The 103,634-nt window shown below is 64.7% G+C and carries 98 protein-coding genes and 2 pseudogenes; 65 read left to right on the forward strand and 35 right to left on the reverse strand.

From position 1 onward, the window contains the following. A partial coding sequence (locus NR187_RS23680) for a UDP-glucose/GDP-mannose dehydrogenase family protein (protein ID WP_256807862.1) occupies positions 1-890 on the forward strand: 890 nt, incomplete at its 5' end. A 157-nt stretch (positions 891-1,047) separates the two neighbouring features. Further along, complete coding sequence (locus NR187_RS23685; protein WP_211387030.1) at positions 1,048-1,938, forward strand: aldose 1-epimerase family protein; 891 nt, start codon at positions 1,048-1,050, stop codon at positions 1,936-1,938. 20 nt (positions 1,939-1,958) lie between these two features. Here the strand turns inward: NR187_RS23685 and NR187_RS23690 are convergent, their stop codons facing one another. Continuing rightward, the gene (locus NR187_RS23690) at positions 1,959-2,807 is read right to left on the reverse strand and encodes an MBL fold metallo-hydrolase (RefSeq protein WP_211387029.1); all 849 of its coding nucleotides are present in this window, start codon (positions 2,805-2,807) and stop codon (positions 1,959-1,961) included. Positions 2,808-3,058: 251 nt separating this feature from the next. On the opposite strand from NR187_RS23690, the gene NR187_RS23695 reads away from it, so the two are divergent. Then, entirely contained in the window at positions 3,059-3,874 is an 816-nt protein-coding gene (locus NR187_RS23695) for a response regulator transcription factor (RefSeq protein WP_211387028.1), read from the forward strand. A 34-nt stretch (positions 3,875-3,908) separates the two neighbouring features. Here the strand turns inward: NR187_RS23695 and NR187_RS23700 are convergent, their stop codons facing one another. Next, positions 3,909-5,048, reverse strand: a complete 1,140-nt coding sequence (locus tag NR187_RS23700) for a S9 family peptidase (RefSeq protein WP_256807863.1) — start codon at positions 5,046-5,048, stop codon at positions 3,909-3,911. 96 nt (positions 5,049-5,144) lie between these two features. Further along, on the reverse strand, positions 5,145-5,360 hold the full coding sequence (locus tag NR187_RS23705; RefSeq protein WP_211387026.1) for a hypothetical protein: 216 nt from the start codon (positions 5,358-5,360) through the stop codon (positions 5,145-5,147). A gap of 128 nt (positions 5,361-5,488) precedes the next feature. Between NR187_RS23705 and pgm the strand changes: the two genes are divergently transcribed. The 4 genes from pgm (at position 5,489) to NR187_RS23725 (ending at position 10,071) form a co-directional block, all read left to right on the forward strand. Continuing rightward, a complete protein-coding gene (gene pgm / locus NR187_RS23710; RefSeq protein WP_256807864.1) occupies positions 5,489-7,135 on the forward strand; it encodes a phosphoglucomutase (alpha-D-glucose-1,6-bisphosphate-dependent) in 1,647 nt (548 codons plus the stop codon). Positions 7,136-7,271: 136 nt separating this feature from the next. Continuing rightward, on the forward strand, positions 7,272-8,321 hold the full coding sequence (locus tag NR187_RS23715) for an aromatic ring-hydroxylating dioxygenase subunit alpha (RefSeq protein WP_256807865.1): 1,050 nt from the start codon (positions 7,272-7,274) through the stop codon (positions 8,319-8,321). Positions 8,322-8,327: 6 nt separating this feature from the next. Beyond that, positions 8,328-9,080: a GntR family transcriptional regulator gene (locus NR187_RS23720; RefSeq protein ID WP_211387023.1), complete on the forward strand. Its 753-nt coding sequence runs from the start codon at positions 8,328-8,330 to the stop codon at positions 9,078-9,080. A 10-nt stretch (positions 9,081-9,090) separates the two neighbouring features. Beyond that, positions 9,091-10,071 (forward strand): PDR/VanB family oxidoreductase, encoded by a 981-nt coding sequence (locus NR187_RS23725; RefSeq protein WP_211387022.1) that lies wholly within the window; start codon positions 9,091-9,093, stop codon positions 10,069-10,071. Positions 10,072-10,141: 70 nt separating this feature from the next. Here NR187_RS23725 and NR187_RS23730 read toward each other — a convergent pair whose 3' ends face one another. Both NR187_RS23730 and NR187_RS23735 read right to left on the reverse strand, forming a co-directional pair. Continuing rightward, a complete protein-coding gene (locus tag NR187_RS23730; RefSeq protein WP_256807866.1) occupies positions 10,142-12,103 on the reverse strand; it encodes a bifunctional diguanylate cyclase/phosphodiesterase in 1,962 nt (653 codons plus the stop codon). A gap of 342 nt (positions 12,104-12,445) precedes the next feature. After that, the gene (locus NR187_RS23735) at positions 12,446-12,817 is read right to left on the reverse strand and encodes a hypothetical protein (protein WP_256807867.1); all 372 of its coding nucleotides are present in this window, start codon (positions 12,815-12,817) and stop codon (positions 12,446-12,448) included. A gap of 568 nt (positions 12,818-13,385) precedes the next feature. On the opposite strand from NR187_RS23735, the gene NR187_RS23740 reads away from it, so the two are divergent. Next, the gene (locus NR187_RS23740; protein WP_211387019.1) at positions 13,386-14,816 is read left to right on the forward strand and encodes a DUF1254 domain-containing protein; all 1,431 of its coding nucleotides are present in this window, start codon (positions 13,386-13,388) and stop codon (positions 14,814-14,816) included. Between the two features lie 153 nt (positions 14,817-14,969). Here the strand turns inward: NR187_RS23740 and NR187_RS23745 are convergent, their stop codons facing one another. Then, a complete protein-coding gene (locus NR187_RS23745; RefSeq protein WP_256807868.1) occupies positions 14,970-15,335 on the reverse strand; it encodes a nuclear transport factor 2 family protein in 366 nt (121 codons plus the stop codon). Positions 15,336-15,435: 100 nt separating this feature from the next. Between NR187_RS23745 and NR187_RS23750 the strand changes: the two genes are divergently transcribed. The 6 genes from NR187_RS23750 (at position 15,436) to NR187_RS23775 (ending at position 19,229) form a co-directional block, all read left to right on the forward strand. After that, a complete protein-coding gene (locus NR187_RS23750; RefSeq protein ID WP_256807869.1) occupies positions 15,436-16,026 on the forward strand; it encodes a TetR/AcrR family transcriptional regulator in 591 nt (196 codons plus the stop codon). A 1,071-nt stretch (positions 16,027-17,097) separates the two neighbouring features. Further along, on the forward strand, positions 17,098-17,313 hold the full coding sequence (locus NR187_RS23755; RefSeq protein WP_211387016.1) for a dodecin family protein: 216 nt from the start codon (positions 17,098-17,100) through the stop codon (positions 17,311-17,313). Positions 17,314-17,476: 163 nt separating this feature from the next. Next, positions 17,477-17,782, forward strand: coding sequence for a hypothetical protein (locus NR187_RS23760; protein ID WP_211387015.1), 306 nt, complete (start codon positions 17,477-17,479; stop codon positions 17,780-17,782). Between the two features lie 154 nt (positions 17,783-17,936). Further along, entirely contained in the window at positions 17,937-18,116 is a 180-nt protein-coding gene (locus NR187_RS23765) for a hypothetical protein (RefSeq protein WP_211387014.1), read from the forward strand. Positions 18,117-18,155: 39 nt separating this feature from the next. Further along, a complete protein-coding gene (locus NR187_RS23770) occupies positions 18,156-18,485 on the forward strand; it encodes a GcrA family cell cycle regulator (RefSeq protein ID WP_256807870.1) in 330 nt (109 codons plus the stop codon). Positions 18,486-18,785: 300 nt separating this feature from the next. Continuing rightward, positions 18,786-19,229 (forward strand): DoxX family protein, encoded by a 444-nt coding sequence (locus tag NR187_RS23775; protein ID WP_249129639.1) that lies wholly within the window; start codon positions 18,786-18,788, stop codon positions 19,227-19,229. A gap of 5 nt (positions 19,230-19,234) precedes the next feature. Here the strand turns inward: NR187_RS23775 and NR187_RS23780 are convergent, their stop codons facing one another. Next, on the reverse strand, positions 19,235-19,384 hold the full coding sequence (locus tag NR187_RS23780) for a hypothetical protein (RefSeq protein WP_211387012.1): 150 nt from the start codon (positions 19,382-19,384) through the stop codon (positions 19,235-19,237). Between the two features lie 456 nt (positions 19,385-19,840). On the opposite strand from NR187_RS23780, the gene NR187_RS23785 reads away from it, so the two are divergent. Beyond that, complete coding sequence (locus tag NR187_RS23785; RefSeq protein WP_256807871.1) at positions 19,841-21,466, forward strand: GMC family oxidoreductase; 1,626 nt, start codon at positions 19,841-19,843, stop codon at positions 21,464-21,466. 25 nt (positions 21,467-21,491) lie between these two features. Beyond that, on the forward strand, positions 21,492-22,472 hold the full coding sequence (hemC, locus tag NR187_RS23790) for a hydroxymethylbilane synthase (protein ID WP_256807872.1): 981 nt from the start codon (positions 21,492-21,494) through the stop codon (positions 22,470-22,472). A 125-nt stretch (positions 22,473-22,597) separates the two neighbouring features. Here hemC and NR187_RS23795 read toward each other — a convergent pair whose 3' ends face one another. Beyond that, a complete protein-coding gene (locus tag NR187_RS23795) occupies positions 22,598-23,503 on the reverse strand; it encodes a LysR family transcriptional regulator (protein ID WP_211387009.1) in 906 nt (301 codons plus the stop codon). A 157-nt stretch (positions 23,504-23,660) separates the two neighbouring features. On the opposite strand from NR187_RS23795, the gene NR187_RS23800 reads away from it, so the two are divergent. Both NR187_RS23800 and NR187_RS23805 read left to right on the forward strand, forming a co-directional pair. Continuing rightward, positions 23,661-24,641 carry a tripartite tricarboxylate transporter substrate binding protein gene (locus NR187_RS23800; protein WP_211387008.1) on the forward strand — a complete coding sequence of 327 codons (981 nt, stop codon included), beginning with the start codon at positions 23,661-23,663 and terminating at the stop codon, positions 24,639-24,641. A 97-nt stretch (positions 24,642-24,738) separates the two neighbouring features. Continuing rightward, positions 24,739-25,458, forward strand: coding sequence for a dienelactone hydrolase family protein (locus NR187_RS23805; RefSeq protein ID WP_211387007.1), 720 nt, complete (start codon positions 24,739-24,741; stop codon positions 25,456-25,458). A 208-nt stretch (positions 25,459-25,666) separates the two neighbouring features. On the opposite strand, the gene hemE is transcribed toward NR187_RS23805, so the two are convergent. Next, the gene (gene hemE, locus NR187_RS23810; RefSeq protein ID WP_211387006.1) at positions 25,667-26,701 is read right to left on the reverse strand and encodes a uroporphyrinogen decarboxylase; all 1,035 of its coding nucleotides are present in this window, start codon (positions 26,699-26,701) and stop codon (positions 25,667-25,669) included. A gap of 109 nt (positions 26,702-26,810) precedes the next feature. Between hemE and NR187_RS23815 the strand changes: the two genes are divergently transcribed. Beyond that, a complete protein-coding gene (locus tag NR187_RS23815) occupies positions 26,811-27,026 on the forward strand; it encodes a hypothetical protein (protein WP_211387005.1) in 216 nt (71 codons plus the stop codon). Positions 27,027-27,198: 172 nt separating this feature from the next. Next, positions 27,199-29,103: a diguanylate cyclase domain-containing protein gene (locus tag NR187_RS23820; protein ID WP_211387004.1), complete on the forward strand. Its 1,905-nt coding sequence runs from the start codon at positions 27,199-27,201 to the stop codon at positions 29,101-29,103. Between the two features lie 6 nt (positions 29,104-29,109). Here the strand turns inward: NR187_RS23820 and NR187_RS23825 are convergent, their stop codons facing one another. After that, positions 29,110-29,328, reverse strand: coding sequence for a SlyX family protein (locus NR187_RS23825; RefSeq protein ID WP_256807873.1), 219 nt, complete (start codon positions 29,326-29,328; stop codon positions 29,110-29,112). Continuing rightward, positions 29,318-30,085 carry a rhodanese-related sulfurtransferase gene (locus NR187_RS23830; protein ID WP_211387002.1) on the reverse strand — a complete coding sequence of 256 codons (768 nt, stop codon included), beginning with the start codon at positions 30,083-30,085 and terminating at the stop codon, positions 29,318-29,320. Before NR187_RS23830 ends, NR187_RS23825 begins: the two co-directional genes overlap by 11 nt. A 196-nt stretch (positions 30,086-30,281) precedes the next feature. Here NR187_RS23830 and ggt point away from each other — a divergent pair, with 196 nt between their 5' ends. Further along, the gene (ggt, locus tag NR187_RS23835) at positions 30,282-31,868 is read left to right on the forward strand and encodes a gamma-glutamyltransferase (RefSeq protein WP_211387001.1); all 1,587 of its coding nucleotides are present in this window, start codon (positions 30,282-30,284) and stop codon (positions 31,866-31,868) included. A 71-nt stretch (positions 31,869-31,939) separates the two neighbouring features. Then, on the forward strand, positions 31,940-32,404 hold the full coding sequence (locus tag NR187_RS23840) for an FKBP-type peptidyl-prolyl cis-trans isomerase (RefSeq protein ID WP_211387000.1): 465 nt from the start codon (positions 31,940-31,942) through the stop codon (positions 32,402-32,404). A gap of 59 nt (positions 32,405-32,463) precedes the next feature. Here NR187_RS23840 and NR187_RS23845 read toward each other — a convergent pair whose 3' ends face one another. After that, positions 32,464-32,682 carry a CsbD family protein gene (locus NR187_RS23845; protein WP_211386999.1) on the reverse strand — a complete coding sequence of 73 codons (219 nt, stop codon included), beginning with the start codon at positions 32,680-32,682 and terminating at the stop codon, positions 32,464-32,466. Positions 32,683-32,810: 128 nt separating this feature from the next. Here NR187_RS23845 and NR187_RS23850 point away from each other — a divergent pair, with 128 nt between their 5' ends. The 3 genes from NR187_RS23850 (at position 32,811) to NR187_RS23860 (ending at position 34,408) form a co-directional block, all read left to right on the forward strand. Beyond that, complete coding sequence (locus NR187_RS23850; protein WP_007606929.1) at positions 32,811-33,323, forward strand: cupin domain-containing protein; 513 nt, start codon at positions 32,811-32,813, stop codon at positions 33,321-33,323. Between the two features lie 126 nt (positions 33,324-33,449). Further along, positions 33,450-33,878 carry a VOC family protein gene (locus NR187_RS23855; RefSeq protein ID WP_211386998.1) on the forward strand — a complete coding sequence of 143 codons (429 nt, stop codon included), beginning with the start codon at positions 33,450-33,452 and terminating at the stop codon, positions 33,876-33,878. Between the two features lie 41 nt (positions 33,879-33,919). After that, positions 33,920-34,408 carry a VOC family protein gene (locus NR187_RS23860; RefSeq protein ID WP_211386997.1) on the forward strand — a complete coding sequence of 163 codons (489 nt, stop codon included), beginning with the start codon at positions 33,920-33,922 and terminating at the stop codon, positions 34,406-34,408. A gap of 122 nt (positions 34,409-34,530) precedes the next feature. Here the strand turns inward: NR187_RS23860 and NR187_RS23865 are convergent, their stop codons facing one another. Then, positions 34,531-35,586 carry a hypothetical protein gene (locus NR187_RS23865; RefSeq protein WP_211386996.1) on the reverse strand — a complete coding sequence of 352 codons (1,056 nt, stop codon included), beginning with the start codon at positions 35,584-35,586 and terminating at the stop codon, positions 34,531-34,533. 2 nt (positions 35,587-35,588) lie between these two features. Further along, positions 35,589-36,290, reverse strand: a complete 702-nt coding sequence (locus NR187_RS23870; RefSeq protein ID WP_211386995.1) for a FecR domain-containing protein — start codon at positions 36,288-36,290, stop codon at positions 35,589-35,591. A 51-nt stretch (positions 36,291-36,341) separates the two neighbouring features. Here NR187_RS23870 and NR187_RS23875 point away from each other — a divergent pair, with 51 nt between their 5' ends. Beyond that, positions 36,342-37,772: a phospholipid carrier-dependent glycosyltransferase gene (locus tag NR187_RS23875; protein ID WP_256807877.1), complete on the forward strand. Its 1,431-nt coding sequence runs from the start codon at positions 36,342-36,344 to the stop codon at positions 37,770-37,772. Between the two features lie 59 nt (positions 37,773-37,831). Here the strand turns inward: NR187_RS23875 and NR187_RS23880 are convergent, their stop codons facing one another. After that, positions 37,832-38,473: an OmpA family protein gene (locus tag NR187_RS23880; protein WP_256807878.1), complete on the reverse strand. Its 642-nt coding sequence runs from the start codon at positions 38,471-38,473 to the stop codon at positions 37,832-37,834. A gap of 525 nt (positions 38,474-38,998) precedes the next feature. Here NR187_RS23880 and NR187_RS23885 point away from each other — a divergent pair. The 3 genes from NR187_RS23885 (at position 38,999) to NR187_RS23895 (ending at position 40,900) form a co-directional block, all read left to right on the forward strand. Continuing rightward, complete coding sequence (locus NR187_RS23885) at positions 38,999-39,244, forward strand: hypothetical protein (RefSeq protein WP_256807879.1); 246 nt, start codon at positions 38,999-39,001, stop codon at positions 39,242-39,244. A 120-nt stretch (positions 39,245-39,364) separates the two neighbouring features. After that, a complete protein-coding gene (locus NR187_RS23890; RefSeq protein WP_211386992.1) occupies positions 39,365-39,619 on the forward strand; it encodes a hypothetical protein in 255 nt (84 codons plus the stop codon). 117 nt (positions 39,620-39,736) lie between these two features. Next, on the forward strand, positions 39,737-40,900 hold the full coding sequence (locus NR187_RS23895) for a winged helix-turn-helix domain-containing protein (protein ID WP_256807880.1): 1,164 nt from the start codon (positions 39,737-39,739) through the stop codon (positions 40,898-40,900). Here the strand turns inward: NR187_RS23895 and NR187_RS35030 are convergent. Beyond that, positions 40,842-41,009, reverse strand: coding sequence for a hypothetical protein (locus NR187_RS35030; RefSeq protein ID WP_372703276.1), 168 nt, complete (start codon positions 41,007-41,009; stop codon positions 40,842-40,844). The genes NR187_RS23895 and NR187_RS35030 overlap by 59 nt on opposite strands. 240 nt (positions 41,010-41,249) lie before the next feature. Between NR187_RS35030 and NR187_RS23905 the strand changes: the two genes are divergently transcribed. From NR187_RS23905 to NR187_RS23950, 10 genes are all read left to right on the forward strand, one after another. Continuing rightward, a complete protein-coding gene (locus tag NR187_RS23905) occupies positions 41,250-42,581 on the forward strand; it encodes an MFS transporter (RefSeq protein WP_211386990.1) in 1,332 nt (443 codons plus the stop codon). Positions 42,582-42,769: 188 nt separating this feature from the next. After that, positions 42,770-43,876, forward strand: a complete 1,107-nt coding sequence (locus NR187_RS23910) for an efflux RND transporter periplasmic adaptor subunit (protein ID WP_211386989.1) — start codon at positions 42,770-42,772, stop codon at positions 43,874-43,876. A 180-nt stretch (positions 43,877-44,056) separates the two neighbouring features. Next, positions 44,057-47,194, forward strand: a complete 3,138-nt coding sequence (locus NR187_RS23915) for an efflux RND transporter permease subunit (RefSeq protein WP_211386988.1) — start codon at positions 44,057-44,059, stop codon at positions 47,192-47,194. A 34-nt stretch (positions 47,195-47,228) separates the two neighbouring features. Beyond that, a complete protein-coding gene (locus NR187_RS23920) occupies positions 47,229-47,828 on the forward strand; it encodes a TetR/AcrR family transcriptional regulator (protein WP_211386987.1) in 600 nt (199 codons plus the stop codon). A gap of 129 nt (positions 47,829-47,957) precedes the next feature. Continuing rightward, positions 47,958-48,581, forward strand: coding sequence for a flavin reductase family protein (locus NR187_RS23925; RefSeq protein WP_256807881.1), 624 nt, complete (start codon positions 47,958-47,960; stop codon positions 48,579-48,581). Positions 48,582-48,874: 293 nt separating this feature from the next. After that, positions 48,875-51,142, forward strand: coding sequence for an acyl-CoA dehydrogenase (locus NR187_RS23930; protein ID WP_256807882.1), 2,268 nt, complete (start codon positions 48,875-48,877; stop codon positions 51,140-51,142). Then, complete coding sequence (locus NR187_RS23935; protein ID WP_256807883.1) at positions 51,142-52,425, forward strand: acetyl-CoA C-acetyltransferase; 1,284 nt, start codon at positions 51,142-51,144, stop codon at positions 52,423-52,425. Before NR187_RS23930 ends, NR187_RS23935 begins: the two co-directional genes overlap by 1 nt. 2 nt (positions 52,426-52,427) lie before the next feature. After that, on the forward strand, positions 52,428-54,524 hold the full coding sequence (locus tag NR187_RS23940; RefSeq protein WP_256807884.1) for a 3-hydroxyacyl-CoA dehydrogenase NAD-binding domain-containing protein: 2,097 nt from the start codon (positions 52,428-52,430) through the stop codon (positions 54,522-54,524). 7 nt (positions 54,525-54,531) lie between these two features. After that, positions 54,532-54,942, forward strand: coding sequence for an acyl-CoA thioesterase (locus tag NR187_RS23945; protein WP_211386982.1), 411 nt, complete (start codon positions 54,532-54,534; stop codon positions 54,940-54,942). Between the two features lie 222 nt (positions 54,943-55,164). After that, positions 55,165-55,356: a hypothetical protein gene (locus tag NR187_RS23950; protein ID WP_015688044.1), complete on the forward strand. Its 192-nt coding sequence runs from the start codon at positions 55,165-55,167 to the stop codon at positions 55,354-55,356. A 57-nt stretch (positions 55,357-55,413) separates the two neighbouring features. On the opposite strand, the gene NR187_RS23955 is transcribed toward NR187_RS23950, so the two are convergent. After that, positions 55,414-55,881 carry a nuclear transport factor 2 family protein gene (locus NR187_RS23955; protein ID WP_211386981.1) on the reverse strand — a complete coding sequence of 156 codons (468 nt, stop codon included), beginning with the start codon at positions 55,879-55,881 and terminating at the stop codon, positions 55,414-55,416. A gap of 154 nt (positions 55,882-56,035) precedes the next feature. Here NR187_RS23955 and NR187_RS23960 point away from each other — a divergent pair, with 154 nt between their 5' ends. Next, the gene (locus tag NR187_RS23960; protein WP_211386980.1) at positions 56,036-56,710 is read left to right on the forward strand and encodes an HAD family phosphatase; all 675 of its coding nucleotides are present in this window, start codon (positions 56,036-56,038) and stop codon (positions 56,708-56,710) included. A 91-nt stretch (positions 56,711-56,801) separates the two neighbouring features. Beyond that, positions 56,802-57,650: a DeoR/GlpR family DNA-binding transcription regulator gene (locus NR187_RS23965; protein WP_211386979.1), complete on the forward strand. Its 849-nt coding sequence runs from the start codon at positions 56,802-56,804 to the stop codon at positions 57,648-57,650. A gap of 2 nt (positions 57,651-57,652) precedes the next feature. On the opposite strand, the gene NR187_RS23970 is transcribed toward NR187_RS23965, so the two are convergent. Beyond that, positions 57,653-58,078, reverse strand: coding sequence for a type II toxin-antitoxin system VapC family toxin (locus NR187_RS23970; protein WP_256807887.1), 426 nt, complete (start codon positions 58,076-58,078; stop codon positions 57,653-57,655). Then, entirely contained in the window at positions 58,075-58,356 is a 282-nt protein-coding gene (locus NR187_RS23975; protein ID WP_256807888.1) for a type II toxin-antitoxin system Phd/YefM family antitoxin, read from the reverse strand. Before NR187_RS23975 ends, NR187_RS23970 begins: the two co-directional genes overlap by 4 nt. Positions 58,357-58,588: 232 nt before the next feature. Here NR187_RS23975 and glpD point away from each other — a divergent pair, with 232 nt between their 5' ends. The 7 genes from glpD (at position 58,589) to NR187_RS24010 (ending at position 66,229) form a co-directional block, all read left to right on the forward strand. Further along, positions 58,589-60,139 carry a glycerol-3-phosphate dehydrogenase gene (gene glpD / locus NR187_RS23980; protein ID WP_211386976.1) on the forward strand — a complete coding sequence of 517 codons (1,551 nt, stop codon included), beginning with the start codon at positions 58,589-58,591 and terminating at the stop codon, positions 60,137-60,139. After that, positions 60,136-61,212 carry an ABC transporter ATP-binding protein gene (locus NR187_RS23985; RefSeq protein WP_211386975.1) on the forward strand — a complete coding sequence of 359 codons (1,077 nt, stop codon included), beginning with the start codon at positions 60,136-60,138 and terminating at the stop codon, positions 61,210-61,212. Before glpD ends, NR187_RS23985 begins: the two co-directional genes overlap by 4 nt. A 12-nt stretch (positions 61,213-61,224) precedes the next feature. Beyond that, the gene (locus NR187_RS23990) at positions 61,225-62,310 is read left to right on the forward strand and encodes an ABC transporter ATP-binding protein (RefSeq protein WP_211386974.1); all 1,086 of its coding nucleotides are present in this window, start codon (positions 61,225-61,227) and stop codon (positions 62,308-62,310) included. Beyond that, positions 62,310-63,212, forward strand: coding sequence for a carbohydrate ABC transporter permease (locus NR187_RS23995; RefSeq protein WP_211386973.1), 903 nt, complete (start codon positions 62,310-62,312; stop codon positions 63,210-63,212). Before NR187_RS23990 ends, NR187_RS23995 begins: the two co-directional genes overlap by 1 nt. Next, positions 63,212-64,018 (forward strand): carbohydrate ABC transporter permease, encoded by an 807-nt coding sequence (locus NR187_RS24000; RefSeq protein WP_007606994.1) that lies wholly within the window; start codon positions 63,212-63,214, stop codon positions 64,016-64,018. The genes NR187_RS23995 and NR187_RS24000 overlap by 1 nt, the downstream gene beginning before the upstream one ends. 9 nt (positions 64,019-64,027) lie before the next feature. Continuing rightward, entirely contained in the window at positions 64,028-64,357 is a 330-nt protein-coding gene (locus NR187_RS24005; RefSeq protein ID WP_211386972.1) for a DUF2160 domain-containing protein, read from the forward strand. 129 nt (positions 64,358-64,486) lie between these two features. After that, positions 64,487-66,229, forward strand: a complete 1,743-nt coding sequence (locus NR187_RS24010) for an ABC transporter substrate-binding protein (RefSeq protein ID WP_256807959.1) — start codon at positions 64,487-64,489, stop codon at positions 66,227-66,229. A 188-nt stretch (positions 66,230-66,417) separates the two neighbouring features. Here NR187_RS24010 and NR187_RS24015 read toward each other — a convergent pair whose 3' ends face one another. From NR187_RS24015 to NR187_RS24035, 5 genes and pseudogenes are all read right to left on the reverse strand, one after another. After that, positions 66,418-67,518: an alkene reductase gene (locus NR187_RS24015; RefSeq protein WP_256807889.1), complete on the reverse strand. Its 1,101-nt coding sequence runs from the start codon at positions 67,516-67,518 to the stop codon at positions 66,418-66,420. 175 nt (positions 67,519-67,693) lie between these two features. Next, complete coding sequence (locus NR187_RS24020) at positions 67,694-68,197, reverse strand: DUF1993 family protein (protein ID WP_211386970.1); 504 nt, start codon at positions 68,195-68,197, stop codon at positions 67,694-67,696. A gap of 109 nt (positions 68,198-68,306) precedes the next feature. Next, positions 68,307-69,607: pseudogene (locus tag NR187_RS24025) on the reverse strand (lytic murein transglycosylase). A gap of 123 nt (positions 69,608-69,730) precedes the next feature. Then, the gene (locus NR187_RS24030) at positions 69,731-71,671 is read right to left on the reverse strand and encodes a glycosyltransferase (protein ID WP_256807890.1); all 1,941 of its coding nucleotides are present in this window, start codon (positions 71,669-71,671) and stop codon (positions 69,731-69,733) included. Further along, positions 71,668-72,825 (reverse strand): HlyD family secretion protein, encoded by a 1,158-nt coding sequence (locus NR187_RS24035; RefSeq protein ID WP_249129634.1) that lies wholly within the window; start codon positions 72,823-72,825, stop codon positions 71,668-71,670. Before NR187_RS24035 ends, NR187_RS24030 begins: the two co-directional genes overlap by 4 nt. Before the next feature lie 494 nt (positions 72,826-73,319). Between NR187_RS24035 and htpX the strand changes: the two genes are divergently transcribed. Together htpX and NR187_RS24045 are read left to right on the forward strand one after the other, a co-directional pair. Further along, positions 73,320-74,276: a zinc metalloprotease HtpX gene (gene htpX / locus NR187_RS24040; RefSeq protein ID WP_211386966.1), complete on the forward strand. Its 957-nt coding sequence runs from the start codon at positions 73,320-73,322 to the stop codon at positions 74,274-74,276. Between the two features lie 135 nt (positions 74,277-74,411). Next, positions 74,412-75,053 carry a tetratricopeptide repeat protein gene (locus NR187_RS24045; protein WP_256807892.1) on the forward strand — a complete coding sequence of 214 codons (642 nt, stop codon included), beginning with the start codon at positions 74,412-74,414 and terminating at the stop codon, positions 75,051-75,053. 65 nt (positions 75,054-75,118) lie between these two features. On the opposite strand, the gene NR187_RS24050 is transcribed toward NR187_RS24045, so the two are convergent. Together NR187_RS24050 and NR187_RS24055 are read right to left on the reverse strand one after the other, a co-directional pair. Next, complete coding sequence (locus NR187_RS24050) at positions 75,119-75,466, reverse strand: hypothetical protein (protein ID WP_256807893.1); 348 nt, start codon at positions 75,464-75,466, stop codon at positions 75,119-75,121. A 163-nt stretch (positions 75,467-75,629) separates the two neighbouring features. Then, a complete protein-coding gene (locus NR187_RS24055; RefSeq protein ID WP_211386963.1) occupies positions 75,630-76,436 on the reverse strand; it encodes a hypothetical protein in 807 nt (268 codons plus the stop codon). 230 nt (positions 76,437-76,666) lie between these two features. Between NR187_RS24055 and NR187_RS24060 the strand changes: the two genes are divergently transcribed. Further along, positions 76,667-76,960: an antibiotic biosynthesis monooxygenase gene (locus tag NR187_RS24060; RefSeq protein WP_211386962.1), complete on the forward strand. Its 294-nt coding sequence runs from the start codon at positions 76,667-76,669 to the stop codon at positions 76,958-76,960. A 107-nt stretch (positions 76,961-77,067) separates the two neighbouring features. Here NR187_RS24060 and NR187_RS24065 read toward each other — a convergent pair whose 3' ends face one another. After that, a complete protein-coding gene (locus NR187_RS24065; RefSeq protein ID WP_211386961.1) occupies positions 77,068-78,513 on the reverse strand; it encodes a short-chain fatty acyl-CoA regulator family protein in 1,446 nt (481 codons plus the stop codon). 234 nt (positions 78,514-78,747) lie between these two features. On the opposite strand from NR187_RS24065, the gene NR187_RS24070 reads away from it, so the two are divergent. The 3 genes from NR187_RS24070 to NR187_RS24080 all read left to right on the forward strand — a co-directional run bounded on the left by NR187_RS24070 (position 78,748) and on the right by NR187_RS24080 (position 81,373). After that, positions 78,748-80,382, forward strand: a complete 1,635-nt coding sequence (locus NR187_RS24070) for an isocitrate lyase (RefSeq protein ID WP_211386960.1) — start codon at positions 78,748-78,750, stop codon at positions 80,380-80,382. Between the two features lie 31 nt (positions 80,383-80,413). Further along, positions 80,414-80,623, forward strand: coding sequence for a hypothetical protein (locus NR187_RS24075; RefSeq protein WP_008137787.1), 210 nt, complete (start codon positions 80,414-80,416; stop codon positions 80,621-80,623). 195 nt (positions 80,624-80,818) lie between these two features. Then, on the forward strand, positions 80,819-81,373 hold the full coding sequence (locus NR187_RS24080; protein WP_211386959.1) for a hypothetical protein: 555 nt from the start codon (positions 80,819-80,821) through the stop codon (positions 81,371-81,373). Between the two features lie 25 nt (positions 81,374-81,398). On the opposite strand, the gene NR187_RS24085 is transcribed toward NR187_RS24080, so the two are convergent. Next, positions 81,399-82,280: a metallophosphoesterase gene (locus tag NR187_RS24085; RefSeq protein ID WP_256807896.1), complete on the reverse strand. Its 882-nt coding sequence runs from the start codon at positions 82,278-82,280 to the stop codon at positions 81,399-81,401. A 92-nt stretch (positions 82,281-82,372) separates the two neighbouring features. On the opposite strand from NR187_RS24085, the gene NR187_RS24090 reads away from it, so the two are divergent. The 5 genes from NR187_RS24090 to NR187_RS24110 all read left to right on the forward strand — a co-directional run bounded on the left by NR187_RS24090 (position 82,373) and on the right by NR187_RS24110 (position 86,628). Beyond that, a complete protein-coding gene (locus NR187_RS24090) occupies positions 82,373-82,864 on the forward strand; it encodes an NUDIX domain-containing protein (RefSeq protein ID WP_256807898.1) in 492 nt (163 codons plus the stop codon). 48 nt (positions 82,865-82,912) lie between these two features. Continuing rightward, positions 82,913-84,064, forward strand: a complete 1,152-nt coding sequence (locus NR187_RS24095; protein ID WP_256807900.1) for a hypothetical protein — start codon at positions 82,913-82,915, stop codon at positions 84,062-84,064. Further along, positions 84,061-84,996: a glycosyltransferase family 2 protein gene (locus NR187_RS24100; protein WP_211386955.1), complete on the forward strand. Its 936-nt coding sequence runs from the start codon at positions 84,061-84,063 to the stop codon at positions 84,994-84,996. The genes NR187_RS24095 and NR187_RS24100 overlap by 4 nt, the downstream gene beginning before the upstream one ends. A gap of 115 nt (positions 84,997-85,111) precedes the next feature. Beyond that, positions 85,112-85,627, forward strand: a complete 516-nt coding sequence (locus NR187_RS24105) for a GNAT family N-acetyltransferase (RefSeq protein ID WP_211386954.1) — start codon at positions 85,112-85,114, stop codon at positions 85,625-85,627. A gap of 311 nt (positions 85,628-85,938) precedes the next feature. Continuing rightward, positions 85,939-86,628: an alpha/beta fold hydrolase gene (locus NR187_RS24110; RefSeq protein ID WP_211386953.1), complete on the forward strand. Its 690-nt coding sequence runs from the start codon at positions 85,939-85,941 to the stop codon at positions 86,626-86,628. A gap of 57 nt (positions 86,629-86,685) precedes the next feature. Here the strand turns inward: NR187_RS24110 and NR187_RS24115 are convergent, their stop codons facing one another. The 6 genes from NR187_RS24115 to NR187_RS24140 form a co-directional block, all read right to left on the reverse strand. After that, complete coding sequence (locus NR187_RS24115; RefSeq protein ID WP_256807902.1) at positions 86,686-89,085, reverse strand: TonB-dependent receptor; 2,400 nt, start codon at positions 89,083-89,085, stop codon at positions 86,686-86,688. 148 nt (positions 89,086-89,233) lie between these two features. Beyond that, a complete protein-coding gene (locus NR187_RS24120; RefSeq protein ID WP_256807904.1) occupies positions 89,234-89,638 on the reverse strand; it encodes a DUF2946 domain-containing protein in 405 nt (134 codons plus the stop codon). A 145-nt stretch (positions 89,639-89,783) separates the two neighbouring features. Then, positions 89,784-91,847: a hypothetical protein gene (locus NR187_RS24125; protein WP_256807905.1), complete on the reverse strand. Its 2,064-nt coding sequence runs from the start codon at positions 91,845-91,847 to the stop codon at positions 89,784-89,786. Between the two features lie 94 nt (positions 91,848-91,941). After that, on the reverse strand, positions 91,942-94,755 hold the full coding sequence (locus tag NR187_RS24130; RefSeq protein WP_256807906.1) for a DUF4159 domain-containing protein: 2,814 nt from the start codon (positions 94,753-94,755) through the stop codon (positions 91,942-91,944). Beyond that, the gene (locus NR187_RS24135; RefSeq protein WP_256807908.1) at positions 94,752-95,696 is read right to left on the reverse strand and encodes a DUF58 domain-containing protein; all 945 of its coding nucleotides are present in this window, start codon (positions 95,694-95,696) and stop codon (positions 94,752-94,754) included. Before NR187_RS24135 ends, NR187_RS24130 begins: the two co-directional genes overlap by 4 nt. Next, on the reverse strand, positions 95,696-96,694 hold the full coding sequence (locus NR187_RS24140; RefSeq protein WP_211386947.1) for a MoxR family ATPase: 999 nt from the start codon (positions 96,692-96,694) through the stop codon (positions 95,696-95,698). Before NR187_RS24140 ends, NR187_RS24135 begins: the two co-directional genes overlap by 1 nt. Positions 96,695-96,964: 270 nt before the next feature. On the opposite strand from NR187_RS24140, the gene NR187_RS24145 reads away from it, so the two are divergent. The 5 genes from NR187_RS24145 to NR187_RS24165 are packed head-to-tail and all read left to right on the forward strand — an operon-like array spanning position 96,965 to position 100,535. Beyond that, a complete protein-coding gene (locus tag NR187_RS24145) occupies positions 96,965-97,576 on the forward strand; it encodes a DUF1285 domain-containing protein (protein WP_211386946.1) in 612 nt (203 codons plus the stop codon). After that, complete coding sequence (locus NR187_RS24150) at positions 97,573-98,244, forward strand: CoA pyrophosphatase (protein ID WP_211386945.1); 672 nt, start codon at positions 97,573-97,575, stop codon at positions 98,242-98,244. Before NR187_RS24145 ends, NR187_RS24150 begins: the two co-directional genes overlap by 4 nt. After that, positions 98,241-98,504 carry a DUF6111 family protein gene (locus tag NR187_RS24155; RefSeq protein WP_211386944.1) on the forward strand — a complete coding sequence of 88 codons (264 nt, stop codon included), beginning with the start codon at positions 98,241-98,243 and terminating at the stop codon, positions 98,502-98,504. Before NR187_RS24150 ends, NR187_RS24155 begins: the two co-directional genes overlap by 4 nt. A gap of 10 nt (positions 98,505-98,514) precedes the next feature. Continuing rightward, a complete protein-coding gene (locus NR187_RS24160) occupies positions 98,515-99,771 on the forward strand; it encodes a CCA tRNA nucleotidyltransferase (protein WP_211386943.1) in 1,257 nt (418 codons plus the stop codon). After that, positions 99,768-100,535 carry a sulfite exporter TauE/SafE family protein gene (locus NR187_RS24165; RefSeq protein WP_211386942.1) on the forward strand — a complete coding sequence of 256 codons (768 nt, stop codon included), beginning with the start codon at positions 99,768-99,770 and terminating at the stop codon, positions 100,533-100,535. The genes NR187_RS24160 and NR187_RS24165 overlap by 4 nt, the downstream gene beginning before the upstream one ends. A gap of 45 nt (positions 100,536-100,580) precedes the next feature. Here NR187_RS24165 and NR187_RS24170 read toward each other — a convergent pair whose 3' ends face one another. Further along, the gene (locus tag NR187_RS24170) at positions 100,581-100,925 is read right to left on the reverse strand and encodes a nuclear transport factor 2 family protein (protein ID WP_256807909.1); all 345 of its coding nucleotides are present in this window, start codon (positions 100,923-100,925) and stop codon (positions 100,581-100,583) included. A 138-nt stretch (positions 100,926-101,063) separates the two neighbouring features. Between NR187_RS24170 and NR187_RS24175 the strand changes: the two are divergent. Then, a pseudogene (locus tag NR187_RS24175) lies at positions 101,064-103,634 on the forward strand (response regulator transcription factor); the annotation flags it as partial.

Raw genomic sequence — 103,634 nt, forward strand, 5'->3', positions numbered from 1 at the left:
CGGATGTCGTCGTCGCCTCGAACCCCGAATTCCTGCGCGAGGGCGCGGCGATCCGCGACTTCAAGTTTCCCGATCGCGTCGTCGTCGGCACCTCCGACGAGCGCGGCCGCAAGGTGATGGGCGACATCTACCGCCCGCTGTCGCTGAACCAGGCGCCGCTGATGTTCACCGAACGCCGCACCGCGGAGATGATCAAATACGCCGCCAACGCGTTCCTCGCGACCAAGATCACCTTCATCAACGAGATCGCCGACCTCTCCGAAAAAGTCGGTGCCAACGTGCAGGAGGTCGCGCGCGGCATTGGCCTGGACAACCGCATCGGCACCAAATTCCTGCATGCCGGCCCCGGCTTCGGCGGTTCCTGCTTTCCCAAGGACACCAAGGCGCTGATCAAGATCGCGCAGGACTATGACGTCTCCTTGCGCATCGTCGAATCCGTGCTGGCGGTCAACGAGAACCGCAAGCGCGCGATGGCGCGGAAAGTGAGCCAGGCGCTCGGCGGTAGCTTGCGCGGCAAGACCATCGCCGTGCTCGGGCTCACCTTCAAGCCCGACACCGACGACATGCGCGACGCGCCGTCGATCCCGCTCGTCACCGGCCTGATCGACATGGGGGCGAAGGTGAAGGCGTTCGACCCCGTCGGCATGGAGCAGGCCAAGGGCGAGCTGCCCAGCATCACCTATTGCGAGGACGCCTATTCCTGCGCGCAAGGCGCCGACGCGATCGTCATCGTCACCGAATGGGTGCAGTTCCGTGCGCTCGATCTCGACCGGCTGAAGGCGACCATGATCCAGCCCGTCGTCGTGGATCTCCGCAACATCTACCGTCCCGAAGAGATGGCTGCGGCTGGGTTCGTCTATGAGAGCGTCGGACGGTCGTCCCAAGCCTGACGAGGAAGCCTGGCAGGCGGACCTGGCACGGCGATGCGAAGCTGAGCTTCGCTTCGCCCATACCGGGGCGGGCAAAACATCCTCCAATACTTATGGTCTGCTCGCACGAGGCAGCGGCGCTTCGCCCGCCACCTCGACTTTCGCGATGAGGACGGTCATGACCGACGACACGCACACGATCCGCAGCGGCGCTCTCACCGCGACCATCAAGGCGCACGGCGCCGAGATGTGCTCGCTCAAGCACAAGGACAGCGTCGAATTCGTCTGGCAGGCGGAGCCGGCCTGGCCGCGCCATGCGCCGCTGCTGTTTCCGATCGTCGGGCGTCTCGCCAAAGACGAATTGCGGCACCGGGGCAGGACGTACCGGATGACCCAGCACGGATTCGCGCGGGACAGCCGCTTTGCGTGGTCGGAACGCGGCGAGAGTCGCTGTGCCCTCGTGCTCGAAGACAGCGAGACGACACGTGCGCTCTACCCCTTCGCGTTTCGCCTGACGGCGACCTATGTGCTCGACGAATTCGGTCTCGATCTTTCGCTCACGATCGCGAACACCGGCAACGAAACGTTGCCGGCCTCGCTCGGCGGCCATCCCGCTTTCAACTGGCCGCTCCGACCGGGAGTGGCGAAGGAGAGTTACGCGCTGACCTTCGCGAACGCAGAGCCATCCCCCGTCCGCCGTCTCGATGGCGGCTTGCTGCGTCCGGCAGCGGAGCCGAGCCCGGTCGACGGCACCGTGCTGCCCTTGTCCGCTTCCCTGTTCGTCGACGATGCAATCATCTTCGACCGGATCGCGAGCAGTTCGGTCCGCTATGCCGCGGGGCAGGGCGCGTCCAGCGGGCCGTGGCTGACAATGTCGTGGCGCGGCTTTCGCGAGCTCGGTGTCTGGTCGAGGCCGACAGGCGCGCCGTTCCTCTGCATCGAGCCCTGGCGCGGCTATGCCAGTCCTGCCGGCTTCGATGGCGAGTTCAGCGACAAGCCGGGCCTGATGCACATCGCGCCGGGAACGGAAGAGCAATTGTCGTTCCGGATCGAGGTCGGATCGTCCTGAAGCCGGCCGCCTGATGGCTCTCAAACCTCGATCCGCGTGAGGTCCTCGCCGAGCACGACGGGACCCGAATAGTCCCGCCTGACGTCCGCGAGCAGTGCATTCAACATGGAATCGTCGGTGCGCGGCCGGTGATGGGTCAGCGCGAGCTTCTTCACGCCGGCCTTGGCTGCGACCTTGCCGACCGTATCGCCGCAGGCAATCGTGAATTTCGCAAGGCGGCGGAGGTGCTCGTTGTTGATCTCCGGCGTGGCGAGGAAGCAGCACTGGACGAGCAAATCGGCTCCCTCCGCCAGTCGCTCGAGACCCGGGCAGGGGACCGTGTCGCCGGAAATTGCGATGATCTTGCCCGCCGCCTCGAAGCGGTAGCCGAGACACATCCAGCGCTGGAGAAAGGCGGGCGGCATGTCGAGGCCGTCCCCATGCGACACCAGCTCGGCGCTGATCTTCCAGCGCCCGGTATCGAGAACGGGGCCCGGTACGATGTCCGTCGCGACGACCGGCTTCCAGCCGCCGAAGCTCGGCTCGCCCTTGTCGCGCCAGGTGATGTCCTTGTCGTAGACCTGCGTGATCAGCGTGTTGACCAGACGTTCGGTGTCCGGCGGCCCATAGATGCGCAGCTCGTCCTTGCGCCCGTGCATCCATGAATTCAGCATCACATCGTAGAGGTCGCCGATATGGTCGAAATGGTGATGGGTGAGAAAGACCGTGTTGACGGCGCCGAGCGGCACGCCGGCCTTGCCGAGTTGCAGCATGACGCCACGGCCTGCGTCGAACAGGAAGTTCTCCTCGCCGAGCCTGATCAGCGTGGTGGTCGCCATGCGGCGCGGGTCCGGGCGCGGCCCGCCGGTGCCGAGCAGTACGACTTCCATGGCGGCTACTCCATGTGCAGGCTTTTCGGGGGCACAATAGTTTCGAAGCTCTTGGCGGGGCAAGCTGCCGCGGGAGCCTCGGGCTGCAGTCTCGCACAACTTTCGCTTGTGCAGGCGATTTCCCGCACACCATGCGCGGGATGAGAATTGTGGGCCAATTCATACTTAATACGGCTGGATCGTGACCAATGTTGTTTGGGCGGCACAAGACGCCTAGTATTCTGGCAGGCAATTCGGGGGCTCGAACGGTTGTGAATGCTCGTTCACAAGACATCGCATTGCGCGACGACCTGAATTTTCAGGCGGGCCCGCAGGCACACAGGACATCCAAGATCGTGGCTGATTCCGCACTTCAGGAATTGCGTCCCGCTGGCCGCGAGCGGCTGATCGTCGTCGAAGACGATCCGGTGACGCGGACGATGCTGGTCGGTTACTTCAGCGAGAACAATTTCGACGTGGTCGGTGCCGGCTCCTGCGCGGAATGCCGCCAGGCGCTGCGCGCGCGCACTGATCTCATCTTCCTCGACGTGCAGTTGCCCGACGGCGACGGTTTTGAGCTCGCCAAGGAGATCCAGGCGACCAGCAACGCGGGCATCATCTTCGTGACCCGCCGCGACACCGACGTCGATCGTATCCTCGGCCTCGAGATCGCCGCCGACCATTACGTCACCAAGCCGATCAATCTGCGCGACCTGCTCGCGCGCGCCCGCAGCGTGCTCCGACGGCGTTCGATCGACCGCAAGGCGGCGCGGAACCACAATTCGATCGCGTTCGGCGACTGGATCATCGACCTGACGCGGCGCGAGTTGCTCGGCAGCGACGGCAAGCCGGTATCGTTGACGCGGGCCGAATTCGACCTGCTCGCAGCGCTCGTCGGCGCCGACGGCAGGCCGCTCAGCCGCGACTATCTGATCGAGGTCGTGAGCAACCGCCAGGCCGAGGTCGACATCCGCACGGTCGATGCCCTGGTGGCGCGGCTGCGCCGCAAGCTCGTCGGCAGCGGCACACCCGTCATCTCGACTGTCACCGGCGTCGGCTACAAGCTCGCGCTCAGCGAGCGGCTGTAGCCTCACCTGCCGAAAAATCTGATCGCCCTCGCGCCTATCGCGCGCGGGCGCTCTGATCCGTCGACGTCCTTTGCGCGCCGGCCAACCTGTCGTCGACTGCATAGAGCGTGCAGGTGGGTGACCATTTCATGCAGGCGCCGAGCGAATCGCGCTGGGCGTCGTCGGTCGTCGCGCGTCCCGAGCGCCAGCCGTAACCGCCGTTCGGCGACACCGCAAAAGCCTTGTGCGGCATGGTGCTGGCGAGATAGCGCGCGAACTCGGCGCGCGCGGCCTCGTCGAGCTGGCCCGGCGGCGGCAGCGGATCGGGCGGGCTGAGGATATCATGGCCGAGCCCGCGCTCGCGCAGGAAGGCGTCGAGATACGGCGTCCATTGCGGACGACCCACGACGGAATAGAGATAGTGGCCATCGTCGCCGTAAGGCGGTGCCGCGATGAATTTCGCGGCGCCGCCGCCGGCGCGAAATCCGTCATGGAGGCGCCGCGCGAGATCGGGACCGAAGTACGAATCGTTGCTGGCATAGACCCACAGCATCGGCACGCGCGAGGTCTTGCCGAAGCTGGCGAAGGCCTGCACCAGCCCGTCGGGATTGCAGACCTCGTCATGATCGCGCGAGCCGCGGCCGCCGGCAAAGCTGATCGCGGCGACGAGGCCGGACGGCGCCTGCGCGGTCAGCGCGACGGTGGCGAGCCCGCCGGCGGAATGGCCGGCCGCGATCATGCCCGATGTCGTCACGTCGGCCCTGCGCCCCATCGCGTCGATCGCGGCGCGCAAATCCGCGACGGCAACCGCCGCCGCCGGCAGATAAGCGGCATTGGCGCAACCGCCGACGCTGTCGACGCGGCCGCCCGGCGAAGTGCCGTAACCGCGCCGCATCACGATCAGCGCCGCAAAGCCGCGCCGGGCATATTCCAGCGCGATGCCGTAATATTTGTGCGCCGACATGGTCGCGCGGTCGTCGAAACTGCGCGGCGAGCCGTGGCTGAGCAGCGCGAGCGGATAGCGCTTCGCACCCGCAGGGCGGACCAGGAACGCCTCCAGCCCCTGCGGGCCGGCCTCGGCCATCGGGATGCGGAGGTCCTCGGTGTAGAATTCGGCGGCAATGGCGCGCGACGACGCACCGGCCAGCGCAAGCCAGGCGATCAGCAGGGGCAGCAGCTTGCGCGAGAGGACCATGGGGACGATTCGAAGGGCCGGGATGCCTCGAACCATAGCATGATCCCGCGAGTGCGTGGGAGCGGACGGCCCGGGGAACGGGTCCGACGCGTGGCGTCAGCGCACGGTGCGCGGAGGAGGGGATGCCTCCGTCGTATCTGTTGCGTCGCTGTGGAGCGCCCGCTCGATCCGTCGCTTCACCCTGGCGAGGTCGTGATCCACCGCCGCATTGCGCAGGATCGGATTGGGCTCGACGTCGGCCTCCCTCACATGTTCCGGAGACGATAACACCAAGGAACTGGCGAGCAGCACGGCCGTTGCGAAAATGGTCATGTCTGTATTCACGGCCCCAAATGCGGCCATTTGTTGCCAGTGTTGACGAAGGGCTTTTGGGTTGGCGGGTGCAAGCCCGATGGTATGGTGTGACAGGACCTTCATCTTTCAACGACGAGGATATTTCAGTGGCTGATGTTCATCCCGCGGCGGGCAAGCAGGTCTCGCCGGACGCGCTCACCAACGTTCCGCGGCTGGTGACGGCCTATTTCGCCGGCAAGCCCGATGTCGCGGATCCCGCACAGCGGGTGGCGTTCGGCACCTCGGGTCATCGCGGCACCTCGTTCAAGAACAGCTTCAACGAGGGCCATATCCTGGCGACCACGCAGGCCATTTGTGATTACCGGCGAGAAAAGGGGCTGACCGGTCCGCTCTTCATCGGCATCGACACCCATGCGCTGGCCGAGCCGGCGCTGGTCAGCGCCGTCGAGGTGTTCGCGGCCAACGGCGTCGACATCATGATCGACAAGGACGGCGGCTACACGCCGACGCCCGTCATTTCGCATGCGATTCTCACCTACAACAAAGGCCGCAGCAGCGGCCTCGCCGACGGCGTCGTCATCACGCCCTCGCACAATCCGCCGGAGGATGGCGGCTACAAATACAATCCGCCGCATGGCGGCCCGGCCGACACCGATGTGACCGGCGTGGTCGAGAAACGCGCCAACGCCTATCTCGCCGACGGGCTCAAGGGTGTAAAGCGCATCGACTATGCCAAGGCGCTGAAATCGTCGAACGTCCGCGCCTATGATTTCGTTACGCCTTACGTCGCCGATCTCGGCAACGTCGTCGATCTCGACCTCGTGAAATCCGCCGGCATCAATATCGGCATCGATCCGCTCGGCGGCGCCGCCGTGCATTACTGGCATCCGATCATCGAGCGCTATGGCCTGAAGGCGACCGTGGTGAACGAGGCGATCGATCCGACCTTCCGCTTCATGACGGTGGACTGGGACGGCAAGATCCGCATGGACTGCTCCTCGCCGTATGCGATGGCGAGCCTGATCGCCATGCGCGATCGCTTCGACGTCGCCTTCGCCAACGACACCGATGCCGATCGGCACGGCATCGTGACGCGCACCGGCGGCCTGATGAATCCGAACCATTATCTGGCGACCGCGATCGCCTACCTGTTCGCGCACCGCCCGAACTGGGGCAAGGACGCGGCGATCGGCAAGACCGTGGTGTCGAGCTCGATCATCGACCGCGTTGCTAAAAAACTCGGCCGCAAGCTGGTCGAGACGCCGGTCGGCTTCAAATGGTTCGTCGACGGCCTCGTCGGCGGCTCTTTCGGGTTCGGCGGCGAGGAGAGTGCGGGCGCCTCGTTCCTGCGACGCGACGGCACCGTGTGGACCACCGACAAGGACGGCATCATTCTCGGCCTGCTCGCAGCCGAGATCATGGCCAAGACCGGCCGCGATCCCAGCCAGCTGTTCAACGACCTCACGGCCGAGCTCGGCGTGCCGCATTACGCGCGCATCGATGTCGCGGCGACCACGCCGCAGAAGAACATCTTGAAGTCCGTCACGCCCGAGCAGCTCGGCCTGAAGGATCTCGCCGGCGATCCCGTCCGCGCCACGCTCAGCAAGGCGCCCGGCAACGGCCAGCCGTTCGGCGGCATCAAGGTCGAGACCGATTTCGGCTGGTTCGCGGCGCGGCCGTCCGGGACGGAGGATGTCTACAAGATCTACGCCGAAAGCTTCCGCAGCACTGAGCACCTGAAGCGGATTCAGGAAGAAGCCCAGGCGGGGCTGAAGAAGGTGTTCGGGGCGTAGCCGCCAAGGCACTGGTCAATCCTGTATACATAATCGACGATAATGGTAATTTAGTAAGCCAAAATCGACCTTGAACCATTCTCATGCCCTCGCTATTGTATACATAACGTATTCATAAGCCTTGGGAGTGAGACCGGTGACAAAACCCTTCCCGATGAACGCATGGTACGCCGCCGCCTGGGACGCCGACGTCAAGCCGGCGCTGCTGCCGCGGACGATCTGCGGCAAGCATGTCGTAATGTACCGCAAGGCCGATGGCTCGGTGGCCGCGCTGGAGGACGCCTGCTGGCACCGCCTGGTGCCGCTGTCGAAGGGCCGGCTCGAGGGCGACACCGTAGTCTGCGGCTATCACGGGCTGAAATACAATGCGCAGGGCCGCTGCACCTTCATGCCCTCGCAGGAGACCATCAACCCGTCGGCCTGCGTGCGCGCCTATCCCGTGGTCGAACGTCATCGCTACATCTGGCTCTGGATGGGCGACCCCGCGCTGGCCGATCCCGCGCTCGTCCCCGACATGCACTGGAACCACGATCCGGCCTGGGCCGGTGATGGCAAGACCATCCGCGTCAATTGCGACTACCGCCTCGTGCTCGACAATCTCATGGACCTCACCCACGAGACCTTCGTGCACGGCTCCTCCATCGGCAATGACGCGGTCGCCGAAGCGCCGTTCGACGTCACCCATGGCGAGAAGACCGTTACGGTGACGCGCTGGATGCGCGGCATCGAGGCGCCGCCGTTCTGGGCCAAGCAGCTCGGCAAGACCGGCCTCGTCGACCGCTGGCAGATCATCCGCTTCGAGGCGCCGTGCACCATCGCCATCGACGTCGGCGTGGCACCCACCGGCACCGGCGCGCCCGAAGGCGACCGCTCGCAGGGCGTCAACGGTTTTGTGCTCAACACCATCACGCCCGAGACCGAGAAGACCTGCCACTATTTCTGGGCATTCGTGCGCAACTATCAGATCGGCGAGCAGCGCATCACCACCGAGATCCGCGAGGGCGTCTCCGGCATCTTCCACGAGGACGAGCTGATCCTCGAAGCCCAGCAGCGCGCGATGGATGAGAACCCCGATCGCATCTTCTACAACCTCAACATCGACGCCGGCGCGATGTGGACGCGCAAGCTGATCGACAGGATGGTGGCGAAGGAAACCCCGCCGCAGCATCTCCAGGCTGCGGAGTAGGCCGACATGGCCGAGCGTGAGGTCGACCGTTCCGTCTCGCAGACCGTGAAGGCGCAGCTCGCGCTGCGCGACCAGATCCTGTCGGGCTCTCTGCGCCCGGGCGAGCGCATCTCCGAGCTGCAGGCGGTGGAAACCACCGGCGCCTCGCGCACGCCGGTGCGCATGGCGCTGGTGCGGCTGGAGGAGGAGGGCCTGCTGGAGGCGATCCCGTCCGGCGGCTTCATGGTGAAGGCGTTTTCCGAGCGCGACATCTCCGATTCCATCGAGCTGCGCGGCACGCTGGAGGGCCTTGCCGCGCGCTTTGCCGCCGAACGCGGCGTCTCGGCACGCGAGCTCGAGCCGCTCAAGGAGTGCCTCGCCGCGATCGAAGAATTGCTGCGCCAGGTGCCGATCTCGGTCGACGCGTTCTCGTCCTATGTCGCGCTGAACGCGCGCTTCCATGCGCTGCTCACCGAATTGTCGCGCAGCCCCCCTTTGATCCGGCAGATCGACCGCGCCTCGGCGCTGCCGTTCGCCTCGCCCAGCGGCTTCGTGATGGCGCAGTCCGCGCTGCCCGAGGCGCAGCAGATCCTGATCATCGGGCAGGAGCATCATCGCGTCGTGATCGACGCCATCGAGAACCGCGAAGGCGCCCGCGCCGAGGCGGTCATGCGCGAGCACGCGCGGCTCGCGGTCCGCAATCTGCGGCTTGCGCTGCGCAACCGGACCCATCTCGACCTCTTGCCGGCGCTCGCGCTGATCAAGACCGCAACCGATTGAGGGCAGTGCCATGCGCTTCATCGAAACCTGGATCCCGGCGACGCTCGTCTCGACGCGCGATCTCGCCCCCGACATCCGCGAATTCCTGATCCAGCCGGATCAGTTCGACGGTGCCGCCTATCCGGTCGGCAGCCACATCAATGTCAGCGTAACCATCGACGGCCAGCCCGAGACGCGATCCTATTCGCTGGTCGGCGAAGCCGCGTCGCGCGGCTTGCGGATCGCGGTCCGCCGCGCCGAGGATTCCCGCGGCGGCTCGCGCTATATGTGGTCGCTACAAGCCGGAGCGCGGCTCGACATCACCCAGCCCGCTTCGCTGCTCGCGGTCGACTGGGCCCGCGAAAGCTATTGCCTGATCGCCGGCGGCATCGGCATCACGCCGATCCTCGGCGCCGCGCAGGCGCTGGCGCGGCGCGGTGCCGATGTCACGCTGCACTACGCCGTGCGCTCGCGCGGCGAGGCCGCCTATCTCGACGATCTCGCTGCGATGCTCGGCGACCGTCTGGTCGTCCATGCGAGCGATGAGGCCAGACGACTCGATCTCGACGCGCTGTTCGCGTCATTGCCGCAAGGCGCATTGGCGCTGTTCTGCGGCCCGATGCGGATGCTGGATGCCGCGCGCCATGCCTGGATCGGTGCCGGCCATCCGCTCCCCGATCTCCGCTACGAGACGTTCGGCTCCAGCGGCACATTGCCCACCGAGACGTTCCGGGTTCGCCTGAAGGGCTCCGATGTCGAGCTCGAAATCCCGCGCGAGCGCTCGATGCTGGACGTGCTCAACGCCAGCGGCCACGACGTCATGTACGATTGCAAGCGCGGTGAATGCGGCCTCTGCGCCATCGACGTGGTCGCCGTCGACGGCGAGATCGATCACCGCGACGTCTTCTTCAGCGACCACCAGAAGCAAAGCAACCAGAAGATCTGCGCCTGCGTCTCCCGCGCCCGCGGCACCATCACGGTGGATACGTTGCTGCGGGCGGATGCGGTCTGAGCTCGCTGCTCGGCCTCATGGTTCGCCCGGCTCCAAAGGCGGGCGTCTCGAAGGATGTGCCGCGGCAGATCTACGCCGCGTAGGTCGCCCGCATCTTCTTCGTGTCCAGCAGCGCCAGAACGCCTTCGGCCGACACCGGCCGGCTGATCAGGTAGCCCTGGACCTCGTCGCAACTGATCTGGCGCAGATATTCGAGCTGGTCGGCGGTCTCGACGCCTTCGGCGACCACGCCGATGCGCAGGTCGCGCGCCAGCGAGATCACCGACTTCACGATCGCGGCGCAGTCCGGCTGCACCAGCATGTCGCGGATGAAGGACTGGTCGATCTTGATGCGGCTGAACGGCAGCTTGCGCAGATAGGTGAGCGAGGAGAAGCCCGTTCCGAAATCGTCGAGCGCCACGGTGACGCCGAGCTGCAGCAGCGCATTGAGAACCGACGCGGCCGAGCCGTATTTCGACAGCAGCATCGATTCCGTGATCTCGATCTCGAGCCGGTGCGGGGCGATCCTCGCGTCGGCAAGCGCCTGCACGATGATCTGCAGGAGGCCGTTGTTGCGAAACTGCGCGGCCGAGAAGTTCACGGCGACCCTGATCTCTTCCGGCCAGTCCGCCAGCGTCGCGCAGGCGCGCCGGATCACCCATTCGCCGATCTCGTGGATCAGCCCTGTCTCCTCGGCGATCGGAATGAATTCGCTCGGCGGCACTAGCCCGCGCGAGGGATGCTGCCAGCGCAGCAGAGCCTCGAAGCCGGTGATCCGGTTCTCATCGAGATCGAGGAACGGCTGGAACACCAGGAAAAGCTCGTCGCGCGCGATGGCGCCTTCGAGGTCCGATTGCAGCGCCTTGCGATCACGGGATAAGCGGTCGTCGGCTTCCTCGAAGAAGCAGACCGTGCCGGGGCCCGCCTTCTTGGCGCGGTAGAGCGCGGCGTCGGCATTCTTCATGATGTCGAGCTGCGTGCTGCCGTCGCGCGGCGCCAGCACGATGCCGATGCTTGTCGCGCCGACGATCTGGCGGCCCTCGATCTGGAACGGTTCGTCGAAGGCCGCGGCGAAGCGCTCGGCGAGCTCGAGCGCCTCTTCAGGCCGCGTGAGATTGGCCATCACCAGCGCGAACTCGTCGCCGCCGATGCGCGCGACATGCTCGGCCGCGCGGGTGCAGCGTTGCAGGCGGCTTGCGACCTGGACCAGGAATTCGTCGCCGGCGGGATGGCCGAATTGGTCGTTGACCTCCTTGAAGCGATCGAGGTCGAGCAGCAGCACCGCGAATTCCTCGCCGGACAGGGCGAGCCGCTTCAGGGCGGCATCGAGCGTCTCGTTGAAGGCGAACCGGTTGGGCAGGAGGGTGAGAGGATCCTGCCGCACGGTACGTTCCGCCTCGATCTGTCGCATCACCCGCCGCGCGAACGAGACCGAATTGACGAACACGCTGCGCAGCAGCACCGATCCGTACACCACCACCAGGAAGGCGATCAGCAGAAACGCCGGATCGCCATTCCTGCCGAGGCAGATGGCGATGCCGGCGAAGATCGGGGCCGTGAATGCGATCGCCGCGATCGGGATCGTGGCGAAGGCCAGAGCGCCGCCCGCCAGCATCCCCGAACAAAGGCAGGTGATGACGAGCTGCCCGCCGGTTGAGGCGTCGGCGAAGAATGCGACCGGAACGATGCCCCAGGCGGCGCCGAGGACGAAGGCATTGCGCACCAGCCGATGCATGGCCCGGCGCGAGACGAATTGCGGTTTGGTGATGCGCCGCGCGGCGTGGGATTGCACGCCGAATGCGATCGCGGCGCCCGCCACGATGACGGCCCAGATCAAGGCCAGCTTCAGGTCCGGCGAATGCCACAGCGCGATGGCAAGCACGGCGGCGTTGCAGGCATTGGCCAGCATGATGCCGACGGAATAGCCGAGCACCAGCGACATCTGTTCGGCGCGGATATGGCCGGCGACGGCTTCGTCGGTTGCGGGACCGCCAAAGGCCGACAGATCGCCGGCGAACAGCCGCGCGAAATAGCTGGTCGTTTGAGTCCGCATTCCAGAGCCTGCAGCAGCATGGGCCGTTCGTCCGGCTCGACCCCGAGAATTCGCTGCAAACCTTTGACGAACTATGAATTATCTCACCCGGCCGGCATCGCCGCGACCACTTCTGCGTGTCCAAGCGGCAGTATCGATAACAAATCGATACAAATGCGCGCCGCCGGCGTTGCCGCGGTCGCGGACTTGGGGCGCTGAAGCTTGCTGGACCGGATGGACGATAATGATAATCGCCTGTTTGGCGTCACAGCGCCGACTGCATGGACACCAGGGCCCGCCTGTCAGCTGACGATCAGAACGCCGCGAACTTCGTCAGAAACGGAGAAGTCCGGCGGCGCCATCTCACAGCTTGTTTCGGTTCTTGCTCGCTCCCCTCAATTTTGGAGCGTCCGGCGTCGATTTCGCCCAATCGGCCATTTGCATGCAGGTAAGCAGGTCAACATAGCTGTCATTGCCGCCAGCTGTTGCTTCGCCTTCGCATCGGTTTCGAAGGCTTTCGGAATTCGTGAGCCATACGGAATGAAGCTGTTGCAGCGCGGAATTTTCGTCGCGCATGCAGTCGTCGTAAGTCTGCGGCAGATCCAGGGCCATCGCCTTGTCAGTGGCTACGGTTGCTTTGCAGGTTGCCTCGACATTGAGTTGAGGGACGCGTTCGCTGACTGGAATTGCTGTGTGGCCGCCTATCATCGCCAAGGATACAAGTAAAATCTTCATGCAGCAGAACTCCCCGGGTGAGATCTTACTGAAGTAATTTCATGGGACGACAATCGAGTTTGGATCGTATTGATCTGAATCAAGGGGAATGAAGGAGATTGTCTCTCCAGCGAGAGCACTACGGTTGCGGGCCCGATATGGAAGCTGGTATCCATCAACCGTGCCGCTGAACGGAAGCGACTCTTACGTTCCGTTTCCTTTCTCACACGACCCGGCACTTCGAAAAACCAGGCAGCCGCTTGTGCTCCGAGGATGCGAGCCACATCGCGACGATGCAGAGGCACAAGATAAACACCATGGCTGGCCCTCGGCTTCCGTGCTAGCGTGGCACTCGTAGAGGTAGACCTTTCTTCGACGTCGCCTTTTCACGATACGCATACAGCCAACTAATTCCAGCGCACCGGTCTTGATTTCTGCTGACGCCCTTACGGCGTCTTGTGCAGAAAATGTTGCACGTTCTCTCGCGCGCCTGCGGCGGTCTGCGCACGCTTGACGCAGATCAAGACGAACTGACCGACTTGGCAAGATCAAAGGATTTTTAGGGTTCAACCCAACGGAGTTTGTTTCCATGAACATCACCCGTCGCAATGCAACGATTGGCGGTATGAGCCTGCTCGCCAGCGCCTCCATGGCCACATCAGCTCGTGCCGAGCTTGGTGAATTCCTCGGCATCGGCGAAGGACTTGAGGAGTTCGCACTCGCCACCGACGCCTATATCTTCGGCTACCCTTTGGTGACGATGGAGATGACGCGGAGAATCATCACCAACGTCGCGGCACCGGTCGGGACGCGGGCACCGATGGGCCAGATCATCAAGCTGCGCAAATATCCCGACGCGTCCTTCCGCGACGTGACGGCGCCGAATGCTGACACGCTTTACACGACTGCGTTCTTCGATGTCGGCAATGAGCCGTGGGTGCTCACGATCCCTGACATGAAAGACCGTTACGCGCTATTTCCGATGCTGGACGGCTGGACTACGGTGTTCCAGGTTCCGGGCAAGCGGACCACTGGCACCGGCGCGCAAACCTGCGCGATCACGGGCCCTGGTTGGAAAGGCGAATTGCCGGCCGGCGTCACGGAGTACAAATCGCCTACAAGCATCGTTTGGCTGCTCGGCCGTATCTATTGCACCGGAACGCCGGAGGATTACGCCGAGGTCCACAAACTCCAGGACGAATTCAAGCTGGTGCCGCTGAGCGCCTACGGCAAGCCGTACACGCCGCCGGCGGGCACGGTTGATCCGTCCCTCGACATGAAGACGGCGGCGCGCGAGCAGGTCAACCGCATGGACGCGGTGGCCTATTTCACACTGCTCTGCAAGCTGATGAAGAACAATCCGCCTGCGACCGCGGATGCACCGCAGCTCGCCAAATTCGCCCGGATCGGTATCGTGCCGGGACAGGATTTCGACGCGAGCAAGCTCAAGGCGGATTTCGTCAAGCGCGTGCCCGAGGTCGGCTTTGACCGGATCATGCTCCAGTTCAAGGTCAACAAGGACGTCAAGGATGAGAACGGCTGGGCCTTTACGACCAAAACCGGCATCTACGGTACTGACTACCTGATGCGGGCGCTCGTCACCGCCATTGGACTCGGCGCCAACCGGCCGCAGGATGCCGTCTATCCGACTTCGCAGAAGGACGCGGACGACCGGAAATACAGCGGCGCGAACAAATACGTCATGCACTTTGCCAAGGGCCAGCTTCCGCCAGCGCTCGGCTTCTGGTCGGTGACGATGTACAACGGCGAGTATTTCTTCGTGGCCAATCCGATCGACCGCTATTCGATCAGCGCGCGCCAAAATCTGCAATCCAATCCGGACGGATCGACCGATCTCTACATTCAGAATGAATCGCCGGGCAAGGACAAGGAGTCCAACTGGCTTCCGGCGCCCTCCGGCGACTTCGTTCTGATGATGCGGCTGTACTGGCCGAGCGAGAAGGACCCCTCGATCATCGATGGCTCGTGGAAGCTTCCGCCGGCGAAGAAGGTGAGCTGAACGGAGCGACAGTGGGCTGGAATACCTGGCTGACGTTTTCGATTTCACCAACGGCAACCCACCGGCACGGTAACGCCGACGGCGAATTGTGACGAAATAGGCCTCAACAGCGACGGCGAGGCTCGTTGCAGCCGAAAATCCGCAGGAGATCGCTCACCGCCCCAACTGATTCGGATCGTAATAGAATCGCTCCTCGATCAGCTGATCGCCGCGCCATGTCTGCCAGGCAATCTCTTCGAGCGTCCGCGTGACGCCTTCGGCATTGGTGAAGCTGAATTTCCAGCGCGTGGCGACGTTGTCGCCTTCGATCAGGCTCGGCCCGATCCGCACCGCCTTGACCTCCTTGAAGGCTGCCAGCACGCCGCGCTCCTTGGCCGCGAGCTTGTCGCGCCCGACCATGGGTTCGGCCTGGTTTTCATGGGTTGCGGCGTCCGGGGTGTAGTAGTCCAGGATCGCCCCGACGAAATCCCCGGCCTCCAGCCGCTTCGCAAAAGCTTCGACGATGTCACGGCTCGGCATGGTGCACCTCACGATTCAAACCGACTGATGGTCGGTAAATACCGACCGATAGTCAAAAAGTCAACTGGCCGCCCGTGCGGAATTGGACTAGACGAGAGCCATGGCGAAACAGGCGGAGCGGCGGGCCGCGACATCGGAGGCGATCCTGACGGCGGCGCGCCGCCTGTTCGGGACGCAGGGCTTTGCCGCCACCACCATGGACGAGATCGCGCAGGGAGCCGGCATCGCCAAGGGCGCGGTCTATCACCACTTCAAGACCAAGGAGGCGGTGTTCGAGGCCGTGTTCGATCTTGTCTCGCGCGATCTCGTTGCCGAGATCGACGGCACCGCGCGGGCCGAGAAGGATGTGCTCGCCGCGATGGTCGCCGGCACCCAGCATTATTTCGCGGCGACCGCCAAGGGGCCGACAGGCCAGATCATCCTGCGCGACGGTCCGGCCGTGCTCGGCTGGGAACGCTGGCGCGAGATCGACGCGCGGCATTTCGGCGGCAAGCTGCCGCGTGCGCTCTCGGCCGCGATGGAGGCCGGGCTGATCGCGCGGCAGCCGGTCGAACCGCTGGCTCGGCTGCTGCTCGGCGCGGTGACGGAGGCCGCGGTCGCCTGCGCCGGGCGCGCGGATATCGCAAGGGCGGGCGCGGAATATGCCCGTGCGTTCAGGTCGCTGGTCGAGGCGCTGCGACTGCGGGAATGATTGCGCGCGGTGCACCAGTCTTCCGGCTTGGCCTCTTGCTCGTGGCCATCGCAGTCGCAAGCTTGGTTTTGCGCCTCATCGGTTTCGTGCTGGTGGTCGCCGAGCTCATTTGCGCTGGATTTTGAACGTCCAGGTCGCGCGTACCTCCCACGGGCAAGAGGTTCAAATTCTCCGCTCTTCTCCTACTTGCAGCCGCGGCAGATAGTAAGCTTGCATTGTAAGACCTCATCTTCTTGATCGATCGATTCCTGCGCCGTGGCGCTACCCACATTGGGCTTGGAGGCTTTTGCTGCGCGTGACCTCATGGGGCGCGCCGCCTGGCTGACGTGCCACTGTCGTCGGCGGTGGCGGCACTCAAGCGGCCGGCAGGAACTCACCCTCCCGATCCTGCTACTTGAACGCGACCGCACCGCTCGACAGCGTCGTGAGTGAGAGGGATCTTGAAGTCTCTAAACGCGGCCTGCGGGACGCCTGGTGCGTTGCACGATTACGTCATGGTTGGGGACCCATTCCTCCGCGGTTGAGTCCCAATGATGAGTGTCGTCGAAGTGTTTCCAGGGTGGCCGCCCTGGTTTGTTTTCACCCTTCTGTCGTTTTGCATTCAGTGCGCTGAGTTGGACGACCAGTGTCCCAGCCATCATCACCCATTCGCGCGCATTATATCGGGAGTTCCATTTGATTATCGCGAGCATCGGATGCCTCCTTCAAAGTAAGAAGCCGAAGCCGTGGCCATCTTAGCCCGGGCCAAGAACACGGGGACGTAAGGTACTTCACAGTCGGCCAACATCTTAGACATAGCGGCGCGATCCGGCACGCGTCTGGCGGGGATACCGGAGGGCTAAGTGTCGCAGATCAGGTCTTGTCTGTTACAACGATCTGGCATCATCGGCGAAGTCGGGCACGTCCGAAAAGGGCCGAAAGCCGCCCTCCCCGCGAAATGCAGTTTATCCCTTATCGGCCCGGCGCGACGTCCGAGACCGTATCGCGTCGTATCAGCGCCGATATCCTGATGCTAGATTTCACAACGGCAGGAGCACCTGCTTCCTGCTTCATACCGAACAGGAGGACGACATGCCTGATAGCGTCTACAAGGTCATTGAACTGATCGGTACCAGCAACGACTCATGGGAGAAGGCGGCCGCCAATGCGGTCGAGCTGGCTGCAAAATCTCTCCGGGATCTTCGCATTGCAGAGGTCGTCAAGCTCGATATGCAATTGGATGCGAAGGGAAAAGTAGAGGCCTATCGCGCCAAGCTCAACGTATCGTTCAAGTTCGAGGATTCCTGAGCCTCGGCACCTCGCCCCGCTTGCGGGGCGAGGTTGGCGCACTGGAGAAGGTGCGTCGCGCGGCTCCCCGGCCGGCGTTTGTGACGCATCCTGAAAGTAGGGCCCAACTGGGACCCGCTATGCTTTGATGCGTGGGGCGGAAACCGTAACGCGTGGTGACCTCATGTACATCGTCATTCGCAAGTACACCAAGGTTCGTTCGGTTGCAGACGCTGCTCGCCGCGCCAAGAGCGGCATCGGTCAGATCCTGAGGCAATCGCCCGGATTCAGATCCTACTACGTGCTGGATGGGGGCGACGGCGTTGGTGTCGCCGTGATGATATTCGAGGACCGCGAAAGCGCGAATGCAGCGAACACCAAGATCCTGGAGTTTGTTCAGGCAAGTCTGCTTGACCTCGATCTTGGAGATCCTGAAATCACTGCCGGTGAAGTTCTGGTGAATATAGAACTGATGCGTCCTCGGGCTTGAAGTATTCGTAAACGCCGCCAGTTGCATGGGGGCGCCCCTTGCCGCTGCAGCCGATCTGGTCGCCGTCGCGTTGGAGCGATCGCGCCCTGGATATCCGGATGTTGTCCGTCAGGAATATTCGGCTGCGCAAGCTTTTTCGAGGAGCAACAACAACATGAAGCAGCACACCTTCGAAACATTTTTCACCACGGCGATCGTCTGGACGCCGCTCGTGGCTTTGGGCGCCGTGATGCCGCCCCGAGATCCTGATGAAGACGAGGAGGACGAAGAGGACGACGAAGTGGAACATGACTCCGACGAACCGGCCGTCATACGCGAGCCGGACGAAGACTAGACTAGCCGATGTCTGGCAGTCAGCGCTATAATAGCTCCCATGGGCTGGAGTGCGAAAGACGTGGCGCTGCTCAAAAGGCTCTGGGCCGCAGGACAAAGCGCGGCGCAGATTGCGCGCTGTCTCGGGTGTAGCCGTAACGCGGTCTGCGGCATGCTGACCCGTTTGGGCCTGAAGCGTGGCCACAAGCCGCCAACAGCAAGACCCACGATCAGGCCGCCCCCGAAGCTAAGGCCGTTGTCGTCGGCCGCCTCCGCACGTCCAGTCGCAAAGACCGTGTCGCGGAGCACAGCAGAGAGGCAGCGGCCGAGGGAATTGAGCAAGCAGCAACTTTACGCCGTCCTAGCTGAGGCGGTCAGGAACACTGGCTAAGAGCTCACCATGAAGGTCGGTACGCTCCGCGTCCGTGCCTAGTCCAACTCGAACGGGTCTGCTTGTCGTGAGCATTCCCCAGGCCTCGGCCTATTTCGGGTCACAAATGCGAAGGCAGGGTTGCTGCGCCGAGCCCTTGACGTCCGCTACCGGTCGGTCATTGGCAGACGAATGACGAAGCGGTTTGCAGCACGCCGAAGAGCTGGTAGAGCCGCTTCATGCCGTTCCGCCATTCGTGATACGTTACTCTCAGCCCGCAAACGTTTTCAGCCGTGTTGGACAACAACGGAGGCTTTGCCAATGAAATCCAATTTTTACTCACGGCCGGTAGATGAGTTCGCCACAAGTAAAGCTGATGCACTGCTCTTGGTCGGCCGAATCCTACTTGCGTGGGTATTCGTCGGAAGCGCCTACGGAGCAATATTCAACTTCAGCGGCTCCGTCGGCTATTCCAGGTCGCTGAACCTTCCAGCACCCGAGCTGTTCACGGCGACGAACATCGCACTGGAAATATTGATATCCATTAGCCTGGTATTGGGCATCGGTACGCGCTTCTGCGCAGTGCTGACATTTATGTTCGTACTGGTGGCAACTGCCATTGCACACCGCTACTGGGAGTATCCGGCCGGTGCGCAGCAGATTGGTCAATACAATCATTTTCTGAAGAACATCTCGATCATGGGAGGCGCGATGTTGATCTTCGTCACTGGGGCGGGCCGCTTCAGTTTCGACCGAAAAATGTAGCCCGATCACTTCACTTTGGCCTTAAAAGCCTCCTCGGACAGTCGGCGGGTGCTCTTTGATACCGGCTTGAGTGCCTCGCTCACGATCGCGAAGAGAAGCATCAGCCACGTCGCAAGCGCGACACACGACAGCAAGAATTCAAATGTCTCCGACATGATGACCTCATCAAAAATATCTGTTCTGAATGCGGCAAGTGCTAGGGGCTTCGATGAGGTTCTTGGCCGCTTCGACGCGATAAGTGCATGGTGACTTCCTCCTTTCGGGGAATGTTCATGTCACTAAGGCGCAATCAGCGGTCAGAATCGCGTTGACCGAGAGACGAAACCCCGCCGTGGGCAATATGCCGCTTGGAATAAACGGGCTTTCGGAACTGCCCCGCTCGCGGCTGAATAAACAGCCTATATCAAAGATGTGTCGCGCGCCAAAAGAATCTGATTCGCCAGCCCGACCCACAAATGTCAACCTACCTGCATGAATCCCTCGAGCTGCCCCAACCAATGTCTTGGTCCACTCAGAGGTCGAAAGGCGAAATGACTGGAATGGGCCGCCTAAGTCTGCTTCACCCTTGGAAGCAGACATGTCACGTTTATAGGTACAGGCCCTGGCAATAGATGACCGCAAATTCCTCCCTCGCATCGTCTGATCCCGAATTCGACTACATCATCGTTGGCGCTGGCTCCGCCGGCTGCGTGCTCGCCAACCGTCTGTCGGCGAACGGCAAGCACAGTGTGCTGTTGCTCGAGGCCGGCCCGAAGGATTCCAACATCTGGATCCACGTGCCGCTCGGCTACGGCAAACTCTTCAAGGAGAAGACCGTCAACTGGATGTACCAGACCGAGCCGGAGCCCGAGCTGAAGGGGCGCCAGGTGTTCCAGCCGCGCGGCAAGACCCTGGGCGGATCGAGCTCGATCAACGGCCTGCTCTATGTCCGCGGCCAGCACGAGGACTACGACCGCTGGCGTCAGCTCGGCAACACCGGCTGGGGCTATGACGACGTGCTGCCCTATTTCAAGAAGGCCGAGAACCAGTCGCGCGGCGCCGATCAATATCACGGCAGCGGCGGCCCGCTGCCGGTATCCAACATGGTCGTGACCGATCCGCTGTCGAAGGCCTTCATCGATGCCGCGGTCGAAAACGGCCTGCCCTACAATCCTGATTTCAACGGCGCCACGCAGGAAGGCGTCGGCCTGTTCCAGACCACGACCCGCAATGGCCGCCGCGCCTCGACGTCGGTGGCCTATCTCGGCCCGGCGAAGACCCGCGGCAATCTCAAGATCGAAACCGAGGCGCTCGGCCAGCGCGTGCTGTTCGAGGGCCGCCGCGCGGTCGGCGTCGAATACAGGCAAGGCGCGACCGTGCGCCGCGCACGTGCGCGCAAGGAGATCGTGCTGTCGAGCGGCGCCTACAACTCGCCGCAGCTCTTGCAGCTTTCCGGCGTCGGTCCCGCCGATCTGCTGCGCCAGCACGGCATCGATGTCGTGCTGGACGCGAAGGGCGTCGGCCACGATCTGCAGGACCACATGCAGGTCCGTGTCGTGATGCGCTGCTCGCAGAAGATCACGCTCAACGACACCGTCAATCATCCGCTCCGCCGCGCGCTGGCCGGCGCGCGCTACGCGCTGTTCCGGAAGGGCTGGCTGACCATCGCGGCCGGCACGGCCGGTGCGTTCTTCAAGACCAGTCCGCGGCTGGCCTCGCCCGACATCCAGGTGCACTTCCTGCCGTTCTCGACCGACAAGATGGGCGAGAAGCTGCATGATTTTTCCGGCTTCACGGCCTCGGTGTGCCAACTCCGCCCCGAAAGCCGCGGGTCCTTGCGCATCCGGAGCGCGGACCCGACCGTGCCGCCGGAGATCCGCATCAACTACATGTCGACCGAGACCGACCGTACCACCAACGTCGAAGGTCTGAAGATCCTGCGCAAGATATTGAATGCGCCGGCGCTGAAGCCGTTCGTGGCTGGCGAGTACGATCCCGGGGCGAAGGTATCCACGGATGCGGAGCTGCTCGATTACTGCCGCGAGCGCGGCAGCACCATCTACCATCCGACCTCGACCTGTCGTATGGGCAATGATGCGCTTTCGGTGGTGGACCAGCGGCTGAAGGTGAGGGGGCTCGAGGGCCTGCGCGTCGTCGACGGCTCGGTCATGCCGGATCTGGTCTCGGGCAACACCAATGCGCCGATCATCATGATCGCCGAAAAGGCCTCCGACATGATATTGGAGGATGCGCGGTAAACCTGCGCCAGAAGGAGCAGACGGCTTGGCGACGCGATTCAAGATCGGCACACGCAAGAGCGCGATGGCGCTGGCACAGACGGAAGAGATCGCGCGCCGCCTGACCGCCGCCGTGCCCGGTCTCGATGTCGAGATCGTCAAGTTCGACACCACGGGCGATCTCGACCAGACCAGCAAGCTGCTGCCGCATGGCGGCAAGGGCGGCGCTTTCGTGGCGCAGATCCGTGCCGCGGTGCTGTCAGGCGAACTCCAGGCCGCGATGCATTCGCTGAAGGACATGCCGGGCAACGAAGACACTCCTGGCCTCGTGATCGGCGCCACGCTGTCGCGCGATCCACCCAATGACGCGCTGGTGCTGCGCGATGGCGTGACGCTGCAGGCGTTGCGCCAGTCCCGCGGCAAGGGTTTCAAGATCGGCACCAACGCCGTGCGCCGCGCGGCCTATGCGCGGCGGCTGTTTCCCGATGTGGAGGTCATCCACTTCCGCGGTGCCGCCGATACGCGCGTGCGAAAGCTCGACAATGGCGAGAAGCAGAAGCTGCCGGATGGCGGCGCGGTAGGGCCTGCCGATGCGTTGATCATGGCGCGCTCGGGCCTCGATCGCGTTGGCCTTTCCAGCCGCATCGCCTACGAGTTTACGGCGGCGGAGATGCTGCCCGCGGCGGGGCAGGGCATCGTCGCCGTCGAATGCGCCGCGCAGGACTGGCAAACGCGAAAAGTCCTGTCGTCGATCGACGATCCCTCAGCCCATGCCTGCGCCGATGCCGAGCGCGAGGTGCTCTGGGTCCTCAACGGTCACTGCAATTCGCCGGTGGCGGGTTTTTCGACCATCGCCGGCGATCAGATGTCGCTGACCGCATCCGTGCTCGATCTCTCCGGCAACACCATCATCGAAGCCTCGCGCGCAGGCCCCGCCAATCGCCCGCGTGAGCTCGGCCGTGCGGTCGGACTGGATCTGCTGGACAAGGGCGCCGCCGAGATCATCGAGCGCAGCCGGCCGCGCTGATCCGTGTCCCCATAAGTCCAGTGGAGTGAGGCAACGTCCGCCTTGCAGCCACGGCGACCAGGTTGGCGTGCGGCATCGCCGTACGTCGTGGTCGGGCACAAGCAGACATCCGGCTTGTCCCACTCTCATTTCGCCATTGGCCTTGCGAGCTTACGGGCGCTGTCTACGACAAGCTGCACAACGGGGCTGACGGCGCGATCCTTGATAGTGACCATCCCGTTCGGTCGACGTGCCGCCGGCAATTCGACGGACAAGACCTTGAGCGCGGCCCCCCTGGTCAGGAAATTCAGTGCGGAGGACGGAAAAACCGTGATGAACCGCCCGGTCTCCAGCAAGCTGACCCGCATATGGGGGGAATCGGTGACCACCGTGGCGCGTGGATACTCAAATCCGCCGGCGCTAAAGGCTTGCGTGATGATTGATCCGATCACGCTTTCCCGCGGTGGAAGCACCCAACGTTCCTCCGCCAGATCCGAGAGCTGGATGTTGCGCCGCCGGGTCCAGGGATTTTTGGCACCCGCCGCGACGACATAGCGATCTTCAAAAAGAAATTCGAAATGCAACCGCTCGTCAGTCATCGAGCCGCTGCTCCTCACGAACAACAGATCGACTTTGCGCTCGCTCAGATCGCGGTGCAGTGTCTCCAGGTAGCCGGTCACGAGCTGGAATCTGATCCCCGGATGACGCCGGGAGAGCCGATCGATGAGAGCGGAGACGAAGCTGGCCGCCAGAAAAGCCGTGCTTCCAATCCGCACCTCTCCGGCGGTGGGGTCGGCCAGATATTCGATGCTCTTCACGCCGCGGCGTAGTTCGTCGAAAACGGCGGCACCGCAATCGAGCAGGGCGCGGCCGCACTCGGTCGGCTCGATCCCTCGCCGGTGGCGATCCAGCAAGCGGACGCCGAACGCATGCTCGAGCTCCGCGATCGATCTCGAAATATTAGGCTGGGTGGTATTGAGCACGAGCGCCGCCTTGCCCATGCTGCCAGCCTGCACCACCGCCATGAGCACATGCAGGTCGTGCAGCTTCATTCGTTTTCCGATGCGATCGCTCATCTGCATGAGAGCACCCATTTCCGTTTTGAGATGATCTCATCAGACAATAGCCTTATGCGCTTATGACAACATCAATTATCCTCACCCCGCTGAAGAGAGCCGGCGCCGGTGCAGGTTCGACGGAGCAATGCCTATGACGCCCTCCCGACGTCAATTTCTGCACCTTGCGGTGGGCATGGCTGCGCCACCTCTGCTGTCGGGCTTGGCTCGGGCCGATACTTACCCGTCGCGGCCGGTACGTATCATGGTCGGCTTCGCCGCGGGCGGTCCAAATGACATCCTTGCGCGTCTGGTCGGGCAATGGTGTGCGGAGCGGCTCGGCCAGCAATTCATCGTCGAGAACCGGCCCGGAGCAGGGAGCAATATCGCCACTGATGCGGTCGTGCGTGCGGCTTCGGACGGCTACACTCTGCTGCTGGTCGGTTCTCCCAACGCGATCAATGCGACGCTTTATGAAAATCTTGATTTCAATTTCCTGCGGGATATTGCGCCGGTCGCGAGTCTGACCCGTGGCGCCCTGGTGATGGTGATACACCCGTCGGTTCCTGCCGATACAATTCCAGAGTTCATCGCCTATGCCAAAGCCAATCCCGGGAGACTCTCCTATGGTTCGGGCGGCGTGGGGGGCATCACCCATATCGCTGCGGAACTGTTCAAACAGGAAGCCGGCGGGCTCGATCTTCAGCATGTGCCCTATCGAGGCGTGGCGCCCGCGATCACGGATCTGCTCGGCGGGCAGGTACAGGTCGTCTTTGTGAACTTGGCGCCATCGATCGGGTACATCCGGAGCGGCAAGCTGCGCGCGCTCGGAATAACGACGGCAGCGCGATCCGAAGCCCTGCCGGCTGTTCCGGCCATCGGCGAAATCGTGCCAGGTTACGAGGCGAGTTCGGTGTTCGGCATCGGGGCGCCGAAAGACACGCCTGCCGAGATCATCGAGAGGCTCAACAACGAGACCAACGCCGCTCTGGCCGATCCCGGGTTCAGGATGCGCCTTCGTAGTCTCGACGCGACGACACTCGGCGGCTCGCCCGGCGATTTCGGCAAGCTAATGGCCGGTGAAACCGAGAAGTGGGCCAAAGTGATCAGCCTCGCGAAGATCCGGCCGGAATAGCGCGGCGACGTCTTGGATAGTCGCGATCTCCGTACCGCGCATCCCCAGCCGGACCAGGCATTGGCCGCCGCACCTCAAACGAAGTGTCGGATTCGACATGCAAGGGAAGTTCAGCAATATTTGCGCGAAAGGCGGCGGCGCGTTCGATTGTTATCTGGTCACGCCCGAGTCTGAAAGGCCGGTTGCTGCCATTGTGCTTGCTTCCGCCATTCATGGCGTGGATGCCGACATGCTCGCAATCGCCGACGAGCTTGCGGCATACGGCTTCATCGTCGCGGTGCCGGATCTGTTCTGGCGTTCGATTTCCGGCCCACTTTCGCGGAACGACCCGCGCGCGGCTCAGCGCGCGCAGCCGCGCCTTGAGCAAATCAGAGCCGGCGAAGACGACATGACCGACACCTTGAGACACCTCGGCACACTCCCGCAATTCAATGGCCAGGCGGCGGTCATGGGGTTTTGCTACGGAGGTCCGTATGCGATCCTCGGGCCGAAGCGACTTGGCTATGCCGCCGGCATCTGCTGCCACGGATCCCAGATGCTGGACTATCTTCACGAACTTGTCGGGGTTCGCCGGCAAGTCTGTCTCATTTGGGGCGACGAGGACAATCGCGCGCCGTTCGAGGTGCTGGAGGCGTATCGTGATTTAGCGGCGCGCATGGAAAACGTCGAACTGCACATCTTTCCCGGAGTGCGCCATGGTTACATGATGCGGGGAAGCCCGTCGTTCGATCGGGCGACACACAATTTTTCAATAAAGCGCGCCCGTGAGATTCTCGAAGGTTTCGAGCCGGCAGTTTGCAGGGCGGTTGTTCCATGATGGGCTGCCAATGGCTGCGTCCCAACGGCGTCCCGGCATGCCTGCGAAGTCACGATCTGCGATCATGCCATCGTGCGCCTGTTTTGCCCGACGTGTCAAACGCGCGCGGGTGGCGTCCATGCCAGCCCAGACTTTTCAATTATTTGTCTACTGTGCATGGGGTTGTTTTCGCGCTTTTTATGCCCGGCCCCTTGGAGGCCGGGACCGGTCAGCCCCGCACGCGCTTCAGCATCTGCTCGACATGGCCGATCGGCGTCTCCGGCTGGATGCCGTGGCCGAGATTGAAGATGAAGCGGCCCTGCGCAAAATTCGCCAGCACATTGTCGACCGCGCGGTCGAGCGCCGCGCCGCCCGTGATCAGCACCAGTGGATCGAGATTGCCCTGCACGGCGACGCGGCTCTGCACCCGCTCGCGGATGAAGGCCGGCTCGGCAGTCCAGTCGATGCTGACGGCGTTGACGCCGGTCGCCTCGACATAGCCGGGCAATTGGGCGCCGGCGCCGCGGGGAAAGCCGATGATCTTGGCATCCGGCACCTTGGCGCGTACGCCTTCGACGATGCGACGCGTCGGCTCGACCGACCAGCGCGCGAACTCGGCCGGCGGCAACACGCCGGCCCAGGTGTCGAAGATCTGCAAGGCATTCGCGCCCGCATCGAGCTGCGCCAGCAGATATTGAATCGAGTTCTCGACCAGCACGTCGATGATTTTCGCAAACGCCTGCGGATGCCGGTAGGCCATCATCCGCGCCGGTGCTTGGTCCGGCGTGCCCTGGCCGGCGACCATGTAGGTCGCCACCGTCCACGGCGCGCCGCAGAAGCCGATCAGCGCGGTCCCGGGATCGAGCGTGCCGCGCACGATCCGCAGCGCCTCCAATACCGGCGCGAGCTTGCCGAAGTCGGCGCGCGGCGCCAGCGTGGCGACCTTGGCGGGATCATCCAGCGGCTCGAGCCGGGGGCCTTCGCCGACCTCGAAACGCACGGAACGTCCGAGCGCATAGGGGATGACGAGGATGTCGGAGAAGATGATCGCCGCATCGAAGCCGAATCTCCGGATCGGTTGCAGCGTCACCTCGGCGGCAAGTTCCGGGTTGAAGCAGAGATCGAGGAAGCCGCCGGCCTTGGCGCGCACCTCGCGATATTCCGGCAGGTAACGGCCGGCCTGCCGCATCATCCACACCGGCGGAATGGCTTGCCGCTGGCCGGAGAGGACGTCGATGAAGGGGCTTGTCGCGGATTGGGGCACGAACGGTCCTGAAGGAGGTTGAGGCTCCTGATACACTGCCGCGGCCCCGAGCGGAACAGGGGAACCAGCGCAATTGGCCCGCGTTGACCAGCCAATGGAGGACGAGACCATGGCTGAGACGTTCAACCCCGCGCCGCATGACAAGCACGCCGACGATCTGCACGAGGCGCTCGTCGCCGATCGTCACGCCAAGCTGGATACCGGGTTGGAAGATACCTTCCCGGCCTCCGATCCCGTGAGCGCAGCCCAGCCGACGCCGTCGAAGGCCGACGCGGATGCCGACAATCCCTCGCTCTGGGACAAGGTTAAGGCCATCTTCAGCTAGCGGCGGGGACGCCGGTTTCCGATAGGGTCGCTAACGCATTGTTAGCGATCCAGCGACGCTGCAGTCCGTAGGAGTACGGGAAAAGCCGCATATCCCTGCGAATGTCGGCGGGCGTTTCAGGGTTCAATAACAGAAGCGGCAGAAGTTCCGAACGATCGGAGATTTCTGCCGGATGAGCGTCGCCACACAGAGAGCCGGATGGAGCCGTCTGCCGCTGCGGGCGGCGGCTTTCGTCGTGCTCACTTGCGCGACCATCCTGGGCGTCAGCGGCTGGCGGGAATGGGCGGCGCGCGACGCGGTGCTCAAGGGCGCCGAGACCGAGATGGCGAACGTTGCGCGCTCGCTGACGCAGCATGCCGAGGACAGCCTCGACCTGCTGGATTCCGGCGTGGTCGGCGTCGTCAGCCGGCTGGAGATGGACGGCACCGAGCCGGCCACGATCGCCAAGCTCAGAAACCTGCTGGAGGCGCGCAAGAAGGCGATGGAGCGCGTCCACAGCCTCGCCATCATCGACGACCACGGCAACTGGCTGACCTCGCCCGGCACGATCGGCTCGACGCTGAGCGACGACGCGTTCTTTCGCTATCACCAGCTCTCGCCGAAGCGGGATCCTCATATCGGCCGTCCCGTGAAGAGCCTGCTCGACGGCGAGTGGATCGTCACCCTGTCGCGCCGTTTCAACAAGCCGGACGGCAGCTTCGGCGGCGTGGTGCTCGCGACCATCAGCTCGAAGTATCTCTCGCATTTCTACGAACAGTTCGAGATCGGCCGCAACAGCTCGGTGGCCCTGATGCACGGCGACGGCCTGATCATCGCGCGCAACCCGAGCAACGAGAAATTCGTCGGTCGCAACGTTGCCGATACGCCGCTGTTCCGCGACGCCGGCCTGCAACGGCCGAGCGGCGCCTATCATTTCAAGTCGCCGCTCGATGGCGCCGAACGCGTCAGCTTCTTCAAGCGCAGCGGTCGTTATCCGCTGGTCCTGCTAGCCACCGTCGACAAGGACGAACTGCTGGCTCCCTGGCGCACTGCGGCGATCTCACGCATGCTCTACGTGCTCGCGCTGGTCATGCTGATCGCAATCATCGGCGCGGTCCTGGTGCGGCAATTGCAGCGGGGCCAGCGCATGGCCGCCGCGCTGGTCGAGAAGGAAGCGCATTTCAGGCTGCTTGCCGAAGGGTCCAGCGACATGGTGACCCGCATCGGGCTCGACGAGCGGCTGCGCTATGTCTCGCCGTCCTCGGTTCGCGTCGTCGGCTGGCGGGCCAATCAACTGATCGGCACGCTCGCGCTCGCCGGCATTCATGAAGACGATCGGCCGCAGGTCCAGGCCCTTGTCGATGCCATGAAGCGCGGCGACACGGAGGAGGCGCGCGTCACCTATCGCAACGTGCACCGGCAGAATTCCGAAGTCTGGCTCGAATCGACCATGCGGGTGACCCGCAAGGAGAATGGCCGCGTCGACGGCGTGGTCGCGATCTCGCGCGACATCACCGAGCAGAAGAAGCTGGAGACCCGGCTTGAAACGCTCGCAATCGAGGACAGTCTCACCGGGCTCGCCAATCGCCGTCGCTTCGACGAACGACTGGAGGAAGAGTGGGCGCGCGCCTATCGCGACCGCTCCAGCCTCTCTTTGCTGATGATCGACGTCGATCACTTCAAGTCCTACAACGACGAATATGGCCATCCCGCGGGCGATGCCTGCCTCCGGCAGGTGGCGCAGATCATCGCGGCCGAGGCGCACCGCCCCGGCGATCTGGCGGCACGCTACGGCGGCGAGGAATTCGCCATGCTGCTGCCGAGCACGGACGCCGCGGGCTGCGCGCGCATCGGCGACCGGATTCGACGGGCGATCCGCGATGCGGGCCTCGTCCACACCAGCAACCGGGCGTCACGCTGCGTCACGGCTTCGCTCGGCGGAGCGACCTGCCGGCCGGCGCTGGAGCGCACGGCCGGCGTGGTCTCGCTCGTCGAGGCCGCCGACCAGGCGCTCTACGCCGCCAAGGAGGCCGGCCGCAACCGGCTTATGATGTCGGGCGAGGTGACCAGCCTGCTGCCCAGGGCGTCGGGTCAGTAGCGCCGCTCAATAATGTGGCGGGCGCTCATTGGCGGCTCCCGGCGCATTCGCCTCGGCCTCCTGCAGCCGTTGGCCGATCTCCGCGATCCTGCGCGTCAGGGCGTCGATCTGCTTCCACTGCGCGGTGATGGTCTGGTTCAGTGTCTCGATCGTGTCGTCCTGATAGGCGAGGCGCGCTTCCAGCGCGTCGACGCGCTCGCCGAGAGCCTTGATCTCATTCGTCACGTGGCGTGTCCTTGTCCCGTTCCCGCAAGCCGGTTTCTCGCAAACCATGGCCGAGCGCGACGCGCTCGTCGAACACGAAGCATTCGCCGCGCCAGCGGCTCTGCGCCTCCGGCACCTCTTCGAGATATTTGAGGATGCCGCCCTTGAGGTGAAAGACCTCGGCAAAGCCGCGCGCGAGCAGATGTGCGCTGGCCTTCTCGCAGCGGATGCCGCCGGTGCAGAACATAGCGATCCTGCGATGCTTTGCCGGATCGAGCTTGACCGCGGCAAAATCCTTGAACTGGCCAAAGCTCTTGATATCAGGATCGACGGCGCCGTCGAACGTGCCCATCGCCACTTCGAAGGCGTTGCGGGTGTCGAGCAGCAGCGTGTCGGGCGCCGCGATCAGCGCATTCCAGTCGGCTGCATCGACATAGGTACCGACCTGTCGGGTCGGATCGGCGGCTTCGTCGCCGAGCGTGACGATCTCTTTCTTGAGCCGCACCTTGAGCCGGCCGAACGGCATGGTCTCGGCGGTCGAGAACTTCAATTCGAGATGGTCCAGCCTGCCGCCGAACATGGCCCCGTGCGCGAGCTCGTGGGCGAGAGCGTCGATCGACTTCGGTGCGCCCGCGACCGTGCCGTTGATGCCCTCCCGCGCGAGCAGCACGCTGCCCTTCAGCCTCAGGCCGGCGCAGAATGCGCGCAGCGGCTCGCGCAGCTCGCGGTAATCGGGCAGGGCGGCGAATTGGTAGAAGGCGGCGACCTTGTGGATCATGGCGGCTCGTTTAGCAGGCGGCCGGCGCCTGGAAAACCCGCTCGGCGCCAGGCTGCAAAAAGTCTATACGCCCAGCGGATGGCAGCCATTTCCCTGGTATGCCAGCATTGCCCCGGCGGGCCGGAATGTGTCATGTAGGCCCGGTTTTTCCACTATCCGCGCCAACGGACCAGAGCCTAACGAGAGCAAGAATTCGATGAGAAACTTCCATTTTCCCGGCAGGTCCACGGTCCACGCCACCAACGCGATGGTGGCGACCTCGCATCCGCAGGCCTCGCTGGCCGCGATCGAGGTGCTGCGCGAGGGCGGCACGGCGGTGGATGCGGCTGTCGCGGGCTCGGCGATCCTCGGCGTGATCGAGCCGCAATCCACCGGCATCGGCGGCGATTGCTTCGCGCTGATCCAGCCGCGCGGCGAGGGCAAGATCATCGCCTATAACGGCTCCGGCCGGGCGCCGAAGGCGGCGAATGCCGACTGGTATCTCGAGCGCAAGATCAATTCCGTGCCGCTGACCTCGGCCCATGCGGTCTCGATCCCCGGCGTGATCGACGCCTTCGCGACCGTCCTGCGCGACCACGGCAAGTTCGGCTTCGACCGGCTGCTGCAGCCCGCGATCAAGGCGGCCGAGGAAGGTTACGTCGTCGCCCCGCGCATCGCCTTCGACTGGAAGAACCAGTTCGGGAAGCTGAAGGGTGGCACCAACACCGAGCGCTATTTGCTGCCGCATGGCAAGCCGCCCGTGGCCGGCGACATCATCCGTCAGGCCGAGCTCGGCAAGACGCTGCGTGCGATTGCCAAGGACGGCCGCGACGCCTTCTACAAGGGTCCGATCGCGGAAGACATGGTCGAGACCCTGCGCGGCATCGGCGGCCTGCACACGCTCGACGATTTCGCCGCGCACACCACCGAGACGACGACGCCGATCGGCACCATGTACAAGGGCTACGACGTCTGGCAGTGCCCGCCGAACGGCCCGGGCGTCACCGCGCTCTTGATGCTCAACATCCTGTCGCGGTTCGACCTGACGAAGTTCGCCCCGCTCAGCGTCGAGCGCTTCCATCTCGAAGCCGAAGCTGCGCGCATCGCCTACATGAACCGCGAGATGCATGTCGCTTCTCCCGACCACATGAAGATCAACGTCGCCGAGATGCTCGAAAAGGGCTTTGCCGACGAGTACATTAGCAAGATCCGTCTGGACGGCATGCTCGACCTGCCTGACGTTGCGCCGCCGATGAATCCCTCGACCATCTACATCACGGTCGTGGACAAGGACCGCAACGTCTGCTCGTTCATCAATTCGATCGCGCATTCTTTTGGCTCGGCGATCGTCTCCAACAAGACCGGCGTGCTGCTCCAGAACCGCGCCGGTGGCTTCCGCATCCAGCCCGGCCATCCGAACTGCATCGAGGGCGGCAAGCGTCCGCTGCATACGATCATGCCGAGCCTCCTCACCAAGGGCGGCCGGTCCGTGATGCCGTTCGCCGTGATGGGCGGACAGTATCAGCCGGTCGGCCAGACCCACGTCGTGACCAACATTCTCGACTATGGCTGCGACGTCCAGGAGGCGATCGACATGCCGCGCGGCCTGCACTACGAGGGTCAATACCAGCTTGAGGACAGCGTGCCGGCTGACATCGTCGAAGGTCTGAAGAAGCTCGGCCACAAGACCACCAGCGTGGTCGGCCCGCTCGGCGGCGCCCAGGCGATCTGGATCGACTGGGACAAGGGGACGCTGACCGGCGGTTCCGATCCGCGAAAGGACGGCTGCGCGCTGGGCTATTGATCGAGGCCTGAGGGCTGGAAACCAGACCCTCGTTGCGCTAGACACCTCCCGCCTCAAACGGAAGGTGTCTAATGCAGCGTTCCCAGCGCGTGCTCCTCGCCATCATGTCGGCACTCGCGATCACGATGATTGCCAGCGTGTCCGATTTCGCTTCCACCACGGCCTCGGCCCAGACCGCAGGAAAGACCATGACAACAGCTTCAGGCTTGCAGATCACCGACAGCGTTGCCGGCACCGGCGCCTCGCCCAAGCCCGGCCAGATCTGCGTGATGCATTATACCGGCTGGCTCTATGAGAACGGCCAGAAGGGCAAGAAATTCGACTCGTCGGTCGACCGCAATGAGCCGTTCGAATTCCCGATCGGCAAGGGCCGCGTCATCGCCGGCTGGGACGAGGGCGTTGCCTCGATGAAGGTCGGCGGCAAGCGCACGCTGATCATTCCGCCGCAGCTTGGCTATGGCGCGCGCGGCGCCGGCGGCGTGATCCCGCCGAACGCGACCTTGATGTTCGACGTCGAATTGCTCGCGGTGAAATAGCCCAGCAAACAAAAAGACCGGCCTTTCGGCCGGTCTTTCCGTTTTCAGTGCGAGGTCCGTCAATCGGCCGCGCGCTTCGCCGCCCCGGCGGCGCGATCAATCGCTTCCTTCGCGGCGTCCTTGGCATCGCCCATGGCCTTCTGACCCTTGCCCTTCACTTCCTGGACCACGCCTTCGCCCTGCAGACGCTCGGAACCAGTGGCTTCGCCGATACCCTGCTTGGCCTTGCCGATGACCTCGTTGGCGCTGCCCTTGATCTTGTCGCTGGTGCTACCCATGAAACTCTCCTTCCAGTTTGCTCGCGGGGACAACCCCTGAGGGCTACGAGAGTTCCGATTTTGGCTATGGCTTGATAGGCCCGCTTTGGTTAGCTTCGCCCGCACGGAACCAACAGAAAGCAAGTCCCATGACCGGCCATGATCATTCGCATTCCCACCATGACCACGATCACGACGATCGCTGGAAGCATGACGGCGTGCGCGTCATTCCCGGCAACCAGCTCGATACGAACGTGCCGTCGACGGCAGGCATGGACCGCGCGGCCGCGATCAATTTCGCGCGCGTCGGCGCGCAGAAATTGTGGGCGGGCACGGTCAGCATCAAGCCCGACGCCAAGACCGGGGCGCATCACCACGGCCATCTCGAAAGCGTGATCTACGTGGTGAAGGGCAAGGCGCGGATGCGCTGGGGCGAGAGCCTGCAATTCACCGCGGAGGCCGGCCCCGGCGATTTCATTTTCGTGCCGCCCTACGTGCCGCATCAGGAGATCAACGCCAGCCCGGACGAGGTGCTGGAATGCGTCCTGGTGCGCAGCGACGGCGAGGCGGTTGCGATCAATCTCGACATCGAGCCGGTCGAGAAGCCCGAGACCGTGCTGTGGGTCGATCCCATTCACCGGGATCCGAACGAGAAGAAGTAGGCCCTGAGATCGCGCAAGGTTCGGTGCGACGGAACCCCGCAGTTCATGGTCCAAAAAATATTCGGAAGCTGTGTCGGGTGGCCGCAGGGCCATCCGTCCTTGGGCAGAACCCCCAAGGAGCTTCCGATGCCCAGGATGATCTTCGTCAATTTGCCAGTGACTGACCTCAAGCGCGCGACGGCCTTTTACGAGGCGATCGGCGCGGTCAGGAATCCCCAATTCAGCGACGATACGGCCAGCTGCATGGTCTTCTCCGAGACCATTTTCGCCATGCTGACGACCCACGACAAATTCCGCCAGTTCACGCCGAAGCCGATCGCTGATGCCAAGATCTCGAACCAGGCGCTGTTCTGCCTGTCCGCGGACAGCCGCGACGAGGTCGACGACATCGTCGGCAGGGCGCAAGCCGCGGGCGGGGTGGCCGATCCCAGCCCGAAGGACGAATTCAGCTTCATGTACGGCCGCAGCTTCGAAGATCCGGACGGCCATATGTGGGGTGTGAACTGGCTGGACATGGCAGCCTTCGCCGCGCAGCCCGAGAGGGCGAACGCCTGATCGAAGCCCGCGAACATCGCAACTGAAGTGGAACATTCAAGATGTCAAAGGTCGTGCCCTGCATGTGGTTCAACGGCGATGCCGAGGACGCCGCGAAATTCTACGTGTCGCTCGTTCCGAACTCGGAGATCACGCACGTTCAGCGCAACGTTTCGGACGGCCCGTCCGGCAAGACAGGCTCCGTGCTCGTCGTCGAGTTCACGGTGGCCGGGCAGCCCCTGGTCGCCCTCAACGGCGGCATGAAGATGGAGTACACCCACGCGATCTCGCTGATGATCCATTGCGACGATCAGGCCCAGGTCGACAGCGTCTGGAATGCCCTCCTGTCCCATGGTGGCAAGGAAGAGCAGTGCGGCTGGCTCAGGGATCGCTGGGGCGTGGCCTGGCAGGTGGTGCCGAAGGTGATGTTCGAGTTCCTGTCGAGTCCCGACAGGGCGGCTGCCGCACGCGCGATGCAGGCCATGATGAAGATGGTGAAGCTCGACGTGGATGTCCTGCGCCGCGCGTTCGAGGGCAAGTCGGCGGCCTAGCGTCAGCACAGGTGCTGTAGGGTGGACAAAGGCGCGTCCGCGCCGTGCCCACCATCAGTCCACGATTGCGAGAGTTGGTGGGCACGCTTCGTTTGCCCACCCTGCGGAGACTGTGCTCGCCGCTAGTAATTGATGCGCAGCCCCACGCCGCCGTGGATCGTGTTGCCGACCGGCTGCGGGCCGAGCGTGCCGTTGGCGAAGAGATCCACGATCCAGCCCTTTTGCACGCGGAAACCGAGCCGGCCGCCATATTCGAACCAGCCCTGATTGCCCATGGTCGGAACCACCGTGCCGTCGCCAGTCACGGTGGCGACGATGCCGCTGTGGCCGGCGAACGACTGCACCCAGCCGCCATTGATGTTGGCCTCGACGTTGCCGCCGAAGAGATGCGTCCACTGCCCGCCGATCTTGACCAGACTGGTGCGGTCGGTGCCGGTCGCGATGCTGGCATCGAACGGATTGAACGCCACCACGCTGTCGGCATAGCCGGAGACGCGCTGCCAGAGTTGCCAGATCTCGATCGAGGCGGCGACCTCGTCGCGCGGCGACACACGGCTCATCCAGCCGGCGCGGCCGTAGACGGCGTAATTCGCGGCGTTGGTCGAGCTCGTGACGCTCACCGGGCCGAGGCTGGTGTTGTAGCTGCGGGTGTAGCGGGCCTTCTCCCACGGCGTCAGGATCGTGCCGATGTCGAAGAACGGGCGCGACGAGCCCCAGTCGGTGAAGTTGTAGCGCAGCGCGAACGCGCCGATCGGCGCGCTGGTGATGTTGTAGCCGCCCTCGCTGTACTGCGTGTAGGCGATGCCGGCGAGCAGCGACAGATTTTTGGTGAGCTCCTTGCGGCCATGGATGCCGGCCGAGAACGAGCCGGCCGAGCCGAATGCGCTGATGCAGTCGCTGCAATTGACCTGCTCGTTGACGCCGAGCAGCACCGTGCCGAGCACCCGGTTGGTGATCATCTGGTTGAAGCGCTGGTCGGCGAGGCCGCCGATCGAGCTGCCGCTGGAATCGGCGCCGGTCGGCGTCGGGCTCGGGGTCGGCGAGGGGGATGGCGATGGACTGGGGCTCGGCGTCGGTGACTGGGCGCATGCTGGTGCAACGGCCATCGTGAGCGTGATGGCGCAGATCGCAGCGAGCAGAGCAGCACGAAGCAAGTGTCGGACGCGGACTATCGCCATCATCACCGTCCGCACAGCATGCCGTCGTCGTGGACGGCGGGCGTGATGGTTGGCGAGGCGTCGGCATATTGGTTGACCGCGCACAGCCCGGCGTTCGCGGCGCAGGTTGCGGCGAAGGTCCAGGGCGGCGTATTGGCCTTGGTGATGCTGACCTTGCCGCCGGTGGACGTGATGATCGCGGTGTCGCCGGGCTGGGTGAGCTGCACGCACTGGAAGTTCAGCGTGCAGACGCTGGCGGCGCCATCCTGCAGCACGACGACGGAGCGCCCGCGCTGGGACAGGATGTCGAGCGTGGTGCCGCGCACGCCGATGGTCGCGAGCGGCGTCGTGATCTTGTAGGCGGTCTTTTCCGAATGTCCCGTAACGAACCGGAATGTGCCCGTCGTCATGCGGATCGCGACGTCGCGATAGCTGTGCTCGTCGTTGAAAACGGTGCGGTCGAGCTTGAGCGTGGCGCCAGGCCCGAGCGACAGATTGGTGCTGTCGGCCATGACGAAGCGCGCGGCGCTTTCGGCGCCGGTGCGCACGGTCTCGTCGCGCAGCATGCTGTCGCCGACATTGATAGGCGTGGTGGTCGCGGCCACGCGCACCACCTCGTTCTGGATCACGACGGCTTCACCGACGCGCGTCTGCGCCTGCGCGCAAGGCGCTGCGCACAAGGCGACCGACGACAGCATGGAGAAAAGCCAGAAACGCAAATTCATTTCGCAACCGATCGATGTGTCCCTGATCGTACCGGATCGCGCGCGCTTCTGATGTGGCGAAATTATCACAAGCGGCGCGAGACGTGCGTTATGCTTAGTGACAGTTGCGGCGGAATGCGTTCAATGAAAAGAGCCAGACTTGTTTTTCTCCGCGGTGAAGCAGATTTGCCACGCAAAACGTCCCTACAGCAGCCGCTTGAATTGCCTGCGGTTCCGAAAGTGTCGCGGAGCGCAGTGATCGCTGTCGTGATTTTCCTGGTTGCGCATCTTGCGCTGCTGATCGGTCTCGCGACGCCCGAGAAGTTCGTCTTCGACGAGGTGCATTACGTGCCCGCCGCGCGGCAGACGCTGGCGCCGGCGATGTCGCAACCGATGCTCAATCCGATGCATCCGCCGCTCGCCAAGGAATTGATCGCGGTATCGATCGCGGCCTTTGGCGATAACGCGTTCGGCTGGCGCTATCCGGCGACATTGTTCGGCGCGCTCGCCATCGTCGCGATTTATCTGTGCGGCCTTGCGTTGTTCTCCGCGCAAGGGCCCGCGATCGCCGCCGCACTGATCGCGGCGGTCGACCAGATGCTCTACGTGCAGGCACGCATCGCGATGCTCGACATTTTTGCGCTGGGCCTCGGCCTGCTTGCGATTGCCGCCTTCATGCACGGTTTTCGCAAGCACCGCCCGCATGCGTTATTCGCGCTGGCGGGCAGCCTGTTCGGCTGTGCCGCGGCCTGCAAATGGAGCGGCTTGTTTCCGCTTGGAATCTGCATCGTCATCGTCGCGGCGATCCGCCTGTTGCAGGGCTGGCGCACGTCGTTTGCGGATGCGAGGCCGGGCGATTGGTATCGGCCGGATCTCTGGCCCGATTTTCGGGCGCCCCATGTCGTGCTCTGCTTCGCCGTCCTGCCGGCGATGACATATCTTGCCGCCTTCGTGCCGCTCTACGGCGTGTCGCTGCCGGACCTGATCGAGGCGCAGCGACGCATCTTCGCCGACAACACCACCACCGCGATCGCCGGCCACACCTATATGAGCGCGTGGCCATCCTGGCCGTTGCTCGCGCGCCCGGTGTGGTTCCTGTTCGACAAGATTGCGGAGGACAATGTCTCGGCGATCGTCTTGCTCGGCAATCCCCTGGTACTGTGGGCGGCGCTGCCCGCGCTCGTTCTCGTGCTGCGCGATTTCGTCGTGACCCGCCGCTGGGACGCGTTCCTGATCGCGGCGTTCTATTTCGGTTCCTGGCTCGCCTGGGCGTTGCTGCCGCGCGCGCTCAGCTTCATCTACTACTATCTGCCCGCTGCGACACTGGCGTCGCTCGCGCTCGTCTACGTGCTGCGAAGAGACGGTCTGCCGCGCTGGCTGCTGTGGGTCTACGTCGGCATCGCCGCGATCGGCTTTGCGGTCATGCTGCCGATCTCGGCGGCCTTTATCGGCACGTCGATGCAGATGTTCAATCGGCTGATGCTGTTCCAGAGCTGGATATGAGTTCGCCGCCTGCCACGGTCATGGCAGGCGGCGTGTTTCGTGGGCCGATCGCTCGTGGATCACTTCGACGCGGTCTTGGTGTCCATGTTCACGACCTGGACGCGGCGATTGATCGGATCGGCGCCGTTCGCGGTGTCCTTCAGCTTGGTCTTGCCGTAGCCGACGGTGACGAGATCGGTGCCGGTGAGGCCGTAGTTCTGGACCAGGTACTTCTTGATGGTGTCGGCGCGACGTTCCGAGAGGCCCTGATTATACTCTTCGGTGCCGACTGCATCGGTGTGGCCGGCGACCACGAAGGTCGAGCCCTTGAGCGACGGGTCGGACAGCGCCTTTCCGAGCGCCTGCACCGACGAAACCGAGGTCTTGGCGATGTCAGCCGAGTTGTAGTCGAACTGGATTTCCAGATCGATCTTCGGCTTGGTCGCCGCAAGCTCGGCGATCTGCTCGCGCTCGCCCATCGAGAGCGATCGGGTCGATCGGTTGCGCACGGTGTTCAGGAACGTCGATTCCTTTGCCTGCACCGCCGCATCGGCCTGCGGACCGGCGGACAGGCCGCGGGTCGCCGGTTTCGGCTTCAGCGCATCCAGGATCTGGTTCGTGGAGACGTTGTTGTCGCCGGCCAGGGCCAAGCCCGCCGTCATCGACAGCACTGCCGAGAGGGTAATCGCCTTCAGTCCAAAAAACTTAATAAAACGGGTCATTGTCGTATCCTCGCTGTTACGCCTGATGTCGATTTGATGCTGCGAGCATAGGGCAGGTTCAAATGGCCTGGTGTGATCCTTGTCACGGTGGAAAACGAAGGCGTCCGGGGCCATCCTGGTGCATTTGGTGGGTTTCGGGTTCATGACGGGCCATTCTGCGGGGCGCTGCAAGGGTGAACGCGATCGCGCCGGGAATCGCGCCAAGAGAAGTTCGTCGTATCCATGCCGGCGCGGGTTCGAGCCGCTTCAGGGCTGGCGTGATCGAGATCACTGAGGATCGCGGCGCGTGGTGCCGCCCGGACTGCCAAGCCCGGTTCACATGCGGAAACCCGTGCTCACCGATCGTCGCAAAGCCGTCGCGTCATGGCCTGTCTGCGAACAATTTTTCGGCCAGATGCACGCCTAGCAGGTCGCTGTATCGGACAAGCGCAAATGAGGGGAGCCGAGTTCCATCCAGTGCCGAGGCCAGGTGATTACCAGTTCTACCGCAGCGGCCCGCCGGATCGGACAGTGTTCCTGAGCTCAATGCCCATCTATATCGGCGCAGCCATGATCGCGGTGGCGATCCTGCTGTCGACCCTGGTCACGGGGCTGACCTCCCGCTATGTCGGCCTTGAAGGGCCGACCGAGGAGAACATGTGGCTGGTCGACCGCCTGACCGGCAACGTCTTTCGCTGCCAGGCAGAGGGGCGGGGCAGGGCCTCGTGCGAACCGGACGTCGCGACAGGCAGCGTCGGCGACCGGTCCCAGGCGCCGAAGGATGGTCGCTGACATCCTCCGCCTTCGCACCGCAGCAAGAAAATCATCTTCTCCACGAAACGTCTCCGCCGGGGAATACGTAATTGCGAGGCCGGCATGACGCCGGTTTCGTCTTACGGAGGAGACTTTTCCATGAAGATCTTGCTCACGGCCGCAGCCTTTGTCGCGTTCACCCTTTCACTGTCCCCCGCATCCGCCGCGATGATGGCGTGCACCAAGGACAACATGATGAAGTCCGCCGCCATGATGGGTGGCACCCCCGACACGCCGGCCAAGATGGCGGCGAACAAGGAAATGGCCATGGCCAACATGGACATGAGCAATGGCAAGATGAAGGGCGCCTGCATGCACTACATGAAGTCGCAGAAGGCGATGATGATGAAGTAGGCGCGAAGCGCGCACCATCCGGCCGCGCTGTCAGCAGACGGCAGCGCGGTTTTTCCTGGGGCGCCGCTGCGGCGTCTGCTTTTCCCGGGCGCGAATCCCGCTACATTGCTCCTTGCAATGTCACGCGCGCCCAAACCGCTCCCGCTCACCACGACACAGGCCCGGCAGATCTGGCTGCACGCCCAGCGGCTGGATGAGCGCGCGCCGTTCGGCGAAGGGGCGCGCGCGGTCGCGGATGCGGTCGCCCATCTCGGCTATGTGCAGATCGACACCATCAATGTCATCGAGCGCAGCCACCACCACATTCTGTTCAGCCGCATCCCGTCCTACCGCCGTGCCGATTTGCGCCACGCCCAGAGCGTCGACAGAAGCGTCTTTGAATATTGGACCCATGCGCTGTCCTACGTGCCGGCCGGCGATTTCCGCTTCTTCCTGCCGGCGATGCGCGAGCACCGCCGCGAAGGGCACAAATGGTTCGCCTCGGTGAAGCCGGCCGACATGCGCAAGGTGATGCGGCTGGTGCGCGCCGGCCCGCTGACGATCCGCGACATCGAGGACGACGTGCTCACCGAGAAGGAGCATCTCTGGCAGAGCCGAAAGCCCTCGAAGCGCGCATTGCAGCTCGCCTTCTACACCGGTGCCGTGACCATCAGCGAGCGCCAGGGCATGCTCAAGACCTATGAGCTGATGACGCGACATTTCGGCTGGGACGAGCTGCCGAAGCCGGCCTCGACCAGGGACATTACGGCCTATCTGCTCGACCGCGCGCTACGTTCGCAGGGCGTGGTGAGCCTCGATTCGGTCTGCCATCTCGACGCGCCGCGCAAGAAGGCGGTGGCCGGCCTGATCGCCGCGCGCGTCCGCCGCGGCGAGCTCGTGCCTGTCGCCATCGACGGCGCCGGCAAGCAGGAGCATTGGGCACAGCCGGCCGCGCTGGAGCCGGGCGAGCGCGCGTCGCCCGATCTCGTCCACATCCTGTCGCCGTTCGATCCGCTGATCATCCAGCGCAAGCGCACCAACCTCATTTTCGGCTACAATCATTTGTTCGAGGCCTATGTGCCGAAAGCCAAGCGCAAGCTCGGCTATTTCGCGCTCCCCGTGCTGGTCGGCGACGAGATCGTCGCCGCGCTGGACCTCAAGACCGACCGGCAGGCGAAAAAGCTATTGATGCAGAAATGGACCTGGGTCGGGCAGGGCAAGAAGACCGCGGGGCGCAAGGAGCTCAAGCGCGGGATCGAGGAAGAGCTCGACCGCTTCGAACGGTTTCAGCTGGGGGAGTGAAGGCGGGCCGCCAAGGAAATTCGACCACGACCGCGATCGCCGCGGCGATGGCTGCGACCTGCGCCCGTGACATCCGCGGCAGTAAAACCACGACCAGCAGAAACATCATGGTCGCCCACAGCAGCGAGCCGCCGTACTTCACCACGAAAGGCCGAGCGGAAAGCACCAGCGCAACGACAATCCGCGGGCGATCACGACCAGCGCCAGAGTGGCGCGGATGAGCGATGTCCGAAGAGGCGCAATCGCTTTGACCGGTTGCGCCTCGTGCATTGCTTGCTCCATTGACTCTTTCGCGGTGATGCTCAAAACCCCGGATCAGCCCATAAAAGCAACAACCCTGGGGGAAGCCATGAGCCAGACCACGACCTATGCCGGTTCCGCCGGCGCAGCCAAGTCGGAAGTCGAGACCTCGACCATTCGCGCCATCTCCTGGCGCCTGATTCCGTTTCTGGTGCTGGCCTACTTCTTCTCCTATCTCGACCGCGTCAATCTCGGCTTCGCCGCGCTGACCATGAATGCCGAGCTGAAGTTCACGCCGCTGATCTTCTCCTGGGGCGCCGGCATCTTCTTCATCGGCTATTTCATCTTCGAGGTGCCGAGCAATCTGGCGCTGGAGAAGTTCGGCGCCAGCCGCTGGATCGCCCGCATCATGGTGACCTGGGGCATCATCTCGGCGCTGATGGCGATGGTGAGCGGCGTCACGAGCTTCTACGTCCTGCGCTTCCTGCTCGGCGTCGCCGAAGCCGGCTTTTTCCCCGGCATCATCCTCTATCTGACCTATTGGTATCCGGCCGAATATCGCGCCCGCTTCCTTGCGGCCTTCGCCATCGCCGTACCGGTCTCCACCGTGATCGGCGCGCCGGTCTCGGGCCTGCTGCTCGGGCTCGACGGCGCGATGGGCCTGAAGGGCTGGCAGTGGCTCTTCATCATCGAGGGCATTCCCTCGTTGCTGCTCGGCATCGTCACCTGGTTCTATCTCACCGACAGGCCCGAGAAGGCGGACTGGCTCTCGGCCGAGCAGAAGGGGTGGCTCAAGACGAAGCTCGATTCCGAGATCGCGGCCAAGCAGGCGGTGAAGCATTTGTCGCTCGGCGAGGCACTCTCCTCACCGAAGGTGATCATGTTGAGCCTGGTCTATTTCGGCTTCGTCGGCGCGCTCTACGGCATGCAGTTCTGGCTGCCGCAGATCGTCAAGGCGTTCGGCCTCACCAACGCCCAGACCGGGTTCGTCACAGCGATCCCGTATCTGTTCGGCACCATTGCGATGATCCTGTGGGCGCGGCATTCCGATGCCACGCGCGAGCGCGTGATGCATGTCGGTGCGCCGCTGCTGCTCACCGCCGTCGCGCTCGGCGTCTCCAGCTACCTCACCGATCCCACCATGACGATGATCGTGCTCACGGTCGCCGCGATCGGCGTGTTCTGCTGCTTCGGTGTGTTCTGGACCCTGCCGACCGCGTGGCTCTCCGGGACGGCCGCCGCCGGCGCCATCGCCCTGATCAACTCGATCGGCAACCTCGCCGGCTTCGGTGGGCCCTATCTGATCGGCTGGGTCAAGGAAGCCACCGGCCAGACCTCGACCGGACTCTTGGTGCTTGCGGTGCTGCCCCTGATCGCCGGCATCCTGGTCTTCATCGGCGGCCACGACAGCAAGCACGAGTTCGCCGGACAGGGGCGGTAACCATTTCGCCTGCGTAGCACGGATGGAGCGAAGCGAAATCCGGCATCCCTCGAGCTTCAGCAGCAGCACAAGGCTCCCTAATCCTTACCACCCCTTAACGATCACAGATTCCTGATGACTGACGATTATTGACTTTCATCAGTGATTAGTCGACATTCCTCTCATTGCAGCCGCAGGAGTGTCCTCCGATGTTCGTTCGGTCAGTTTTGTCCAGCTATTCCAAGCTCTTGGCCGGTGTGTCGCTGGCGCTGATGGCTGCCGCCCTCACCGGGTGCAATGACACCGTCGCTGAGAAGGCCGAGCCTCCGCGGCCGGTTCTCGTCGCAACCGCCCATTACGATGCCGAAACGCCGGAGCGGAGCTTCGTCGGCACCATCAGGCCGCGGATCGAGAGCGATCTCGGCTTCCGGGTCGCCGGCAAGGTTGCAAAGCGTCTGGTCGAGGTCGGCCAGACCGTCGAGATCGGCCAGCCGCTCGCCACCCTCGACGAGGTCGACCTGAAGCTCCAGGCCGAACAGGCCGTCGCCGAGCAGACCGCCGCGACCGGCGTGCTGGCTCAGGCCGCCGCCGCCGAGCAGCGCGCCAAAGACCTGAAGGCCAAGGGCTGGACCACCGACGCACAGCTGGATACGAGCCGCGCCGCCGCCGACGAGGCCCGTGCGCGCCTGAACCGGGCCGAGCGCTCGGTCGAGCTGACCAAGAATTCCCTTTCCTACGCGACGCTCAACGCCGACGCCCGTGGCGTCGTCACCGCAACGCTGATCGAGCCCGGCCAGGTGGTTGCCGCAGGCCAGACCTCGATCCGTGTCGCCCGCTTTGCCGAGAAGGAAGCGGTCGTCGCGATCCCTGAGACGCTGGTCGGACGTGCCAAGTCGGGCGCCGCCAGCGTCACTCTTTGGTCGGAGCCGGGCAAGAAATATACCGCCAAGCTGCGCGAGATCGCGCCCACCGCGGATTCCGCCACGCGCACCTATCTCGCGAAATTCTCGCTGCCCGAGGCCGACGACAAGGTGTCGCTCGGCATGACCGCGACGCTGACGCTGACGGATGCCGCCACCGAGCGCGTCGCGCGGCTGCCGCTGTCGGCGCTGTTCAACGAAGGCGGCAAGCCGTCCTTCTACGTCGTCGACGACAACGGCGCGGTCACGTTGCAGCCGGTCGTGGTGAAGTCCTACGAGAGCAACGACGTCGTCATCACCGGCGGTGTCGAAGAGGGCGCCAGGATCGTCGCCCTCGGCGTGCAGAAGCTCGATCCGAGCCAGAAGGTGCGGATCGTGTCGTCACTGTCCTTTTAAGTCTCGTTTACGAGTTACGTCGTGTGAGGTGAGTTTCGGCCCAAGCGCAAATGCTGGGGCTGAAGCGGCGAAGCGATCCAGAACCTGCCCAGCCCCCTGGATTGCTTCGCTGCCTCGCGATGACGGGTTGAACAGAGTGGCTGCCGTTTTTTTGCAACCGGATCATCCTTGGAGAGTGCGATGAAGCGCTTCAACCTTTCGGCCTGGGCCGTCAGCCATCCGACGCTGGTCCTGTTCCTCATGATCATGCTCGGCGTCGCCGGCTTCTTCTCCTATCAGAAGCTCGGGCGAGCCGAGGATCCGTTCTTCACGGTGAAAGTGGTCAACGTCTCCGTGATCTGGCCGGGCGCGACCGCCCAGGAAATGCAGGCGCAGGTCGCCGATCCCATCGAGAAGAAGATCCAGGAGCTGCCGTACTTCGAGAAGGTGCAGACCTATTCCAAGCCCGGCTTCACCGCGCTCCAGGTCACCTTCCGCGATTCGACGCCGCCGAAGGAGGTGCCCTATCTCTTCTATCTCCTGCGCAAGAAGCTGGTCGACGTGCAGGGCCAGTTGCCATCAGGGATTCTCGGACCGGTCGTCAACGACGAGTTCTCCGACGTCGATTCCATCCTCTACATGATGACCGGCGACGGCGCCGACTATGCCCAGCTCAAGAAGGTCTCCGAAGGCTTCCGTCAGCGCCTGCTGAAGGTGCCCGGCGTGACCAAGGTCGACGTCTACGGCAACCAGGATGAACGCATCTTCGTCGAATTCTCCCACGCCAAGCTCGCCACCCTCGGCATCACGCCGCAGGCGCTGTTCGATTCGCTCGCCAAGCAGAACAACGTGACGCCGGCCGGCACGGTCGAGACCTCGTCGCAGCGTGTGCCGTTGCGCGTCACCGGCGCGCTCGACGGCGCCAAGGCCGTGGCCGAGACCCCGGTCGAGAGCAACGGCCGCGTGTTCCGCCTCGGCGATATCGCCACTGTCACCCACGGCTATGTCGATCCGCCGAGCTTCGTCGTGCGGCAGGAAGGCAAGGCCGCGATCGGCATCGGCGTCGTCACCGCCAAGGGCGCCAACATCCTCGATCTCGGCAAGGAGGTCGAGAAGGCGACGGCTGAATTCATGAAGGCGGTGCCGCAGGGCATCGACGTCAAGCTGATCGCCGACCAGCCCAAGGTGGTCGAGCACGCCGTCGGCGAGTTCGTGCACTCCTTCATGGAAGCCCTCGTCATCGTGCTGTTCGTGTCGTTCCTGGCGCTCGGCTGGCGTACCGGCATCGTCGTCGCGCTCTCGGTGCCGCTGGTGCTCGGCATCGTCTTCGTCGTCATGAACACGATGTCGCTCGACCTGCATCGCATCACGCTGGGTGCGCTGATCATCGCGCTCGGCCTGCTGGTGGATGACGCCATCATCGCGGTCGAGATGATGGTGGTGAAGATGGAGCAGGGCTGGGACCGCATGCGCGCGGCGTCCTTTGCCTGGGAATCAACCGCGTTTCCGATGCTCACGGGGACGCTGGTCACGGCCGCTGGCTTCCTCCCCATCGGCTTTGCCAATTCCGCGGTCGGCGAGTATGCCGGCAGCATCTTCTGGATCGTGGCGATCGCGCTGGTCGCGTCCTGGTTCGTGGCGGTGATCTTCACGCCCTATATCGGCGTCATGCTGCTGCCCAACATCAAGGTGCACCACAATCACGATCCGCACGCGGTCTACGAGACCCGCATGTACCGGGGCCTGCGCGCCATCGTGCAATGGTGCGTCAATCACCGCATCACCGTGGTGGCCGCGACCGTCGGCGTCTTCGTCGCCTCCATCGTCGGCTTCGGCCACGTCCAGCAGCAGTTCTTCCCGCTGTCGGAGCGGCCCGAGCTGTTCCTCCAGCTGCGCCTGCCTGAAGGCACCGCCTTCAACGTCACGGAAAAGGCGGTGAAGGAGGCCGAGACGCTGCTCAAGGACGACAAGGACATCGAGACCTACACGGCCTATGTCGGGCAGGGCTCGCCGCGGTTCTGGCTCGGCCTCAATCCGCAGCTTCCGAACGAGGCTTTTGCCGAAATCGTCATCGTCGCAAAGGGCGTCGAAGCGCGCGAGCGCATCAAGGCCAAGCTTGAAGGCGCCGTTGCCGATGGCGCACTCAACGAGGCCCGCGTGCGCGTCGACCGCTTCAATTTTGGCCCGCCCGTCGGCTTCCCCGTGCAGTTCCGGGTGATCGGCCCCGACGCCAACAAGGTGCGCGAGATCGCCTACCAGGTCCGCGACGTCATGCGCCAGAACAAGAGCGTCAAGGACGTCCAGCTCGACTGGAACGAGCAATCGCCTTACCTCAAGCTCGTCGTCGACCAGGATCGTGCCCGCGCCATGGGCCTGACGCCGCAGGACGTCTCGCAGGCGCTGTCGATGCTGATCTCGGGTTCGCAGGTCACGACCGTGCGCGACGGGATCGAGAAGGTCGGCGTCGTCGCGCGGGCCGTCCCGTCCGAACGTCTCGACCTCGGCGCAGTCGGCGATCTCACCATCACCTCGCGGGGCGGCGTTGCCGTGCCGCTCCAGCAGATCGCCAAGATCGAATACTCCCATGAGGAGCCGATCATGTGGCGGCGTAACCGCGACATGGCGATCACCGTTCGCTCCGACGTCGTCGACGGCGTGCAGGCGCCTGATGTCACCGGCCAGATCGTGCCCAAGCTGAAGGCGATCCAGGATCACCTCGAGCCGGCCTACCGGATCGAGGCGGGCGGCGCGTTCGAGGAATCGGCCAAGGGCAACGCCTCGATCTTCATCCTCTTTCCGCTGATGGTCATGGTGATGCTGACGCTGCTGATGTTCCAGCTCCAGAGCTTCTCGCGCCTGATCCTGGTGTTCCTGACCGCGCCGCTCGGCATCGTCGGCGCCTCGCTCGGGCTAAACGTCGCCAATGCCCCGTTCGGCTTCGTGGCGCTGCTCGGCCTGATCGCGCTCGCCGGCATGATCATGCGCAATACCGTGATCCTGGTGGACCAGATCGAGACCGACGTCTCGCACGGCCTCACCCGCCGCGAGGCGATCGTGGAGGCGACCGTCCGCCGTGCTCGTCCGGTGGTGCTGACGGCGCTTGCGGCGATCCTCGCGATGATCCCGCTGTCGCGCTCGGCGTTCTGGGGGCCGATGGCGATCACCATCATGGGCGGCCTGTTCGTTGCGACCTTCCTGACGCTCCTGTACCTGCCGGGCCTTTACGCCCTGTGGTTCCGCAAGAGCCTGGATGAAGCTGGTTCTGCCGAGCCGCCTGCCGCGCTGCAGCATGGCAGCGATGAGCATCCCGCAATTCCGCTTGCTGAGGCAGCTGAATAAGTGAGAAGTAGTGCTGATTGACGAGTCCTGACAAATGACACTGGTTGCGGAACATATCGAAGGCGACACCCGGGATCGTATCCTCGAGGTGGCAGAGCGGCTGTTTCGCCAGATCGGCTACCAGAAGACCACGGTCGGCGACATCGCCAAAGAACTGCGGATGAGCCCCGCCAACGTCTATCGCTTCTTCGAATCGAAGAAGGCGATTCATCAAGCGGTGGCCCGTTCGCTGATGGGCGAGGTCGAGCTCGATGCGCAGCGGATCGTGGCGAGGTCCGGGCCGGTGCTGGAGCGCTTCCGCGAACTGCTGACCACCGTTCATCGCATGAACACCGAGCGCTATGTCGGCGACAACAAGCTGCATGAGATGGTCGAGATCGCCATGCAGGAGGACTGGGACGTCTGTGTGGCCCATATGGAATGTATCGCCGGAATGATCGGCCAGATGATCGCGCAAGGCGTGGCCTCCGGCGAGTTCGAGGTGCCCGACCTGCAACTGTCCGCGCTGTGCGCCAGCACCGCGATGATGCGCTTCTTCCACCCCCAGATGATCGCCCAGTGCGCCACCAAGCCGGGCCCGACCATTGACCAGATGATCGATTTCGTCATCGCGGGTCTGTCGCCGCGCCGCTGACGGGCGCTGGATTTTCCCCTATAAGCAGGCCGACGGCCCCGGAATGACGGGCTGGTGGCGGGCCAGGACGGATCAACAAGCTCCGTCATTGCGGGCGCTGCGCTCTCAATGACGAGAAGGAAACAGCGCGTGACCGACAAAGACCTCTATTTTTACGAGCCCGCCAAGGGCCACGGCCTCAAGCACGATCCCTTCAACGCCATCATCGCGCCGCGTCCGATCGGCTGGATCTCCTCCCGGGACAGCAAGGGCCACGTCAATCTGGCGCCCTACAGCTTCTTCAACGCCTTCGCTTACGTGCCGCCGATCATCGGCTTCTCCTCCACCAACTGGAAGGACTCGGTCGAGAACATCCAGCAGACCGGCGAGTTCGTCTGGAATCTTGCGACGATGGATCTCGCCAGGCACATGAACGCCACTGCGGCCCACGTCGGGCCCGAGGTCGACGAGTTCGAGATCGCGGGCCTGACCGCCGTGCCCGGCAGGCTCGTCAACGTGCCGCGGGTCGGCGAGAGCCCCGTCGCCTTCGAGTGCAAGGTGTCCGACATCGTCCGGCTCAAGGGCGCCGACGGCAGGGAAGCCGATGCCTGGCTGACGCTCGGCGAGGTCGTCGCCGTCCACATCGACAAGGCCATGATCAAGGACGGCGTCTACCAGACCGCCGCCGCCCGCCCGATCGTCCGGGCCGGCCGCCGCGGCGATTATTTCGAGATCAAGCCGGAAAACATGTTCGAGATGGTCCGGCCGGATTAAGGCCGCGCCACCGCTCTCTCCACACGTCATTCCGGGGCGACGCGTAGCGTCGAGCCCGGAATCCATAACCACGATCGTGAGTATGGATTCCGGGCTCGCGCCTGACGGCGCGCCCCGGAATGACGATGTGGAGCCATCTCCTCCATTCCCCCTCCCGGAACTGCCACCACGCCCCGGCCGTTATGGCCCCTGGGCGGCCGCCCGGCCGCGTCAATTTTGCGGGTGAAGTGTTCACCCCCGCCGGCCACTTTCAGCTAAAATGCCCGAAACCGCGCCGATGCATGAGGTCCGCCATGAGCTTCCGCCGCGACACCATCACAAAGCCGATCTTCTCCTGGGCGCGCGGCGTGCTGCCGGCGATGTCGGATACCGAGCGCGAGGCACTGGAGGCCGGTGACGTCTGGTGGGACGCCGACCTCTTCACCGGCAATCCCGACTGGTCGAAGCTGCTGAAGGTCCCGCAGGCAACGCTGACGGACGAGGAGCGGGCTTTCCTGAACGGCCCCGTCGACGAGCTCTGCGCCATGCTCGACGAGTGGAAGATCTTTTGGGAATGGCGAGACCTGCCGCCCGATGTCTGGCACTTCGTCAAGCGCGAAAAGTTCTTCGGCATGATCATTCCGAAGGAGTACGGCGGCCTCGGCTTCTCGCCCTATGCGCATTCGGAAGTGGTGCGCAAAATCTCGACCCGCTCGATCGCCGCGGCCGTCACCGTGATGGTGCCGAACTCGCTCGGGCCCGGCGAACTCCTGATGCGCTTCGGCACCAAGGAGCAGCAGGAACGCTGGCTGCCGCGGCTGGCCGACGGCCGCGACATTCCCTGCTTCGGCCTCACCAGCCCCGAGGCCGGCTCCGACGCCGCCTCGATGATCGACACCGGCATCATCTGCAAGGGCACCTTCGAAGGCCGCGAGGTGCTGGGTCTCAAGCTCAACTGGCACAAGCGCTACATCACGCTCGGTCCCGTCGCGACGCTACTCGGCCTTGCCTTCAAGGCCTATGATCCCGATCATCTGGTCGGAAGCCAGCGCGAGCTCGGCATCAGCGTGGCGCTGATCCCGACCAACCTGCCCGGCGTCGAGATCGGCAAACGCCACCTGCCGTCGATGCAGGTCTTCCAGAACGGCCCGAACTGGGGCCGCGACGTCTTCATTCCACTCGATTACGTCATCGGCGGCCAAGAGCGCCTCGGTCAGGGCTGGAAGATGCTGATGACGGCGCTCGCCGCCGGCCGCGGCATCTCGCTGCCGTCGCTGTCCGCCGCCGGTGCCGCCTACGCCGCCCGCACCACCGGCGCCTATGCCCGCATCCGCGAGCAGTTCGGTATCTCGATCTCCAAATTCGAAGGCGTCGAGGAGCCGCTCGCGCGCATCGTCGCGACCGCCTATCAGCTCGACGCGGCGCGCCGGCTGACCTGCGCGGCGCTCAATGCCGGCGTCCATCCCGCCGTCATCTCCGGCATCATGAAGCTGCATGCGACCGAGCGGATGCGGACGGCGGTCGACGACGCCATGGACATCCATGGCGGCAAGGCCGTGATTGACGGTCCGCAAAACTATCTCGGCAATCTGCACCGCGCCGTGCCGGTCGGCATCACCGTGGAAGGCGCCAACATCCTCACCCGCAACCTCATCGTGTTCGGGCAGGGTGCCATCCGCGCGCATCCTTATCTCCTCGAAGAGATGAACGCGCTCGCCGACACCGACCACGAGCGCGGGCTCGCCGCCTTCGACAAGGCGTTCTGGAAACATGTCAGCCATAGTTTTCAGACGCTGCTCCGCGCCTTCGGCCGGAGCTGGACGTTTGGCGCGTTTGCGCTGGCGCCGGATGCCGGCGACGCGACGCCGTTCTATCGCCAGCTCGCGCGCTATTCGGCGGCATTTGCGCTCTGTGCCGACATGGCATTGCTCACGCTCGGCGGCGCACTGAAGCGCAAGGAGATGCTCTCGGCGCGCTTCGGCGACATTCTCTCCGAGCTCTATCTGCTCTCCGCCGCGCTAAAGCGCTGGCAGGACGAAGGGCGGCAGAAGGAGGATTTTGCCGCGCTGGAATGGTGCATGGCGACCGGCTTCAAGACCATCGAGAACCGGCTTGCCGAGATTCTCGCCAACCTGCCCAACCGCTTTGTCGCGATCTTCCTCAAGCTCGTGGTTCAGCCGTTCGGCGCCCGCGTGCTCGGCCCCTCCGACCGCGTCGTGCACCAATGTGCAGGCATCGTGCTAGAGCCTTCGGCTGCGCGCGAGCGCCTTACGCCGGATCTGGCCCATGTCGATGACGACGGCGGCTTTGCCCGGCTCGAGCGCGCGTTCAAGCTGGCTGTCGGAACCGATGCGATCGCCAAACGCATGCGCGCGGCGCATTTGAGCGATTGGAAGGAGGCGGTCGCCAAGGGCGTGATCACGCAGGCCGAAGGCGAGCAGCTTGCAGCGGCCCGCGAAGCCGTCGCAAAAGTGATCGAGGTCGACGATTTTGCGCCGGAGGCGCTGTCGCCGATTTACAAGAAAACCGGCGACGTGCATCAGTTCTTCCAGGAACTCGGTGAGCAGAGGGCGGCGAGCTGATGGCACGACCGGTTTTCATCGTCGACGGCAGCCGGACGCCGTTTCTGAAGGCGCGTTCGGGGCCGGGACCGTTCACGCCGGTCGATCTGGCCGTGCAATGCGGCCGGCCGTTGCTGGCGCGGCAGCCGTTTTCTCCTGATGATTTCGACCAGGTCATCCTCGGCTGCGTCAACGTGATCGCGGACGAGATGAATCCGGCCCGCGTCGCGGCGCTGCGGCTCGGCATGGGCGAGGACTTGGTCGCCTTCACCGTGCAGATCAATTGCGGCTCCGGCATGCAGTCGATCGACACCGCCTACCGCTACATCCGCGAAGGCCATGCCGACATGATCCTCGCCGGCGGCACCGAGGCGCTCAGCCACGCGCCGCTGGTCTGGCCGAATTCCGGCGTGCGCTGGTTCGCCGGCTTCGCCACGGCCAAGGGCGTGGCCGCGAAGCTTGCCGCGGCCTTCAAGCTGCGCCCACGCTATCTCAAGCCGATCATCGGCCTCGAGCGCGGGCTGACCGATCCCATCACCGAACTGAACATGGGGCAAACCGCAGAGGTCGTCGGCCATCTCTTCGGCATCACCCGCGCGCAGTCCGACGCCTATGCCGCCGAGAGCCATCGCCGGCTCGCGCATGCGCAAGGCGCGGGTTTCCTGAAGGGCGAGGTCGAGACCGCGTTCACCCGCGACGGCAAATTCTTCGACCATGACGATGGTGTGCGTCCGGACTCGACGGCCGAGACGCTCGCAAGACTGCGGCCGGTGTTCGAGCGTCCCTGGGGCCAGGTCACCGCCGGCAACTCCTCGCAAATCACCGACGGCGCCTCCTGGGTGATCCTCGCCTCGGACGCAGCGGTCGCAAAGCACAAGCTGACGCCGAAGGCTGCCATCGTCGACAGCAACTGGGCTGCGCTCGATCCTTCCATCATGGGGCTTGGTCCCGTGATGTCGGCGACGCCGATGCTCCAGCGCAACGGCCTCTCGGTTCAGGACGTCGAGACCTGGGAGCTGAACGAGGCTTTTGCCACGCAAGTGCTCGGCTGCCTCGCCGCCTGGAACGACGACAAATTCTGCCGCGAGATTTTGAAGCTCGACGGCGCCGCCGGCGAGATCGATCGTGACAAGCTCAACGTCGATGGCGGCGCCATCTCGCTCGGCCATCCCGTCGGCACCTCCGGCAACCGTATCGTGCTGCATCTGGTCAATGCGATGAAGCGGCTCGGCACGCGGCGTGGTGTTGCCACCGAATGTATCGGCGGCGGGCTCGGCGGCGCCATGCTGATCGAGGCGGTGTGACCATGGATTCGAAGATCATGACCGCGCTCGGCGACCGCGTGCTGGAGCTCGGGCCGCAGCCGGCGGCAGACGGTGCCTTCAAGCACTTCAAGCTGACGCGCGATGCCGACGGCGTCGCCTGGCTGCTGTTTGACCGCGCCGACGCCAGCGCCAACACGCTCTCCTCCGACGTGATGGAGGAGTTCGACGCCGTGCTTGCGGCCATCGAGACCGAGCGTCCCGCCGGCCTCGTGATCCGCTCGGCAAAACCCTCCGGCTTCATTGCGGGGGCCGACGTCAACGAATTCCGCGGCGCATCCGATCCCGAGATGGTGGAGACGCGCATCCGCGCCGCGCATGCGGTGATCGATCATCTGGAGGCGCTGAAGCTGCCGACGGTCGCGGTGATCCACGGCTTTTGCCTCGGCGGCGGGCTCGAGGTCGCGCTGGCCTGCCAGTCGCGCATCGCCGTCGACGGCGCGCGGTTCGGCTTTCCGGAGGTGATGCTCGGCCTGCATCCCGGCCTCGGCGGCACCGTGCGTTTCACCGCGCTGGTCAATCCGACCCAGTCGATGGCGCTGATGCTGACCGGCCGCACCATCGATGCGCGCCGCGCCAAATCGCTCGGCCTAGTCGATACCGTGACGCAGGAGCGCCACGTCCGAGGCGCGGTGAAGGATGCCCTGTTCGGCCGCCTGAAGCGGGTGCGTCCGGGCTTGCTCACGCGCGCGGCCAATTTCGGACCTGTGCGCGGGCTGCTCGCCAAGCGGATGCGTTCGCAGGCCGCGAAGGCTGCGTCGAGCGAGCACTATCCGGCGCCTTACGCGCTGATCGATCTCTGGGAGACCCATGGCGGCAGCAAGGCCGCGATGCTGAAGGCGGAGCAGGCCTCGTTCGCCAAGCTGATGGTGACGCCGACCGCGCAGAATCTGATCCGCGTCTTCTTCCTGCGCGAACAGATGAAGAAGGCGGCCGGTAGCGGCAACACGATCAGGCATGTCCACGTCATCGGCGCCGGCGCCATGGGCGGCGACATCGCGGCCTGGTGCGCCGGGCAGGGGCTGCGCGTGTCGCTGGCCGACATGAAGGCCGAGCCGATCGCGGGCGCGGTCAAGCGTGCCGCCGAGCTCTATGGCAAGATCATCCGCAGGCCGACCGAGGTGCGCGATGCGCTCGACCGGTTGATGCCGGACATGGACGGAGAGGGCGTCCGCAACGCCGATCTGATCATCGAGGCGGTGCCGGAAAAGCTCGAACTGAAGCAGAAGGTCTATGCCGGCCTCGAACCGCGGATGAAGCCGGGCGCGATCCTTGCGACCAACACCTCGAGCATTCCGCTCCAGGATTTGCGCACGACGCTGGCGCGGCCGGAGCGCCTCGTCGGCCTGCATTTTTTCAACCCGGTGTCGCGGCTGCAGCTGGTCGAGGTCGTCAGCCATGACGGCAACGACGCACAGGTGCTGAAGCAGGCACTCGCCTTCGTCGGCGCGATCGATCGCCTGCCGCTCCCCGTGAAGAGCTCGCCCGGCTTCCTCGTCAACCGCGCGCTGACGCCTTATATGCTGGAAGCGATGGTGATGCTGGACGAGAAGACCGATCAGCGCCTGATCGACGCCGCCGCCGAACAGTTCGGCATGCCTATGGGGCCGATCGAGTTGGCCGACCAGGTCGGGCTCGACATCTGTCTCGACGTCGGCGACATGCTGCGCACCAAATTCGGCGATCTCCTGCCGCCGACCCCATCCTGGCTGCGCGAGAAGGTCGCGAGGGGCGAACTTGGCCGCAAGACCGGTAAGGGTTTTTACGTCTGGAACGACGGCAAGGCGGTGAAGGCGCGGCTGCCCGAGACCGGCCCGCGCGTCACCGACCAGATGATCGACCGCCTGGTGCTGCCGTTGTCCAATGTCTGCGTGGCGGCGCTTCGTGAAGGCATCGTCGACGATGCCGATGCGGTCGACGGTGCCATGATCTTCGGCACCGGCTATGCGCCGTTCCGTGGTGGCCCGCTGAATTATGCGCGCACGCGCGGGGTGGAGAATGTCGTATCCACCATGCGCGCATTGGCCGAGCGATTCGGCGCACGCTTTGCGCCCGATCCGGGCTGGGACAATTTCAATTGAGAGCCATATGACTGAAAGGTCCGACACCGAACCGAGCGGCGATCTCTGTATCCGCACGCTGGCGATGCCCGCCGACACCAACGCCAATGGCGACATCTTTGGCGGCTGGTTGCTCAGCCAGATGGATGTCGGCGGCGGCGTGTTCGCATCGAAGGCCGCGCGATCGCGCACCGTGACGGTGGCGATCGAGGCCATGAATTTCCGCAAGGCCGTCTATGTCGGCGATCTCGTCTCCGTCTACGCCAATCTCGTACGCGTCGGCCGCACCTCGATGACCGTGCATCTCGAAGCCTGGGCGCTGCGGCGCCGGGAGCTTCAGCCGATCCTGGTGACCGACGGCAATTTTACCTATGTCTCGATCGACGACGACGGCCGTCCGCAAGCGATCCGCCGAGACGATCCGCCGATCGCGACGTAACCGCGCGCGGCGCTCTGTCCCATCTCACGGAGATGTGCGGCAACGCCAAACGCGGCGCGACTGAGTCAACGCGTCGCGGCTTCGCCAACAACCAGTCATAAAACGGATGAGGTCTCCGCGTACTCAATTGCACGTCGATTCGGGGTGGAAACCGGCTGATTTGCCTGAGGAACTTTTGGGCAGAGATCCGGTTATTTGCCCGCATTGAGGAATCCACGGGCCATGCCGGACAGCTACATCATCGAAGTCAATTCACAGACCGCGGGTATCGTCGTTCGCGGTCAGGGCGGCTACTGCTTCTTCGCCTCGTCCCACCAGTTCAATCGCCTCGAAGGCCAGCTCTTCCGCAACGCCCGCGAAGCGGAGCGCGCCGCCCGCAAACTGGTTAACGGCGATGTGAGGGAAGCGGCGTAGTTTCGCTGGTCATTCCGGGCCCGCGCCTTTCGGCGCGTCCCGGAACGACACCGTCGATCACAACTTCGTCGCCGACCGCGACAACAGCTTCCAGTCGTCGCCCTGCTTCTGCCAGTTCATCAGGATGTGGAGGTTGGTCGGCACTTTCTTCCCATCGGCCGCCATCTCCTGTTCCGCCACCCAGTGGAAGCGCACGATCGCGGCGGGGCCGACGACCTTGATGGTCGGGTCCTTGTATTCGATCGACAGGAATTTTGACTTGCCGTCGGTGGCGTTGGTGACGAAGGTCGCCTTGTCCTCGACCTTGCCGCTGGAATGGCTATAGCTCACCTCGTCGGCGCAGAGCGCGCCGAGCGCCTTGGGATCGGCCGCGATCTGGGCGAGGCGGAAGGTCTCGACCTTCTTTGCTACGGCTTCCTCGTCCGCCGAGGCCGCCAGCGCCGGTGTCGTGAGCGCAACAGCTGAGGCGGCAAGAGTCGAGACAGCAAGAGTCGAGAGAGCCAGATCGCGTCGGTTGATCGTCATCGTTTCCTCCTTTTTGATCTTGCGCGGAGTGTTGCAGCCGCGCGCGACTTTGTCGAGTGTCGCATCGTCGTCATGCGGATGCGTCATTGCGCGACAGAGGCCGTATTGATACGTCTTCCGCATCGATGCGCGGCGCATTTGGGAAAGTACGGACATGATCAACACGTTGGGCAGAGCGTTGCTGTTCGACATCGACGGCACGCTGGCCAACACCGACCCGCTGCACCTGAAGGCCTTCAATCAGGTGCTCGGTCCTCGCGGCCACGTGTTCGATCACGCGCGCTTCTCCAGGGAGCTGCAAGGCTTTGCCAATGCGGCGATCGGCGAGCGCTTTCTGCCCGACGAACCGGTGGAGCAGCGCGTCTTGATCCTCGCTGAAAAGGAGCAGGTTTTCCGCGAGCTCGTCGCCGGCCAGATCGAGCCGCTGCCGGGCCTGATGGCGCTGCTCGACCGAGCCGATATTGCCGGCATTCCCATGGTTGCCGTGACCAACGCCCCGCGGCTCAATGCGGAGCTGCTGTTGTCCGGCCTCGGCATCGCGCACCGCTTCAAGGCGCTCGTGATCGGCGACGAGCTGCCGCACGGCAAACCGCACCCGCTGCCCTATCAGGAAGGGCTGCGCTTTGTCGGCGCCGGCGCGGTCGCCTCGATCGCTTTTGAGGACTCCCGCACCGGCGTGCAATCGGCCACTGCGGCGGGGATACCGACCATCGGCATCCGGACGAGCCTCGGCCATGGCGACCTTGTCGCCGCCGGCGCGGTCGCGTCCGCGAGTGCCTTCGACGATCCGGATCTGCTGGCGCGCCTCGCCGCCGCGATGGCCTGGTGAGTAGCTTCGTCCGTTAACCGTGATCGGCGCGCGCATTGACCGGATGCGCGAACCGCCGCACCATGCAGCTTCCTGATTTGAGGCCATCGCCGTGACCGGACTGACCCATCGCCAAGCCGAAATCCTCAACATCGCGCGGGCCTCGGGCCGCGTCATGGTCGAGGAGCTGGCGCGCCGGTTCGAGGTTTCGGCGCAGACCATTCGCAAGGATCTCAACGATCTCTGCGAGCGCCGCTCGCTGACCCGTATCCATGGCGGCGCCATCATCGCCTCCGGCGTCGAGAATCTCGCCTATGAGGCGCGCCGCTTCGTCGCCGCCGACGAGAAGAAGGCGATCGGGGCCGCGGCGGCGTCGCTGATCCCGAACGGCTGCTCGCTGTTCATCAACATCGGCACCACGACGGAGGAGGTCGCAAGCGCCTTGACCTCGCACGAGGATCTCCTCGTCATCACCAACAACCTCAATGTCGCGATGCTGCTCTACCGCCATCCCCGCATCGAGGTGGTGGTCGCCGGCGGCACGGTGCGGCGCGCCGACGGCGCCGTGGTCGGCTCGACCGCGACGCAGCTGATCGGCCAGTTCAAGGTCGACTACGCCATCATCGGCGCGTCCGCGATCGACGAGGAGGGCGCGCTGCTCGACTTCGACTATCGCGAGGTGCAGGTGGCGCAGGCCATCATCGCCAACGCCCGCAGCGTCATGCTGGTTGCGGACTCGACGAAGCTTCGGCGCAGCGCGCCGGTGCGCATCGCCCATATCAGCCAGATCCAGACCTTCGTCACCGACCAGGAACTGCCCGAGCGCCTCGCCACCATCTGCCACAGCAAGGGCATCGAGGTGATGGCGGCGATGCCGAAGGCAGCGGGGGATATCGATGAGACTCAGGCCGATGCGCAGGATGCAGCACCCGAATCGGCGCCGGTGGTGCGGCTGAGGTAGGACTATGGGTCGTCCCACGGGTTGAGCAGCGTTACGCCGAATGCCGCAAAATCCTTCACATTGCGCGTGACGAGCGTGATGTTGTTTGCGAGCGCGGTGGCGGCGAAGAAGCCATCCATGACGGACAGCGCGATGCCGCTCCTGCGGCTCTGAGCCATCAGGTCTCCCCAGCGCTCGGCCACCGCGCGGTCGATCGGCAGGATGCGATCGGCAAAGCGCTCCGGCAGATCGAGGGCGAGCCAGGCGGCAAGTGCTGCGCGGCGACGGCCGTCCTCCAGCAACGCGATGCCGCGGCGCAGCTCTGCGATCGAAGCCACGCTGATGAACGCACGGTCCTCATCGATCGTATCGAGCCACGCCAAGACTTTAGGCGACGGCGCTGGCCGCTGAACCTCCGACAATACGTTGGTATCGAGCAGCAGGTTCACGGTATCTCGTCGCGCGGCGCGTCGTGCCCGCGTTCAAGTTCGAGGTCGGCGCCGCGCAGCGGCGAAGCCAGCAGGAATTCGGCGAGCGTGCCTTTGCGGGCGGACTTGCGTGCCCATTCCTCGGCGGAAACGATCACGGCATTGGGCTTGCCGTGACGGGTGATGATCTGGGGCCCGCTTTGGGCACGGTCGATCACCTCGGACAGCCGTGCCTTGGCGTTGGCCAGCGTCCAGGTGTCAGTCGGCGGTGCGTCGGGTGATGTGTTGTGGTCGGTCATGACAGATAGAACCAATATGACTATTATAACTATATTTGCCCTAAATGGCTATTCAAGAGTGATATTGCTTCTCGGATTGCGGTCGGACCCTGCTCATTTTTTGTGCCGAACTGCCCAATAAAAAGTTCCGCTTTCGCTTCCATTCGTCTCTCTTTCATCTTGCTTTCGTTTTGCGGTGTGATCTAATCAAAAACGAAAGTATCCACTCGACGGAACGAGTGGTCGCCGGGGGATGCGTCTGTTGGAGCGTATTTTCGACCTCGCCATCATCGGAGGCGGTGTTAACGGCTGCGGCATCGCGCGCGACGCGGTGGGCCGTGGCAACACGGTTTTCCTGTGCGAAATGAACGATCTGGCGAGCGGGACGTCGTCCTGGTCGACCAAGCTGGTGCATGGCGGCCTGCGCTATCTCGAATATTACGAGTTTCGCCTGGTCCGCGAGGCGCTGATCGAGCGCGAGATCCTCTGGGGCATCGCACCCCACATCATCCGCCCCCTGCGTTTCGTTTTGCCGCATCATGCCGGCCTCCGCCCGGCTTGGCTGCTCCGGCTCGGCCTCTTCCTCTATGACCACATCGGTGGCCGTCATCTGTTGCCTGCGACCCGTTCGGTGGATCTGCGGCGCGACGAGGTCGGCCGCCCGCTGATCCCGAATCGCTATACCCGCGCTTTCGAATATTCCGACTGCTTCGTCGATGACGCCCGCCTCGTCGTGCTCAATGCGCGCGATGCCGCCGACAAGGGCGCCGAGATCCGCACCCGCACCCGCGCGACGGATATCAAGCAATCCGACGGCGTCTGGACCGTCAGCATGGTCGACACGCTGACCGGCGCGCGTTCGCAGGTCCAGGCGCGCGCGCTCATCAATGCCGGTGGCCCCTGGGTCGAGGACGTGCTCGGCCGCGGCGCCGGCGTCAATGCGAAGGCCAAGGTGCGGCTGGTGCAGGGTTCGCACATCGTGGTCAAGAAGCTCTACGACCACGATCGCGCCTACATGTTCCAGAACGCCGACGGCCGCATCATCTTCGTGATCCCGTACCAGGACGATTTTACGCTGATCGGCACCACCGACCGCGACTATGACGGCGACCCCGCCAAGGTGAAGGCGACACCCGAGGAGATCCAGTATCTCTGCACGGCGGCGAGCGAATATCTGGCCAAGCCCGTCACCCCCGGCGACGTGGTCTGGACCTATTCCGGCGTGCGTCCGCTCTATGACGATGGCGCCAGCGAGGCCAAGGCCGCTACACGCGATTACGTGTTCGAGCTCGACATGCCCGGCGGCGTGCCGCTGCTCTCGATCTATGGCGGCAAGATCACGACCTATCGCCGCCTCGCCGAGGAAGCGCTGGAGCGGCTCGCGCCTCATCTTCGCAGTGCGAAAGCGCGCGAGGGCTGGACCGGCAAATGGCCGCTCCCCGGCGGCGACATGGGCGTGTCCGATGTCGACGGGCTGATCGCCGAGCTTCAGCGCGGCTATCCGTTCCTCAGCCACGAGCATGCGCGGCGCCTCGCCCGCGCCTACGGTACCCGCGCCGTGAAGCTGCTCGGGGACGCGAAATCCGCCGCCGATCTCGGCCAGGCCTTCGGCGCGACGCTGACCGAACGCGAGGTCCGCTATCTCATGGCCAACGAATGGGCCGTCACCGCCGAGGACGTCGTCTGGCGCCGTTCCAAGCTCGGCCTGCGACTATCTGCCGACGAGATCGCTGCATTGAACGACTGGATTGCATCCCACGCCGTGCCGCAAAGTCCCCTGCTGGAAGCGGGAGGACGCCCATGACCGTGACACTCGATCATGTGACCCGGACCGTCGAGGGGGTCCCGCACATCCGCGACGTCTCGCTGACGCTCGAGAGCGGGACGCTCAACGTGCTGCTCGGGCCGACGCTGTCGGGCAAGACCTCGATCATGCGGCTGCTCGCCGGGCTCGACAAGCCGACCACGGGCAAGCTGCTGGTCAACGGCAAGGACGTCACCGGTGTCGACGTGCGCCAGCGCTCGGTCGCGATGGTCTATCAGCAGTTCATCAATTACCCCTCCCTGAGCGTCTACGAGAACATCGCCTCGCCCTTGCGCGTGCAGGGCAAGCCGCGCGAGGAGATCGAGAAGCGCGTCGCCGAGGCCGCCCGGCTGCTCAGGCTCGAGCCGTTCCTCAAGCGCACGCCGCTTCAGCTTTCCGGCGGCCAGCAGCAGCGCACCGCGATGGCGCGCGCGCTGGTCAAGGGCGCCGATCTCGTGCTGCTCGACGAGCCGCTCGCCAATCTCGACTACAAGCTGCGCGAAGAGCTGCGCACCGAGCTGCCGCGCATCTTCGAGGCCTCGGGCGCGATCTTCGTCTATGCCACCACCGAGCCGACCGAAGCGCTGCTGCTCGGCGGCAACACGGTGTGCATGTGGGAGGGGCAGGCGCTCCAGATCGGCGAGACGCCGAGCGTCTACCGGCGTCCGCAGACCCTGCGTGTCGCGCAGGTGTTTTCCGATCCGCCGCTCAACCTCGTCGGCATCGAGAAGAAGAACGGCTCCGTGCAATATGCGGGAGGCATCGCCGCGCCGGCGTCCGGTCTCTATTCATCGCTGGCCGACGGCGCCTATCGCGTCGGGTTTCGCGCGCATCAGCTCGCGCTCGCAAATGGCGAGACTGACCGCCACGCCTTCCATGCCACGGTGACGGTGACCGAAATCACCGGTTCGGAGAGTTTCGTGCATCTGACCCGCGACGGATCGAACTGGGTTGCGGTGCTGCACGGCGTGCACGAGTTCGAGCCGGGCCAGACCATCGACGCCGTGCTCGATCCCAACGATGTTTTTGTGTTCGACGCGGCCGATCGCCTCGTCGCGGCACCTGGTTCTTGAGGGAGATGCGCCATGGCCCGCATTGACCTCGTCGATCTCGCCCATTCCTACGGCGGCAATGACGCGCCGCAGGAAAGCTTTGCGCTGAAGCCGGTGACCATGACCTGGCGGCAGGGCGGCGCCTATGCGCTGCTGGGGCCGTCCGGCTGCGGCAAGACTACGCTGCTCAACGTCATTTCCGGCATCATCACGCCGTCGCGGGGGAAAATCCTGTTCGACGGCGAGGACATCACACCGCTGTCAACCCAGAAGCGCAACATCGCCCAGGTGTTCCAGTTTCCGGTGATCTACGACACCATGACGGTGGGGCAGAACCTGGCGTTTCCGTTGAAGAACCGCGGCGTGCCGAAGGCCGAGATCGACAAGCGCGTCGCCGAGATCGGCCGGCTGCTCGACCTCGAGCCCTATCTGAATCGCAAGGCGACCCGGCTCACGGCGGATGCCAAGCAAAAGATCTCGCTCGGCCGCGGTCTCGTCCGCTCCGACGTCGCCGCCGTGCTGTTCGACGAGCCGCTGACTGTGATCGACCCCGAGCTGAAATGGCAGCTCCGCTCCAAGCTGAAGGCGCTGCATCGCGAGCTCGACCTCACGATGATCTACGTCACCCACGACCAGACCGAGGCGCTGACCTTCGCCGACACCGTCGTCGTCATGCATGACGGCCGCGTGGTGCAGAGCGGCACGCCGGCCGAGCTGTTCGACAAGCCGGCGCATACCTTCGTCGGCTATTTCATCGGCTCGCCCGGCATGAACATCATTCCGGCCGAGGTGAGGGGCCGCGAGGCCAGGATCGGCGGCCACGTCATCGCGCTGAACCGCAGTTATGACGCTCTACCGGCGGGCGCGAAGATCGAGATCGGCGTGCGCCCCGAATTCGTCGAGGTCGTCGCGCCTGCGCCGGGCCTGCTCACGGCGAAGATCGAGCGCATCGACGATCTCGGCCGCATCCGTTTTGCGCGCGCGCGCCTCGGTGACGCAAAGCTCGCCGCGCGTGCGCCGGCAGGCTTCACCAGCGCGGACGGCACCGCCGGGCTGAAGTTCGATCCGTCATACGTCCACGTCTATGCCGACAGCCTTCTGGTGGAGGGAGCCGCCTGATGGACAAGACCGTCAACCAAAAAGCCTGGTTCCTGGTGCTGCCGGTGTTCCTGGTCGTCGCGTTCTCGGCGGTGCTGCCGCTGATGACGGTCGTGAACTATTCGATGCAGGACACCTTCGGCAACAACCAGTTCTTCTGGAACGGCGTCGGCTGGTTCAAGGAGCTGCTCGATCCCTCGACCGATCTCGGCGGCCGCTTCCTCGCCTCGCTCGGCCGCAATCTGTTCTTCTCGCTGGTGATCCTCGCCATCGAGGTCCCGCTCGGCATCGTCATCGCGCTGTCGATGCCGCGGCAGGGATGGACGGTGGCGGCCTGTCTCGTGATCCTCGCGCTGCCGCTCTTGATTCCGTGGAACGTGGTCGGCACGATATGGCAGATCTTCGGCCGGCCCGACATCGGCCTGATGGGCTATGTCCTCAACCACATCGGCCTCGACTACAATTACGTCTCCAACGACATCGACGCCTGGGTTACCGTCATCGTGATGGACGTCTGGCACTGGACCAGTCTCGTCGCGCTGCTCTGCTATGCCGGCCTGAAGTCGATTCCCGAAGCCTATTACCAGGCCGCGCAGATCGACGGCGCCTCGCGCTGGGCCGTGTTCAAGGCGATCCAGCTGCCCAAGATGAACCGCGTGCTGCTGATCGCGGTGCTGCTGCGCTTCATGGACAGCTTCATGATCTATACCGAGCCGTTCGTCGTCACAGGCGGCGGCCCGGGCAATTCGACGACCTTCGTGTCGATCGAGCTGGTCAAGATCGCGCTCGGCCAGTTCGACCTCGGCAAGGCCGCCGCGCTGTCGCTGGTCTACAATCTGATCATCCTGATCGTCTGCTGGATCTTCTACACCGTCATGACCAATGCCGGCAGCGATCGGAAACCGCAGGAAGGAGCCGCGTGATGCACTCGATTCCCGGCCGTCGCCTCATCATGGCGCTGTTCCTGATCTTCCTGCTGTTGCCGATCTACTGGCTCGTCAACATGAGCTTCAAGACCAACGCCGAGATCGTCTCGACGATGACGCTGTGGCCGCACGCGCCGACGCTGCAGCACTACAAGCGCATCTTCACCGACGAGAGCTGGTATTCCGGCTACATCAACTCGCTGGAATACGTCGTCCTCAACACCATCATCTCGATCTCGGTGGCGCTGCCGGCGGCCTACGCTTTCTCGCGCTACCGCTTCCTCGGCGACAAGCATCTATTCTTCTGGCTGCTGTCGAACCGGATGGCGCCGGCCGCGGTCTACGCGCTGCCGTTCTTCAACCTCTATTCGGCGATCGGCTTGTTCGATACGCCCTGGGCGGTCGCGCTGGCGCACTGCATCTTCAACGTTCCGCTGGCGGTGTGGATCCTGGAAGGTTTCGTGTCCGGCGTACCGCGCGAGATCGACGAGACCGCCTTCCTCGACGGCTATTCCTTCCCGCGTTTCTTCATCAAGATCCTTGTGCCGCTGATCGCGAGCGGCATCGGCGTCGCCGCCTTCTTCTGCTTCATGTTCTCCTGGGTCGAGCTGCTGCTCGCGCGGACGCTGACGTCGGTGCAGGCCAAGCCGATCGCGGCGATCATGACGCGCACGGTGTCGGCGGCCGGCATGGATTGGGGCCTGCTGGCGGCTGCCGGCGTGCTCACCATCATTCCGGGCGCGCTCGTGATCTGGTTCGTCCGCAATTACATCGCGAGCGGTTTTGCGCTCGGCCGAGTTTAGGAGGCTGCTATGGAATCCATCGCATGGATGGCCTGGACGCTGCCGACCGCGATCTTCTTCGTGGCGCTCGCCAGCACCCTCGCGGTCATGACCTGGCTCGCCGCGGTCTATCCCGAAGCCGAGCGCGTCGGCGTGCTCAGTATTCCGACGACGCGGGGCGACCGCCTGTTCATCTCCCTGATCACGGCGGCCGTCATCCACCTCCTGTGGATCGCCTTCGCCGGCACCGACGCACTCGCCACGCTTCCGATCGGTGAGGAAGGTCTTGAAATTTCGAGCCTGTGGCTCGCAAGCGGAATTTCGCTGGTCACGGCCGTGCTCATTTTCCGCACGGTCTGAAGCTCGCGAAGGGACGGCCAGATCCGGGAGCAACCCGGGCCTGTAGAAAGTTTGTCGCTGCAACGGAGGAACAACATGCGGCAGTTTAGGAGAAGGGAACGTCCATTGACCAAGAGCAGTTTTCTGACGATGTCCAGCGTCGCCGCCATCGTCGCGGTGTCGTTCGCCGTCTCGGCGCCGGTTCGCGCCGCCGACGACGCCGCGATCCAGAAGTGGATCGCGGAATTCCAACCCTCGACGCTGTCGAAGGAGGACCAGAAGAAGGAGCTGGAGTGGTTCGTCAAGGCCGCCGAGCCCTTCAAGGGCATGGAGATCAACGTGGTCTCCGAGACCATTACCACCCACGAATACGAGTCGCAGACGCTGGCCAAGGCGTTCTCCGAGCTCACCGGCATCAAGCTCAAGCACGACATCATCCAGGAAGGTGACGTGGTCGAGAAGCTGCAGACCCAGATGCAGTCCGGCAAGAACGTGTACGACGGCTGGATCAACGATTCCGACCTGATCGGCACGCATTTCCGCTACGGCCAGACCATCGCGCTGTCGGACTACATGACCGGCGAGGGCAAGGACGTCACCGACCCCATGCTCGACGTCAACGACTTCATCGGCGCGTCGTTCGGCACCGCGCCGGACGGCAAGCTCTACCAGCTGCCCGACCAGCAGTTCGCCAACCTCTATTGGTTCCGCTACGACTGGTTCACCAACCCCGACTACAAGGCCAAGTTCAAGGCCAAGTACGGCTACGAGCTCGGCGTTCCCGTGAACTGGTCGGCCTACGAGGACATCGCCGAGTTCTTCACCAACGACATCAAGGAGATCAACGGCGTCAAGGTCTACGGCCATATGGACTATGGCAAGAAGGACCCGTCGCTCGGCTGGCGTTTCACCGACGCCTGGCTGTCGATGGCCGGCAACGGCGACAAGGGCATTCCGAACGGTCTGCCGGTCGACGAGTGGGGCATCCGCATGGAAGGCTGCCGTCCGGTCGGCTCTTCGGTCGAGCGTGGTGGCGACACCAACGGTCCGGCCGCGGTCTACTCGATCACCAAGTATCTGGAGTGGATGAAGAAGTATGCTCCGCCGCAGGCTCAGGGCATGACCTTCTCCGAGTCGGGTCCGGTGCCGGCGCAGGGCAACATCGCCCAGCAGATGTTCTGGTACACCGCCTTCACCGCCGACATGGTGAAGCCCGGCATCGCCGTGATGAACGCGGACGGTACGCCGAAATGGCGTATGGCTCCGTCGCCGCACGGTTCGTACTGGAAGGAAGGCATGAAGCTCGGCTACCAGGACGCCGGCTCGGTGACGCTGCTGAAGTCGACCCCGGCGGATCGCCGCAAGGCGGCCTGGCTCTATCTCCAGTTCATCATCTCCAAGACGGTGTCGCTGAAGAAGAGCCATGTCGGTCTCACGTTCATTCGTGAATCCGACATCTGGGACAAGTCGTTCACGGAGCGTGCGCCGAAGCTCGGCGGCCTGATCGAGTTCTACCGCTCGCCCGCGCGCGTGCAGTGGACCCCGACCGGCAACAACGTGCCCGACTATCCGAAGCTGGCGCAGTTGTGGTGGCAGAACATCGGCGATGCGTCGTCCGGTGCGAAGACGCCGCAAGCCGCGATGGACTCGCTCGCCGCGGCCCAGGACTCCGTGATGGAGCGCCTGGAGAAGTCGGGCGTGCAGGGCGCCTGCGGTCCGAAGCTGCACAAGAAGGAGACGGCCGAGTACTGGTTCGCCAAGGCCCAGAAGGACGGCACGATTGCTCCCCAGCGCAAGCTCGCCAACGAGAAGCCGAAGGGCGAGACGGTCGACTACGACACGCTGATCAAGTCGTGGCCGGCACAGCCCCCGAAGCGCGCCTCGCTGCAATAAGGCACATCACATAACGACGAAAGGCCGGGAGCGATCCCGGCCTTTTTCTTTTCATTGTCGTGGATTCTGCTTCCACAACGTCATTGCGAGCGAAGCGAAGCAATCCAGAATCTTTCCGCGGAGGAAGTCTGGATTGTTTCGTCGCTTCGCTCCTCGCAATGACGGAGGATGGAGCGGCGACGATAGCCTTACTCCGCCGCCTCAGCCGCGAGCGCCGGATAATCCGTGTATCCCTTCGCGCCGCCGCCGTAGAACGTGTTCTTGTCCCAGTCGTTGAGCGCCGCGCCCGTCTTCAACCGCTCGACCAGGTCGGGGTTGGAGATGAACGGCTTGCCGAAGGCGATGAGGTCGGCCGCGCCCGCGTCCAGCACCTTGGTCGCGAGTTCGAAATCGTAGCCGTTGTTGGCGACATAGGCACCGGCGAAGCGCTTGCGCAGGCCGGCATAGTCGAAAGGTGCGATGTCGCGCGGGCCGCCCGTGGCGCCTTCGACGACATGGAGATAAGCGAGCTTCAGCGCGCTGAGGCCGTCGACGATATGGTCGTAGAGAGCCTGCGGATTCGAGTCCGAGATGTCGTTGGCCGGCGTCACCGGCGAGATGCGGATGCCGGTTCGCTCGGCACCGGCTTCGGCCACGACGGCCTTCGAGACCTCCAGCATCAGCCTCGCGCGGTTCTCGATCGAGCCGCCATAGGCGTCAGTGCGCTTGTTGGTGCCGTCCTTGGCGAATTGCTCAAGCAGATAGCCGTTGGCGCCGTGGATCTCGACGCCGTCGAAGCCGGCCTCGATTGCATTTGTCGTGGCACGCTTGAAGTCGTCGATGATCCCGGGAATTTCGGAGAGCTCGAGCGCGCGTGGCTCGGAGACATCGGCAAAGCCGCCGTTCACGAAGGTCTTGCCCTTGGCGCGGATCGCGCTCGGCGCCACCGGGGCTGCGCCATTGGCCTGGAGATCGACATGCGAGATGCGGCCGACATGCCAGAGCTGGATGAAGATCTTGCCGCCGCGCTCATGGACACGGTCGGTGACCTTGCGCCACCCGGCGACCTGGTCCTTGGAGTAAATGCCGGGGGTGTCCTGGTAGCCCTGGCCCTGCTGCGAGACCTGGCTCGCTTCGGTGATCAGAAGCCCTGCGGAGGCCCGCTGGGCGTAATAGTCGGCAGCGAGCGCACCGGGTACGAAGGTGCCGGGAACGGCGCGGTTGCGCGTCAATGGCGCCATCACGAAACGGTTGGCCAGCGTAATCGGGCCGAGCTTGTAGGTTTCAAACAATTTGGTCGGGCGGCTCATGGGAATGCTTCCAGGCGGTGAGAGGTCCGGAACACTTGTGCATCGCGGCAATCGGCGCAAGGGATGAGCCATACGGAAAGTGCAGACAAGCTACGCGGCAGGGGCCGCGTAGCATAATTCGTGTGCAATTGGGGGCCGGAGCAGCGGATTCCGACTGCGGCGGCCGCGCGATACGTCAGTTCGCGCCGAGGAAGTCGCGCTTGCCGATCTCGACGCCGTTGTGACGCAGGATGCCGTGCGCGGTGGTGGCGTGGAAATAGAAGTTCGGCAGCGAGAACGCGCTGAGGAATTGCTGCCCCTTCATCGTGATGGTCTTGTCGGGGCCGCCGGGGAAGCTGACGTCCTTGGTCTCGGCGCCCTCGAACTGCTCCGGCTTGAACGACTTCACATAGTCGATGGTCTTGGCCAGCCGCTGCTTCAACTCCGCAATCGTCGTCTCGGTGTCAGGCGTGGAGGGCACTTCGCTATGGGTCAGCCGCGCGCAGCCCTTGGCGGCGAAATCGCTGACCAGCTGGATCTGCTTCGAAAGCGGCAGCATGTCCGGAAAGAGGCGGGAGCCGAGCAGGACGGCGGGATCGACCTTCTTGGCCGCGCAATGCGCCTCGGCTTTCGTGAGCAAGCCGGTGAGGCTGTTCAGCATCTGCAGATAGGCGGGGACGACGGTGTCGTAAAAAGACATGTGATGCTCGCTCTCATGGTGGGAAATTTCAGGAGAAAACCTGAGCCACTCACATGGGGCCGTCATGGAAAAAAGCAATCGCAGGAGCGGCTTGTGCGGTGCGAAAATTCTACCGGATCGTCCCCGCCGGCTGCGCCTGCGCCGTGCCGCCGCGCATCCGGGCGAGCAGCTCCGCGGTCGGCCAGGAATCCGCCGGCAGGCCGTATTTGATCTGCATCGCCTTCACCGCGGCGCGGCTCTGCTGGCCCAGCACGCCGTCGATCTTGCCGACATTGAAGCCGGCGCGCGCCAGGAGCTGCTGCAAGGCCTTCAGTTCGTTGAACGGTAGTTGCGCGACCGGCCCCGCCGGCTTGCGCATCGGGGCCGCGCCCGCGATGCGGGTGGCGAGATAGCCCGCCGTCGTCGAATAGATCAGCGAGTTATTCCACTCGGTGTAGGCGGCGAAATTCGGGTACGCCATGAAGGCCGGACCGAAGCGTCCCATCGGCAGCAGCACGGACGCCGCGAGATTGTCGTTCGGCAGCGGCCGGCCGTCGGGATAGGTGACCCCCAGCTGCGCCCATTTCGAGCGCGGCTCTCGCACCGTGAGATCGGTCTGATCCCACGGCAGGTTCTGCGGCACCTTGATCTCCTCCAGCCACGGCTCGCCGCGCCGCCACTTCAAGCCGTTGGCGATGTAGTTCGCGGTCGAGCCGATCACGTCGTCCTCGCTGCGCAGGAGATCGCGTCGCCCGTCGCCGTCATAGTCGACGGCATAGTTGACGTAGTGCACGGGCAGGAACTGCGTCTGCCCGAGCTCGCCGGCCCAGGAGCCGACCATCTCGTCGGGATGCAGATCGCCGCGGTCGATGATCTTCAGCGCGGCGATGGTCTCGCCCACGAACATCTCCGAGCGTCGGCAGTCATAGGCGAGCGACACCAGCGATTTCAGCGTCGGCAGATTTCCCATGTTGACGCCGAAATCGCTCTCGAGGCCCCAGAACGCGGCGATCACCGCCGGCGGCACGCCGTATTCCTTTTCGGCGCGCGCGAATGCCGCGGCGTGGGTCTTGATGTGCTGCTGGCCGTTCTGCATGCGATAGGGCGCGGCCATGCGGCCGGCAAATTCAGTGAAGAGCTGGCCGAACACCCGCTGGCCGCGGTCGCGGTTGACGATGCCCTGGTCGTAGACGAGGTAGGGCGAAGCCTCGCGATCGTCCGCTGCGACACGCCGGCGGCAACGGCTTGGCTCTTCACGTCCGCCAGGAAGCGATCGAAGCTCGCGCCGTTGTGGCACGACGCCGCGCGCGGCGACGGCGCGGTGGCCCTCGGCGCTGCGGGCTTGGCGGGAGGTGGGAGAGGCTGGGCGGAGGCGGTTGCGGAGAGCGCGAGAACAGTGACGGCCGCGATCGCAAATCGGGTCTGGAGCATAGGGGTTCCGGCGGGGAGGGCAGGCGTGGATTCGTCCGAAGTTTAGGTGAACTGATGGCCTCAGGCCATCCTTTCCATGCCATGTCAGCGCACCGAATGCGAGCGGGTGGATGTCGCGCCGGCCTAACTGAACAGCCGCAGCAGCAGCGCCTTGCCGACGGGAATGGCCCTGATCCCCCGGTAGGCGCGCACATATTCGCCGGCGTAGAAGGCCCTGATCGCATGGACGCGGATATCCATGCTTTCTTCAAAGCGCACTGCAAATCCATTCCTCGTCCGCCGCACCACGACGCCGGCGATCGAACGGCCATAGATCTGGCATTCAAGCTTGCTGCCGATCGCGGGTGGATCTGGGTCGATGAAGCGGGCGCCGCTGATGGATATATCGCCGAGCCGAGCCAGGTACGATTTGCCGCCCTGATGCAGCAGGATCGGCTCGTTGCGGTTGAAGCGCTCCGCCTTGCGCTTGCGCGGCTGCTCGATGCAGACGAAGCAGACGACGGTGAGGATAAGGGCGTTGTAGAGGCTCCATGCCAGCGCCAGGCCGCCATAGGCGATGTTCTCGCCGCGCAGATGCAGGATGAAGGCGTAGGCGATGGCCGCGAGCGTAATGATGAGCGCACTGCCATAAAGCCGGAGCAGCGGCCACTCCACGAATTTCCGGCCGCGCTCGCCGCCCTTGGCCGTGACCTGGAACTTGTGTCCTTTCGGCTTCAACAGGCCGGTCGCGACCGCCTTGAGGACCGCGGGCGCTGCAACGAGTTGCGACACATCCGTCATCATCGCAAGCGAACGGCCGCGCGACAGCCACGCCATGGTGAGTCCATGCCAGACGTAGAACGGCAGGAAGTACCGCAACAGCTCGGAGAGGTCGGCCTGCACCGCCTTGATGCCGAAAAGCAGGAACAGCCAGGGCACCACCAGCCCGAACATCCTGGTCCCGTAGACAGCCGTCCAGCTCATGAAGGCATCGACCAGCGACAGCCGGTCGATAAAAGAGAGGTTCGAATCACGCGACAGCGGTCCGCTACGGCCGCGCACGATTTGCATGAAGCCGAGGCACCAGCGCCCGCGCTGGGTGATGTATTCCTTGAGCCCCTCCGGCGCGAGACCGATGGTCAGTCGCTCGTTGAGATAGACGGTGTTGAAGCCGAGCTCTTTCAGCCGCAGCGTGACGAGATAATCCTCGGTGACCGAGTCTGTCGGAAAGCCGCCGATCCGCATCAGGGCGCCGTAGCGGATGAGGGACGACGTGCCGCAGCAGAAGGCGACGCCCCAGGCGTCCTTTGCCGGCATCAGGATGTCGAAAAAGAAGCGCTGCTCGTCGGGCCAGACGTCGGTGGCGCCCAGATTGCTCTGGATTGGATCGGAGTTGATGAAATGCTGGGGCGTCTGCACGACGCCCACGCCGGCGTCATCCATCAGGCTGATGGTCCGACTGAGGAAGTCGGGCCGCGGCACGAAATCGGCGTCGAGAATTGCGATGAAGTCCGGCGGCTCCGGCAATTCGCTGACATGTCCGAGCGCATGGTTGATGTTGCCCGCCTTGGCATGCCGGTTATCGGCGCGCGCGAGGTAGCGGCAGCCGAGCTCCTGGGCGAGGCGCCGCAGCCACAGGCGGCGTCCGTCGTCGAGCACCCAGACACGGTAGTTGCCGTACTGCATCCCGGTCGCGCCGATGATCGTCCGCTCCAGGATCGATTTGTCCTCGTTGTAGGTGCAGATGAACACGTCGATCAACGGAGCTGCGCGATCCCTGGCGCGGCTGTCGACCTTCGCGGCGCCCGAACGGTCGATGGTTCGGCTGAGGAACAGCATCGACAGCGCGACCGCAATCAGGGAGGCGGATTCCGCCAGCATGAAGGGAAGGCCGATCAGGAAATCTGCGGTCAGTCCGGGCGGCGGTACGGTCTCGGTGACGCGCCAATGGAAGTAGCGCAGCAGCAGGACGAACGACACGCCGGTCAGCAGCGAACGCGCCGGCGTGTTCTCGCGCCTGAGAAGCGGCACCACCACCATGAACGCACCGAGCGCAAGAAAGCCGGGCGCCAGCGCCGCCATCATGGTGCCGCCTCGCGCCGGGCGAAGATCACGCGGCCGGTCCGTCCCACCGTGCAGTCGTGCGCGGCGGCGTCGGCAGGCGCCACCGTCACGCGGTAAGGCTCCTTGCCTAGTGCATCGGGGTTGATGGCGAGATTGGCCGGGGCGCCCGCAGCCCCGGTCAGATTGACGACCGTGCCGGAAATCGGGGCACCGCCGTCATTCGGCTCGAAAGTGGTATGATCGCCAAGCTGCAGGCGGTTATATACGCTCTCGGTGACATTGGCCGTGATCACGCTACCGCTGCAATCCAGCACCTTGAGCAGAGGCTGGCCGATCTGCACGTCCTCGCCCGGCGATGTCATCATTTCCCAGACCCGGCCGGTGACCGGGGTTCTGATGCTGGCCTCGGACATGTCGGTGAAGCGGACCTCTTCGACGATGATCTCGTTGGCAAGCCAGGCGATCTCGGTGTCGGTGTGCACCAGATCGGCTTCCAGGTCCTTGGCGCGCAGGCGCATCTCCTCCTCGCGCTGCACGGAACTCGGTCGGTCGTTGTAGCTGTCGCCGAGGAACGAGCCGCTCCTTGCCGCACGCAGCTCGACCTGTGCGGCGTCCAGCCGCTTGCGCGCGCCGAGTTCGGTCTGCTGCGCTACCGACAGCTCGCGAGTCAGCCGCGACAACTCGACCGTGGATACGTTGCCGGATTTCGCGAGCGACGACGCCCGGTCAACCGCGGCGTTTGCTTCCTCTCGTCGCGCGGCGGCTGCCTCGATCGAGGTCTGGATTTCGGCGATGCGCGCTTCGAGCTGAAGGACGCGTCCGTCCCTGAACAATGCGGCCTGCCGGGCGAGGTCCTGCTGGGCGGCCCGGGCGGTCTCGAGCTTGGTTGCGAGACTCGGCCGCTCGTTCTCCAGTCGCGATTGCTGCCGCCGCAGGTCGTCGAGCCGCGAACGATCGCCGCGCGAATTCACGACACGCAGCACGACCATGCCGGCGTCGAGATGCGCCTGGTCCTTGATCGCGGCGGGGGCCGCGGCAACGCGTCCGCCGATCGGCGCGCGCAGGGTGACGAGGCGGGAGTTCAGCACGGCCTCGACGCTGGAATTCTGCCACATCGTGCGCAGCGGCAGCCAGCCGAATATGGCGATGACGGCAAGGCCTGCTGCGATCTTCAAGCTTCGCCGCAACAGGAGCCGGCCTCGCGGAGGCCCCGTGGGTTCGACCCGGGCAGCAGGCTGCCGTGGGTGCTTCTCATCGGCAAGCAGCTCCTCGCGCAGCGCTTGCTGCAGGCCCTTCGCGTCTGCGGAACCAGCCGCTTCGCCTAAGGAAGGAGGGGATGCATCGTGAACGGGAGCGGCCTGCGACCGGTCCATCATGGCAGTCACCTGGCTGAGGGGAGGCAATGCAACGGACCAATGCGGGAGCCGCGCTCCCGTGCCCGCGTCTCCGGAACTTAGTCCGGGCTACGCTTTCCAATGTCCTCGGTTCCGGCGTGTATTTTGATATGAATACGCGTCAAGATTTAGCTGTGCGTCGCCGCGACGCAGTCGCAGCCCTTGCAGCGCGGGGGGCCGACTTCATAACTCAAGCTTCTCTGCTGAATCCTTGGCTCAAATTGGTCAGCTTGGATTCGCTGCACTGGTTTATGCGTCAGCAACGGGATGTCGCCATGAACTATCTTCGTACCGCAATGCTCCTCGCAGGCCTCACCGCCCTGTTCATGGGCGTCGGCTATCTCATCGGCGGCGCCACAGGCGCCATGATCGCGCTCGTCATCGCGGCGGCAACCAATCTCTTCACCTATTGGAACTCCGATCGCATGGTGCTCTCGATGTACGGCGCCCATGAGGTCGATCGTTCGACCGCGCCGGAACTGGTCGGGCTCGTCGCCGAGCTTGCGGGCCGCGCCGGCCTGCCGATGCCGCGCGTGTTCCTGATGGACGAGCCGCAGCCCAATGCGTTCGCGACCGGGCGCAATCCCGAGAACGCCGCGGTTGCCGTCACCACCGGCCTGATGCACCAGCTCAGCCGGGAGGAGCTCGCCGGCGTGATCGCGCACGAGCTCGCCCATATCAAGCACCACGACACCCTGCTCATGACTATTACCGCGACCATTGCGGGTGCGATCTCGATGCTGGCGCAGTTCGGCATGTTCTTCGGCGGAAATCGTGACAATAGCGGTCCCGGCATCGTCGGCTCGATCCTGATGATGATCCTCGCCCCGATCGGCGCCATGCTGGTGCAGATGGCGATCAGCCGCACGCGCGAATACGCCGCGGACAATCTCGGCGCACGCATCGCCGGTCAGCCGATGTGGCTGGCCTCGGCGCTGGTGAAGATCGAGGGCGCGGCGCATCAGGTCCCGAATCTCGAGGCGGAGCGAAATCCTGCCACGGCGCACATGTTCATCATCAATCCGCTGTCCGGCCACGGCGTCGACAATCTCTTCGCCACCCATCCTTCGACGCAGAATCGCATCGCGGCGCTTCAGCAGCTCGCGGCAGAGCTCGGCGCGCAGGCGGCGCCGTCGGTCGGCGCCAACGAGAACTATCCGCCGCAGGGCCCCTGGGGCCGCTCGTCCTCGCGCGGGCCTTCTCGCGGGTCTACACGTGGTCCTTGGGGCTGATGGAATCGGCTGGAATCGCGCGCCTGGTTTGTGACCTGGCGCACACAGGAATATCCCGGCCGGTGTTAACACCCCGGCGAGACTATTCCTTCGAAAGGGGATGCGTGGCCGGCCCTCTGCCCGCCACCGTCGAGGATGACAAGAGCTGCGGTACCATTGCTGATCGTCCTGAGCGTGCTCATTGGCCTGTCCACGCACATGGTCGTCAATTGCGGGGACGAGGACGATCCGGACATTTGTTCGGCCGTGATCGGCTTCTCGCCGCTGCGCGGCTCGCTGATTGCCTTCGCCTATGAAGGGCGTGGGCGGATCGCGCTGCGCCATGGCGACTGGCGGCGAGCGATCGCGGATTTCGACGAGGCCATCCACCTCAATCCGAACCGCGCCTCGCTGTATCGCGACCGGGCGCGGGCGCGCCGGCAGAACGGCGACCTCGAGCTCGCGATCGAGGATTATGACGAAGCGATCGCGCACAATCCAAAGCTCGCCGCGCCCTATCACGAGCGTGGTCTCGCGCTTGCCGGCAGCGGCGATCTCGACCGCGCCATCCTGAGTTACAATACGGCGATCCGCCTCGACCCCTCGGATGCGCAGGCCCGCCTCGACCGCGGCCTTGCGTTCCTCGCCTGCGGTCAGGCCGAAGATGCCCGCGCCGATTTCGAGGCAGCGCTGGCGCTGCCGGCCGGCAAGGACGCCCGCACCCGCGACGCGGCGCGCGCCAGGCTCGCCGAACTCGCCAGCGCCGAGCCGGCCCAGATTTCAGCGCCGCGGCGGTGAAAATATAGAGCTGCGTTCGCCTATACCACCTTCTCCCACAACAAGGGGAGAAGGAAGAAGCCCGGCTACTTCGCCTTCTTGGCCTTCTTCGCCTTCGCCGCCTTCTTCACAGGCTTTTCCTTCGCCTTCTTCTCCACCTTCGCAGCGATCGGCGTGCTGGCGGCAAGCCGCATCGACCGCGCGTAGCTGTCGGCGACGTTGTCGGCGGACATCTGCAGGCGTTTGGCGGCGGCCGTGGCCTGCTCCATGGTGGCCTTGGCCATCATCTTGAAGCGGTCGCCGGTCTCCTTGCCCTTGGCCTTGGCCGCGAGGCCGTTGAAGCGATCCCGCCGCTCCTTGGCGCGGGTCATCAAGCCCGTATGCAGCTGTCTGGCCAGTTGCCGGATCACGACATCCAGGTCGGCGTCCGCCATGTTGTTCTATCCTCTTCGAAAACGGTATCGATGCGGCGGGACTATGCAGATCGAGCCCCGCCTTGGCAATTCCCGCCTGTACGTCATCCGCAGCTTCCGGTTACCAAAACGAAAAAGCCGCGCTGTTCGCGCGGCTCCTCGGCTCTGGAAGCGCCAGGCAGGCTTATTTCAACGAGGCAACCGGGCCGCTCGCCGGCGCCGGATCGGGGTCGAAGCCGAACACGCCGACCAGATATTTGTAATAGTCCGGCATCTTCTCCTTGAGCGCGTCCCGCGACTTCGGATCGTGGAATTCGCTCTTTCCGACCAGAAAGATGGTGCCGGTCACGGCGAAGAACTCCATCGGATTCTTCATCGCATAGGAGTCCTTGGGCAGCAGGTCCTTCGACTTGGCAAGGGCGAAGTAGCCGATCACGCCCTTGTTGGCATAGCCGTCCGGCAACAGCCGCGCGTGATAGGCGTGCAGGAGCTCGTGCAGCAGCACGGCCTCCTTCTCGTAGCGCATCATGTCCGGCCGCAGCATGATCACGCCGAGCCCCGAATCGACCGCGAGGTCGACGACATTGGGATTGGTCCAGCGCTGGGTGGCATGGTCCCACACCGTCAGCGTCCGCGGCACGCTGCGCTCGACGTTCGGGGCGACCCGGCCGTAGCACGCGGTCGCGGCGCCTTCGTCGAGGCAGGCGAGCTCGCTCGCGATGATCGGAACGGTGCGGAAGAAGCGCAGCACGCGCGGCGAGAGGCCGGCCCCCTCGACGACGTCGATCTGGCTCTTTACATTGTCGGCGAGCTTGTCGACGTCCTTGCGGTCGGAATTCTCCGACAGGTCGAACATGTAGCCGCGGTAGCTCTGGAAGCCCGGCGGCAACGCCTGCGCTGCGCCGGCGGACGCATCGAGCGATCCGGCATTGGATGGATTGGCAAAGAGCGCGCCGACAATGGTCGCGGTCAGCAGCAACGCAATGCGCATGATGAACCCCCTGATGTCACTTCACGCGGCAGAATAAGCTGACGTTGTTTGCGAAAAGTGAGTGGGGCGAGACTAAGGCACCGATGTTGAGGCGTGCTTAACCGTTGGTTGCAGATCGCGCAGGCGGGTTAGTGTCGGATTAACCAAGCATGGATCGGCGGCGCGCTTCGGCGTAGCATCCCCTCCGGGCCCGAGGGCCCGCAACTCCGGACAGCCGGAAGGAGGATGCCATGTATGCCGCCATCCGTCAGGCCAAGGCGAAAAGCGGAAGCGCCGAAGAGCTGGCGCGCCGCATCAAGGACGGCGCCGTTCCGATCATCAGCGATGTCGACGGTTTCCGCGCCTATTACGTCGTCTATGCCGGCGACGACACCGTCACGGCGATCTCGATCTTCGACAAGTTCGAGCAGGCGGAGGAGGCGAACAGGCGCGCGATCGCCTGGATCGAGAAGGATCTGGGCTCGCTGCTTGCAGGCGACGCCCGCGCCGCCGCGGGGCCGGTGATCGTGCATACGCTGGCGTGAGTTCTCGCCGTTGCGAGGAGCGAAGCGACGAAGCAATCCCGGCTGTCACTGCCGGGACAGTCTGGATTGCTGCGCGTCGCAATGACGTGGAGGCGGATGCGCGCCCCTCACAGCTCCCTTGCATTCGAGAACGCGAACGAGCTCACGCGCCGCGTCGTCTCGTCCAGGATCAGCGTGCGCGTGATCGGCGGCTCGGCGCGCTGGGCGCAGTTTTCGCGCTCGCACAGGCGGCAGTTGACGCCGATCGGCGTGCCTTCGGTCTTCTCGAGGTCCATGCCGGACGCATAAACGAGGCGTGAGGCGTGACGGATCTCGCAGCCGAGGCCGATGGCGAAGCGCGGCTGCGGCAGCGGGTGCGGCGCCACGGGACGGCGCACCATCTGCGCGATCGAGAAATAGCGCGTGCCGTCGGAGAGCTCGATCACCTGCTTGAGCAAGCGATCCGGCGTGTCGAAGGTCGAGTGCACGTTCCACAACGGGCACGTGCCGCCGAATTTCGAGAACGGGAACGTGCCGGAGGAGAACCGCTTCGAGACGTTGCCGGCATTGTCGACGCGCAGGAGGAAGAACGGAATGCCGCGCGCGTTCGGCCGCTGCAGCGTGGTGAGGCGATGGCAGACCTGCTCGAAACCGGAATTGAAGCGTTGCGCCAGCAAATGGATGTCGTAGCTCAAGGCCTCGGCCGCGGCCAGGAAGGTCGGATAGGGCATCATCACGGCCGCCGCAAAATAGTTGGCGAGCGTGATGCGGAACAGCCGCCGCGGCGCGTCGTCGAGCGGGCCAGCGCGGCCGATGATGGTCTCCAGATGCTGCGCGCATTCACCGAGTCCCAGCTGGAAGGCCAGCTGGAAGGCGCGGCCGGGCGGATCGACCAGTTCCGAGATCAGCAGCTGGCGGCGGTGACGGTCGAAACGCCGCAGCGTTTCGCGCATCACGTCGACTGGCATGATCCGGGTCTGGATCGAATGCTTTTCGCGCAGCCGCGCGGCGAGCGCGGCATAGAGCCCCTCGGCCGGCACGTTCAGCTCGTCGCGCAAGGTTTCGGCGGCCTGTTCGAGCTCCGGAAAATAGTTGCGGTTGGCCTCGATCAATTCGCGCACGCGCTCGACCGGATTGGCCTCATAGCGCGTGCCGACGTCGCGGTCGGCCATCTGCGCTGCGGCCAGCGTCTCGCCCTGGCGGGCCTCGGTATAGGCCGCGTAGAGCCGTTGCAGTGCGTGGGTCACGCCCGGGCAGAGCTCGGCGAGGTCGCGCAGTTCCTGCTTGGGGACGTCGATCTGGCGGAACAGCGGATCGGAGAAGATCTCGTTCAGCTCCGCGAAGAAACGGTCCTCGTCGGCGGTGGCGAGGTCGCGTAGGTCGAGGTCGTAGGTCTCGGCCAGCCGCAGCAAGATCTGCGCAGTCACCGGACGCTGGTTGCGCTCGATCAGGTTGACGTAGCTCGGCGAGATCCCGAGCCCCTCGGCCATCTGGGTCTGCGACAGCCCCAATTGCTGCCGGATCCTCCGGAAGCGCGGGCCGACGAACAGCTTCTTCCCGGACTCGGCGGGCATTCTCGGGTCTCCCAGCGGCATATAGGGCAGTCTTGCTGTCCTGTATTATGACAATAATTACAAATTAACATCTATTACATGTTCTGATGTTACATGACATCACCATTCAAATACAAGCCCTCTATACGAACTTCCCTTTCTCGCGTTTAGCTCAAGACACGCATTTCGCAATGCACTGTCAAAAATGTCGATGACAACGCCAAGAACTTTGTCATCAGCGAAAGGATCGAGCAGATGAACTACCAGCCCCGTGGCATCAACGCCCTCCAGCGCCCGGCCTCGTATCAGAGCGAGATCGAGGCGGCTCAGGCGCTCCTTGAAACCAAGCCGACCTGGAACGGGGTGACGGCCGAGGCTGTCGCGCGCATGCGCCTGCAGAACCGCTTCAAGACCGGCCTCGACATCGCCCGCTACACCGCGGCGCTGATGCGCAGCGACATGGCGGCCTATGACGCCGATCCCACCAAGTACACCCAGTCGCTGGGCTGCTGGCACGGCTTCATCGCGCAGCAGAAGCTGATCTCGATCAAGAAGCACTTCGGCGGCAAGACCGATCGCCGTTACCTCTATCTCTCCGGCTGGATGATCGCCGCGCTGCGCTCCGAGTTCGGACCGCTGCCCGACCAGTCGATGCACGAGAAGACCTCGGTGCCGGCCCTGATCGAGGAGCTCTACACCTTCCTGCGTCAGGCCGACTCGCGCGAGCTCAACGACATCTTCCGCAACCTCGACAAGGCGCGCAAGGAAGGCGACAAGACCCGCGAGAAGGAGTTGATCGAGAAGATCGACAACTTCCAGACCCATGTCGTGCCCGTCATCGCCGACATCGACGCGGGCTTCGGCAACGCCGAGGCGACCTATCTGCTCGCCAAGAAGATGATCGAGGCGGGCGCCTGCGCGCTGCAGATCGAGAATCAGGTCTCGGACGAGAAGCAGTGCGGCCATCAGGACGGCAAGGTCACCGTGCCGCACGAGGTGTTCCTGGCGAAGATCCGGGCCTGCCGCCATGCGTTCCTTGAACTGGGCATCGAAGACGGCGTCGTCGTGACCCGCACCGACTCGCTCGGCGCCGGCCTCACGCAGCAGATCGCCGTCAGCCACAAGCCGGGCGATATCGGCGATCAGTACAACAGCTTCCTAGATTGCGAGGAAGTGACGCCGGAGAATGCCCGCAACGGCGACGTCATCATCAACCGCAACGGCAAGATGCTGCGTCCGAAGCGCCTGCCCAGCAATCTCTACCAGTTCCGCGCCGGAACGGGCGAAGATCGCTGCGTGCTCGACAGCATCACCTCGCTGCAGAACGGTGCCGACCTGCTCTGGATCGAGACCGAGAAGCCGCATATCGAGCAGATCGCCAAGATGGTCGATCGGATCCGCAAGGTGGTTCCGAACGCGAAGCTGGCCTACAACAACTCGCCGTCGTTCAACTGGACGCTCAACTTCCGTTGGCAGGTCTACGACGCGATGAAGGAAGCGGGCAAGGACGTCAGCAAGTATAACCGCGCCGAGCTGATGAAGCCGGAATACGACGATACGCCCCTGGCCATCGAAGCCGACGAGCGCATCCGCACCTTCCAGGCCGACTCGGCGAAGCGTGCCGGCATCTTCCACCATCTCATCACGTTGCCGACCTATCACACGGCGGCGCTGTCAACCGACAATCTGGCCCGCGAATATTTCGGCGAGCAGGGCATGCTGGGCTACGTCAAGAACGTCCAGCGCGCGGAAATCCGTCAGGGCATCGCCTGCGCCAAGCACCAGAACATGGCCGGCTCCGACATCGGCGACGACCACAAGGAATACTTCGCCGGCGAGGCTGCCCTGAAGGCGGGCGGCGCCCACAACACGATGAACCAGTTCGGCTAATACAGAACGGCTTCTTGAGAGGAGAGCGACAATGACCAAAGGCAGCAATTTCTGGGTGATCGGCGGCGAGTTCGGCTCGATGAACTTCCACAAGCTCGTCGAAGGCTCGGCCCAGGTGCAGGGTCCGTTCAAGACCCGCAAGGAGGCCGAGGACGCTTGGCGCTCGGTCTCGGAAGAGAACCGCCACAAGGCCGGCGTCCGCTTCTCGATCGTGGAAGAGCCGTCGCGGGTCTCGGCCTGACGGCGTTGCCGCGGGCCTGAATTAAGAAGACGTCCAAGGACGGATGGTCCCATCCGGCGCAAGCCGGGTGGGATCGTCTGTTTTTGGCACAGGTGAAGGGAGCTGTGGGCGCCGTAAGTGACTGGAATTGTGGACCCTTTGCGGAGGGATTGGTTGCTGATAGGTTAATGGAGGTAAGTGAGGACGAGGCCGACCATGTCAGAGCCCGAGACCAGCGGGACCCATCCCGGCCAGCCGCGCCCGGTGCGGCTGCGCGATGCGCTGTTGCGGGCGCGGATCGAGGCCGCGGACCGGACCGGCGTGGTCGTCGATTTGCGCGATGCCGAGGTGGCGCGGCTCGAGATCCTCAACGACGCGCTCGATCCGCTGTTCGCCCAGGTGCCGGATAAGATCGACCTGTTCGACCGCGGCGTCAGCCAGGGCGACACACCCAGGCTCTGGATCGACGTCGTCGCCCACATCGTGATGGGGCGCGACAAGCGGATGTACCGCTTCGTCCAGGATACCCGCTTCGGCCGCATCGTGCTCGCCGAATCCCACGACACTTCCGTCATCGTCGAGGCCGTGACCGATTATGTCGCGCGCCGCATGATCGAGCGCGAGCATGCGATGGTGGTCCCGCCCGAGCCGAAGCCCGCGGCCGTCGAGCCGCCGCGCCGCTCGCGCGTCTGGCCGTTCGTGCTGGGGTTCGTGCTCGGTGCCGCCGCGCTGTTCGGAGTTGCCGTAATGGCGGCGCTGCGAAGCTGGTGAATTTTGCGCTCGCAATGACGGCGAACTAGATCAACCGCGCATGCTTGATCTGCCCGATCTGAAATCCGGCCCCCAGGCCCCGCACCGTCTGCTCGCAGCGCCAGCCGGCATTGTCCTTCTCGATCGTGAACAGATTGTAGGCCGCCGCCGGGTAGTGCCCGTGCGCGAGCGCGGAGGCCGACGGCACGCCGAGCGCCGGAATGTTGCCGTTGGGACCTTCGAACCACATCGTCGAATGAATGTGGTCGTGACCGTGCAGGATCAACTCGACGCCGTGGCGCCTGATCCGCGCCAGCAATGCGGCAGCATCGGTCATCCGTTTGTGGCGCGCGCCGGACTTGAGCGGATGATGCACCAGCAGCACGCGGAAGACGTCCTCGGCCGCGAGCCGTTCGAGCATCTCTTCGAGGGACGCGAGCTGATCGCGCCCGAGTGTGCCCGTCGCCATCAATGGCAATGTCGGCACTGCCGTGGACAGGCTGATCAGCGCGAGCGGTCCGCGCCGGCGCAGGCTGGGGAAGCCGATGCGGCCGTCGTCGCCCGCAAGATAGGGCGCAAAGGTCTCGCCGAAGCGGTGAAAGGTAGTGCGGACATAGGCATCGTGATTGCCGGGAATCGTGGTGACGCGGTCGGGCGGGCCGACGCCGTCGAGCCAGGCGCGCGCCGGCGCGAACTCCGCCTCCAGCGCCAGGTTGACGAGATCGCCTGTGACCGCGATGTGGTCGGGCGCCTGCGCCTGCATGTCGGCGACGAGGGCGTCGAGCACCTCGCGGCGCTGGTACTTGTGGCGGTTGCGCGTCCAGTTGACATAGCCGAGCACGCGCTTGCCCGCGAGCTCGATCAGCCGCGGCTGCGGCAGCGGCGGCAAATGCGGGTCGGACAGATGGGCGAGCGTGAAGGGGGCCATGGCGCGCGATTGCCTCGCTATTCGACCGCTGTAATGGCAAGGTCGCAGGCTCCGTGCAAGCGGGGCCCGGGCAGGGGCCTCTTGGGAGCCTGATGGGGGAACGTCTGAATCACGTCCGACGGACATTCGAGCCGCTGCTGCGGCGAATCTTCCACGCCTATTTCCTGCTCGTCCGCGGCATGACGCTCGGCGTCCGCGCCGTGGTGCTGGATGCCGACGGCAGGGTCTTCCTGGTCAGGCACAGCTACATTCCCGGCTGGTACCTGCCCGGCGGCGGCGTCGATCTCGGCGAGACCATGGAGCAGGCGATGCGGCGCGAGCTCAAGGAGGAGGGGGATATCGATCTCACCGGCGAGGCGGTGCTGCACGGCATTTTCCTCAACAACCACGTCTCCCGCCGCGACCACGTCGCGGTCTACGTCGTCAGGCAGTTCAGGCAGGATCGCAAGCCCGCGCCCAACCACGAGATCGTCGAATGCGGATTCTTCGCGGTCACCGCGCTGCCCGAGGGGACCACGCCCGGCACGCGGCTGCGGATCGCGGAAGTGCTCGACGGAAAGCCCCTGATTGCGACGTGGCGCTGAGGACGGCCTGTGCTAGTAAATCGCCGCACGGCGCGCCACGGAAACCGGATGAAGATCGCCAAACTCGCCTTCGGCCTGATCTGCCTCGCGATCCTCGCCAGCAACATCGTCACGATGTCACGCTGGAGCGAGGCGCGCGGGGTCTATGACGACATCTGCTATCTCCGGCAGGCGCATCTGTTCCAGCGCTTCGGCGCCGACGGGCTGAACACGGACGCAGCCCGGGACGACGATCGCTATTTCGAAGGCAAGATGAAGGAGATCGGTTTCCCCGAATGGCGCGACCCGATCCGCTGGCCCTGTCACAATCCGATGCCGAACGGCAAGATCGTGATCCAATATCCGCCGGGCACCGGATGGCTGCTGGCGCTGTTTCCGGAAGGGCACCAGGTGGTGCCGCTCTGCATTGCCGCCAGCCTGATCGTCTGCGGCCTTGCGCTGCTCGGCATCTTGATGGCGCGAACGTCGCTCTCGATCGTGGGGGCGGGTGTGTTCGGCGCCCTTGCCGTGTATCTCATGATCAATCCGGCGAAGGCGAGCTATTCGATTCCGCCGACCATGGCGATCTGCGCCATCGCGGGATTCCTGACGGCGCTAGGGCTGATCAGGAGCAGGTATAGCGTACCGTCGATCGTCCTGGTTGGCCTCCTGCTCGGCGCGTCCGTCAATTTCAGAGTGCCGAATGCGCTGCTAACGGCCGGCTATTTCATCTTCCTCGGGATTCGCTTTCTGTGGTCGCGCACGCCGGCCAATTTCGTGCAAGGCCTCGGCTTCGGTGCCGGCGTGCTGGTCGGCATGGCGCCGACATTGATCGCCCAGGCCGTCAACGCCGGCAGTCCGCTTGCGACCACCTACGGCAGCGCCGACGTGGTCGCCCCGGGCCTCGACCTGGCCGTGCTCGGCCAATATCTGCGCGACATGCAGTTCGTGCTGATCGCGCTGGCGATCGGTTTGACGGCGTGGCTGTTGCGGGCGGGCGAGGCAAGCGCGCGGCAGGTCGCCCTCGTTGCCGCCGGCAATCTTCTCGTCAACCTCGTTTTCTTCCTGAGCCACCCGATCTTCACGCCCTATTACATCCTGCCGATCGCGATGCTGTCGCTGTGGAGCCTGTCGTTTGCCTGGCTGATGCAGCCGGCGGATGCGTACGAGGCCGCGTCTTTCCGGCGTGAGCCGGCCAATCTGGGAGCGCTGCCGCGATGACACCGGCGCAACCTCGCATCGCCGTGCTGGTGCCCTGCTACAATGAGGAGGCGGCGGTCGCGAGCGTCGTCGCCGGCTTCCGGACGGCGCTGCCCTCGGCCGAGATTTACGTCTACGACAACAATTCGCGCGACCGCACGGCCTCCGTCGCGCGCGAGGCCGGCGCGATCGTGCGCAGCGAGCGGCGGCAGGGCAAGGGCAACGTCGTGCGCCGCATGTTCGCCGATGTCGAGGCCGATATCTACGTGCTGGTCGACGGTGATGCGACCTACGACGCCCCGAGCGCGCCGCGCATGATCGACAGGCTGCTCGACGAGCATCTGGACATGGTGGTCGGGCTTCGCATCGACCAGTCACAGGCCGCCTATCGTCTCGGTCACCGCACCGGCAACCGCATGCTGACCGGCTTCCTGGCGTGGACGTTTGGCCGGGACTTCCAGGACATCCTGTCCGGCTACCGCGTGTTCTCGCGCCGCTTCGTCAAATCCTTCCCTGTGCTGTCGGACGGCTTCGAGATCGAAACCGAGCTCGCGGTCTATGCGCTGGAATTGTCGCTGCCGGTCGCCGAGGTCGAGACGCCCTATTACGCGCGGCCCGAGGGCTCGTTCTCCAAACTCAACACCTGGCGCGATGGCTCCCGCATCCTCGGCACCATGCTGAAGCTCTATCGCGCCGAGAAGCCGCTGCGCTTCTTTGGCGCCATTGGAATCCTGCTGGCCGCGATATCGATCGTGCTCTCGATCCCGATCGTGATCACCTTCGTCGAGACCGGGCTGGTGCCGCGATTCCCGACCGCCATCCTGTCGATGGGCCTGATGATCATGGCCATGCTGTCGGTCTCGTCCGGGCTCGTGCTCGATACCGTGACGCGGGGGCGGCGCGAGATGAAGATGCTGGCCTATTTGTCCCAGCCCGCGCCGAAAAGGAGCTGAACTTGGGGACCGCGCCCATGGACCTCCACAATCGCAGATGCTACTCCGCTTCCTGCATTGACGCGTTTTCTTAACGCGAACCGGGATCCACTTCGCTCGAAGACGCTATGCTGACATGACCGATCTCTCGCTCACCATCCTTCCCGAAGCCGCCGGAGACGCCCAGGCGATCGAGCGGCTGCACGAACGCACCTTCGGCCCTGGCCGTTTCGTGCTCAGCGCCTACCGGATTCGCGAGCACGTCGACCATCTGCTCGACCTGTCCTTCACCGCCCGCATCGGCACCCTCCTGGTCGGCTCGGTCCGGCAGCTGCCGATCCTGATCGGTGAGACGCCGGCGCTGCTGCTCGGACCGCTCACCGTCGAGCCGCCGTTCCGCAGGCACGGGGTCGGCCGTCTGTTGATGGAGCGCGCGCTGAAGGACGCCAGGGCAAAGGGCCATGCCATCGTGCTGCTGGTCGGGGACGAGCCCTATTACAGCCGCGTCGGCTTCAAGCGGGTAGAAAAGGGCCGCGTCACCATGCCGGGCCCGGTCGACGCCGCGCGCGTCCTGGTGTTCGAACTCGTCGACGGCGCGTTCGAGGGGGTGTCGGGGCAGGTTGGTCCCGACTGGAGCAAGGCGCGGGGCTAGCCGTAGCGCGCATAGCCCCGTGAATTGGAAGTCCCGCGGCTGCGCCACATATTCCGGCAATGACGGTGCGCAGGCAGCCATCCGGCTGCGATGTGCTCCCTTCTTTCCGCCTTCCTTTGTCTGTTCGCACGGAAAAGGCTTCGCGCTTTGCTTGCGCGGCTTCACCAATAAATCTCAGGCGGTATTGTCGCGCAGGCCACGCATGTTGCTGCACTCACCGGGACGACGACAGCGCGAAAATCCGACGCTGTGCGCGGCCGCAAAAAGACGCGAGTCCGGCTCGTCCAATTTGAAAGAAAGAGAGACACACCATGGCAATCGGGACCGTCGTGCTGGTGCACGGAGCTTTCGCGGATGGCTCTTGCTGGGCCAAGGTCATTCCTCTTCTCACCAAACGGGGGCTGAGGGCACTCGCCGTTCAGAATCCCCTGAGCTCGCTTGCCGATGACGTCGTGGCGGCCCACCGCGTCGTGGACATGCAGGACGGGCCGGTGCTCATGGTCGGACATTCCTGGGGCGGGGCCGTGATCACCGAGGCGGGCAATCATCCCAAGGTCAAAGGTCTCGTTTATGTCGCCGCGGGTGCGCCGGACAGCGGTCAGTCGTTCGACGCGTGGTGGAAGCCCTACAAGCCGGCGCCCGGCGCGGCCGAGATCAGGCCTTATGGCGAAGGCTATGTGGCGCTGACGCAGCAGGGCGTCCGCAAGCACTTCGTCCAGGATGTCCCGGCGGACGAAGCCGACATCGTCTACGCAACGCAGGGACCGCTCGCGGTCAGATGCTTCGGCGACACGATCTCCAAGGCGGCCTGGCGCTCGAAGCCGTCATGGTACATCGTCGCGGCACAGGACGAGACCATTCCGCCGGAGGTGCAGCGGGACTCGGCCAGTCGCATGACCGGAGAGACGCTCGTGCTCCAGAGCTCGCATGTGCCGATGCTGTCCCAGCCCGAGGCCGTCGGGGAATTCATCGCAAAGGCCGCCGCGTCTATCGAAGGATAGGGCAGCGCCAAGGTTGGCGAATGCAGTCGAGGCCGTTTGGCCCCGACTGCAGCAAGGCTAGAACTTGAAGTTGGCAAATGCCCTGACGCCGATGCCGGGCATCAAGACCTCGTCCTTGGTGTAGGATACCGAGTTGCGGATGTTCTCGTTGAGCAGATTGTTGCCGACGACGCCGGCAATCATCTCGCGCGCACCGAACCAGTTGCGGTCGAGCCTGGTCTTGTAGCTGACCTCGGCCTTCAGCAAATTGTAGCCCGCCGTCGGCGTCTCCGCGATCACGGCGACGTTGTTCTGCGCGAAGGCGTGCAACAGATTGACGCGCATCAGCCAGTTGTCGTCGCGCCAGAACAGGCCGCCACCCATCCGCAAGGGCGGAATCCGCGGCACGTTGGTGCCGTCGGTGAAGGTGGCGCGGACCAGGTCGAACTGGTTCTCGATGCCCCAGATGCCGCCCTGGAATGCGCCGACGTCGAGCTGCGACTGGAACTCGCCGCCGCGGAAGTTCGCGTCCCGCTGCGAATAGACCGCCTGGTTCACCTCGGCGCCGGGCGTGCCGCACGAGGCAAAGTCGTCGCCGCACATCACGCCGGTGAGACGGCGATAGATGAAGTTGTTGAAGTGCGTGTAGTAGAGGGTCGCCTCGAACCGGAACGGCCCTGTCGCCTTGCGCACGCCGAACTCGACGGATTTTGCCGTCTCGATGGTCAGGTTCGGGTTGCCGATGTCGAACGTCGCTGTCGCATCATGCGCGCCGCGCGAGAACAGTTCCGCCGCCTTCGGCGCGCGCTCGACATATTGCGCGGTGATGCTGCCGACCATGCCGCCCGGCAGGTCCTGCAACAGGCCGATGCTGCCGCTCTTCGGCGTGTAGGACGGATTGCGCGCGATGCCGGCCTGCGGCGTGCCGTCGGGCAGGAAGTCGGCGGGAAAATCCGGCGTCGTGCCGTGCAGCTCGACATGCTCGATGCGGCCGGCGATCTGCGCCCGCGTCGCCTCCGTGAACTTGAACTCGTTGAAGGCGTAGCCAGCGACGCGCGTGCTGTTGTTGGGGTCCCACAGCCCGTTGAACAGCGTGCCGGGATTGTCCGGGCTCGGCGCACTCAGTTCCTGATGACCGACCTGGAAGCCGAGCGCCGTCGTCACCTCGGCGAAGCGCGCGTTGAACGGCATCAGCTGCACCTCGGTGCGGATCTCCTGCTCCTTGTTGGTGAAGGTCTGCCGTACGCCGTCGGTGTTGGGGTCCGCGGGATCGGCAAGCCCGATCTCGTTGTGCCGGTAGTCGGTCGCGCCCGCCCAGAAGCGGATGGCGTCGATCGCGGCCGCGTCGGGGTGGTACTCGCCCTTGACGTTGATCTTGGTCTGGTGGCCGTCGATCCGCGTGTTGTGGTCGGCGCCGTCGATGCCGGGGATGTGGTAGAGCGAGTCGTTCTGGGTGATGGCCGCACCGATATAGCCACCCTGGAAGAAGTAGGAGCCACCGATCGATGCGCCGTCCGAGCGCGTTGCCGAATTGGGCTGGCGCCCGTTGGCGACCGAGCGGGTCTGGTCGGCGAGATACGGATAGCTCGGGATGCTGTAATCGGTGGTGTTTCGCCCGTAGACGTCGGTATGGAACGCAAAATTGCCGCCGCCGGTGTCGAGCAGCACCCCGCTTTCGATACCGCGATCGACCGAGCTGAACGCGCTGCGCGTCTCGGCCATGACGCAAGGCGATGTTGCTGCGGCCGCAAGCGGCGCCTTGGTCGGCATGCCGTAAGCCTGGAACGATGGAGCGCAGGAAGGCAGCGCATCCGGAATCCGGTTGTTGGTGGCGCTGACGACGCCGCCGATCGAGGTCGAGCCGTAGCGGAGCGCAGCAGGCCCGCGCACCACCTCGACCTGGTTGGTCGCGAGCGGATCGATCGGAACGAAGTGATCCTCGCCGAGGTCGGAGGCGCCGCCGGCATTGGTGCCGTTCTCGACGATGCCGACCCGGTTGACGTCGAGGCCGCGAATGATCGGCCGGCTGGAGGCGCCGGGCGCGAAGCTCGAGCCGGTGATGCCGGGTTTCGAGAACAGCAGGTCGCCGAGCTGGCCGCCGCCCTCGCGGCGGATCTCCTCGTTCGGCACCACGGTGACGGTGGCGAACTGGTTGGTCACGACCGGCAGCACGCCTTGCTGAGGCGCGGCGGGCGTGGACGTTCCCGGCGTCGCATCCGCCGTGCGTTCGTGGCTGCGTGCCCGGCCGGTGCGCGCGACGCGGACCGGGCTGCGGGTCGGCACCACTCTACGCACGATGGGACTCGGGGCCGTCACGGTGACGGCCGGGATCTCGGTCGACGACTTGTCCTGCGCGGGCTTGTCTTGGGCCAGCTTGTCCTGCGCCACCTCTTGGGCGAACGCCGATGTGGCGGCGGCGCCGAGCAGGAGCAGGCTTGCTCCGGCGAGATGCTGCACGCGTCGCAATTCAAATGACATGGTCCTGATTCCAGTCAGGCGCCGTCCGCATGTGTGATTGTTGATCGGAGGCGGCCTGCCGTCGCTGCGCGACGGAATTCGACTTCAACTGCTCCCGGGCAGCCGCCGACATGCGGCGAGCCCGGGCGTGATCAAGCGATGTTGAAAGTCAGGACGCGGGAGGGGCGCGGGGCTGGAACGCCGTGCCGGCCGATTTCAGGTGGATGAATTCGGCATCGGTGGTGCGGTAGAGCAGTTCGATCGCCTGCGGCAGCTCCAGGAGAGGCGGCGTCGAGAACAGAACGGTGCCTGCCATCGCGACCAGTGCGCAGATCGCGCAATTGTCGTCGCCCGGATGCTCCCGGTCGTGGCTCCCTGGCGATTGCTTCTGGACCGCGGCGCGGTCGACCGCAGCCGAACCCTTGGCGCTGTCGGTCTGCTGGAGCGATGCCTGGGCGAGGGGAGCGGCCTGGGCGAACCAATGGCTGTGGCCGAACGTCAGCGCGAACTGCACCAGCAGCGCGAACAACGCGAGCCGGGCACCGTGCCTGATATTCGACCGGAACCACTTCATCTGGAAACGCCACTCCACATCGCCAGGCGCCAAGCCTCTCGGCTTCCTGCGATGTTATAATGTAACATCGCAGGAACGATCGGCTCATGTCAACGGAAGTCAGACGATCTCGCGTGGGTGGCCGCGCGATGTGTCGTTCGGGCAACTAGCGCCCTTCGCGGACCCAGGTCGCCGCAAACGCGCCGAGCAGCAGCAAGAGGCCGATCAGGCCGGCGAAGATCGGCAGTACGCCGACGCCCTTGACGACGCTGGCGTCGCGCATCCGCACGCCCATCCAGCCGTCACCATGAAAGACGCTCGCCGAGCGTACCGGCAGGATGCGCGGCAGCTCGACACTGGTGCCGTCGACCACGCGCACGGCGTTGCCGCCGGTCGCCTGTGTCAGCGGCTTCAAGGTCTCGATGGTGGAGGTGACTTCCGAAAACTCCTTCGGATTGGTCGGGCCGACATTGATCAGCGCCTTCAGCGTGCCGTCGGTGGCCTGCCACAGGCCGAGCTCGCTCGCCGGCAGGCTGGCGCGCCACTCGCCGGGATCGCCCGGGTTCAGCGTCAGATCGCGCGACACGCCCGACGGCGAGGTCACGCTGACCGGCTGGACGCTGTCCGCCATGGTCTGGCGCACCACGACGAGATCCTTGCCCTGCACCTGGAGGCGCAGCGCCTCTTCATCGAGATCCGGCTGCTTCATCAGCCAATGCGACATCCGCCGCAGCAGATCCAGATGCGGCCCGCCGCCCTCATAGCCGCGCGCCCACAGCCAGATGTGATCGGAGAGCAAGAGCGCGACGCGGCCTTCGCCGAAGCGCGACAGGAACAGCAGCGGCTTGCCGTCGACGCCCGTCATGACGGGCGGGTTGACGGCATTGCGCGTATCGACGGTGCGGAAGAACCGGCTCCAGCGCGGCGGCTCGCTGGCGGAGCCTTCGAGGCCGCGCGTGACCGGATGGCGTTTGCCGACGTCGGACAGGTGAGCATAGAACGGCTTTTCTGTCACGCCGACGGGTTCTGCCGGCAGTACCGAATCCAGCGGCGTGCGCCAGATGCTGGTATTCGACGCATAGTCGGGGCCTGCGGAGACCAGCACCGCGCCGCCGGAGCGGACGTAGCGCGCGATGTTGTCGAAATAGGCAATCGGCAGCACGCCCTGGCGCGCGTAGCGGTCGAAGATGATCAGCTGGAATTCGTTGATCTTCTGTTGGAACAGCTCGCGGGTCGGAAACGCGATCAGCGACAATTCGTTGATCGGCGTGCCGTCCTGCTTCTCCGGCGGACGCAGAATGGTGAAATGCACGAGGTCGACGCTGGCGTCGGACTTCAAGAGGTTGCGCCAGGTGCGCTCGCCGGAATGCGGCTCGCCCGAGACCAGCAGCACGCGCAGCTTGTCACGCACGCCGTCGATGGCGACGACGGCGCGGTTGTTCACCGGCGTCAGCTCCCTTTCGAGCGGGGAAGCCTCGATCTCGACGATGTTCGGGCCGGCATGCTTGATGTCGACGTCGACGCTGGCGGCCTGGCCGCTCGAGAGCGTGCGCTCGTTGATCACTTCGCCGTCCCTGCGCACCGTGACCTTGGCGCGCTCGCCGCTGACGCCCTGGTCGTCGAGGCGATAGCTGATGGTCTGACTCTGGCCGACGATGCCGAAACGCGGCGCGGCCGTGATCGCAATGCGGCGATCGCGCTCGTCCTTCTGCCCGGTGATCAGCGCGTGCACCGGCGCCTGGAAGCCGAGCGCCGCGGCGTTCGCCGGGATGTCGTGGACGCGGCCGTCGGTGATCAGGAAAGCGCCGGCGACGCGGTCGACCGGCACGTCCGACAGCGCCGAGGCCAGCGCGCCGAACAGCTTCGTGCCGTCGGTCTCGCCGTCGGCCTGTCCGGCGTCGACGACGCGGACCTCGAGCCCCTTGATCTTCTTCAGGCTGTCGACCAGCGCTGCCTGCGCAGCTGCGGCCTCGCGGGTGCGATTGCCGAAATTCTGGCTCGGGCTCTTGTCGACGACGACGGCGGCGACCGAGGTGAGGGGATCGCGGTCCTCGCGGGTGAAGGAGGGATTGGCGAGCGCCAGCAGGAACAGCACCAGCGCGGCGACGCGCACGGCAGCGCCGCGGGCACGCGCAAGCAGCAGCACGAGCGCGATGACGACGATCGCGGCCAGTGCGAGCCACAGGACGATCGCTGGAACGAGCGGCGTGAACGCGATGCCGTAATTCATATTGTGCTTCTACTAGCTGTGAGCGCGATCTCCGCGCAAACGCGTTCCGCGTTTGTCGCGAGGGAAAACCGGCTTCCACTTTTCCGGATCATGCTCATTGCCCCAGACGTTCGATCAGGGCCGGCGCGTGCACCTGGTCGGCCTTGTAGTTGCCGGTCAGCGTGTACATCACGATGTTGGCGCCGGCACGGTAGGCGAATTCGCGCTGGCGGGGGTCGCCGCCGGTCACCGGCAGCATGGCCTGGCCATCGGGCCGCACGGCCCAGGCCCCGGCAAGATCGTTCGAGGTGATGATGATGGGCGAGACGCCGTCGCCGCCGCGCGCCGGCCGCTGTGCGCTGTCATCGTCCTCTTCGCGCGGCAAGGTCTCGACCCAGGTCTGCCCGGTGGTGAAGCGGCCGGGGAAGTCGCGGAGCAGATAGAAGGTCTTGGTCAGCACGTGCTCGCGCGGCACCGGCTCGAGCTCGGGGACGTCGAGCGAGGACAGGATCTCGCGCAGCGTCTGCATGGCCGGGGTCTGCGCGGCGCCGTTCGCGCCGGGCGGGGCCTCGATCGCGTCGCGGGTGTCGAACAGCACGGTGCCGCCCTGCTTCATGTAGGCATCGATCTTGTTGATGGCATCCTGCGGCGGCTTGGGCGCGCCGGGCACGATCGGCCAATAGATCAGCGGGAAGAAGGCGAGCTCGTCGCGCGCGGGATCGATGCCGACGGGATCGCCGGCTTCGAGCGCGGTGCGCTGCGCCAGGAACAGCGTCAGTCCGGACAGGCCGGCCTTGACGATGGAATCGACGTCGGCATTGCCGGTCACGACATAGGCGAGGCGGGTCTGCGACGTCGCCTTCATCGCGAAATCGTCCGCGGCGCTGTCGGCGCGCGACGGCGTCGGCGCGAACGACAACAGGCCGGCGAGCACCATGGACAGAACGATCGTTGCGGGCGCGGCGCGGCGGCGCAGCAGCGCTGCGAGGCCGCCGCCGAGTACTGCGACGATGATGGCGTCGACCAGGAACAGCGCAAGCGCCGTCGACAGCAGCCAGCCGCGCAGGTCGCGCGGCTCGGCATTGGTGTAGGTGGCGTGCCGGGCGCTCAGGCTCGCGGTGTTCAAGGCTGCGATGCGGTCGGCGGCGGCAAGCGTGTTCACGGCGAGCGGTCCTTCTGCAGGACCATAGAAGCCCGGCGGATGATCGGGGGTGGCGCGGTCGCGATAATCCGCGGGCAGCGGCTTTGCGGTGGCCGGCGGCGGGCCGAAGGCGCCGAAGCCGTCGAGGATGTGCAGCGGCGCCACCGTCTCGGCGGTCGCTTCGCTCGCGACACCAGCGCCGGGCTTCGCGGTGTAACCGGACATGTCGACGACACGTCGCAGCATTTCGACGAAGGTGCCTGACATCGGCAGATCCGACCAGCGCATGTCGGCGCTGACGTGGAATAGGCTGACCACGCCCTTGCCGCGATGCTCGCCGGTCACCAACGGCGTGCCGTCCTCGAGCGAGGCCCAGCTCTTGGTGGCGAGCACGGCGTCGGGCTCGGCCAGCACCTGGCGGCTTACGGCGACGTCCTTGGGGACCGCGATGCCGGCAAACGGACCGTCGGCCGCGAAGGCGGCGAGATGTTGCGGCTTCTCCCAGGTCAGGCTGCCGCCGAGCGTCCGGCCGCCCTTGCGCAGCTTGACCGGAACGAGATCGTCCTCGGCCTGCGCCAGGCGCGGCCCGGCGAACCGCACCAGCACGCCGCCCTGGTCGATCCAGGCATTGAGACGCTCGCGCAGCTCGGGCGCGATGGTGCCGACATCGGCGAGGATGATCATCGGCAGCTTCTGGTCGAGGAACTGCGTGATGCCCTGCTGCGGCGAGCCCTTGTCGGCGAGCCGCACGTCGGCGAACGGCGACAGCGCGCGGGTCAGGTAAAAGGTCGGCGCCAGCAGCGGCTGCGCGGTCTCGCTGGTCGAGCCCGAGACGATGCCGATGGCGCGGCGGCGCCAGCGCTTGTCGAGCAGCTGCACCGCGCCGGCAGAGCGCTCGCCCGCAATCTCCAGCCGGGTGATGTCGTTGCGCAGCTCGACCGGCAGGTCGAACGCGGCTTCAGTTTCCTTGTCCTGCGGGCCGAACGAGAAGCGCGCCTCGCCGATCGGCGAGGCCTTCTGGTCCAGCGCGCGCACGGTGCCGACGGCGATGCCGCTGTCGGTGCGCAGCACCTTCACCGTCATCATGGCGGCGGCGTTCTCGGCCGCGACGAGGGCCAGCGGCGAAGAGGTCCCGCCCTCGAACACGGTCAGGCTGCGATCGCCGATGGTCTTGCCGAGGCCGGCGACGAATTCCTCGCCACGGCCGGTGTCGACGCCATCCGAGAGCCAGGCGATCTCGCAGTCGCCGGTCGCCTTCAGGAAGCGATCGATCGCGGTCAGGGTCTCGACGCGGTCGATCGAATAGGGTTTTGGCGTGAGCTGCCGCAGCGCGACGCGCGCGGCCCCCGCCGGCATCAAGGTGATGTCGCGGGTCGGCTCGGACAGCGGCACCAGCGCGATCGCGCGGCGGTCGTTGTCGGCATTGGCGATCAGCTCGTCGGCGGCCCTGATCCTGACGTCCCAGCTCGCGGCCGCGCTCCAGCCGTCGTCGAACATGATCATCAGCGGCGCCTTGCTGGAGGCGATGCCCGTTTGCGGATTCCAGATCGGACCGGCGGCGGCGAAAATGACGAGCGCCGCAGCCAGGAGACGCAACGCGGTCAGCCACCACGGCGTCCGCGAGGGCGTCTCTTCGCGCGGCGCGATGTCGAACAACAGGCGCGTGGGTGGAAACTCGATGCGGCGCGGCCGCGGCGGCATCACGCGCAGCAACCACCACAGCACGGGCAGGCTGACGAGGCCGATCAGCAGCAGCGGTTCGGTGAAGGCGAGCGGGAATCCCATCATGCGGCGGGCCCTGCCTTGATCGTCGCGGTGCGCCCGCCCGACTTGCTCACCTGCATGCCGGCATGCAGGAACAGCAGCAGTTCGGCGGCGGAACGGTCGGTCGAATGCGTCGTGAAAAGCCAGTCGAGCTTCGAGGTCTCGGCGCGGATCTGGTCGCGGTGCAGCGCCAGCCGTGCGGTGTAATCCTGCGCCCAGCTTTCGGCGCGGCCGGCGGTGATCACGCCGAACCCTTCGGGCTCGACGAACTCGACGCGTCCGGAATAGGGGAACGACTCCTCGGCGGGATCGACGACCTGCACCAGCGTGCCGTGCGCGCCGGACGCGGAAAGCCCGGCGAGCGTCATTCTGATCTCGTCGATCGGCGACCAGAAATCCGACAGCACGATCGTCTCGGCGAGCGCCGAGGGCACGAAGGACGGCGGCAGACTCGGCCGCTCGGCATCGTCATGCAGCATCGCCTGCGCCATCTTGTCGATCACGCTGCGGCTCGCGGTCGGCGCCATCAGCCCGGGAATGCCGACGCGCTCGCCGCCCGAGACCAGCAGCTCGGCCAGCGCGAAGGCGACGATCAGGGTGCGCTCCAGCTTGGACTCGCGCGCCGTCTTCGAGGCGAACGCCATCGAGGGCGAGCGGTCGGGCCAGATCCAGACCGTGTGCGAGGCTTCCCATTCAAGCTCGCGGACATAGAGATGGTCGTCACGGGCCGAGCGCCGCCAGTCGACGTTCTGCGACGGCTCGCCGGAGACGAAGCGGCGGTATTGCCAGAAATTTTCGCCGGAGCCGGCGCGGCGCCGGCCGTGCAGGCCGTGGATGACGTTGGCGGCAACACGGCGGGCCTCGAGCACCAGGCGCGGCAGCGAAGCGGCGAGCGTGCGGCTTTCGCCATCGGCACGTCGGATCGCGATGATCTCCTTCGCTGCGTGCCCGTTCTCTGCGGCCATCAACCGATCCGTGTTTTCAATTGCCGGATCACGTCCGGAATCGTGCGGCCTTCGGCGCGCGCCTGGAAGGTCAGCGCCATGCGGTGCTTCAGCACGGGCTCGGCGAGATCGAGCACGTCGTCGATCGACGGCGCGAGGCGTCCGTCGATCAGCGCGCGTGCGCGCACCGCGAGCATCAGCGATTGGCTGGCGCGCGGGCCGGGACCCCAGGCGATGAACTTGCCGGTTTCGCCGCTCTCCGCTCCCGGACGGGCCGAACGGACCAGCGACAGGATCGCCTCCACCACGGAATCGCCGACCGGCAGGCGGCGGATCAGGCGCTGTGCCGTGATCAGCGCATCCGCGCTCATCGATCCCCGCGCCAGCGTCTCGTCCGCGCCGGTGGTCTCGAACAGGATGCGGCGTTCGGCGTCGCGATCGGGATAATCGACGTCGATCTCCATGAGGAAGCGGTCGAGCTGGGCTTCGGGCAGCGGATAGGTGCCTTCCTGCTCCAGCGGGTTCTGCGTGGCTAGCACGTGGAACGGCTTCGGCAGATCGTGACGCACGCCGGCGACGGTGATGTGCTGCTCCTGCATCGCCTGGAGCAGCGCCGACTGCGTGCGCGGGCTGGCACGGTTGATCTCGTCGGCCATCAGGAGCTGCGCGAACACGGGGCCGGAGATGAAGCGGAAGGCGCGCTTGCCGGTGGTGCTCTCGTCGAGCACTTCGGCGCCGAGAATGTCTGACGGCATCAGATCGGGCGTGAACTGGATGCGCTTGGCGTCGAGACCGAGCGTGACGCCGAGCGTCTCGACCAGCTTGGTCTTGGCGAGGCCCGGCACGCCGATCAGCAGCGCATGGCCGCCGGAGAGGATGGTGACGAGCGTGTTCTCGATCACACGATCCTGACCGAAGATGACGGATGCGATCGCTTCCTTTGCCGCGCGAATCTGGCTCGACACCTGCTCAGCCGAACGGACGATTCCGTCTTCGAGCTTCTCGACACTCTCCGCCATCCGTTAGCTCCTTCAGCCTGCCATGCGGCTCGCTTGCATCGTCATGTCGTCACAAGTCATCACATGGGCCCTATGCTAGACTTGCACGAAGGCCATGTATTCGTTGAATTAACCTATCCCCACCTTATCGGCTTGGGGTTATGTAGGGCATCACGAAGTGGCGACCTCCACACCGGACTAATGCGGGGTGGAACCGTGCACCCGGCTACAACGTAAACCTGCACCAATCGTGCCAAATGACCAATCGTGCCAAATGACAAAGGGCAAACCATGGCGAACCAAGGGCAGAGCGCCGATCGCGGTCTCGAAGGGCTGACTGCCGCCGCCAAAAGCGCTGCCGATGCCGACGGTGCCAAAAAGGGCCTGCCGCCGGTGCATCTGTGGAATCCGCCGTTTTGCGGCGATCTCGATATCCGAATCGCCTCGGATGGTACTTGGTTCTATTTGGGGACGCCAATCGGCCGCCCTGCGCTGGTTCGCCTGTTCTCGACGGTGCTGAAGCGCGAAGGCGACAAGCATTTCCTCGTCACGCCCGTGGAGAAGGTCGGCATTCGCGTCGACGATGCGCCGTTCATGGCGGTCGAGATGCAGAAGGAGGGCGAGGACAACCATCGCGTGCTCCGCTTCCGCACCAATGTCGACGACTGGGTCACCTGCGACGCCGCGCACCGGCTGCGCTTCGAGCAGGCCAAAGACGGCGGACTGACGCCATACCTGCATGTTCGCGCCGAGCTCTGGGCCAAGGTCACCCGCGCGCTCTACTACGATCTGGTTGACATGGGCGAGGAGCGGATGGTCGATGGCCAGCCGATGTTCGGCGTCGAATCGGCCGGCGAATTCTTCGCCATGGCCGACGCAGAGCAGGTGAGGGCCGCGCTTTGAACAAGCCTATCCTGAAGAACGAGCCCGTCGCGATCGGCGCCGCGGATTTCTTCGCGCGCACCACGGCGCGATTGGGCTTCGACGTTCCACCCGGCCTGTACGATCCGAACATCATTCCGGCTTCGGGCGATCCCGGCACCGACAAGATGCTCGAGATCATCGCGCGCGAGCAGCCGGTGCGGCCGGCGGCGGTCCTGATCGCGGTGGTCGACCATCCCGAGCCGACCATCCTGTTGACGCAGCGGTCGGCGCATCTGAACGACCATGCCGGCCAGATCGCCTTTCCCGGCGGCAAGATCGACGCGACCGATTCCTCGCCGCTCGATGCGGCGCTGCGCGAGGCGGAGGAGGAGGTCGGGCTGTCGCGCGACTTCGTCGAGCCGATCGGCTATCTCGATCTCTACGGCACCGGCTTCGGCTTCCGCATCCTGCCGACGGTCGCAAGGGTCCGGCCCGGCTTCGAGCTCACCATCAACCATTCCGAGGTTGATGATGCGTTCGAGGTGCCGCTATCCTTCCTGATGAACCCGGCCAACCACCAGGTGCACAGCAAGGAATTCCGCGGCATGGAGCGGTCCTACTATGCGATGCCATTCGCGGAACGCTACATCTGGGGTGCGACGGCCGGAATGCTGCGCGTGCTTTATGAGCGGATCTACTCGTCATGATCCGGCCGATCCTGACCGAGATCGGAATTTTCCTCGTTCCCTTTGCCGTCTATGCGCTGTTCCTGGCCGCGACCCGTTCCGGCCTGTTCGTGCAATCCTCCTGGCCGATCACCATCGTCGCGCGCCTCATGCTGGCGGCGCTCGTGCTGGTGATCGCGGGACTGATCGGCTTTGCGCATTTCTCCGGCGCGGCGCCGGACTCGACTTACATTCCAGCCCATATCGAGAACGGCAAGCTGGTGCCGGGCAGGGAAAAATAAGGGCCGGACGATGAGCGCGGAGCCGTTACTCGCCGATGCGCCCTGGCTGATCTCAGGCGGGACCGCGCGTGTCCTGCAATTGCTCAATGCGGATGGCGAGGAGGCGCGGGTGGTCGGCGGCGCCGTGCGCAACGCGCTGCTCGGGCTGGTGCCCGGTGACATCGACATCGCGACCACGGCGCTGCCGGACGAGGTGATGCGGCGCGCCAGGGCTGCCGGCATCAAGAGCGTGCCGACCGGCATCGACCACGGCACGATCACGCTGGTCATCGACGGCAAGCCCTTTGAGGTCACGACGCTGCGCGAGGATACCGAAACCTTCGGCCGCAAGGCCAAGGTCGCGTTCGGCCGCGACTGGGTGAAGGACGCCGAGCGGCGCGACTTCACCATGAACGGCCTGTCGGCCGGCGCAACGGGTATCGTGTACGACCATGTCGGCGGCATCGCCGATGCCGCCGCGCGGCGCGTGCGCTTCATCGGCGACCCCGATCGGCGCATCGCCGAGGACTATCTTCGCATCCTGCGCTTCTTCCGCATCCACGCCGCGTTCGGCGCCGGCGATCCAGACCGCGACGGCTATCTCGCCTGCATCCGCGGCCGCGCCGGCCTGGCCAGCCTGTCGGCCGAGCGGCTGCGCATGGAGATGCTGAAGCTGCTGGTCGCTCACGGTGCGTCCGACGCCGCGCTCGCCATGGCGGATGGCGGATTGCTGCAGGCGCTGACCGGCGGCGTCGCCTATACCGGGCCGCTGGCGGCGATGATCGCGATCGAGCGCGAGCTCGGCCTGCCCGCAAGCAGCACGCGGCGGCTCGCCGCGCTGACGGTCGCCGTGACCGAAGATGCCAAGCGCGTCGCCACGCGCCTGAGGCTCTCCAATGCGGAAACCAAGGCGCTGGATTCGATGGGACATCGCTGGTGGCGTTTCGCCGCCAAGGACGAGGCCAATGCGCGGCGGTTGCTCTACCGGCTTGGCCCCGAGCGCTATCACGATCGTGTGTTGCTGAGCTGGGCGAGAGGCGGCGCCGACGTCGGCTCGCCGCGATGGCGTGCGCTCGCCGAGCTGCCGCAGCGCTGGACCGCGCCGAAATTTCCGCTCCGCGCCGCCGACTTCATCGCGCGCGGCCTGGCGGAAGGACCCGCGCTCGGGCATGTGTTGACGCTGGCCGAGGACGCTTGGCTTGCGGCGGATTTTCCCCTAGAGGAAGCCGCACTCGCTTCCATCGCCGATCAAGCAGCGGCCCGCATCGGCCGCGATGAGAGAACGTGACCATCGTCTCGGGCTTCGCCGACATCTCGATTTTCCAGCTCCTGCTGGTCGCGTTGATGGCGTTGTTTGCGTCCGTTATCGGTGGTCTCGCCGGCTACGGCACCGGGGCGCTGATGCCGCTGGTGCTGGTGCCGCTGGTCGGCGCCGAACCGGTGGTGCCGATCATCGCGATCTCCGCCATCTTCACCAATGCGAGCCGCGCGGTCGCCTATCTGCGCCATGCCGATCGCCGCCGGGCGCTGATCGTGCTCGCCTGCGCGGCGCTGACGACGGCGCTCGGCGCCTACGGCTATACGCGCCTCACCAATGCCGGCGCCGCGCTTGTGATCGGCACCATGCTGATCCTGAGCGTGCCGCTGCGCCGCGTGCTGCGCCGTCGCCAGGTCAGGATCGGAGACGCCGGTCTTGCCGCAGGCTCGGTCGGCTACGGCGTGCTGGTCGGCGGCACGTCGGGCTCCGGCGTGATCCTGCTCTCGCTGCTGATGGCCGCGGGCCTCGAAGGCGCCGCCGTGATCGCGACCGACGCGATGATCTCGCTCGGCACCGGCCTCATCAAGATCTCGGTGTTCGGTCTTGCCGGCGTGGTGACGGCACAGGTGCTCGCCTTTGCGCTGCTGATCGGCGGGATTGCGATCCCCGGCGCATTCCTGGCAAAAGCCTTCGTCGAGCGGATGCCGGTGCACATCCACACCGCGATCCTCGATGTTGCCGTCGTCACCGGCGGGCTGGTGATGATCTCGGCGGCTGCGAGGCAGGTCGTGTAGTCAACCTGCGCGTGTCCCGCTGCCGGTTTGGATCACGCCGCGGGTCTAGTGGGGTGGACTGCAGTCCAGCTCCTTGATCCTGCCCACCTCGTCAAACGCAAAAAGCGCGCTCATGACGCCAGCACTCGTGACGTAAGAGAGAATGGTCCCGTCGTTGTGCCAGGGATTGAGATCGTCCAGCGAGCTCGCCGGATACTCCCGGAGGCGATCGACCCAATAGGCGCGAAGTGCCTCGCGGCCGGTAATGGTTTTGCCGCCGCCGCAGCCGCAGTGAACCACGGCATCGTCGGCGTGCATGTCCAAGATCGCTTCGATATCGCCCGCGCGGTAGGCATCGAGCCAGTCAACAGCGACGCCCATCGGGTCAAAGGAGACAATTCCTACCTGCATACCGTCAAATCCTGCAATTTTAGGTCGGGTTAACCCCGCTAAGCCTCTTTCTCCAAACGATTAATTGTAATTTAATACCCTGACCCGGCCCCCGGCCATATGCCGAAGGACATAGATCGCCGGGCCGAGGCAAAGTCCATGTTAGACGTGACTGCGAAGCAGGGGATAACCGCACGCATCCGGCTTGTGATCGTGGATCGACAACCGATCGTCCTGCAGGGGCTGAAGTCGGTATTCGGGGCACAGCAGGACTTCGACGTCGTCGCCTCGTCCAGCGACGGGACGGGCTGCCTCGAGGCAATTCGGAATTTGATACCCGACGTCGCGCTTCTTGCTGACACCCTGCCGGATCTGACGGTAACCGAGCTCCTCGCGATCGTGAAAGCCGAGAAGCTTCCCACGCGCCTGGTGTTCTTTACCGAGTCCGACACCGACCACGATCTGACTGCAGCCATTGCTGCCGGCGCCTGCAGCGTAATTTCGAAGTACGCCTCGCCCGACACCATGCTGCAATCACTGCGGCTGATGACGAAGCGCGGTGTGTCGCTGGAGCGGTCCGATCTCTGGCCAATCGGCAAGGACGCTGACGGCGGCGGCAAAATTGAAAAGATGCTGGAGCTATTGACGGGCCGGGAACGTCAAATAGCACGACTGGTGTCGGAAGGAATGTCGAACAAGGAGATCGCGCGCCAGCTCAACGTTTCCCAAGGGACAGTCAAAGTCCACCTGTACAATATCTTTCAGAAGCTTGAGATCACCAACAGGACGGTGCTCGCGACCATCGCATTGTTGCAGCGCACCTCCGCCTTCAGCACGCTCTCGCTGGCCCTTTTGGCGCTCGTAGTTGCGGACGAACTCAAGGCCTCGGAAGCGAACGCAATGCTTCCGAATGACAACAGCTTCGGCCACGCGGGCGAGCACGCCGGTTATGAGCCCTGGAAAAAAGCCATTCTCCGACACCTCATCGTCTCGGAATCCGGCGAGACGCCTCCGCCCACACTGAGAGACTTCTTTGCCAAGATGGGTCAAGTCGCGAACCCGGCGGCGGCAATGGAAGCGTTGCGCGCGGCCGAGCAATCCGCAGGCCCGAAACCGTGGAAAGACTACGGTCCTGTTGGATCGAGCACGCCCAATCTTCCCTCGCTTTTCCTGCGAGGAACCAGCGACCCACAGATCGGAGGTGACCCGATCCCGGAACATCAACTCCCGCGGCTTGCTTCCAATCCGATATCGGTTCACGGAGGGTATGGCACCTTCGCCACTGTCGCCGGTGCGTTGATCTACGCACTGCACGACCCCCATATCGCCGCACAGGCGCATGAGGCGGGTAAAGCGCCGATCGACAGTCTCCTGGCCGTCACTGGAGAGAATGCGGCCACAAAACTGGCCGCGATCGCCAATGCTGACGCTCATCATGTCGACAGCTCAGCCCCGGGTTTCCTTGCGCACGATGCCGGCCTGGCTTCCGCGCTTGTGACCACTGGAAACCAAAGCGTCGCTGAAGAAGGCGCTCGGAGCCAGATGAGCCACGGCACTGTGGATGGCGCCGCGGGTGACAACCTCCAAAAAACCCCCGGCTTGGTGGACCCTGGACACGACGCCAGTATTGCCGGAGATGGCAGCGATCAACTGGCGGGCGGCAACGTTGATGAAAACGTTGTTCATCGTTCCTCGATCGATTCCGTTTCGACCTCTTCCCAGTCTGGCTTCGATTTCGCATCCGGGGCGAGCAGGATCAATCTTGCGGCTTTCGGAGTGCTTGCCTGGCTGCAAATGACGGCAGCAATCAAGTCCATACCGCCACATACCCTTGCCTGGATCTACAACGCCGCAAGCAATGAGACGATCGTCTACGTGAATCCGACCGATCATGTTCTCGATATCGGGGATCGCGGCCTGCTGGAAGTCCATCTGCAGGGGATTGTATCCATTGCGGAGTCGGATGTCGCCTCCCAGCCGGAAGCCGCGGCTGTCGCGATCACCCTGGAGCAACTCGAAGAAGCGCTGAAATCGGCGACCGCACTCGATGAGACTGCTCTGAGCACGGACAAAGTCCATGCCATGGGCGCGGCGAGCGAGAGCACACTGGGGACGGCTGGAGTTTGGAGCGTTCTGTCCGACGACGGCTTCGGGTTCCAATTCGGGCAGACTCGGACCGGCTTAGGGGCGTCGACGAGGGGCAGAACTTCCACGGACGATTCGGCGAATGCCACAGACGAGAGCGACGGCGCCTCTGGCGTGTCGGCTCACGTATCGTCGATCGAACTTGCTCATAGCGCGGCGGCCACGGCTGTTGAAAATCTCACGTCGAAGAGTGAGCCGGTCAATGCGGCCACCGGCGTTTCGCCGACTGGGCAGAACTATATCGTCCAACCGGGCGTCATATCGGCCGACAGCGCGGGCCCCGGCAACTCGGAGCACGCTTCGGAGCCAGGGTCTGCAAAGGCTGCAGCCACGGAGTCGGCTGAAGCCGACTCCGCACCGGGCAACGGCGCCGGAAATGGGGCCGAGCATCGCGCTGAGGCCGCGGACGATTCGCCAGGGTTAGCGAAGAAGGCAGAAGCGGGCGGCGTGGAGCACGGCAACTCCGCGCACGCGGCAAACGCATCGGAAGCAGCCGAGAGCGTCGCAGCGGCCGACAGCGCGAGCCACGGTAACTCGGAGCACGCTTCGGAGCCAGGGTCTGCAAAGGCTGCAGCCACGGAGTCG

Source organism: Bradyrhizobium sp. Bra64 (assembly GCF_024519875.1).
GTDB classification, from domain to species: domain Bacteria; phylum Pseudomonadota; class Alphaproteobacteria; order Rhizobiales; family Xanthobacteraceae; genus Bradyrhizobium; species Bradyrhizobium japonicum_G.

Excerpts from the sequence above, each read along its gene's own strand:
- NR187_RS23685 (WP_211387030.1), top strand. The coding sequence starts at position 1,048 with ATGACCGACGACACGCACACGATCCGCAGCGGCGCTCTCACCGCGACC.
- NR187_RS23690 (WP_211387029.1), bottom strand. The coding sequence starts at position 2,807 with ATGGAAGTCGTACTGCTCGGCACCGGCGGGCCGCGCCCGGACCCGCGC.
- NR187_RS23700 (WP_256807863.1), bottom strand. The coding sequence starts at position 5,048 with ATGGTCCTCTCGCGCAAGCTGCTGCCCCTGCTGATCGCCTGGCTTGCG.
- NR187_RS23705 (WP_211387026.1), bottom strand. The coding sequence starts at position 5,360 with ATGACCATTTTCGCAACGGCCGTGCTGCTCGCCAGTTCCTTGGTGTTA.
- NR187_RS23720 (WP_211387023.1), top strand. The coding sequence starts at position 8,328 with ATGGCCGAGCGTGAGGTCGACCGTTCCGTCTCGCAGACCGTGAAGGCG.
- NR187_RS23725 (WP_211387022.1), top strand. The coding sequence starts at position 9,091 with ATGCGCTTCATCGAAACCTGGATCCCGGCGACGCTCGTCTCGACGCGC.
- NR187_RS23730 (WP_256807866.1), bottom strand. The coding sequence starts at position 12,103 with ATGCGGACTCAAACGACCAGCTATTTCGCGCGGCTGTTCGCCGGCGAT.
- NR187_RS23735 (WP_256807867.1), bottom strand. The coding sequence starts at position 12,817 with ATGAAGATTTTACTTGTATCCTTGGCGATGATAGGCGGCCACACAGCA.
- NR187_RS23740 (WP_211387019.1), top strand. The coding sequence starts at position 13,386 with ATGAACATCACCCGTCGCAATGCAACGATTGGCGGTATGAGCCTGCTC.
- NR187_RS23745 (WP_256807868.1), bottom strand. The coding sequence starts at position 15,335 with ATGCCGAGCCGTGACATCGTCGAAGCTTTTGCGAAGCGGCTGGAGGCC.
- NR187_RS23750 (WP_256807869.1), top strand. The coding sequence starts at position 15,436 with ATGGCGAAACAGGCGGAGCGGCGGGCCGCGACATCGGAGGCGATCCTG.
- NR187_RS23755 (WP_211387016.1), top strand. The coding sequence starts at position 17,098 with ATGCCTGATAGCGTCTACAAGGTCATTGAACTGATCGGTACCAGCAAC.
- NR187_RS23760 (WP_211387015.1), top strand. The coding sequence starts at position 17,477 with ATGTACATCGTCATTCGCAAGTACACCAAGGTTCGTTCGGTTGCAGAC.
- NR187_RS23765 (WP_211387014.1), top strand. The coding sequence starts at position 17,937 with ATGAAGCAGCACACCTTCGAAACATTTTTCACCACGGCGATCGTCTGG.
- NR187_RS23770 (WP_256807870.1), top strand. The coding sequence starts at position 18,156 with ATGGGCTGGAGTGCGAAAGACGTGGCGCTGCTCAAAAGGCTCTGGGCC.
- NR187_RS23775 (WP_249129639.1), top strand. The coding sequence starts at position 18,786 with ATGAAATCCAATTTTTACTCACGGCCGGTAGATGAGTTCGCCACAAGT.
- NR187_RS23780 (WP_211387012.1), bottom strand. The coding sequence starts at position 19,384 with ATGTCGGAGACATTTGAATTCTTGCTGTCGTGTGTCGCGCTTGCGACG.
- NR187_RS23785 (WP_256807871.1), top strand. The coding sequence starts at position 19,841 with ATGACCGCAAATTCCTCCCTCGCATCGTCTGATCCCGAATTCGACTAC.
- NR187_RS23795 (WP_211387009.1), bottom strand. The coding sequence starts at position 23,503 with ATGAAGCTGCACGACCTGCATGTGCTCATGGCGGTGGTGCAGGCTGGC.
- NR187_RS23800 (WP_211387008.1), top strand. The coding sequence starts at position 23,661 with ATGACGCCCTCCCGACGTCAATTTCTGCACCTTGCGGTGGGCATGGCT.
- NR187_RS23805 (WP_211387007.1), top strand. The coding sequence starts at position 24,739 with ATGCAAGGGAAGTTCAGCAATATTTGCGCGAAAGGCGGCGGCGCGTTC.
- NR187_RS23815 (WP_211387005.1), top strand. The coding sequence starts at position 26,811 with ATGGCTGAGACGTTCAACCCCGCGCCGCATGACAAGCACGCCGACGAT.
- NR187_RS23820 (WP_211387004.1), top strand. The coding sequence starts at position 27,199 with ATGAGCGTCGCCACACAGAGAGCCGGATGGAGCCGTCTGCCGCTGCGG.
- NR187_RS23830 (WP_211387002.1), bottom strand. The coding sequence starts at position 30,085 with ATGATCCACAAGGTCGCCGCCTTCTACCAATTCGCCGCCCTGCCCGAT.
- ggt (WP_211387001.1), top strand. The coding sequence starts at position 30,282 with ATGAGAAACTTCCATTTTCCCGGCAGGTCCACGGTCCACGCCACCAAC.
- NR187_RS23840 (WP_211387000.1), top strand. The coding sequence starts at position 31,940 with ATGCAGCGTTCCCAGCGCGTGCTCCTCGCCATCATGTCGGCACTCGCG.
- NR187_RS23845 (WP_211386999.1), bottom strand. The coding sequence starts at position 32,682 with ATGGGTAGCACCAGCGACAAGATCAAGGGCAGCGCCAACGAGGTCATC.
- NR187_RS23850 (WP_007606929.1), top strand. The coding sequence starts at position 32,811 with ATGACCGGCCATGATCATTCGCATTCCCACCATGACCACGATCACGAC.
- NR187_RS23855 (WP_211386998.1), top strand. The coding sequence starts at position 33,450 with ATGCCCAGGATGATCTTCGTCAATTTGCCAGTGACTGACCTCAAGCGC.
- NR187_RS23860 (WP_211386997.1), top strand. The coding sequence starts at position 33,920 with ATGTCAAAGGTCGTGCCCTGCATGTGGTTCAACGGCGATGCCGAGGAC.
- NR187_RS23865 (WP_211386996.1), bottom strand. The coding sequence starts at position 35,586 with ATGGCGATAGTCCGCGTCCGACACTTGCTTCGTGCTGCTCTGCTCGCT.
- NR187_RS23870 (WP_211386995.1), bottom strand. The coding sequence starts at position 36,290 with ATGAATTTGCGTTTCTGGCTTTTCTCCATGCTGTCGTCGGTCGCCTTG.
- NR187_RS23875 (WP_256807877.1), top strand. The coding sequence starts at position 36,342 with ATGTGGCGAAATTATCACAAGCGGCGCGAGACGTGCGTTATGCTTAGT.
- NR187_RS23880 (WP_256807878.1), bottom strand. The coding sequence starts at position 38,473 with ATGACCCGTTTTATTAAGTTTTTTGGACTGAAGGCGATTACCCTCTCG.
- NR187_RS23885 (WP_256807879.1), top strand. The coding sequence starts at position 38,999 with ATGCCCATCTATATCGGCGCAGCCATGATCGCGGTGGCGATCCTGCTG.
- NR187_RS23890 (WP_211386992.1), top strand. The coding sequence starts at position 39,365 with ATGAAGATCTTGCTCACGGCCGCAGCCTTTGTCGCGTTCACCCTTTCA.
- NR187_RS23895 (WP_256807880.1), top strand. The coding sequence starts at position 39,737 with ATGTCACGCGCGCCCAAACCGCTCCCGCTCACCACGACACAGGCCCGG.
- NR187_RS35030 (WP_372703276.1), bottom strand. The coding sequence starts at position 41,009 with ATGATGTTTCTGCTGGTCGTGGTTTTACTGCCGCGGATGTCACGGGCG.
- NR187_RS23905 (WP_211386990.1), top strand. The coding sequence starts at position 41,250 with ATGAGCCAGACCACGACCTATGCCGGTTCCGCCGGCGCAGCCAAGTCG.
- NR187_RS23910 (WP_211386989.1), top strand. The coding sequence starts at position 42,770 with ATGTTCGTTCGGTCAGTTTTGTCCAGCTATTCCAAGCTCTTGGCCGGT.
- NR187_RS23915 (WP_211386988.1), top strand. The coding sequence starts at position 44,057 with ATGAAGCGCTTCAACCTTTCGGCCTGGGCCGTCAGCCATCCGACGCTG.
- NR187_RS23920 (WP_211386987.1), top strand. The coding sequence starts at position 47,229 with ATGACACTGGTTGCGGAACATATCGAAGGCGACACCCGGGATCGTATC.
- NR187_RS23930 (WP_256807882.1), top strand. The coding sequence starts at position 48,875 with ATGAGCTTCCGCCGCGACACCATCACAAAGCCGATCTTCTCCTGGGCG.
- NR187_RS23935 (WP_256807883.1), top strand. The coding sequence starts at position 51,142 with ATGGCACGACCGGTTTTCATCGTCGACGGCAGCCGGACGCCGTTTCTG.
- NR187_RS23940 (WP_256807884.1), top strand. The coding sequence starts at position 52,428 with ATGGATTCGAAGATCATGACCGCGCTCGGCGACCGCGTGCTGGAGCTC.
- NR187_RS23945 (WP_211386982.1), top strand. The coding sequence starts at position 54,532 with ATGACTGAAAGGTCCGACACCGAACCGAGCGGCGATCTCTGTATCCGC.
- NR187_RS23950 (WP_015688044.1), top strand. The coding sequence starts at position 55,165 with ATGCCGGACAGCTACATCATCGAAGTCAATTCACAGACCGCGGGTATC.
- NR187_RS23955 (WP_211386981.1), bottom strand. The coding sequence starts at position 55,881 with ATGACGATCAACCGACGCGATCTGGCTCTCTCGACTCTTGCTGTCTCG.
- NR187_RS23960 (WP_211386980.1), top strand. The coding sequence starts at position 56,036 with ATGATCAACACGTTGGGCAGAGCGTTGCTGTTCGACATCGACGGCACG.
- NR187_RS23975 (WP_256807888.1), bottom strand. The coding sequence starts at position 58,356 with ATGACCGACCACAACACATCACCCGACGCACCGCCGACTGACACCTGG.
- glpD (WP_211386976.1), top strand. The coding sequence starts at position 58,589 with ATGCGTCTGTTGGAGCGTATTTTCGACCTCGCCATCATCGGAGGCGGT.
- NR187_RS23985 (WP_211386975.1), top strand. The coding sequence starts at position 60,136 with ATGACCGTGACACTCGATCATGTGACCCGGACCGTCGAGGGGGTCCCG.
- NR187_RS23990 (WP_211386974.1), top strand. The coding sequence starts at position 61,225 with ATGGCCCGCATTGACCTCGTCGATCTCGCCCATTCCTACGGCGGCAAT.
- NR187_RS23995 (WP_211386973.1), top strand. The coding sequence starts at position 62,310 with ATGGACAAGACCGTCAACCAAAAAGCCTGGTTCCTGGTGCTGCCGGTG.
- NR187_RS24000 (WP_007606994.1), top strand. The coding sequence starts at position 63,212 with ATGCACTCGATTCCCGGCCGTCGCCTCATCATGGCGCTGTTCCTGATC.
- NR187_RS24005 (WP_211386972.1), top strand. The coding sequence starts at position 64,028 with ATGGAATCCATCGCATGGATGGCCTGGACGCTGCCGACCGCGATCTTC.
- NR187_RS24010 (WP_256807959.1), top strand. The coding sequence starts at position 64,487 with ATGTCCAGCGTCGCCGCCATCGTCGCGGTGTCGTTCGCCGTCTCGGCG.
- NR187_RS24015 (WP_256807889.1), bottom strand. The coding sequence starts at position 67,518 with ATGAGCCGCCCGACCAAATTGTTTGAAACCTACAAGCTCGGCCCGATT.
- NR187_RS24020 (WP_211386970.1), bottom strand. The coding sequence starts at position 68,197 with ATGTCTTTTTACGACACCGTCGTCCCCGCCTATCTGCAGATGCTGAAC.
- NR187_RS24030 (WP_256807890.1), bottom strand. The coding sequence starts at position 71,671 with ATGATGGCGGCGCTGGCGCCCGGCTTTCTTGCGCTCGGTGCGTTCATG.
- htpX (WP_211386966.1), top strand. The coding sequence starts at position 73,320 with ATGAACTATCTTCGTACCGCAATGCTCCTCGCAGGCCTCACCGCCCTG.
- NR187_RS24045 (WP_256807892.1), top strand. The coding sequence starts at position 74,412 with ATGACAAGAGCTGCGGTACCATTGCTGATCGTCCTGAGCGTGCTCATT.
- NR187_RS24050 (WP_256807893.1), bottom strand. The coding sequence starts at position 75,466 with ATGGCGGACGCCGACCTGGATGTCGTGATCCGGCAACTGGCCAGACAG.
- NR187_RS24055 (WP_211386963.1), bottom strand. The coding sequence starts at position 76,436 with ATGCGCATTGCGTTGCTGCTGACCGCGACCATTGTCGGCGCGCTCTTT.
- NR187_RS24060 (WP_211386962.1), top strand. The coding sequence starts at position 76,667 with ATGTATGCCGCCATCCGTCAGGCCAAGGCGAAAAGCGGAAGCGCCGAA.
- NR187_RS24065 (WP_211386961.1), bottom strand. The coding sequence starts at position 78,513 with ATGCCCGCCGAGTCCGGGAAGAAGCTGTTCGTCGGCCCGCGCTTCCGG.
- NR187_RS24070 (WP_211386960.1), top strand. The coding sequence starts at position 78,748 with ATGAACTACCAGCCCCGTGGCATCAACGCCCTCCAGCGCCCGGCCTCG.
- NR187_RS24075 (WP_008137787.1), top strand. The coding sequence starts at position 80,414 with ATGACCAAAGGCAGCAATTTCTGGGTGATCGGCGGCGAGTTCGGCTCG.
- NR187_RS24080 (WP_211386959.1), top strand. The coding sequence starts at position 80,819 with ATGTCAGAGCCCGAGACCAGCGGGACCCATCCCGGCCAGCCGCGCCCG.
- NR187_RS24085 (WP_256807896.1), bottom strand. The coding sequence starts at position 82,280 with ATGGCCCCCTTCACGCTCGCCCATCTGTCCGACCCGCATTTGCCGCCG.
- NR187_RS24090 (WP_256807898.1), top strand. The coding sequence starts at position 82,373 with ATGGGGGAACGTCTGAATCACGTCCGACGGACATTCGAGCCGCTGCTG.
- NR187_RS24095 (WP_256807900.1), top strand. The coding sequence starts at position 82,913 with ATGAAGATCGCCAAACTCGCCTTCGGCCTGATCTGCCTCGCGATCCTC.
- NR187_RS24100 (WP_211386955.1), top strand. The coding sequence starts at position 84,061 with ATGACACCGGCGCAACCTCGCATCGCCGTGCTGGTGCCCTGCTACAAT.
- NR187_RS24105 (WP_211386954.1), top strand. The coding sequence starts at position 85,112 with ATGACCGATCTCTCGCTCACCATCCTTCCCGAAGCCGCCGGAGACGCC.
- NR187_RS24110 (WP_211386953.1), top strand. The coding sequence starts at position 85,939 with ATGGCAATCGGGACCGTCGTGCTGGTGCACGGAGCTTTCGCGGATGGC.
- NR187_RS24115 (WP_256807902.1), bottom strand. The coding sequence starts at position 89,085 with ATGTCATTTGAATTGCGACGCGTGCAGCATCTCGCCGGAGCAAGCCTG.
- NR187_RS24120 (WP_256807904.1), bottom strand. The coding sequence starts at position 89,638 with ATGAAGTGGTTCCGGTCGAATATCAGGCACGGTGCCCGGCTCGCGTTG.
- NR187_RS24125 (WP_256807905.1), bottom strand. The coding sequence starts at position 91,847 with ATGAATTACGGCATCGCGTTCACGCCGCTCGTTCCAGCGATCGTCCTG.
- NR187_RS24130 (WP_256807906.1), bottom strand. The coding sequence starts at position 94,755 with ATGATGGGATTCCCGCTCGCCTTCACCGAACCGCTGCTGCTGATCGGC.
- NR187_RS24135 (WP_256807908.1), bottom strand. The coding sequence starts at position 95,696 with ATGGCCGCAGAGAACGGGCACGCAGCGAAGGAGATCATCGCGATCCGA.
- NR187_RS24140 (WP_211386947.1), bottom strand. The coding sequence starts at position 96,694 with ATGGCGGAGAGTGTCGAGAAGCTCGAAGACGGAATCGTCCGTTCGGCT.
- NR187_RS24145 (WP_211386946.1), top strand. The coding sequence starts at position 96,965 with ATGGCGAACCAAGGGCAGAGCGCCGATCGCGGTCTCGAAGGGCTGACT.
- NR187_RS24155 (WP_211386944.1), top strand. The coding sequence starts at position 98,241 with ATGATCCGGCCGATCCTGACCGAGATCGGAATTTTCCTCGTTCCCTTT.
- NR187_RS24160 (WP_211386943.1), top strand. The coding sequence starts at position 98,515 with ATGAGCGCGGAGCCGTTACTCGCCGATGCGCCCTGGCTGATCTCAGGC.
- NR187_RS24170 (WP_256807909.1), bottom strand. The coding sequence starts at position 100,925 with ATGCAGGTAGGAATTGTCTCCTTTGACCCGATGGGCGTCGCTGTTGAC.